The organism is Pantoea leporis, assembly GCF_028048155.1.
In the GTDB taxonomy this organism is placed as follows: Bacteria; Pseudomonadota; Gammaproteobacteria; order Enterobacterales; family Enterobacteriaceae; genus Pantoea; species Pantoea leporis.
Window position 1 is genome coordinate 56,800 of sequence record NZ_JALMEU010000010.1, and the last position, 115,343, is coordinate 172,142.

The 115,343-nt window shown below is 56.4% G+C and carries 103 protein-coding genes (1 of these 103 running past the window's edge); 65 read left to right on the forward strand and 38 right to left on the reverse strand.

Annotated features, from left to right (window positions below):
- A protein-coding gene (acpS, locus tag MWH02_RS19755) for a holo-ACP synthase (RefSeq protein WP_101763460.1) crosses the window boundary here: on the forward strand, positions 1-370 show its 3' portion. The gene continues 11 nt to the left of window position 1, outside the view; only the last 370 of its 381 coding nucleotides appear in the window; its start codon lies beyond the left edge, outside the window; its stop codon occupies positions 368-370.
- Here acpS and MWH02_RS19760 read toward each other — a convergent pair.
- Positions 367-615, reverse strand: coding sequence for a YfhL family 4Fe-4S dicluster ferredoxin (locus MWH02_RS19760; RefSeq protein ID WP_192232982.1), 249 nt, complete (start codon positions 613-615; stop codon positions 367-369). The two genes, acpS and MWH02_RS19760, sit on opposite strands and share 4 nt — an antisense overlap.
- Positions 616-670: 55 nt before the next feature.
- Positions 671-1,510 (reverse strand): MurR/RpiR family transcriptional regulator, encoded by an 840-nt coding sequence (locus tag MWH02_RS19765; RefSeq protein WP_101763462.1) that lies wholly within the window; start codon positions 1,508-1,510, stop codon positions 671-673.
- Positions 1,511-1,677: 167 nt separating this feature from the next.
- On the opposite strand from MWH02_RS19765, the gene yfhb reads away from it, so the two are divergent.
- Together yfhb and tadA are read left to right on the forward strand one after the other, a co-directional pair.
- Complete coding sequence (gene yfhb / locus MWH02_RS19770) at positions 1,678-2,316, forward strand: phosphatidylglycerophosphatase C (RefSeq protein ID WP_271461289.1); 639 nt, start codon at positions 1,678-1,680, stop codon at positions 2,314-2,316.
- Between the two features lie 65 nt (positions 2,317-2,381).
- Positions 2,382-2,876 carry a tRNA adenosine(34) deaminase TadA gene (gene tadA, locus MWH02_RS19775; protein ID WP_137386298.1) on the forward strand — a complete coding sequence of 165 codons (495 nt, stop codon included), beginning with the start codon at positions 2,382-2,384 and terminating at the stop codon, positions 2,874-2,876.
- On the opposite strand, the gene mltF is transcribed toward tadA, so the two are convergent.
- The gene (mltF, locus tag MWH02_RS19780; protein ID WP_110868275.1) at positions 2,873-4,330 is read right to left on the reverse strand and encodes a membrane-bound lytic murein transglycosylase MltF; all 1,458 of its coding nucleotides are present in this window, start codon (positions 4,328-4,330) and stop codon (positions 2,873-2,875) included. The two genes, tadA and mltF, sit on opposite strands and share 4 nt — an antisense overlap.
- A 270-nt stretch (positions 4,331-4,600) precedes the next feature.
- On the opposite strand from mltF, the gene purL reads away from it, so the two are divergent.
- From purL to glnB, 5 genes are all read left to right on the forward strand, one after another.
- Entirely contained in the window at positions 4,601-8,491 is a 3,891-nt protein-coding gene (gene purL / locus MWH02_RS19785; RefSeq protein ID WP_192232987.1) for a phosphoribosylformylglycinamidine synthase, read from the forward strand.
- A 610-nt stretch (positions 8,492-9,101) separates the two neighbouring features.
- Positions 9,102-10,529 carry a sensor histidine kinase gene (locus MWH02_RS19790; RefSeq protein ID WP_101763467.1) on the forward strand — a complete coding sequence of 476 codons (1,428 nt, stop codon included), beginning with the start codon at positions 9,102-9,104 and terminating at the stop codon, positions 10,527-10,529.
- A 3-nt stretch (positions 10,530-10,532) separates the two neighbouring features.
- The gene (gene qseG, locus MWH02_RS19795) at positions 10,533-11,204 is read left to right on the forward strand and encodes a two-component system QseEF-associated lipoprotein QseG (RefSeq protein WP_101763468.1); all 672 of its coding nucleotides are present in this window, start codon (positions 10,533-10,535) and stop codon (positions 11,202-11,204) included.
- A gap of 2 nt (positions 11,205-11,206) precedes the next feature.
- Entirely contained in the window at positions 11,207-12,538 is a 1,332-nt protein-coding gene (gene glrR / locus MWH02_RS19800) for a two-component system response regulator GlrR (protein WP_101763469.1), read from the forward strand.
- Positions 12,539-12,613: 75 nt separating this feature from the next.
- Positions 12,614-12,952, forward strand: coding sequence for a nitrogen regulatory protein P-II (glnB, locus tag MWH02_RS19805; RefSeq protein ID WP_007886217.1), 339 nt, complete (start codon positions 12,614-12,616; stop codon positions 12,950-12,952).
- Positions 12,953-13,003: 51 nt separating this feature from the next.
- On the opposite strand, the gene hmpA is transcribed toward glnB, so the two are convergent.
- The gene (gene hmpA, locus MWH02_RS19810) at positions 13,004-14,188 is read right to left on the reverse strand and encodes an NO-inducible flavohemoprotein (RefSeq protein ID WP_271461290.1); all 1,185 of its coding nucleotides are present in this window, start codon (positions 14,186-14,188) and stop codon (positions 13,004-13,006) included.
- A gap of 339 nt (positions 14,189-14,527) precedes the next feature.
- Here hmpA and glyA point away from each other — a divergent pair, with 339 nt between their 5' ends.
- Together glyA and MWH02_RS19820 are read left to right on the forward strand one after the other, a co-directional pair.
- The gene (gene glyA / locus MWH02_RS19815) at positions 14,528-15,781 is read left to right on the forward strand and encodes a serine hydroxymethyltransferase (protein WP_101763471.1); all 1,254 of its coding nucleotides are present in this window, start codon (positions 14,528-14,530) and stop codon (positions 15,779-15,781) included.
- Positions 15,782-15,909: 128 nt separating this feature from the next.
- Complete coding sequence (locus MWH02_RS19820) at positions 15,910-17,049, forward strand: 3-phenylpropionate MFS transporter (protein WP_271461291.1); 1,140 nt, start codon at positions 15,910-15,912, stop codon at positions 17,047-17,049.
- Here the strand turns inward: MWH02_RS19820 and csiE are convergent.
- Positions 17,046-18,314, reverse strand: coding sequence for a stationary phase inducible protein CsiE (gene csiE / locus MWH02_RS19825; RefSeq protein WP_271461292.1), 1,269 nt, complete (start codon positions 18,312-18,314; stop codon positions 17,046-17,048). The two genes, MWH02_RS19820 and csiE, sit on opposite strands and share 4 nt — an antisense overlap.
- A 155-nt stretch (positions 18,315-18,469) precedes the next feature.
- On the opposite strand from csiE, the gene MWH02_RS19830 reads away from it, so the two are divergent.
- The 3 genes from MWH02_RS19830 to MWH02_RS19840 all read left to right on the forward strand — a co-directional run bounded on the left by MWH02_RS19830 (position 18,470) and on the right by MWH02_RS19840 (position 21,272).
- Positions 18,470-19,096 carry a DUF1007 family protein gene (locus tag MWH02_RS19830; protein WP_101763474.1) on the forward strand — a complete coding sequence of 209 codons (627 nt, stop codon included), beginning with the start codon at positions 18,470-18,472 and terminating at the stop codon, positions 19,094-19,096.
- Positions 19,087-20,067, forward strand: coding sequence for a nickel/cobalt transporter (locus tag MWH02_RS19835; protein WP_271461293.1), 981 nt, complete (start codon positions 19,087-19,089; stop codon positions 20,065-20,067). The genes MWH02_RS19830 and MWH02_RS19835 overlap by 10 nt, the downstream gene beginning before the upstream one ends.
- 191 nt (positions 20,068-20,258) lie before the next feature.
- Positions 20,259-21,272 (forward strand): MFS transporter, encoded by a 1,014-nt coding sequence (locus MWH02_RS19840; protein WP_110868267.1) that lies wholly within the window; start codon positions 20,259-20,261, stop codon positions 21,270-21,272.
- Between the two features lie 37 nt (positions 21,273-21,309).
- Here MWH02_RS19840 and suhB read toward each other — a convergent pair whose 3' ends face one another.
- Complete coding sequence (gene suhB, locus MWH02_RS19845; RefSeq protein WP_008108283.1) at positions 21,310-22,113, reverse strand: inositol-1-monophosphatase; 804 nt, start codon at positions 22,111-22,113, stop codon at positions 21,310-21,312.
- A gap of 121 nt (positions 22,114-22,234) precedes the next feature.
- Between suhB and trmJ the strand changes: the two genes are divergently transcribed.
- From trmJ to sseB, 5 genes are all read left to right on the forward strand, one after another.
- Positions 22,235-22,978: a tRNA (cytosine(32)/uridine(32)-2'-O)-methyltransferase TrmJ gene (trmJ, locus tag MWH02_RS19850; protein WP_110868266.1), complete on the forward strand. Its 744-nt coding sequence runs from the start codon at positions 22,235-22,237 to the stop codon at positions 22,976-22,978.
- Between the two features lie 135 nt (positions 22,979-23,113).
- Positions 23,114-23,611 carry a Fe-S cluster assembly transcriptional regulator IscR gene (iscR, locus tag MWH02_RS19855; RefSeq protein ID WP_008108287.1) on the forward strand — a complete coding sequence of 166 codons (498 nt, stop codon included), beginning with the start codon at positions 23,114-23,116 and terminating at the stop codon, positions 23,609-23,611.
- Positions 23,612-23,699: 88 nt separating this feature from the next.
- Positions 23,700-24,872 (forward strand): IscS subfamily cysteine desulfurase, encoded by a 1,173-nt coding sequence (locus tag MWH02_RS19860; RefSeq protein WP_110868265.1) that lies wholly within the window; start codon positions 23,700-23,702, stop codon positions 24,870-24,872.
- A 62-nt stretch (positions 24,873-24,934) separates the two neighbouring features.
- Complete coding sequence (pepB, locus tag MWH02_RS19865; RefSeq protein ID WP_101763480.1) at positions 24,935-26,221, forward strand: aminopeptidase PepB; 1,287 nt, start codon at positions 24,935-24,937, stop codon at positions 26,219-26,221.
- Positions 26,222-26,270: 49 nt separating this feature from the next.
- A complete protein-coding gene (gene sseB / locus MWH02_RS19870) occupies positions 26,271-27,038 on the forward strand; it encodes an enhanced serine sensitivity protein SseB (RefSeq protein ID WP_137386289.1) in 768 nt (255 codons plus the stop codon).
- A 30-nt stretch (positions 27,039-27,068) separates the two neighbouring features.
- On the opposite strand, the gene sseA is transcribed toward sseB, so the two are convergent.
- A complete protein-coding gene (gene sseA, locus MWH02_RS19875) occupies positions 27,069-27,908 on the reverse strand; it encodes a 3-mercaptopyruvate sulfurtransferase (RefSeq protein WP_271461294.1) in 840 nt (279 codons plus the stop codon).
- Between the two features lie 147 nt (positions 27,909-28,055).
- Here sseA and MWH02_RS19880 point away from each other — a divergent pair, with 147 nt between their 5' ends.
- From MWH02_RS19880 to MWH02_RS19940, 13 genes are all read left to right on the forward strand, one after another.
- Positions 28,056-32,942, forward strand: coding sequence for an alpha-2-macroglobulin family protein (locus MWH02_RS19880; RefSeq protein WP_271461295.1), 4,887 nt, complete (start codon positions 28,056-28,058; stop codon positions 32,940-32,942).
- Between the two features lie 6 nt (positions 32,943-32,948).
- On the forward strand, positions 32,949-35,273 hold the full coding sequence (gene pbpC, locus MWH02_RS19885) for a peptidoglycan glycosyltransferase PbpC (protein WP_271461296.1): 2,325 nt from the start codon (positions 32,949-32,951) through the stop codon (positions 35,271-35,273).
- A gap of 168 nt (positions 35,274-35,441) precedes the next feature.
- Positions 35,442-35,873: a nucleoside-diphosphate kinase gene (gene ndk / locus MWH02_RS19890; protein ID WP_007884899.1), complete on the forward strand. Its 432-nt coding sequence runs from the start codon at positions 35,442-35,444 to the stop codon at positions 35,871-35,873.
- Positions 35,874-36,061: 188 nt separating this feature from the next.
- Complete coding sequence (gene rlmN / locus MWH02_RS19895; RefSeq protein ID WP_007884898.1) at positions 36,062-37,231, forward strand: dual-specificity RNA methyltransferase RlmN; 1,170 nt, start codon at positions 36,062-36,064, stop codon at positions 37,229-37,231.
- 75 nt (positions 37,232-37,306) lie between these two features.
- On the forward strand, positions 37,307-38,041 hold the full coding sequence (gene pilW / locus MWH02_RS19900; protein WP_271461297.1) for a type IV pilus biogenesis/stability protein PilW: 735 nt from the start codon (positions 37,307-37,309) through the stop codon (positions 38,039-38,041).
- A complete protein-coding gene (gene rodZ, locus MWH02_RS19905; protein WP_137386283.1) occupies positions 38,031-39,047 on the forward strand; it encodes a cytoskeleton protein RodZ in 1,017 nt (338 codons plus the stop codon). Before pilW ends, rodZ begins: the two co-directional genes overlap by 11 nt.
- A 38-nt stretch (positions 39,048-39,085) precedes the next feature.
- Entirely contained in the window at positions 39,086-40,207 is a 1,122-nt protein-coding gene (gene ispG, locus MWH02_RS19910) for a flavodoxin-dependent (E)-4-hydroxy-3-methylbut-2-enyl-diphosphate synthase (RefSeq protein WP_101763487.1), read from the forward strand.
- A gap of 105 nt (positions 40,208-40,312) precedes the next feature.
- Entirely contained in the window at positions 40,313-41,587 is a 1,275-nt protein-coding gene (hisS, locus tag MWH02_RS19915) for a histidine--tRNA ligase (protein ID WP_271461298.1), read from the forward strand.
- Between the two features lie 39 nt (positions 41,588-41,626).
- Entirely contained in the window at positions 41,627-42,244 is a 618-nt protein-coding gene (locus tag MWH02_RS19920) for a YfgM family protein (RefSeq protein WP_101763489.1), read from the forward strand.
- Positions 42,245-42,263: 19 nt separating this feature from the next.
- Positions 42,264-43,445, forward strand: a complete 1,182-nt coding sequence (gene bamB / locus MWH02_RS19925; protein WP_110866466.1) for an outer membrane protein assembly factor BamB — start codon at positions 42,264-42,266, stop codon at positions 43,443-43,445.
- 178 nt (positions 43,446-43,623) lie between these two features.
- The gene (der, locus tag MWH02_RS19930) at positions 43,624-45,114 is read left to right on the forward strand and encodes a ribosome biogenesis GTPase Der (RefSeq protein WP_271461299.1); all 1,491 of its coding nucleotides are present in this window, start codon (positions 43,624-43,626) and stop codon (positions 45,112-45,114) included.
- A 94-nt stretch (positions 45,115-45,208) separates the two neighbouring features.
- Entirely contained in the window at positions 45,209-45,436 is a 228-nt protein-coding gene (locus MWH02_RS19935; RefSeq protein WP_210081469.1) for a zinc ribbon domain-containing protein, read from the forward strand.
- Positions 45,437-45,763: 327 nt separating this feature from the next.
- Positions 45,764-48,202, forward strand: coding sequence for a glucose/quinate/shikimate family membrane-bound PQQ-dependent dehydrogenase (locus tag MWH02_RS19940; protein WP_101763493.1), 2,439 nt, complete (start codon positions 45,764-45,766; stop codon positions 48,200-48,202).
- Between the two features lie 87 nt (positions 48,203-48,289).
- On the opposite strand, the gene MWH02_RS19945 is transcribed toward MWH02_RS19940, so the two are convergent.
- From MWH02_RS19945 to xseA, 4 genes are all read right to left on the reverse strand, one after another.
- Positions 48,290-48,472 (reverse strand): con-10 family general stress protein, encoded by a 183-nt coding sequence (locus MWH02_RS19945; protein ID WP_045814915.1) that lies wholly within the window; start codon positions 48,470-48,472, stop codon positions 48,290-48,292.
- 103 nt (positions 48,473-48,575) lie between these two features.
- Positions 48,576-48,902, reverse strand: coding sequence for a protealysin inhibitor emfourin (locus tag MWH02_RS19950; protein ID WP_101763494.1), 327 nt, complete (start codon positions 48,900-48,902; stop codon positions 48,576-48,578).
- Positions 48,887-49,912: a M4 family metallopeptidase gene (locus tag MWH02_RS19955; RefSeq protein ID WP_271461300.1), complete on the reverse strand. Its 1,026-nt coding sequence runs from the start codon at positions 49,910-49,912 to the stop codon at positions 48,887-48,889. The genes MWH02_RS19950 and MWH02_RS19955 overlap by 16 nt, the downstream gene beginning before the upstream one ends.
- Positions 49,913-49,961: 49 nt before the next feature.
- The gene (xseA, locus tag MWH02_RS19960) at positions 49,962-51,335 is read right to left on the reverse strand and encodes an exodeoxyribonuclease VII large subunit (protein WP_110866471.1); all 1,374 of its coding nucleotides are present in this window, start codon (positions 51,333-51,335) and stop codon (positions 49,962-49,964) included.
- Between the two features lie 169 nt (positions 51,336-51,504).
- Here xseA and guaB point away from each other — a divergent pair, with 169 nt between their 5' ends.
- The 3 genes from guaB to MWH02_RS19975 all read left to right on the forward strand — a co-directional run bounded on the left by guaB (position 51,505) and on the right by MWH02_RS19975 (position 55,571).
- Positions 51,505-52,971, forward strand: a complete 1,467-nt coding sequence (gene guaB, locus MWH02_RS19965) for an IMP dehydrogenase (RefSeq protein WP_101763497.1) — start codon at positions 51,505-51,507, stop codon at positions 52,969-52,971.
- Positions 52,972-53,043: 72 nt separating this feature from the next.
- Positions 53,044-54,624: a glutamine-hydrolyzing GMP synthase gene (gene guaA / locus MWH02_RS19970; RefSeq protein ID WP_101763498.1), complete on the forward strand. Its 1,581-nt coding sequence runs from the start codon at positions 53,044-53,046 to the stop codon at positions 54,622-54,624.
- Positions 54,625-54,794: 170 nt separating this feature from the next.
- Positions 54,795-55,571: a DUF3750 domain-containing protein gene (locus MWH02_RS19975; protein WP_008108318.1), complete on the forward strand. Its 777-nt coding sequence runs from the start codon at positions 54,795-54,797 to the stop codon at positions 55,569-55,571.
- Between the two features lie 27 nt (positions 55,572-55,598).
- Here MWH02_RS19975 and MWH02_RS19980 read toward each other — a convergent pair whose 3' ends face one another.
- Positions 55,599-55,778: a GDFGVC terminal motif YodC-like protein gene (locus MWH02_RS19980; RefSeq protein WP_101763499.1), complete on the reverse strand. Its 180-nt coding sequence runs from the start codon at positions 55,776-55,778 to the stop codon at positions 55,599-55,601.
- A 487-nt stretch (positions 55,779-56,265) separates the two neighbouring features.
- Between MWH02_RS19980 and MWH02_RS19990 the strand changes: the two genes are divergently transcribed.
- Positions 56,266-56,766 (forward strand): helix-turn-helix transcriptional regulator, encoded by a 501-nt coding sequence (locus MWH02_RS19990; RefSeq protein ID WP_271461301.1) that lies wholly within the window; start codon positions 56,266-56,268, stop codon positions 56,764-56,766.
- Here MWH02_RS19990 and mgtE read toward each other — a convergent pair.
- The 5 genes from mgtE to ppk1 all read right to left on the reverse strand — a co-directional run bounded on the left by mgtE (position 56,763) and on the right by ppk1 (position 62,876).
- Complete coding sequence (gene mgtE / locus MWH02_RS19995; RefSeq protein WP_110866477.1) at positions 56,763-58,196, reverse strand: magnesium transporter; 1,434 nt, start codon at positions 58,194-58,196, stop codon at positions 56,763-56,765. The genes MWH02_RS19990 and mgtE overlap by 4 nt on opposite strands.
- A gap of 121 nt (positions 58,197-58,317) precedes the next feature.
- Complete coding sequence (locus MWH02_RS20000; protein ID WP_110866478.1) at positions 58,318-58,503, reverse strand: YfgG family protein; 186 nt, start codon at positions 58,501-58,503, stop codon at positions 58,318-58,320.
- A 153-nt stretch (positions 58,504-58,656) separates the two neighbouring features.
- Positions 58,657-59,262, reverse strand: coding sequence for a tellurite resistance methyltransferase TehB (tehB, locus tag MWH02_RS20005; RefSeq protein ID WP_439652375.1), 606 nt, complete (start codon positions 59,260-59,262; stop codon positions 58,657-58,659).
- Between the two features lie 21 nt (positions 59,263-59,283).
- Positions 59,284-60,810: an exopolyphosphatase gene (gene ppx, locus MWH02_RS20010; protein WP_271461303.1), complete on the reverse strand. Its 1,527-nt coding sequence runs from the start codon at positions 60,808-60,810 to the stop codon at positions 59,284-59,286.
- Between the two features lie 5 nt (positions 60,811-60,815).
- On the reverse strand, positions 60,816-62,876 hold the full coding sequence (gene ppk1, locus MWH02_RS20015) for a polyphosphate kinase 1 (RefSeq protein ID WP_101763506.1): 2,061 nt from the start codon (positions 62,874-62,876) through the stop codon (positions 60,816-60,818).
- A gap of 182 nt (positions 62,877-63,058) precedes the next feature.
- Here ppk1 and MWH02_RS20020 point away from each other — a divergent pair, with 182 nt between their 5' ends.
- The 3 genes from MWH02_RS20020 to pstB are packed head-to-tail and all read left to right on the forward strand — an operon-like array spanning position 63,059 to position 67,526.
- Positions 63,059-65,152 carry an ABC transporter permease subunit gene (locus MWH02_RS20020; protein ID WP_222184474.1) on the forward strand — a complete coding sequence of 698 codons (2,094 nt, stop codon included), beginning with the start codon at positions 63,059-63,061 and terminating at the stop codon, positions 65,150-65,152.
- Positions 65,149-66,747 carry a phosphate ABC transporter permease PstA gene (pstA, locus tag MWH02_RS20025; protein ID WP_101763508.1) on the forward strand — a complete coding sequence of 533 codons (1,599 nt, stop codon included), beginning with the start codon at positions 65,149-65,151 and terminating at the stop codon, positions 66,745-66,747. Before MWH02_RS20020 ends, pstA begins: the two co-directional genes overlap by 4 nt.
- An 11-nt stretch (positions 66,748-66,758) precedes the next feature.
- Positions 66,759-67,526: a phosphate ABC transporter ATP-binding protein PstB gene (pstB, locus tag MWH02_RS20030; protein ID WP_101763509.1), complete on the forward strand. Its 768-nt coding sequence runs from the start codon at positions 66,759-66,761 to the stop codon at positions 67,524-67,526.
- A gap of 109 nt (positions 67,527-67,635) precedes the next feature.
- On the opposite strand, the gene purN is transcribed toward pstB, so the two are convergent.
- Positions 67,636-68,274, reverse strand: coding sequence for a phosphoribosylglycinamide formyltransferase (purN, locus tag MWH02_RS20035; protein ID WP_271461304.1), 639 nt, complete (start codon positions 68,272-68,274; stop codon positions 67,636-67,638).
- Positions 68,271-69,311 (reverse strand): phosphoribosylformylglycinamidine cyclo-ligase, encoded by a 1,041-nt coding sequence (gene purM, locus MWH02_RS20040; RefSeq protein WP_008108330.1) that lies wholly within the window; start codon positions 69,309-69,311, stop codon positions 68,271-68,273. Before purM ends, purN begins: the two co-directional genes overlap by 4 nt.
- 229 nt (positions 69,312-69,540) lie before the next feature.
- Here purM and upp point away from each other — a divergent pair, with 229 nt between their 5' ends.
- The 3 genes from upp to hda all read left to right on the forward strand — a co-directional run bounded on the left by upp (position 69,541) and on the right by hda (position 72,364).
- Positions 69,541-70,167 carry a uracil phosphoribosyltransferase gene (gene upp / locus MWH02_RS20045; RefSeq protein WP_008108331.1) on the forward strand — a complete coding sequence of 209 codons (627 nt, stop codon included), beginning with the start codon at positions 69,541-69,543 and terminating at the stop codon, positions 70,165-70,167.
- A gap of 118 nt (positions 70,168-70,285) precedes the next feature.
- The gene (uraA, locus tag MWH02_RS20050) at positions 70,286-71,569 is read left to right on the forward strand and encodes a uracil permease (RefSeq protein WP_271461305.1); all 1,284 of its coding nucleotides are present in this window, start codon (positions 70,286-70,288) and stop codon (positions 71,567-71,569) included.
- Positions 71,570-71,662: 93 nt separating this feature from the next.
- A complete protein-coding gene (gene hda, locus MWH02_RS20055; RefSeq protein ID WP_036649513.1) occupies positions 71,663-72,364 on the forward strand; it encodes a DnaA inactivator Hda in 702 nt (233 codons plus the stop codon).
- Here the strand turns inward: hda and arsC are convergent.
- From arsC to MWH02_RS20070, 3 genes are read right to left on the reverse strand one after another with little or no spacing between them, the layout of a single operon-like run.
- Positions 72,361-72,708, reverse strand: coding sequence for an arsenate reductase (glutaredoxin) (gene arsC, locus MWH02_RS20060; RefSeq protein ID WP_271461306.1), 348 nt, complete (start codon positions 72,706-72,708; stop codon positions 72,361-72,363). The two genes, hda and arsC, sit on opposite strands and share 4 nt — an antisense overlap.
- 4 nt (positions 72,709-72,712) lie before the next feature.
- Entirely contained in the window at positions 72,713-74,176 is a 1,464-nt protein-coding gene (gene bepA, locus MWH02_RS20065; RefSeq protein ID WP_110866485.1) for a beta-barrel assembly-enhancing protease, read from the reverse strand.
- Between the two features lie 59 nt (positions 74,177-74,235).
- Positions 74,236-74,508 carry a hypothetical protein gene (locus MWH02_RS20070; RefSeq protein WP_271461307.1) on the reverse strand — a complete coding sequence of 91 codons (273 nt, stop codon included), beginning with the start codon at positions 74,506-74,508 and terminating at the stop codon, positions 74,236-74,238.
- A gap of 309 nt (positions 74,509-74,817) precedes the next feature.
- On the opposite strand from MWH02_RS20070, the gene MWH02_RS20075 reads away from it, so the two are divergent.
- The 9 genes from MWH02_RS20075 (at position 74,818) to MWH02_RS20115 (ending at position 83,516) form a co-directional block, all read left to right on the forward strand.
- Positions 74,818-75,423 carry a DsrE family protein gene (locus MWH02_RS20075; RefSeq protein ID WP_101763514.1) on the forward strand — a complete coding sequence of 202 codons (606 nt, stop codon included), beginning with the start codon at positions 74,818-74,820 and terminating at the stop codon, positions 75,421-75,423.
- A gap of 23 nt (positions 75,424-75,446) precedes the next feature.
- Positions 75,447-76,055, forward strand: a complete 609-nt coding sequence (locus MWH02_RS20080; protein ID WP_101763515.1) for a DsrE family protein — start codon at positions 75,447-75,449, stop codon at positions 76,053-76,055.
- A gap of 126 nt (positions 76,056-76,181) precedes the next feature.
- Positions 76,182-77,207 carry a substrate-binding domain-containing protein gene (locus tag MWH02_RS20085; protein WP_271461308.1) on the forward strand — a complete coding sequence of 342 codons (1,026 nt, stop codon included), beginning with the start codon at positions 76,182-76,184 and terminating at the stop codon, positions 77,205-77,207.
- Positions 77,204-78,217, forward strand: a complete 1,014-nt coding sequence (locus tag MWH02_RS20090; protein WP_271461309.1) for an ABC transporter substrate-binding protein — start codon at positions 77,204-77,206, stop codon at positions 78,215-78,217. Before MWH02_RS20085 ends, MWH02_RS20090 begins: the two co-directional genes overlap by 4 nt.
- Positions 78,217-79,080, forward strand: a complete 864-nt coding sequence (locus MWH02_RS20095) for an ABC transporter permease (protein ID WP_271461310.1) — start codon at positions 78,217-78,219, stop codon at positions 79,078-79,080. Before MWH02_RS20090 ends, MWH02_RS20095 begins: the two co-directional genes overlap by 1 nt.
- Positions 79,077-79,889, forward strand: coding sequence for an ABC transporter permease (locus MWH02_RS20100; protein ID WP_271461311.1), 813 nt, complete (start codon positions 79,077-79,079; stop codon positions 79,887-79,889). Before MWH02_RS20095 ends, MWH02_RS20100 begins: the two co-directional genes overlap by 4 nt.
- Positions 79,886-80,869 carry an ABC transporter ATP-binding protein gene (locus MWH02_RS20105; RefSeq protein WP_110866491.1) on the forward strand — a complete coding sequence of 328 codons (984 nt, stop codon included), beginning with the start codon at positions 79,886-79,888 and terminating at the stop codon, positions 80,867-80,869. The genes MWH02_RS20100 and MWH02_RS20105 overlap by 4 nt, the downstream gene beginning before the upstream one ends.
- Before the next feature lie 70 nt (positions 80,870-80,939).
- The gene (locus tag MWH02_RS20110; protein ID WP_254633554.1) at positions 80,940-81,758 is read left to right on the forward strand and encodes a phosphodiesterase; all 819 of its coding nucleotides are present in this window, start codon (positions 80,940-80,942) and stop codon (positions 81,756-81,758) included.
- A 165-nt stretch (positions 81,759-81,923) separates the two neighbouring features.
- Entirely contained in the window at positions 81,924-83,516 is a 1,593-nt protein-coding gene (locus tag MWH02_RS20115; protein ID WP_101763522.1) for a sensor domain-containing diguanylate cyclase, read from the forward strand.
- Positions 83,517-83,548: 32 nt separating this feature from the next.
- Here MWH02_RS20115 and bcp read toward each other — a convergent pair whose 3' ends face one another.
- The gene (bcp, locus tag MWH02_RS20120) at positions 83,549-84,016 is read right to left on the reverse strand and encodes a thioredoxin-dependent thiol peroxidase (RefSeq protein ID WP_101763523.1); all 468 of its coding nucleotides are present in this window, start codon (positions 84,014-84,016) and stop codon (positions 83,549-83,551) included.
- Positions 84,017-84,156: 140 nt separating this feature from the next.
- Entirely contained in the window at positions 84,157-84,723 is a 567-nt protein-coding gene (locus MWH02_RS20125) for a glycine cleavage system transcriptional repressor (protein WP_101763524.1), read from the reverse strand.
- A 143-nt stretch (positions 84,724-84,866) separates the two neighbouring features.
- Between MWH02_RS20125 and dapA the strand changes: the two genes are divergently transcribed.
- The 6 genes from dapA to ypfH all read left to right on the forward strand — a co-directional run bounded on the left by dapA (position 84,867) and on the right by ypfH (position 91,460).
- Positions 84,867-85,745, forward strand: coding sequence for a 4-hydroxy-tetrahydrodipicolinate synthase (gene dapA, locus MWH02_RS20130; protein WP_101763525.1), 879 nt, complete (start codon positions 84,867-84,869; stop codon positions 85,743-85,745).
- 14 nt (positions 85,746-85,759) lie between these two features.
- The gene (bamC, locus tag MWH02_RS20135) at positions 85,760-86,788 is read left to right on the forward strand and encodes an outer membrane protein assembly factor BamC (protein ID WP_271461312.1); all 1,029 of its coding nucleotides are present in this window, start codon (positions 85,760-85,762) and stop codon (positions 86,786-86,788) included.
- A 144-nt stretch (positions 86,789-86,932) separates the two neighbouring features.
- Positions 86,933-87,646, forward strand: a complete 714-nt coding sequence (purC, locus tag MWH02_RS20140; RefSeq protein ID WP_007884822.1) for a phosphoribosylaminoimidazolesuccinocarboxamide synthase — start codon at positions 86,933-86,935, stop codon at positions 87,644-87,646.
- 214 nt (positions 87,647-87,860) lie between these two features.
- Positions 87,861-88,733: a KPN_02809 family neutral zinc metallopeptidase gene (gene ypfJ / locus MWH02_RS20145; protein ID WP_192233053.1), complete on the forward strand. Its 873-nt coding sequence runs from the start codon at positions 87,861-87,863 to the stop codon at positions 88,731-88,733.
- Positions 88,733-90,691, forward strand: coding sequence for a tRNA(Met) cytidine acetyltransferase TmcA (locus tag MWH02_RS20150; RefSeq protein ID WP_439652376.1), 1,959 nt, complete (start codon positions 88,733-88,735; stop codon positions 90,689-90,691). Before ypfJ ends, MWH02_RS20150 begins: the two co-directional genes overlap by 1 nt.
- A 73-nt stretch (positions 90,692-90,764) precedes the next feature.
- A complete protein-coding gene (gene ypfH / locus MWH02_RS20155) occupies positions 90,765-91,460 on the forward strand; it encodes an esterase (protein WP_101763528.1) in 696 nt (231 codons plus the stop codon).
- 47 nt (positions 91,461-91,507) lie between these two features.
- On the opposite strand, the gene MWH02_RS20160 is transcribed toward ypfH, so the two are convergent.
- Genes MWH02_RS20160 through MWH02_RS20170 form a run of 3 tightly spaced genes read right to left on the reverse strand, consistent with a single transcriptional unit; the run spans position 91,508 to position 93,213 of the window.
- Entirely contained in the window at positions 91,508-91,696 is a 189-nt protein-coding gene (locus tag MWH02_RS20160; RefSeq protein WP_008108368.1) for a YpfN family protein, read from the reverse strand.
- Between the two features lie 19 nt (positions 91,697-91,715).
- On the reverse strand, positions 91,716-92,843 hold the full coding sequence (gene dapE, locus MWH02_RS20165; protein ID WP_271461314.1) for a succinyl-diaminopimelate desuccinylase: 1,128 nt from the start codon (positions 92,841-92,843) through the stop codon (positions 91,716-91,718).
- A 1-nt stretch (position 92,844) separates the two neighbouring features.
- A complete protein-coding gene (locus tag MWH02_RS20170; protein ID WP_101763530.1) occupies positions 92,845-93,213 on the reverse strand; it encodes an ArsC family reductase in 369 nt (122 codons plus the stop codon).
- 404 nt (positions 93,214-93,617) lie between these two features.
- Between MWH02_RS20170 and ypfM the strand changes: the two genes are divergently transcribed.
- Positions 93,618-93,677, forward strand: coding sequence for a protein YpfM (gene ypfM / locus MWH02_RS23115; protein ID WP_137386901.1), 60 nt, complete (start codon positions 93,618-93,620; stop codon positions 93,675-93,677).
- A 196-nt stretch (positions 93,678-93,873) separates the two neighbouring features.
- Here ypfM and acrD read toward each other — a convergent pair whose 3' ends face one another.
- The 3 genes from acrD to narQ all read right to left on the reverse strand — a co-directional run bounded on the left by acrD (position 93,874) and on the right by narQ (position 99,616).
- Positions 93,874-96,990, reverse strand: coding sequence for a multidrug efflux RND transporter permease AcrD (gene acrD / locus MWH02_RS20175; protein ID WP_271461315.1), 3,117 nt, complete (start codon positions 96,988-96,990; stop codon positions 93,874-93,876).
- A 195-nt stretch (positions 96,991-97,185) separates the two neighbouring features.
- The gene (locus tag MWH02_RS20180; RefSeq protein WP_101763532.1) at positions 97,186-97,818 is read right to left on the reverse strand and encodes a response regulator; all 633 of its coding nucleotides are present in this window, start codon (positions 97,816-97,818) and stop codon (positions 97,186-97,188) included.
- 109 nt (positions 97,819-97,927) lie between these two features.
- Entirely contained in the window at positions 97,928-99,616 is a 1,689-nt protein-coding gene (gene narQ / locus MWH02_RS20185) for a nitrate/nitrite two-component system sensor histidine kinase NarQ (RefSeq protein ID WP_192411411.1), read from the reverse strand.
- 244 nt (positions 99,617-99,860) lie between these two features.
- Here narQ and MWH02_RS20190 point away from each other — a divergent pair, with 244 nt between their 5' ends.
- The 8 genes from MWH02_RS20190 (at position 99,861) to nudK (ending at position 107,144) form a co-directional block, all read left to right on the forward strand.
- Positions 99,861-100,133 (forward strand): YdgH/BhsA/McbA-like domain containing protein, encoded by a 273-nt coding sequence (locus MWH02_RS20190; RefSeq protein ID WP_101763534.1) that lies wholly within the window; start codon positions 99,861-99,863, stop codon positions 100,131-100,133.
- A gap of 279 nt (positions 100,134-100,412) precedes the next feature.
- Positions 100,413-101,915, forward strand: a complete 1,503-nt coding sequence (gene ansP / locus MWH02_RS20195; protein ID WP_271461316.1) for an L-asparagine permease — start codon at positions 100,413-100,415, stop codon at positions 101,913-101,915.
- A gap of 163 nt (positions 101,916-102,078) precedes the next feature.
- A complete protein-coding gene (gene napF / locus MWH02_RS20200) occupies positions 102,079-102,549 on the forward strand; it encodes a ferredoxin-type protein NapF (protein ID WP_271461317.1) in 471 nt (156 codons plus the stop codon).
- Positions 102,539-102,817 (forward strand): chaperone NapD, encoded by a 279-nt coding sequence (locus MWH02_RS20205; protein WP_137386254.1) that lies wholly within the window; start codon positions 102,539-102,541, stop codon positions 102,815-102,817. Before napF ends, MWH02_RS20205 begins: the two co-directional genes overlap by 11 nt.
- Complete coding sequence (gene napA, locus MWH02_RS20210; protein WP_101763538.1) at positions 102,814-105,300, forward strand: nitrate reductase catalytic subunit NapA; 2,487 nt, start codon at positions 102,814-102,816, stop codon at positions 105,298-105,300. The genes MWH02_RS20205 and napA overlap by 4 nt, the downstream gene beginning before the upstream one ends.
- Before the next feature lie 11 nt (positions 105,301-105,311).
- Positions 105,312-105,743: a nitrate reductase cytochrome c-type subunit gene (napB, locus tag MWH02_RS20215; RefSeq protein ID WP_101763539.1), complete on the forward strand. Its 432-nt coding sequence runs from the start codon at positions 105,312-105,314 to the stop codon at positions 105,741-105,743.
- A 7-nt stretch (positions 105,744-105,750) separates the two neighbouring features.
- Positions 105,751-106,335, forward strand: a complete 585-nt coding sequence (napC, locus tag MWH02_RS20220) for a cytochrome c-type protein NapC (RefSeq protein ID WP_101763540.1) — start codon at positions 105,751-105,753, stop codon at positions 106,333-106,335.
- Between the two features lie 230 nt (positions 106,336-106,565).
- Positions 106,566-107,144, forward strand: coding sequence for a GDP-mannose pyrophosphatase NudK (nudK, locus tag MWH02_RS20225; RefSeq protein WP_192233065.1), 579 nt, complete (start codon positions 106,566-106,568; stop codon positions 107,142-107,144).
- 103 nt (positions 107,145-107,247) lie between these two features.
- On the opposite strand, the gene MWH02_RS20230 is transcribed toward nudK, so the two are convergent.
- Genes MWH02_RS20230 through MWH02_RS20265 form a run of 8 tightly spaced genes read right to left on the reverse strand, consistent with a single transcriptional unit; the run spans position 107,248 to position 115,174 of the window.
- Positions 107,248-108,210 carry a ribokinase gene (locus tag MWH02_RS20230; protein WP_101763542.1) on the reverse strand — a complete coding sequence of 321 codons (963 nt, stop codon included), beginning with the start codon at positions 108,208-108,210 and terminating at the stop codon, positions 107,248-107,250.
- A complete protein-coding gene (alsK, locus tag MWH02_RS20235) occupies positions 108,210-109,103 on the reverse strand; it encodes an allose kinase (protein WP_271461318.1) in 894 nt (297 codons plus the stop codon). Before alsK ends, MWH02_RS20230 begins: the two co-directional genes overlap by 1 nt.
- Positions 109,100-109,792 carry a D-allulose 6-phosphate 3-epimerase gene (alsE, locus tag MWH02_RS20240; RefSeq protein WP_061717928.1) on the reverse strand — a complete coding sequence of 231 codons (693 nt, stop codon included), beginning with the start codon at positions 109,790-109,792 and terminating at the stop codon, positions 109,100-109,102. Before alsE ends, alsK begins: the two co-directional genes overlap by 4 nt.
- Positions 109,792-110,841, reverse strand: a complete 1,050-nt coding sequence (locus MWH02_RS20245; RefSeq protein WP_110866505.1) for an ABC transporter permease — start codon at positions 110,839-110,841, stop codon at positions 109,792-109,794. The genes alsE and MWH02_RS20245 overlap by 1 nt, the downstream gene beginning before the upstream one ends.
- A gap of 16 nt (positions 110,842-110,857) precedes the next feature.
- Entirely contained in the window at positions 110,858-111,847 is a 990-nt protein-coding gene (locus MWH02_RS20250) for an ABC transporter permease (protein ID WP_271461319.1), read from the reverse strand.
- The gene (locus tag MWH02_RS20255) at positions 111,840-113,345 is read right to left on the reverse strand and encodes a sugar ABC transporter ATP-binding protein (RefSeq protein WP_110866694.1); all 1,506 of its coding nucleotides are present in this window, start codon (positions 113,343-113,345) and stop codon (positions 111,840-111,842) included. Before MWH02_RS20255 ends, MWH02_RS20250 begins: the two co-directional genes overlap by 8 nt.
- A gap of 2 nt (positions 113,346-113,347) precedes the next feature.
- The gene (locus tag MWH02_RS20260; protein WP_110866506.1) at positions 113,348-114,331 is read right to left on the reverse strand and encodes a substrate-binding domain-containing protein; all 984 of its coding nucleotides are present in this window, start codon (positions 114,329-114,331) and stop codon (positions 113,348-113,350) included.
- Between the two features lie 12 nt (positions 114,332-114,343).
- Positions 114,344-115,174 carry a DeoR/GlpR family DNA-binding transcription regulator gene (locus tag MWH02_RS20265; RefSeq protein WP_101763547.1) on the reverse strand — a complete coding sequence of 277 codons (831 nt, stop codon included), beginning with the start codon at positions 115,172-115,174 and terminating at the stop codon, positions 114,344-114,346.
- Positions 115,175-115,343: the final 169 nt, after the last annotated feature.

The window sequence follows — 115,343 nt, forward strand, 5'->3', positions numbered from 1 at the left end:
CGGGCTCGGCAGCGATATCGTAGAGATCGAGCGCATTGCTGGCGTCATTGAGCGCTCCGGCGACCGTCTGGCGCGTCGCGTATTAAGCGAAGCCGAGTGGCAGCAATATCAGGCGCACCAGCAACCGGTGCGCTTTCTGGCTAAGCGTTTTGCGGTGAAAGAGGCGGCAGCGAAAGCGTTTGGCACCGGCATCCGCGGTGGCCTGGCCTTCAATCAGTTCGAAGTGTACAACGATGCGCTGGGCAAACCGGGATTACGTTTCTTTGAGCAGGCCAGGGTGATTGCCAGCCAGCTCGGCGTGAAGCATGTGCATGTGACGTTAGCGGATGAACGCCATTACGCCTGCGCAACGGTGATTATCGAGAACTAAGGGTGCAACACCACGAACTTCTCCCACAGCGCCTCGCGGCTTTCCGGGTGCTGTGGATCGGTAATGATGGTGTTATCAATCGGACAGACGCTTTGGCAGGTCGGCATATCATAATGGCCCACGCACTCGGTGCAGCGGTCGACATCAATTTCATAGATCGCGTCACCTAAGCTGATTGCCTGGTTTGGGCATTCAGGTTCGCACATATCGCAATTGATGCATTTGGTGGTGATGAGCAAGGCCATAGCAGAAGTCCAATAACAGCAGGAAAGGCGCGGGTATTATACGCGCCTGATCTCATCAGACCAGCTTTTTCACCAACGCTTCGCTGTGGCGAATGTGGCTGGAGGCGCGTTCAGGATCGTTTTGTACCAGCGCCATAAACAGCAGATCGGTCAACGCCAGCTGCGCGCTGGTCGACGAGATCGCCGCACTGCGCGTGCTCTGCTCTTCCGCCACGGTGTAGAGGCAAACCGTGGCGCACTGCTGCAGAGCATTCGGCGTAAAGCCGGTAAAGGCCAGCACATCGGCACCGACCTGCGCCGCTTCCTGCGCCGCCAGATTGATTTCGCGACGTTCGCCAGTATAGGAAATCGCCAGCAGCACATCGCCCGGCGCCATCGCTTGCACGCTGGCGAGCAAAGCGTGCATATCCTGCTCCGCCACCGCATTGATGCCGATCTTCATCAGCTTCCACGAAAAATCTTTCGCCACTAAACCGGACGCGCCGATGCCAACCAGCAAAATACGATTGGCATTTTTCAGCAGCTGCAAGGTTTGCAGCAGCTTCTCTTCGCTGTTGATGTCCAGCGTGGCGCGGATCGCCGAGATCTTTTCGGTCAGCAGCTTTTCGCCGACCACTTTCAGCGGATCGTCGCTGAGAATATGGTTATGCACGGTAATCGCATCGCGATCGGCCATCGATTCGCTCAGCGCCAGCTTCAGCGCTGGAAACCCTTTGTAGCCCAGCTTCTGGGCAAACTTCACCACGCTGGACTGGCTAACGCCCGATTCCTCAGCGAGTTTTTGTGAACTGAGATGCCGTGCACGATCCGGCTGCGACAGCAAAAAATCCGCCAGCCGGCGCTCATTTAGCGCCAGTCGAGGGTAGAGCTGACGAATGCGCAGCAATGAACTCATGGTTCGATCCTTAATTCCTTTATCCGCAAACAGCGCGTAAACGCGAAGAATAAACTATTCAAATGGCATTGTAGTCACTGGAATTAAAAATAGCAGCTTTCGCCCTGAACGCCGAAGCTGGCTACACTGTAGTGCAGAAACCACGAAGGATAGAGAAGGAGTGCTGTTTGACAAAGGGTACACAACGACGCGTGGTATTTTTCGATCTCGATGGCACGCTGCATCAGCAAGACATGTTTGGCACCTTTATGCGCTATCTGCTGCGACGTCAGCCGATCAATCTGCTGCTGGTGGTGCCGCTGTTACCGGTGATTGGTCTTGGCATGCTGATCAAAGGGCGCGCCGCACGCTGGCCAATGAGTTTATTGCTGTGGGCGATTACCTTCGGCCACAGCGAAAAACGTCTGCGCCAGCGTGAGGCGGAATTCGCTGAGTGGTTCCGCCAGCGTGTTACTGCGTTTCCGGTGGTGCAGCAGCGACTCACCGACTATCTCAGCAGCAGCGATGCCGATGTCTGGCTAATTACCGGTTCGCCGCAGTCGCTGGTGGAGCAAGTCTATTTCGACTCGGCCTTCTTACCGCGCGTACAGCTGATTGCCAGCCAGATGAAACCGGGCCGCGGCGGAAGTTTGCTGTCGATGCGCTGCCTCGGCCATGAAAAGGTGGCACAGCTGGAGGAGAAAATCGGCACGCCGCTGCAACTGTATAGCGGCTACAGCGACAGCAAACAGGACAACCCGTTGCTGTTCTTCTGTCAGCACCGCTGGCGCGTCACGCCGCGCGGTGAGCTGCAACAACTGGAATAACGCTTCGATTCCGGCAGCAGCATCGCTATAATGCGCCGCCTTTTACTGCCCGCAGGAGTTGCCCGGTGAACCCACAAACTGATGAATATTGGATGCGTTATGCGCTGGAACTGGCGAAGCGCGCGTGGGAGCAGGGCGAAGTGCCGGTTGGTGCGGTGCTGGTGCAGGGCGACAAGGTGATTGGAGAGGGCTGGAACCGGCCGATTGGCCAGCACGATCCTACCGCACATGCCGAGATCATGGCGCTGCGTCAGGGCGGCAAAGTACTGGAAAACTATCGTCTGCTGGATACCACGCTATATGTCACGCTGGAACCCTGCGTGATGTGCGCCGGTGCGATGGTGCACGGCCGCATCACGCGGCTGGTGTACGGCGCTAAAGATGATAAAACCGGCGCGGCCGGTTCACTGCTGGATGTGATTGGTCATCCCGGCATGAATCATCAAATTCAGATTGATTGCGGTGTGCTGGCGGAAGAGTGTGCCGGGATGCTGAGTGACTTTTTCCGCATGCGTCGCGAACAGAAGAAGGCGCTGCGTCAGGCGCAGCGCACCGGTTAATTCATCGCAATTTTCGGTTCGACCGCCGGGTAACCGGCGCCTAACTCCGCTTCCAGTGCCGACTGCTGCGCTAAACGTTTCTCCTGCTCCTGCAAATATCCCACCAGGCTAATCTGATACTTACGGATATTCTCCACGTAGTTATAGGCTTCGTGGCCGCGCGCGTAGCCGTAGGTGGTTTGCGTGTAGTAGCGCTTCTGGCTCAGCATCGGCAAACGCAGCTTCACGTCGGCCCAGCTGTCGGGATTGCCGCCCTGTTTCGCCGTCAGCTTGCGTACGTCCAGCATGTGCGCATAGCCCATGTTATATGCCGCCAGCGCGAACCAGATACGTTCATCTTCAGGAATCGTTTCCGGGACTTTCTCCATCATGCGCTTGAGATATTCGCTGCCGCCGCGAATGCTCTGTTCGGGATCGAGGCGATCGTTGACGTCAAGGCTGTCGGCGGTATTACGCGTCAACATCATCATGCCGCGCACGCCGGTTGGTGACGTAGCCTGCGGATTCCAGTGCGACTCCTGATAAGAGATCGCCGCCAGTAAACGCCAATCCATGCTGGCGGAATATTTCTCAAACAGCGGTTTGATATCCGGCAGCGTGTTATCAATGGCGCGCAGGAAGGTGCGGGTATCAACGTAATCGAAGGTGCCAACGTGGCCGAGATACTTCTCTTCCAGCCGCGCCATCGTGCCTTCCTCGCCCATCTGGCTGTAGAAGTCGAGCATCGCCGCACTCAGGCTGTCGTCTTCGTTACGCGGTAAATACCAGGTGACCGGCTCTTCGTCGGTCACATCAAACGCCACCGCCAGCTGCGGATGAATGCGCTGCAGCAGGCCGATGGTAACCGAATCGCCCACCGTGTAATCGAGTTTGCCGTCAGCAACCGCTTCAAGCAGCGCTTTCTGGCCCTGATCGGTGGAGATCGCCCAGTCGAGATCGGGATAGCTGTCAGCTTTGGCGGAACGTAAAGTTGACAGATATGCCGAACCGGACTGCACAATCAGGCGGCCTTTGAGATCGCCGAGATTCTTCGGGCGAGGCTTATCGATGCGGTACACCAGCTGCTGCGACACCGAATAGTAGCTCGGGCCACTTTGGTAGTGCGCGAGGCGCTCGCTGTTGTAGATCAAGCCGGCCGCCAGCAAATCCGCTTTACCGTCATCGAGGTCGTCAAACAGATCGCCGAGATTAGGACGCACCTCAACTTCCAGTTTCACGCCAAGGTAATCGGCGAAGCGCTTCGCCAGCTCGTAATCCATACCGGCTGGTGCATTGTTAATGGTGTAGTAAGTCAGCGGAGAGTTAACGGTACTGATGCGCAGCACTCCGCGTGATTTGATCTGTGATAGCGCGTCTGTTCCGCCCCCGTACCACGGGATTGAAGGCCACAATGCTAGCGCAAGTAGCACGGTGATCAGACCGATAAACAGATAGTTTATTTTTAGGCGTTTCAAATAGTTGTCTCGTAATGGCTCACAGGCCTCTGTCTTTTAAAGGCAGTATTTATGTTGTTTTAACTCCCAGAGCGAGGGGCATTTTGCGCAACAAAAAGGGGCAGGGCAACTTTTATAGCAAGAATTGTGCAAAATTCAGCCAAACGCCAGGCGCCAGAATTTATGCGCAAACGGTTTCGTAACCCGAGCTGTTTCTCTATAATACCGCCCGTTTTCCCCTGTTGCGCCCAATGAAGCGTCGCCCGGCACTTCAAAGACGAGAGATCTTTAATGATGGAAATTCTGCGTGGTTCGCCCGCTCTGTCGGCATTTCGTGTAAACAAACTGCTGACCCGCTTTCAGGACGCTCACCTTCCGGTGAGTGATATTTACGCCGAGTACGTCCATTTTGCCGATGTTAGTGCACCGCTCAGCGCGGATGAGCAAGCCCGCCTGCAACGCCTGCTGAAATACGGTCCTTCTCTCGCCGAACACGCGCCACAAGGGCGTCTGTTGCTGGTAACGCCGCGTCCCGGCACCATTTCACCGTGGTCATCGAAAGCCACCGACATCGCCCATAACTGCGATCTGCCACAGGTCTTGCGTCTTGAGCGCGGTATGGCCTTCTATGTGCAGGCACCTGAGCTGACGGAAGCACAGTGGCAGCAGCTGGCGAGCCTGCTGCATGACCGCATGATGGAAACGGTGTTCGCTGATCTCAACGATGCGCAGCAGCTGTTTGCTCACCATCAGCCGCAGCCGCTGAAAAGCGTTGACGTGCTGGGCGCAGGCCGCAGCGCGCTGGAGCAGGCCAACACCACGCTGGGTCTGGCGCTGGCCGATGATGAGATCGACTACCTGCTTGATGCCTTTACTAAGCTGGGCCGCAATCCAAACGACATCGAGCTCTACATGTTTGCGCAGGCAAACTCCGAGCACTGTCGTCACAAGATCTTCAATGCCGACTGGATTATCGACGGCGAAAAGCAGCCGAAGTCGCTGTTTAAAATGATCAAGAACACCTTTGAACACAATCCTGAGCACGTGCTGTCTGCCTATAAAGACAACGCTGCGGTAATGGAAGGTTCTGAGGTTGGCCGCTTCTACGCCGATGCGCAGAAGGGCGAATATGAGTTCCATCAGGAAGCCGCACATATCCTGATGAAGGTCGAAACCCATAACCACCCAACCGCCATTTCACCGTGGCCGGGTGCCGCGACCGGTTCTGGTGGCGAAATCCGTGATGAAGGCGCAACCGGACGTGGCGCGAAGCCAAAAGCCGGTCTGGTCGGTTTTTCGGTATCGAACCTGCGTATTCCAGGCTTTGAACAGCCGTGGGAAGAGGATTTCGGTAAGCCGGATCGCATCGTCACCGCGCTGGATATCATGACCGAAGGTCCACTGGGCGGCGCGGCGTTCAACAACGAATTTGGTCGTCCAGCCCTCAACGGCTACTTCCGTACCTACGAAGAGCGCGTTAACAGCCACAATGGCGTGGAGCTGCGCGGCTATCACAAGCCCATCATGCTGGCGGGCGGCATCGGTAACATCCGTGCCGATCACGTGCAGAAAGGCGAGATCGTGGTCGGCGCCAAGCTGATCGTGCTGGGGGGCCCGGCTATGAACATCGGTCTGGGCGGCGGCGCGGCATCGTCAATGGCATCAGGCCAATCGGATGCCGATCTCGACTTTGCGTCAGTACAGCGCGACAACCCAGAGATGGAACGTCGTTGCCAGGAAGTGATTGACCGCTGCTGGCAGCTGGGCGAAGCCAACCCGATTCTGTTCATCCACGACGTCGGCGCGGGCGGCCTTTCGAACGCCATGCCAGAGCTGGTGAGCGACGGTAATCGTGGCGGTAACTTCAACCTGCGCGACATCCTCAGCGATGAGCCAGGCATGAGTCCGCTGGAAGTATGGTGTAACGAGTCGCAGGAACGTTATGTGCTGGCGGTCGCGCCGGAGAAACTGGCGCTGTTCGACGAGCTGTGCCAGCGTGAACGCGCGCCATATGCGGTCATCGGTGAAGCCACCGAAGAGCTGCATCTGAACCTCGCCGACAGCCATTTCGACAATAAGCCAATCGACATGCCGCTCGACGTGCTGCTGGGCAAAACACCGAAGATGACGCGTGATGTTGCCAGCCAGCAGGCCAACGGCGAAGCGCTGCAGCGTGACGGGATTAGCGTAGCGGATGCGGTGAATCGCGTGCTGCACCTGCCGACCGTGGCGGAAAAAACCTTCCTGATCACCATCGGTGACCGCAGCGTAACCGGCATGGTGGCGCGCGATCAGATGGTAGGACCGTGGCAGATTCCGGTCGCGAACTGCGCCGTCACCACCGCCAGCCTCGATAGCTATCACGGTGAAGCATTCTCGCTTGGTGAACGTGCACCCGTCGCATTGCTCGACTTCGCGGCTTCAGGTCGCCTCGCCGTCGGTGAAGCGCTGACCAACATCGCCGCAACCTCCATTGGTTCGCTGCAACGCGTTAAGCTCTCTGCGAACTGGATGGCCGCCGCCGGTCATCCAGGCGAAGACGCGGGCTTGTACGCGGCGGTTAAAGCGGTCGGCGAAGAGTTGTGTCCCGCGCTGGGTATCACCATTCCGGTGGGCAAAGACTCGATGTCGATGAAAACCCGCTGGCAGCAAGGTACTGAGCAGCGCGAAATGACCTCGCCGCTGTCGCTGGTGATCACCGCCTTTGCGCGCGTGGAAGATGTGCGTCGCACCGTGACGCCGCAGCTGCAGGCGGATCAAGACAACCTGCTGCTGCTGGTGGATCTCGGCAACGGCGCGAACACCCTTGGCGCGACTGCGCTTTCACAGGTTTATCGTCAGCTGGGCGACAAGCCTGCCGACGTGCGTGATGCTACGCAGCTGGCGGGCTTCTTCAACGCCATTCAGGCGCTGGTGGCTGAGCAGAAACTGCTGGCTTACCACGACCGTTCCGACGGCGGCCTGCTGGTCACGCTGGCGGAGATGGCCTTCACTGGTCATTGCGGTATCGAAGCCGATATCGCCGCGCTAGGCAGCGATGCGTTAGCCGCATTGTTCACCGAAGAGCTGGGCGCGGTGCTGCAGATCAACGCAGCGGATCGTGCAGCCGTCGAGAAGGTGTTCGCTGACCACGGTCTGAGCGCTAACCTGCACGTGATTGGTAAAGCCCTGCCAGGCGATCGCTTCGTGATCCGCTCTGGCGACAGCGCGGTGTACAGCGAAAGCCGTAGCACGCTGCGCACCTGGTGGGCAGAAACCACCTGGCAGATGCAGCGTCTGCGTGATAACCCAGCCTGTGCCGATCAGGAGCATGAAGCGAAGAAAGACGATAACGACCCAGGTCTGAACGTCCATCTGACCTTCAAACCAGAAGAAGATGTTGCGGCACCGATGATTGCGACGGGCGCACGTCCGCGTGTGGCAGTGCTGCGTGAGCAGGGCGTTAACTCACACGTAGAGATGGCCGCCGCCTTCCATCGTGCGGGCTTTACTGCAGTTGACGTACATATGAGCGATCTGCTGGCGGGCCGTCGCGGTCTGGAAGAGTTCCAGGCGCTGGTCGCCTGCGGTGGCTTCTCGTACGGTGACGTGCTGGGCGCGGGTGAAGGCTGGGCGAAATCCATCCTGTTCAACGGTCGCGTGCGTGATGAGTTCGAAAACTTCTTCCATCGTCCACAAACGCTGGCACTTGGCGTGTGTAACGGTTGTCAGATGATGTCGAACCTGCGCGAGCTGATTCCGGGAAGCGAGCTGTGGCCACGCTTTGTGCGCAACCAGTCCGAGCGTTTCGAAGCGCGTTTCAGCTTGGTTGAAGTAGCGGCGAGCCCATCGCTGCTGCTGGATGGCATGGTCGGATCGCATATGCCAATCGCGGTATCGCACGGTGAAGGTTTTGTCGAAGTGCGTGACGGCGCGCATCTGGCACAGCTGGAGAGCAAAGGTTTGGTGGCGCTGCGCTTCGTCGATAACTTCGGCAAAGTGACAGAAAGCTATCCGGCTAACCCGAACGGATCGCCTAACGGCATCACTGCGGTAACCAACGAGAGCGGACGCGTCACCATTATGATGCCGCACCCAGAGCGTGTGTTCCGTACCGTGAGCAACTCCTGGCATCCGGCAGAGTGGGGCGAAGACAGCCCGTGGATGCGTATCTTCCGCAACGCGCGTAAGCAGTTGGGATAACAAAACAAAGGCCGCTAAACAGCGGCCTTTTTTATTCTGCGCGTTTTGCAGGTCCGCCATTCATGGCGACCTTACTAAAATCCGCATAATCTCTAAACTGTCGGAAAATAACGACAATCCCGCCAATACGTTGTCGTCAAAAGGTGACATTTAACTGATTGATTTATATAGCAAGTAAATTACCACGACAAACACGTTGCTAATCAGCGACACTTTTCACAGACCGTCCGGTCCGCTTTTCTCTGGGAGAGTGCTTCGTCTCTGGCATTCCTCTGATAATAAACGCTATTTATTTATTGGCACGATACTTGCTATACTCCCTACGTGGCTCATTCACCTGTTTATGATTGCCCCGCTTCAGCGGCTGAGCTCATAAAAACCGAATGACGCACCAAACGGAGCCTGTCGTCCACCTCACCGATAATCGTTTGCTTTGCAACGTTATCAAACATCGGGCGCAACGTTGAGTTAGGCTCCACCTATTTTGCAAGCGATGCTGCGGCGTCGCTCTCACGGCAGGCCAAAAGGCCTGCCGTTTTCATATCTGGCCTTTCTTCCGTTTTGATACTTCGCTAGCATGCCTGCAGCTCACATTTAAGGAAGCGCGGTTGTGATGAAATGGCGTCTGTTTCCCCGATCCCTGCGGCAGTTAGTGTTAATGGCTTTCCTGCTGGTACTGCTACCGTTACTGGTGCTGGCGTGGCAAGCGTGGGAAAGTCTTTCGGCGTTAAGCAACCAGGCGGCGGATACCAACCGCAATACCTTTACCGATGTGCGTCGCAGCGAAGCGATGGCGCGTACCGCGCTGGAGCTGGAGCGCAGCTACCGCCAATATTGCGTGCTCGGCGATGCGTCGCTGGCGAAGCTGTATCAAACGCAGTGGACGCGCTACGGCCAAATGCTCAGCAGTCACGCTGCCAGTTTGCCCGATCTGCCTTCCTTCAAAGTGCTGCAAACCACCTTGCCTTCGCTGCAGCAACTGCAGTGCGATAACGGCAATCCTGAGGCGCAAGCCGCCAGCGCGCTGGAGCGTTTTTCCGATACCAACACGCAAATGGTGCAGGCAACGCGTGAAGTGGTATTTTCGCGCGGCTTACAGCTGCAGCGTGAAATCGCCGATCGCGGTCAGTTTTTTGGCTGGCAGGCGCTGATTCTGTTCCTGATTAGCCTGGTGCTGGTTTTGCTGTTCACGGGGATGATCATCGGTCCGGTGAAGCGGGTTGAACGCATGATCAATCGATTGGGCGAAGGTAAGGCGCTCGGCGATAGCGGCAGTTTCCGTGGTCCGCGTGAGATCCGTTCGTTGGGGCAGCGCATCGTCTGGCTGAGCGAGCGGTTAAGCTGGCTGGAAGAGCAGCGCCACGAATTTTTGCGCCACCTGTCGCATGAGCTGAAAACGCCGCTTGCCAGTCTGCGTGAAGGCACAGAATTGCTGGCCGATCAGGTTGCCGGGCCACTCAATGCCGAGCAGCAGGAAGTGGTGGCGATTCTCGATACCAGCAGCCGTCATTTACAGCGGCTAATTGAGCAGTTGCTCGATTACAACCGCAAGCTGGCCGATGGACCGATGGCGCTGAAGCCCGTGGCGCTAAATGAGATCATTGATTCGGTGGTAAAAGTGCACTCGTTGCCAGCCAATGCGCGTGAAATGACCACCCACGTTGATCTGCAAGTGCATCACTGTCTGGCGGAAGCGACGCTGCTGCAGCGGGTGATCGATAACCTCTATTCGAACGCCGTGAACTACGGCAGCGAATCCGGTAACATCTGGCTGCAGAGCCAGCAGAAGGGCAACCAGGTATGGATTGAGGTGGCAAACACCGGCACACCGATTCCGGCTGAAGAGCAGGCGATGATTTTTGAGCCCTTTTATCAGGGCAGCCAACAGCGCAAAGGGCCGGTTAAAGGCAGCGGGCTGGGCTTAAGCATCGCCAAAGATTGTCTGCGCAGGATGCACGGCGATCTGCAGTTGGTAACGCGCAAGGATGCGGATGTCTGTTTTCGTATCATTCTGACGACCAGCGCCGGGAATGCCTGATTAATGAAACTAACCCTATTCAAACTTGTGGCCAGTGCAGTGCTGGTTTTCGGCCTCAGCGCCTGCCAGGCACCGTCACAAGATCGTACGCAGCATAATGGCGTTAGCGTGCCTGAACCGGAGGTACGCCTGCCGGATTATCTGGCGACCGATTGCCAAAACGTGTGGCAAATCGAAACGCCAGCCGCCGCAGGCAATCCGCTCTATTGGCAGCGCGCCATGGATTGCGCCGAGCGCTTATCGCCGGCCGAAGCGCGTGCAGAAGCGCGTCGTTGGCCGGTACAAGGCTGGGCGCGCGCCTTCAAGCAGGGCATTTTGCTCGCGAACGGTAACGTCACGCCAGTTGAGCGGCGTGATTTCGTCACTACCTTAGATGGTTACAGCGCGGCTTATCCGGCGTCGGTGCGTCCGCTGCTCCAGCTGTGGCGCAGCAATCAGGCGGCCCAACTGGAGCTGAGCGAAGCGCGTGGACGCTACGCCGCTTTGCAGCAGAGTAATGACGCGGAGATGGATAACCTGCGCCAGCAGCAAACCAAAATGCGTCAGTCGCTGGCCGATACCCAACGCAAGTTAGAGCGTTTAACCGACATTGAACGCCAGCTGTCGTCGCGTAAAGCGCCTGATAGCAGCGACACATCGCACGGCGGCAGCGATGTGCAAAGTGAGGATCAGTAACCATGAAACAAGCCGCACGTTTATTGCTGGTGGATGATGATCCGGGCTTATTGAAACTGCTCGGCATGCGTCTGAGCAGCGAAGGCTATCAGGTGGCGACGGCCGCCAGCGGGCCGGAAGCGCTGCGCCATCTGCAGAAAGAGAAGGTCGACTTGGTGATCAGCGACCTGCGCATGGACGAAATGGATGGTCTGGCGCTGTTCGGCGAAGTGCAGAAACGTCATGCGGGCTTGCCAGTGATCATTCTCACCGCGCACGGTTCGATCCCTGAAGCAGTATCCGCCACGCAACAAGGCGTGTTCAGCTTTCTGACCAAACCGGTCGATCGTGATGCCTTATATAAAGCGATAGATGAAGCGCTGGCTCAACGCGCGCCGATCAGCGATGACGGCTGGCGCGAAGCGATTGTGACGCGCAATCCGCAGATGCTGCGCTTGCTGGAGCAGTCGCACATGGTGGCGCAATCTGACGTCAGCGTGCTGATCAATGGGCAAAGCGGCACCGGTAAAGAAGTGCTGGCGCAGGCGATTCACGCCGCCAGCCCGCGCGCCACCAAGCCGTTCATCGCCATCAATTGCGGTGCGCTGCCGGAACAACTTTTAGAGTCCGAACTGTTTGGCCACGCTAAAGGGGCCTTTACCGGCGCGGTCAGCGCACGTGAAGGTCTGTTCCAGGCGGCGGAAGGCGGCACGCTGTTTCTTGATGAGATTGGCGACATGCCTCAGGCGCTGCAGGTGAAACTGCTGCGTGTGCTGCAGGAGCGCAAAGTGCGGCCGTTAGGCAGCAACCGCGATCTGGATATCAACGTGCGGATTATTTCCGCGACGCACCGCGATTTGCCCAAAGCGATGGAGAAGAAGAGTTTCCGCGAAGATCTCTACTATCGTCTTAACGTGGTGAATCTGAAAATTCCCGCGCTGCACGAGCGCGCTGAAGATATCCCGCTGCTGGCGAATCATCTGCTGCGCCAATCCGCCGATCGCCATAAACCTTTCGTGCGTAGCTTTTCGGTGGATGCGATGAAGCGGCTGGTCAGCGCCGCCTGGCCGGGCAATGTACGTCAGCTGGTCAACGTGATTGAACAGTGCGTCGCCTTGAGTACCGCGCCGGTCATCGGTGATGCCCTGGTTGAACAGGCGCTGGCGGGGGAAAATACCGCGCTGCCGACTTTCGTCGAAGCACGTAATCAATTTGAGCTGAACTATCTGCGTAAACTGCTGCAGATGACCAAAGGAAATGTCACCAACGCTGCGCGTCTGGCTGGACGTAACCGCACTGAATTCTATAAGCTGCTGTCGCGCCATGAATTGGACGCCAGCGAATTTAAAGAGTAGCTTGCTGCGGCAGCGTCAGGAACAATTATACTAACGGTATCCGTCCATCATGGAGGGAGTAAAAAAGGATCTGTCATGAAAAAGATCGATGCAATTATCAAACCATTCAAACTCGATGATGTACGTGAAGCCTTAGCGGAAGTGGGCATCACCGGGATGACCGTCAGTGAAGTGAAAGGCTTTGGTCGCCAGAAAGGTCACACTGAGCTGTATCGCGGCGCTGAGTACATGGTCGATTTTCTGCCAAAAGTGAAAATCGAAATGGTGGTAGGTGACGATATCGTCGATACCTGCGTAGAAACCATTATGAAAACCGCGCAGACCGGCAAAATCGGCGACGGCAAAATCTTTGTCTTTGACGTGGCGCGCGTAGTGCGTATCCGTACCGGTGAAGAGGACGAAGAGGCGATTTAAGCCCCTTCGCGCATTGCCTGTAAAAGCCTGCCTTGCGCAGGCTTTTTTGTTTTACAGCACCTTGTGCGGGCCAAATACTTCGTAGTGGATGCGATCGGCATTGATGCCGGCATCGACCAGTTGACGTGCGACAAACTGCATAAACGGCAGCGGACCACAGATCCAGAACTGACGATCGGACTGGTTCAGCGCGGAGGACACGCTCGCCAAATCCATCAAGCCCTGAGCGTCGTAACGTCCGACATCGGCACTTTCTGGTTGCCGATACCAAACGTGGCTGGTGAAGTTTGGCAGGCGTGCGCCGAGGGATTTCACCTCTTCAGCAAACGCATGCTGCGAACCAGCTTCCGCGGCGTGCAGCCAGTTAACCGCCGCCGGATGTTGCTGCTGCGCCAGAGTAGCCAGCATCGCCAGCATTGGAGTTTGGCCGACGCCAGCAGAGATCAGCGTAATCGGCGTAGCGGCTTCAGCCTGCAGGATGAAATCACCGGCTGGTGCTGCGCACTGCACAATATCGCCCACCTGCGCACGATCATGCAGCCAGCCCGACACGCTGCCCAGCGCTTCGCGTTTAACCGCGATGCGATAAAATTGCCCATTTGGCTGGTGCGTCAGCGAATACTGGCGATGCTGAATATTTTCACAGCCTGCCGGTTGTAGGCTGATGGCCAGATACTGCCCTGGCAGAAAGGTTGCCACCGGCTTACCGTCGTTTGGCACCAGTTCAAAACTCGTGATCACCGAACTCTCCTGATTGATAGCGCGAATACGAAAATCACGCGCACCGCGCCAGCCGCCGGTTTTCTCTTCGGAGGCCGAATAGATGGCTTCTTCACGCTGGATAAACACATCAGCCAGCACGCCGTACGCTTTGCCCCATGCGGTCAGCACTTCTTCACCCGGATGCAGCAGCTCATCAATTGTCGCCAGCAGGTTTTCACCCACAATCGCATACTGCTCGGGCTGAATGTTCAGGCTGGCATGCTTCTGCGCGATTTTCTCCACCGCCGGCAACAGTACGGCCAAATTTTCCAGGTTGCTGCCATAAGCCACAATGGCGTTAAACAACGCTTCCCGCTGATTGCCGCTGCGCTGATTGTTCATGTTGAATACGTTTTTCAGTTCAGGATGTTGCGTCAGTAAACGTTGGTAGAAATGGCCGGTCAGCTGCGGTCCAACCTGGGCAATGGCGGGCAAGGTCGATTTGATGGTAGCGATGGTTTGCGCGTCGAGCATGGTGAAATCCTCAGAGTGAATTTAAACATGTATTTTAAATGCATCTTATGGGTAATCGAAGCGCCTGTAAATCCCTTGTTGTGATTAAGGATTAAGCAAGAAAGGTGCGGGCTGGCGCGCAAAGCTGAAATTCTTTCGCCATGAAAGTGAGCAAATTTCGTGATTTTCTGGCTTGCAAAAAAGCGTAAAAAACCCGTTCCAGCGCCATGCCAATCGTTTGCGCAAAAAGAGGGGATTGACGCTACCGTCACCTGTCAAAACCGTTTACACTGTTCGCCTTCGCCCCCTAGCCGGGGCCTAAACTGCCGTTAAAAAGTTAGCTGAGTCAGGAGAGTCCGGATGTTAAAGCGTGATATGAACATTGCCGATTATGATGCCGCGTTGTGGCAGGCTATGGAGCAAGAGAAAGTGCGTCAGGAAGAGCACATTGAACTGATTGCTTCTGAAAACTACACCAGCCCACGCGTAATGCAGGCCCAAGGTTCACAGCTCACCAACAAATATGCCGAAGGCTATCCGGGCAAACGCTATTACGGCGGATGTGAATACGTCGATATCGTTGAACAACTGGCGATCGATCGCGCTAAAGAGCTGTTCGGCGCAGATTTCGCTAACGTACAGCCGCACTCCGGTTCTCAGGCCAACTTCGCGGTTTACACCGCGCTGCTGCAGCCAGGCGACACCATTCTGGGTATGAACCTGGCGCACGGTGGTCACCTGACGCACGGTTCCCCGGTAAACCTGTCGGGTAAGCTGTACAACGTTATCCCTTACGGCATCGATGAAACCGGCAAAATCAACTACGAAGAACTGGCTGAGCTGGCACAAACCCACAAGCCAAAAATGATCGTCGGCGGCTTCTCTGCTTACTCTGGCGTGTGCGACTGGGCCAAAATGCGTGAAATCGCAGACAGCGTTGGCGCCTACCTGTTCGTCGATATGGCACACGTTGCGGGCCTGATCGCCGCAGACGTCTATCCGAACCCGGTTCCTCATGCCCACATCGTGACTTCAACCACCCATAAAACTTTGGCGGGTCCGCGCGGCGGCCTGATCCTGGCGAAAAACGGTGACGAAGAGCTGTATAAAAAACTGAACTCCGCGGTGTTCCCGGGTGGTCAGGGCGGTCCTCTGATGCACGTGATCGCCGGTAAAGCGGTGGCGTTCAAAGAAGCGATGGAGCCAGAGTTCAAGACTTATCAGCAGCAGGTGGCTAAGAACGCGAAAGCGATGGTGGAAGTTCTGCTGGAGCGCGGTTACAACATCGTTTCCGGTGGTACACACAACCACTTGTTCCTGATCGATCTGGTCAGCAAAAACCTGACCGGTAAAGAAGCCGATGCCGCTCTGGGCCGCGCCAACATTACCGTGAACAAAAACAGCGTACCTAACGATCCGAAGAGCCCGTTCGTGACCTCTGGCGTGCGTATCGGTACCCCAGCGGTGACGCGTCGTGGCTTCAAAGAAGCTGACGTTCGCGAGCTGGCTGGCTGGATCGCTGACGTGCTGGACAACATCAACGACGAAGCGACCATCGAACGTACCAAACAGAAAGTGCTGGAAATCTGCAGCCGTCTGCCGGTGTACGCGTAAGCTTTACGCTTCTCGATGCAGTGCAAAAAAGGATGGTGCAAGCCATCCTTTTTTATTGCCGTCGCAGCAGTGCTCTGACAAAGTAGCGCCCACTCGTGCTGCTCAGCAGCATTTTTGCTGGAGGGAATATGGCAATCGGCTCCGCCAAATGGCTCGGTTTGGGCTACTTCACTTACTTCTTCTGTTACGGCATTTACCTTCCTTTCTGGAGCGTGTGGCTCAAAGGCACCGGACTTGATGCAGAAAAAATCGGTCTGCTGCTGGGGTGCGGCATGGTGGCGCGCTTTGTCGGCAGTTTGCTGATTGCCTCGCAGGTAAAAAATCCCTCACAGCTGATCACTGCGCTGCGCTTGCTGGCGCTGATGACGTGCCTGTTCGCTATCGGTTATTGGCTGGGACAACAGTGGATGTGGCTGCTGTTCGTGATGATCGGCTTCAACCTGTTTTTCTCACCGCTGGTGCCGCTGAGTGATGCGCTGGCCGCCACCTGGACGCAGCAAATTGGTCTGACATATGGCCCGGTTCGTTTGTGGGGCTCGCTGGCGTTTGTCTTCAGCTCTGCCTTAACCGGCATGCTTGTCACGGCGTTCTCATCGCAGGCGATTCTGGTGCTGCTGTCACTGGGCGCGATCGGCATGTTAGGTGGGATGATGTTAACGCCAGCGACGAAGCCGCAGGGCAGTGAACGTCAGACGTCAACCGATGGTGGCTGGCAGGCATGGCGTGATTTGCTGCGCGAAAATGCGGTGTGGCGTTTCATGTTATGCGTGACATTGTTGCAGGGCGCGCATGCGGCTTACTACAGCTTCAGCGCGATCTGGTGGCATGAGAGCGGTTATTCCGCGTCGATTATTGGCTACTTGTGGTCGCTGGGCGTGGTGGCTGAAATCATCATTTTTGCTCTCAGCAGCCGACTGTTCCGCCGCTGGAGTGCGCGCGATCTGCTGCTGTTATCAGGCGTGTGCGCCATTATCCGCTGGACAATGCTGGGATCCAGCACCGCGTTGCCGTTGCTGATCGTGGCGCAAATTCTGCACTGCGGCAGCTTTACCGTCTGCCATTTAGCGGCGATGCGGTTTATTGCCGCGCGCAAAGGCGCGGAAGTGATTCGTCTGCAATCGCTCTATTCGGCGCTGGCCATGGGCGGCGGTATTGCGGTGATGACTATGATTTGCGGCGTGCTGTTTACGCATCTGCAAGGACATCTGTTCTGGGTGATGGCGTTAGTGGCGCTGCCGGCGTTGTTCCTGCGTCCGCGCGCCGCTTAATTCTCCAGCAACTGGAGAATACGCTGCTGCTGATGACGACTCAGCGGCAGCTCCGCCTGGATTAGCGGCGGTGAAAACAGCGGCAATGAAATGGCATACGGCGTGATCACCAGCGCGATATCGCGCGGCGCGCCTTCACGCTGAAAATGCACGACGTCCTGATAGCTGATGTTGATCGGTAGCAGCGTCATTTCCCGCAGCTGCTGCTCCAGCAACTGCTCCAGCGCCGCATCCGCGCCCGTCAGCAGCAGCACCTGCTTTTCCTGCAATGCACTCTCCTGCATCAGCCAGGCACCAAATAGCACCGCCACCAGACTTATCTCTTCAGCACTAAAGCGCGTGGCAAAGTTACGGCTGAAATGCTCAAGTGCGCGTTCCGTGGTACGCAGCAGACGCGGGTAGAGTCGTGCGACATCCAGCGCCACGCTGTTATCGATGCCGATGGCAAAATGGCTGCGATCCAGCGCCTGCGCCAGATGCGTAAAGAGTTGCTGAGTGAGTTCGGCGCGATTTCTGAAGGTGGTTTGTGCCAACTGCTCAAAGCGCGCAATCAGCGCTTCCACTGACTGCATCAGCTTTACTGCCTGCGGATGCTCCAGCTGCGTAGCGGTTGGCGCGTGAATCAGGCTAAATAGCAGCGTCCAGAAGTCGGTCTCGCTTACATCCGGCGCTAAGTGGCAGCGCTTCTGCCAGTGATGGATGACGTCGTCGGCGGCAGCACGTTCGACTTTTTCCGCCAGCCACGCGCGCTGTCCGTCATTGAACAAGGCGTTTTGGCGCTGGCACAGCGCATACTTCATGAAGATTTGCAGAAACATGCGGTCGCGCGGGCTGAAGTCGCGCGCCAGACGCAGGCTGCAGTGCTGAATCAGCGCCTGCAAGTTGGTTTCATCCCACAGCGCTTTCTCGATTTTCAGGACTTTCAGGCGCTGACGCAGCACCGGGGCAAAATGCTCGCAGACAAAATCCTGCGACAAACGCAGCGCGCGTCGCAGCCAGTGGATCAGGCACAGCCGCCTGTCCAGTTCCGTCCCGTGTATGCGAAAGCTGCCATCGACCATCTGGTGTAGCTCCAGTTGATGGTAACGCTGTATCTCCTCTCCCACATCCGCGATATCCTGTCGGGCGACAACAGGCGCCACGCCATTTAACTGGCAGAGCTTTTCAAGCGTCAACGCGGGAGCGGGCAGAAATAGCAGCAGTAACAGATGACAACGACGCTGGGAACGGCTGAAGAGTGGTGCAGAGGAGGGTGCAGAACTCATCAATGGTTTATCCGCAGGTCACTTTTGAGCTAAGAATAGCTAACTCCACGCGGTAACCTTGCACTTTGTCGTGACTTTTGTTCAGAGCTTTAGGGCGGGTCACAATTTTTCTGGGCCACTCTACACTTCACTTTAAAATTGTTACTTTATAACACATGAAAATTGCACTCATTACGTTTACGCTGTTGTTCAGCACCGCAGCCTGGTCACATCCGCATAGCTTCATTGACATGAAAACCGAGTTCATCAGTGACAACCAACATCTTAGCGGCATGAAAATGGTGTGGACCATGGATGAGATAACCTCCGCCGATCTGTTATACGACGCAGGTAAAGCCAAGCCCGGTGATGTAGTGTGGAAAAAGCTGGCGGCGCAGGTGATGGCAAATGTGCTCGGTCAGCACTATTTCACCGAAGTGTGGCAGGACAAAAATCGGGTCAAATTTCTCAATCTGCCGAAAGAGTACAACTTATCGCGCAACGGCAACAAAGCGGTGCTGGAGTTTATCGTGCCGTTTGGCGAGCCGCAGTTATTGAGCGCGAAGCAGTATCGCATTCAGACTTTTGATCCCAGCTACTTTGTTGATATGTATTACGATAATCCACAGGCATTAACCATGGACGACACCGTTAAATCGCATTGCCAGATCGATCTGCATACGCCGAAACCGGATGACTCGCTGAAGCAATATGCGCTATCGCTGGATAAAGCCGATGCGCCGCCAGAGGATATGGATCTTGGCCAGCAATTCGCCCAAACGGTGACACTGACATGTCACTGATTTCGCTTCCCTCCCGTTCACGTCGTTTATGGCCGCTGTGGCTGATGGCGGCGTTATTGCTGCTAGTGGGCGTGCTGCTGTGGCAGCACTGGTCGCAGATTTTGCTGCAAAGCGTGCTGTGGCAAAAAATCCTCAATCGCGAAATGACGCAGCTTTTGCAGCAGGTGGCTGAACAACCGCAGCATGCGGGCGTGACGCTGATGCTGTTCAGCCTCGCTTACGGCGTGCTGCATGCGCTGGGGCCGGGACACGGCAAAGTGGTGATCACTACCTTTCTTGCCACCCATCCGGCAAAGTTGAAAACCAGCATGAAGCTAACGTTGCTGGCTGCTTTGCTGCAGGGCGGCGTGGCGATTGGTTTGGTAACGCTGATGCTGGTGGTACTGCAAACCTCGTCGCGTCAGATGCATCTCGGCAGTTACTGGCTAGAGAAGGGCTGTTATCTGTTAGTCGTCGCGCTGGGTATTTGGGTCGGTTGGCGTGCATTGCGATCGCTGCGTCAGCAATGGCGTCCTCAGCCAAAGTTGCAGATCCACGCTATTCGCCCAGCGCATCAGCACGATGAACACTGCGGCTGCGGACATGCGCATCTGCCCAGCGCTGCGCAGATGGATCAGGCAGTTAGCGCTAAAACGCAGGCGCTGGTGGTGTTTTCCATGGGGCTGCGGCCCTGTTCCGGCGCCATCATGATGCTGCTGTTTGCCAAAGTGATTGGTGTGTATGCGTGGGGCGTCGCCTCTGCCGTGGCGATGGCGTTGGGCACTGCTGTGACGGTTTCGGCGCTCGGCTTGTTAGTGCAGCGCTCCCGTCTGCTGGCTCAGCGCTTAGGGCAGGCCGGCGGTACTCATCCTGCGACCAGGCTGCTGGTGCCGCTGCTCGCCATGTTAGGTAGCGTGCTGTTAATCGTTGCGGGCGTTGCATTATGGCAAAGTGCCTCGCCGGGCATCGGCGGTGGAATTCGTCCTTTCTGACATTAAGGATATTTGGGTAGTGTAAATATTCCACTGTTGCAAGTATTCTCCCCCTCAACAGTTAATTAAATATCTCCGCTTAGCGCGCTGGTGAAAATAGATTTCTCTGTCTAAGCTCAATTACACCAGTCAATATCCTGGTGGATTAGCAATTATAAAATTTCAGCGAAATATTCTGCGAGGAGAAAACGATGCCTGAAACTCGGATTAATAATGGCAGCGTAGATACGGTGCACGACGTGCATGGCGGCCTACCATTAAAACGTATTTCATGGAGCGCAGTATTTGCCGGCGTTATCGCTGCGCTAATCATTCATATTTTATTGGGGATATTGGGTACAGCGATTGGTGCAACAACCATCGATCCACAACAGGAACAAAATCCGCTGCAGCATCTGGGAACCGGCGCGTTAATCTGGACCGGCGTGAGTATGCTGATTGCCATGGGCGTAGGTAGCTACGTTGCGGGGCGTCTGGCGCAGCGCGAAGGGGCGATGCATGGTTTGTTGATGTTTGGTGTTAGCACCATTTTGACATTATGGCTCGCGATTACCCTGGCGACTGGCGTTATTGGCGGTGCGTTTAATATTTTAGGCGCCGGCGTAAATGCTGTTGGTAATGGAATTTCCGCAGCGGCGCCATCACTGACCAATATGGCAAAAGAGAAGCTGCAGGAAAGTAATATCAATTTAGATGATTTAAAAAACGAATTACAAACTACGCTGCGTCAAACCGGCAAGACAGAATTACAACCTGAGAATCTGCAAAAGGATGTAAATAACGAAGCCAATAACGCGCAAAATCAAGCAGAGCAAACGGCACAAAATCCACAGAATGCTGATAATGATCTGGCTAATTGGTTGAAAGGCGTTATGAATCGTCACTCAGATACATTGCAAGCTGCCGATCGTGATGCGCTGAAAAATATTATCAAAGCGCGCACCGGTAAAAGCGATCAAGAGGTTGAGCAGATTGTAACTCAAACCGAGGAGAGCTATAAAAAAGCCGTGCAACAGTACCAGGAGTTGAAACAGCAGGCGGAGCAAAAAGCCCGTGAAGTGGCTGAGCAAGCGGCGGCCGCAACGGCGAAAGCGAGCTGGTTCACCTTCTTTATGCTGGTGATTGAAGCTGTATTGGCAGCATTGCTGGGGCGCGTGGGTCGCAAGACGCAACCGCGTCAGGTATTAAGCCACGAACGTCGGTAACAAAAAAAAGGCGGCTGATTCAGCCGCCTTCTCGCATTTAGCGCTTCAGCGCTTCACTTAACTCTTCACGCATCGATGCCAGCATTGCTTTCACTACGCGTGGGTTACCCGCAACGATGTTACCTGACATCACGTAACCGTGGTTGCCGGTAAAGTCAGTCACCAGACCGCCCGCTTCACGAACCAGCAGTTCGCCCGCCGCAAAATCCCACGGCTTCAGGCCAATCTCAAAGAAACCATCAACGCGACCTGCAGCGGTGTAAGCCAGATCCAGCGCCGCCGAACCGGTGCGACGGAAATCAGCGCACTGGGTGAACAGTTTGCCAACGATGTTGATGTAAGGGGTTGCGTGCTGCTTCAACTTGAACGGGAAGCCGGTCGCCAGGATGGTGCCATCCAGATCGCGCGCCGTGCTGCCGCGCAGGCGATAGCCATTCAGCTGAGCGCCCTGACCGCGTACGGCGGTAAAGAGTTCGTTGCGCATTGGATCGTAAACCACAGCCACTTCGGTGCGGCCTTTGATGCGCACAGCGATAGAAACGGAGAAGTGTGGTAAACGTTTGATGAAGTTGGTGGTGCCATCCAGCGGATCGATTACCCATTGAATGTCTTGATCTTCGCCCGCCAGCTCACCGCTTTCTTCGGTGATGATGGTGTGTTTCGGGTACGATTTACGAATTACTTCGATAATCAGACGTTCTGCGTCACGGTCAACATTGGTAACGAAGTCGTTGCTGCCTTTCTGGCTGGCTTCGACAGCGTCCGGGGTTTCATAATTCTTGGCAATTAAATTTCCGGCCTTGCGCGCGGCGCGCACGGCTATGTTGAGCATCGGATGCATCGGTATCTCTCGCTGGATGTTAAAGAACGGGGAAAACGGCGCGGAGTATATCAGCGTGTTCAGCAAATGTCCTCTTTTTATGTTAGGATGCGCGCCATCATTTCCCTGACCGCCTCTAATTATGCTGCAGAATATCCGAATCGTACTGGTAGAAACGTCGCACACCGGCAACATGGGCTCCGTCGCACGCGCGATGAAAACTATGGGCTTAACCAACCTTTATCTGGTCAATCCGCTGGTGAAACCAGATTCACAGGCCATTTCCCTCGCCGCCGGTGCCAGCGATGTCATTGGTAATGCGCGCATTGTCGATACCATGGATGAAGCCATTGCCGGTTGTAGTTTGGTGGTTGGCACCAGCGCACGTTCACGTTCACTGCCGTGGCCCATGTTGGATTCACGCGAGTGCGGCATTAAAAGCGTGGAAGAGGGCCAGCAGGCGCCGGTGGCGTTGGTGTTTGGCCGCGAGCGCGTGGGCCTGACTAACGAAGAGTTGCAGAAATGTCACTATCACGTCGCGATTCAGGCGAACCCGGAATACAGCTCACTGAATCTGGCGATGGCGGTGCAGATTATCGCTTACGAAGTGCGCATGGCCTGGCTGGACGCGCAGGAAAAAGCCGCGCCGACGGAAGAGCCTGTCGAATCACCGTATCCGCTGGTTGACGATTTGGAGCGCTTCTATCAGCACATCGAACAGATGATGCTGAACAGCGGCTTTATCCGTGAAGGCACGCCAAGCCAGGTGATGAGCAAGCTGCGTCGTTTATATACACGTGCGCGCCCCGAACGCGACGAACTGAACATCCTGCGCGGCATGATGGCATCGTTCGAAAAGCGCAAAGGTAATGTGGATAATAGTTGAGTAAAACAGTTGGTTAAATAGTTGAGCAATTTACTTGGTTAAATAGTTGACCGTTTTACTCAGGAATGTCAGACTGGCGTCAATTCTTCAGATAACCCGCCGATAACCGGACGGACGCTTACGAGGTTGTATGCTATGAGACTGACATCCAAAGGACGTTATGCCGTAACCGCTATGCTGGACGTTGCACTGCACTCCAATGAGGGCCCGGTGCCGCTAGCTGACATTTCTGAGCGTCAGGGCATCTCATTGTCCTATCTGGAGCAGTTATTCTCACGTCTGCGTAAGCACGGCTTAGTGGCCAGCGTTCGTGGTCCAGGTGGCGGTTATCTGTTAGGCAAAGATTCAAGCGCGATTGCTGTGGGCGCGGTTATTACCGCCGTTGACGAATCTGTCGATGCCACTAAATGCCAGGGCAAAGAGGGCTGCCAGGGCGGCGAGCGTTGCCTGACCCACGTTTTGTGGCGTGATCTGAGTGAGCGCATCAGCGACTTCCTCAACAACATCACGCTGGCGGAACTGGTGAATAATCAGGAAATCCTTGAAGTGGCCGATCGTCAGAACACTGTCGATAATCGCCGCTTCCAGCAGCATCGTGTGCAAGAAACCATCAACGTTAATCTGCGCGCTTAATCAGTTCTCCTTCGGCCTTTCCTGTTCATACGGGCGAGGCCGAATGTGCTATAAAGACGTATGATTTTTTATACGGAGTTTTAGCGCAATGAAATTACCGATTTACCTGGATTACGCAGCCACTACGCCTGCGGATCCGCGTGTTGCCACCAAAATGATGCAGTTCCTCACAATGGATGGCACTTTCGGTAACCCCGCGTCCCGTTCCCACCGTTTTGGCTGGCAGGCTGAAGAAGCTGTTGATGTGGCTCGCAATCAAGTTGCTGAGCTGGTCAATGCCGATCCCCGTGAAATCGTTTTTACCTCCGGCGCGACCGAAGCGGACAACCTTGCGATCAAAGGTGCCGCGCAATTCCATCAGGCGCGCGGCAAACACATTATTACCAGCCAAACCGAACACAAAGCGGTGCTCGACAGTTGCCAGCAACTGGCGCACGAAGGCTTTGATGTCACCTTCTTACAGCCGGGCAGCGACGGTATCGTTACGCCGCAGATGCTCGAATCTGCACTGCGCGACGACACGGTGCTGGTGTCGCTGATGCACGTCAATAATGAAACCGGTGTGATTCAGGACATCGCCGCACTCGGCGCGCTGTGCCGTGCGCGTGACATCCTGTTTCACGTTGATGCCACGCAAAGCGTCGGCAAATTGCCGATTGACGTCACTGAACTGCCGGTGGATTTGATGTCGTTCTCAGCGCACAAGCTGTATGGACCGAAAGGCATCGGCGCGCTGTGGGTGCGTCGTAAACCGCGTCTGCAAATTGATGCACAGATGCACGGTGGCGGTCACGAGCGCGGCATGCGTTCGGGCACGTTGCCGGTGCATCAGATTGTCGGCATGGGCGAAGCCTACCGGATTGCGCGTGAAGAGATGAGCAGCGAAATGGCGCGTCTGGCCGAGCTGCGCCAGCGTCTGTGGCGCGGTATTAGTCAATTGGGTAACGTGAACCTCAACGGTTCGCTGGAGCAGGGCGCTCCGAACATCCTCAATATCAGTTTTGCCCACGTCGATGGCGAATCGCTGATTATGGCGCTGAAAGATTTGGCGCTGTCATCCGGTTCCGCCTGTACCTCGGCCAGTCTCGAACCTTCCTATGTGCTGCGCGCGATGGGCGTTGAGCAGGAGCTGGCACACAGCTCGCTGCGTTTTTCGCTCGGACGCTTCACCAGCGCAGAGGAAATTGAGTACGCTATCGAGCTGGTCAATAAAGCGGTAACACGTCTGCGGGCACTTTCGCCTGCGGCAAACGCCCGCTAATTCATGCACCCCTTGCGCCGGTTCTGGCGCAAGGTGACACCTAACGCAAACGGAGCCACGCGATGACAACACAACCGATGATAATTACGCTCAGCTCCCAGGCCGCCGATGCGCGCTGGGGTGACAAAGCGCTGCTGAGCAGCAACGAAAGTGGCATGACCGTTCACCTTACTGGCGCAGACGCGCTGATGAGCATCCAGCGCGCGGGGCGCAAGCTGGACGGGCAGGGCATTCGTCACGTCTCGCTGCAGGGCGAAGGCTGGGATGTGGAAAAGTGCTGGGCGTTCTGGCAAGGCTACCGCAGCCCGAAAGGCAAACGTCAGGTCGAGTGGCCGGAATTCAATGAAGACGATCAGGCTGAATTTGCACGTCGTCTGAAGATTGTTGACTGGGTGCGCGACACCATCAACCTGCCGGCGGAAGATCTTAGCCCGGAACAGCTGGCGCACAACGCGGTTGATCTGATCAACGAAGTGGGCGGCAAAGCAGTCAGCTATCGCATCACCAAAGGTGACGATTTGCGTGTTCAGGGTTACGCCGGTATCCACACCGTGGGCCGCGGCTCCACGCGCGCACCGGTGTTGCTGGCGCTGGATTTCAATCCAACTGGCGATGAAGATGCGCCGGTTTACGCCTGTCTGGTCGGTAAAGGCATCACCTTTGATACCGGCGGTTACAGCCTGAAGCAGAGCGCTTTCATGGACTCAATGAAGTCCGACATGGGCGGCGCGGCAACGCTGACTGGCGCGCTGGCGCTGGCGATTTCACGCGGTCTGAATAAGCGCGTGAAGCTGTATCTATGCTGCGCAGACAACATGGTCAGCGGCAACGCGTTCCGTCTGGGCGACATCATTCGCTATCGCAACGGTAAAACCGTGGAAGTGATGAACACTGATGCGGAAGGTCGTCTGGTATTGGCCGATGGCCTGATCGATGCCAGCGAGCAAAATCCTGAACTGCTGATCGATGCGGCAACGCTGACCGGCGCGGCGAAAACCGCGCTGGGTAACGATTATCACGCGCTGTTTACCTTTGACGATGTTCTGGCGGAATCGCTGCTTGGCAGCGCAACCGGCGAAAACGAAGCATTCTGGCGTCTGCCGCTGGCCGAGTTCCATCGCAGCCATCTGCCTTCGAACTTTGCCGATCTGAATAACATCGCCAGCCCGTCACATGCGGCGGGTGCCAGCAGTGCGGCGGCGTTCCTATCGCATTTCGTCAGCAAATATCAGCAAGGCTGGCTGCACATTGACTGCTCCGCGACGTACCGCAAAAGCGCGGTGGATCAGTGGTCCGCAGGTGCGACCGGTTTGGGTGTGCGCACCGTCGCCAATCTGTTACTGAAATAATCCTCATCACGGCAGGCGCAAGCTTGCCGTCTTTTTTGGAATACGATAAATGAGTAACCGTCTTGAAGAGGTGCTGAAGCTGGCGGCTACTGAGCCTGCGCACCGTCCGGAATTTTTCCAGCTGCTGCTGGAAGCCGATGTGTGGGTGCCAGGCGAAAGTCCCGCCGAACAGTTTGATGCGACTTCGCCGGTCGAATTACAGCATTGGGAAAAAGAGGATGGCGGTAGCGTGATCCCGTTCTTCACCTCGGAAGAGGCGATGGGCGAGGCCATCAAAGATGAACAACCTTACCTGCGCATGCCGGTGCGCACGCTGTTTGAAATCACGCAAGGCGAAACGCTGTTCCTCAATCCGAAACTGCCTGCGGGTAAAGAGTTTTCGCCGGGTGAAATCGCCCATTTGATTGGCGAAGAGGGCAGTGCGCTGAGCCAGCAAACCGTGCTGGAAGGTGGTCATGCGTTGCTGTTGTCCGAAGTGGCCGAGCCGCCAGCGCAGATGATTGATTCGTTAACGCAACTGTTTGCCAAGTACAAACAGGTACGCCGTGCTTACATCGCCAGCATTCGTGAAAGCGCCAGCGAAGCACCGAACCTGCTGATTGGTATCGAAGCTGATAGCGATATCGATGAGATTATTCAGGCGGCGGGCGGTGTAGCGACGGATACGCTTGCGGATGATGCGCCCATTGATATCTGTGAAGTGGTTAATGAAGATCGCGGCGTGAGCCACTTCTTTACTGCCCACATCACGCCGTTCTATGAACGTCGCTGGGGCAGTTTCCTGCGCGATTTTAAGGGCAGTCAGCGGATTATATAATGCGTGGTCGCCATTGATGGCGACCTGCTATCACTTCTCGATCGGTAAATCGTCGCGGCTGCCCCATTCGCCCCACGAACCGTCGTACAGCGTCACATCCCGCACACCCAGCGAGGTGAGCGCCAGAATCACCACCACCGCCGTGACACCCGAACCGCAGCTGGCAATCACCGGCTGATCCAGTTTTACCCCCGCCTGAGCAAACAGATCGCGCAGTTCCGCTGCCGGTTTCAATTCACCATTTACCACTAAACTGTTCCACGGCACGTTCAGGCTGTTGGGAATATGCCCGCGCAGCAAGCCCGGACGCGGTTCATCCACTTCGGCGTTAAAACGGTTCGCCGCACGGGCATCGACAATCTGCGCGCCGCCTTCGTGGCTGATCAGCAGCACGTCGGTCAGACGTTTCACCTGTGCGCCATCATAAGTCGCTTCGAATTCACCTTCCGGCAAACTAACCGGGCCGGTGGCGACATCGAAACCGGCTGCCTTCCAGCCCTGTAATCCTCCGGCCAGAATCGACACGTTTTCGCAGCCAAAGGCGCGCAGCATCCACCACGCACGCGGAGCCGAAAACAGGTTGCCTTCGTCATACACCACCAGATGTTTGTCCTGGCTGACGCCCAATTCGCGCATTGCCACCGCAAAGGATTCGGCGCGGGGCATCATGTGTGGATAAGCACTGGTGTGATCGGACAAGGCTTCAATATCGAAGAACGGCGCATTCGGCAGATGACCAGCCAGATATTCAGCCTGCACATCACGTACGGCTTCCTGGCCAGGCGGTAACATGCGGGCATCAAGCACCTGCAATGTTTCCTCGGTGTAATGTTCTTTCAACCAATCAGCGGACACAAATATGGCTGTCATAGCAACCTCTTCTCAGCAAACGGGAAACGACCAGTCTCCGGGAATGTGAACGCTATCTCAAGGGTGTGATTGCTAAAGTTGGCGGGTTGATGTGAAATTGCGCGGAATGACGTTTTCTTAACTTCTGGGACTGGTGAGGGAATTACCATGGCAAAACGTTTTAACCGGCTGCTGCTCAGCGCGCTGATCGGTGCTGGATTACTGGGCGGCGGGACCTTGACGATACACGCGGAGGAAGCGGCAACCGCAACAGCAACGCAGAAATCGCTGTCGGTTATCGATCTCTCCGAGCTGCAACTCGACGGCGCCGCCGCGCTGGTGTTGAGCTTCAACACGCCGCTTGAAGCGAAGCAGGATTTCGCTGCGCGCGTGCAGATTATCGATGAGAAAAGCGGCAAGGTTGATGGCGGCTGGGAGCTGGCGCCAAACGGTAAAGCGTTGCGTTTTCGTCATCCTGAACCGTCGCGCAAGTTGACGGTTAACGTCGATGCCGGTCTCAAAGCGGCCGATGGCAGCACCTTATCGAAATCTTTTAGCCAATCGCTCACCACGCGCGATATCCAGCCGATGGTGGGTTTTGCCAGTCGCGGATCGCTGCTGCCGCTGCGTCTGACGCAGGGATTGCCGGTGCTGGCGCTGAATGTGAATAACGTCGACGTCGATTTCTTCCGCGTGAAAAGTGCCTCGCTGGCCGATTTTCTGGCGCAGTGGAATTACGGCAACAATATGTCGTACTGGGAATCACGCGAGCTGCTGAAAAATGCCGATCTGGTTTACGGCGCCCGCTTCGATCTTAATCCGGCACGCAACACGCGCGAGAAAATGCAGCTGCCGCTGGGCGATGTCGATGCGCTGAAGCAGCCGGGCGTCTATCTGGCGGTGATGAAACAGGCCGGAACCTACAACTACACGCAACCGGCGACACTGTTTACGTTGAGCGACATCGGTTTGTCGCTGCACCAATTCCCTGAACAGCTGGAACTGTTTGCCCAAAGCCTGAGCAACGGCGCGCCACTTGGTGACGTTAGCGTGCAGCTGCTGGATGAGAAAGGAAAACAACTCGCCAGTGGCACCAGTGACAGCAACGGTCATTTGCGCCTACCGGCAAATGCTAAAGGCAAGCTGCTGCTGGCGACACAAAAGGACCAAACTTCGCTGATCGATCTTAATCGTCCGGCGCTGGATCTGGCGGAGTTCCCGATTGATGGTCCGCAAGGCTACGACAAACAGTTGTTCGTATTTGGTCCGCGCGATCTCTATCGTCCGGGTGAAACGGTGATCGTCAACGCGCTGCTGCGTGATGCTGATGGCAAACCGTTGCCGCCGCAGCCGGTGAAAGCCGACGTGGTGCAGCCGAATGGCGAAGTGTCGCAGACCTTTGTCTGGCAGCCGGAGAACGGCGTCTATCAACATCGCTTCGCGATACCGGCTGCGGCGATGACCGGCGAATGGATGCTGCGTATCAACAGTGGCGACAACCAGCCGCGCAGCTGGCCGTTCCACGTCGAAGACTTCCTGCCGGAGCGCATGGCGCTGGATTTGACCAACAGCGCGCAGCCGTTGGTGCCGGATGACGACGTCACCTTTGCTGTTGAAGGCCGCTATCTGTACGGCGCGCCGGCTGCGGGTAACGAGCTGCAAGGGCAGCTGTTCCTGCGTCCCGCGCGTGAAGCGGTGGCCGCGCTGCCCGGCTATCAATTTGGCGATATCACTGAAGAGCTGAAACGTTCGCTCGATGATGTGGATGAGAAGCTGGATGAGAGCGGCAAGCTGCAGCTTAACGTTGAGAGCAGCTGGAAAGAGAGCCATTCACCGCTCAATCTGATTCTGCAAGCCAGCCTGCTGGAAACCGGCGGCCGTCCGGTGACGCGCCGCGCGACTCAGGCGATTTGGCCGGCAGCGGCGCTGCCCGGCATCCGTCCGCTGTTTAGCAGTGAATCGGTATATGACTATCGCAGCGATCGTTATCACGATGAGCCGACCGTGGCAGAAAACAGCCTCGCGGAATTCGACGTGGTCTACGCCAATCCGCAGGGCGAAAAACTGGCGGCGTCAGATCTTGATGTGCGCCTGATCCACGAACGCCGCGACTATTACTGGAGCTTCTCTGACAGCGAAGGATGGCAATCGCGCTTCGATCAAAAGGATCTGCAGGAGGATCAGCAGCGCATCTCTATTGCGGCGGGCGGCAGCCAGAAAGTGAGTTTCCCGGTGGAGTGGGGCACCTATCGCCTGGAAGTGCATGCCGGCGACAATATCATGAGCAGCGTACGCTTCCAGGCCGGATATGGGTGGCAGGACAATACCAACGGCACCGGCGCGCTGCGTCCGGATCAGGTCAAACTGAAAATTGATAAAACCGCCTATCAGGCGGGCGACACCGCGCATGTGCAGGTGGAGTCGCCTGCTGCCGGCAAAGGCTATCTGATGGTGGAATCCAGCAGCGGCACGCTGTGGTGGCAACCGCTGGAGGTTCCGGCGGGCGGCGCAACCATTGATGTACCGATTAGCGACAGCTGGAAGCGACACGATCTTTATCTCAGCGCCATCGTGGTGCGCGACGGCGACAAGGCCAGCGGCGTCACGCCGAAACGCGCGGTGGGCTTGCTGCATCTGCCGATGGCGACCGAAGCGCGCCGCCTCAGCTTAGCGCTCGACGCGCCGGATAAGATCCGTCCTGAGCAGACGCTAAAAGTGCAGGTCAAAGCCAGCCGTGAAGGTGGCGCATTGCCGAAGCAGGTTCAGGTATTACTCTCGGCGGTGGACAGCGGCGTGCTTAACATCACTGACTACAAAACCCCGAATCCGTGGGAAGCGTTCTTTGGCCGCAAGCGTTATAACGCCGATCAATACGATGTGTTTGGTCAACTGATTGAAGGCGGTGGCAAACTGGCCGCGCTGCGCTTTGGTGGTGACGGCGACGATGCGGATGCGCTGTCGCGCGGCGGCAAAAAACCGGTCACTGATGTGCAGATCGTGGCGCAGCAGTTGCAGCCCGTAACGCTGGATGCCAATGGCGAAGGTACGCTGGAACTGCCGATTCCGGCGTTTAATGGCGAACTGCGTTTGATGGCGCAGGTGTGGAGCGACGACAGCTTCGGGTCGGCCGATCGTAAGCTGGTGGTTGCCGCGCCATTGATCAGTGAACTGGCGACGCCGCGCTTCCTGGCCAGCGGCGATCAATCTACGCTGGCGCTGGATCTCACTAACCTCACCGATCAACCGCAAACGCTGAAAATCAACATCAGCGCCAGCGGCCAGATCGCCCTGAACGGCAACATCCCTGCCAGCGTGCAGCTGGCGCAAGGCGCGCGCACCACCTTGCAAATTCCGGTCAGAGCGCTGGGGGGCTTCGGTGAAGGCGAGGTACAGGTCAGGGTTTCCGGCATGAGTTTGCCGGGCGAAACGCTGGCAGCGAGCGAGCGTAAATGGAAAATTGGCGTGCGTCCGGCCTATCCGGCACAAACGCTGAGTTTCGATAACGTGATGCAAACCGGTCAGAACTGGCAGGTGATGGCCAGCGCCTTCAATGGCTTGCAGCAGGATACCTTGAGCGGACAGCTGTCGCTCAGTAACCGTCCACCGCTGAATATCGCCAGCTATATCCGTTCGCTGTACGCCTATCCTTATGGCTGCCTTGAACAGACCGCCAGCGGCATTTGGCCGTCGGTGTTCACCAATCATGCGCAGCTGACGGCGATGGGCATCAAAACCAGTAACGATGAAGCGCGTCGCGCCTCAATTGATACCGGCATCGCGCGTCTTGCCGGCATGCAGCGCGGCAACGGCAGCTTTGGTTTGTGGAGCAAAGAGAGTCAGGAAGAGTTCTGGCTGACGGCTTACGTCACCGATTTCCTGCTGCGCGCCAGCGAAGCCGGTTACGGCGTACCGGATGGCGTGATTACCCGTGCCGACGAACGTCTGCTGCGCTATCTGCAGGATCCCGCGCAGATCGAAACCAGCTGGAGCAGCGATGCCGATGGCTTGCGTTTCAGCGTGCAGGCTTATGCCGGATTGGTGCTGGCGCGTCAGCAGCAGGCGCCGCTCGGTGCGTTGCGTGCGCTGTATGAAAAGCGCGATCGGGCTAAATCGGGCCTGGCGATGGTGCAGCTTGGCGTGGCATTGAAGCTGATGGGCGATCAACAGCGCGCACAACTGGCGCTGGCGCAGGGCATTGGCCTGGAACGTAAACCCAACAGCTGGCTCGGCGATTACGGCAGCCCGGTGCGCGATCGCGCGCTGATTCTGTCGCTGCTGACAGAAAACCAGCTGCTGCCGGAGATGCAAGGTCCGTTGTTGATCGAGCTGGCAAAAGCCGTGCACGGACAGCGCTGGTTCTCGACCCAGGAAAACAACGCGTTGTTCCTCGCCGCTCGCACCTTGCAGCAGCACAAAGGTGAAAGCTGGCAGGCGACCCTGCAGGGTAAAGCGGAACCGCTCAGCAGTGATCAGCCGCTCAATATTGGCATGACGGAAGATCAGCTGCGTCAGGGCGTGTCGGTGAAAAGCGACAACGCGTCGCCGCTTTACGGCACGCTGAATGTGGTGGGTTATCCGCGCACCGCACCGTCGCCTATGAGCAACGTGCTGCAGATCAGTCGTGAGTACTTCACGCTGGAGGGTAAGCCGGCGGATCTCACCAACCTGAAAAGTGGCGAACTGCTGGTGGTGCGGCTCAAAGTCGCGGCCAGCGAGCGCGTCAGTGATGCGCTGGTGGTGGATCTGCTGCCTGCCGGACTGGAGCTGGAAAACCAGAACCTGAGCGACAGCAGCGCCAGTTTAGGCGACAGTGCCGACGCGCTGAAAGAGAGCATGATGGATATGCAGCAAGCCAACATCAAGCACATCGAATTCCGTGACGACCGCTTTGTCGCCGCGCTGGCGCTCGATGGCTACACGCCGGGCACGCTGCTGTATCTGGCGCGTGCGGTGACGCCGGGCAGCTATCGCCTGCCGCCGCCGCAGGTGGAATCGATGTATGTGCCGGAATGGCGCGCGATTGGCAGCACGCCGGAAAAACTCAATGTGCGTTAAGCATTGATGTCTGGAAGTAAGCGACTAAAGCGGTGGCGCTGGCTGCCGCTTTTTTTACTGCTGCTGCTGGCCGCGCTGTGGCTACTGGATCGCCTTACACCGCTACCGCTGCATGAGTTACAGCCGGCGCGCGTGGTGGTGGCCGAAGACGGTACGCCGCTGTGGCGCTTTGCTGACCCGCAAGGCATTTGGCGCTATCCGGTGACGCTGGAGGATGTCTCGCCTGCCTATATCGAGGCGCTGCTGACCTACGAAGATCGCTGGTTCTGGCATCATCCCGGCATCAATCCGATGGCGATTGTGCGTGCAGTCGGGCAGAACGTGCTGCATCACGGCGTGGTCTCCGGCGGTAGCACGCTCACCATGCAGGTGGCGCGACTTATCGATCCGCAACCGCGCACTCTGCGCGGCAAAGTGGTGCAGGCGTGGCGCGCGCTGCAGCTCGAATATCATCTCTCAAAACGCGACATCCTCACGCTGTATCTCAATCGCGCCCCTTTTGGCGGCACGGTGGAGGGCGTTGGCGCGGCGAGCTGGATGTGGCTGGGGAAACCGCCTTCGCAACTTACCCAAGGTGAAGCGGCGCTGCTGGCGGTGTTGCCACAGGCACCAAGCCGCCTGCGTCCGGACCGCTGGCCTCAGCGCGCCGAAGCAGCACGCAATAAAGTGCTGGATCGCCTCGCGCAATATCACGTCTGGTCAGCGCAGGTTGTCGCCGATATTAAACAAGAAGCGGTGTGGCTGCCGCCGCGCCAGATGCCGCAACGTGCGCCGCTGCTGGCCCGGCGCCTATTGTCGCTGTCACCCGACAACAAAATCACCTCAACCATTGATGTGTCGCTGCAGCGCGAACTGGAGAATCTGGCGACGTCGCTGAAAAACAACTTACCGCCGCGCACCTCGCTGGCGCTGCTGGTGGTGGATCACCAAAACATGAAAGTGCGCGGCTATGTCGGATCGGTGGATTTCAATGACGACAGCCGTTTTGGTCATGTCGATATGATCTCCAGCGTGCGATCGCCAGGATCGGTGCTGAAGCCTTTTGTCTATGGCATGGCGCTGGATGATGGGCTGATTCATGGCGAATCACTGCTGCAGGATGTGCCGCGTCGCTTCGGCGACTATCGTCCCGGCAACTTTGACTCGGGCTTTCACGGGCCGGTGAGCGCCAGCGCTGCGCTGGAGCGGTCGCTCAATCTCCCGGCGGTGCAGTTGCTGGATGCGCTGGGGCCAAAAAGTGTCGCCGCGCGCTTGCGTAACGTGGGATTGAATCTGCGCTTTCCCGCTGGCGCAGAGCCCAATCTGTCGCTGGTGCTGGGCGGCACCGGCACACGCATGGATGAGATTGTGGCGGCCTACAGCGCCTTTGCCCGTCACGGCAATGCGGCGCAGTTGCGCTGGCTGACGACACAGCCGCTGCAGGAGAGGCCGCTGTTGTCGCCAGGCGCAGCATGGATTGTGCGGCGCATTCTGGCTGGCGCGGCGCAACCTCCGGCCAGCGGCGCGGTGGCGGAGATTGCGCCTTTGGCGTGGAAAACCGGTACCAGCTACGGCTACCGTGATGCATGGACGATTGGCATCACGTCGCGCTATCTGATTGGCGTGTGGGTTGGGCGGCCGGATGCCACGCCGGTCGCCGGGCAATTTGGTTTTGCCTCGGCGGTGCCGGTGATGAATCAGGTCAATAATGTGCTGGCGGGACACATGCCGGTGAGCGGTGCGCCGCGCGATCCGCGTCCGCTTTCGGTCAGCGCCATGAGCATTTGCTGGCCTGGCGGTCAGCCGTTGCCTCCCGGCGACGAAAACTGTCGCCAGCGTCGTCAGAGTTGGGTGTTGAATCAAACCGTGCCACCGACGCTGCTGGCGCCGGGGCAGGAAGGCGTCAATGGCTTGCGTCAGCGCTACTGGCAGAACAGCCGGGGATGGCGTGTGGCGGCAGATTGCCCGGATGCACAAAGTCGGGAGCGCCTGATGTGGCCGCTGCCGCTTGAACCCTGGCTGCCGGTTGCTGAACGCCGTGCGCAGCGCTTGCCGCCGATCGATCCCGCTTGTCCGCCGCGCAATCAGGGCAATGCGCCGCCGATGGTGATTACTGGTGTGATCAACGGCCAGCGCGTACAGCCGCTGCCGGGTAAAGTGGTGCTGGTGATGCCGGTTGCGGTGCAGGGCGGGCAAGGTGAGCAGCGCTGGTGGTTTTTAAACGGGCAGCCGCTGGAGCGTGACGTGAGCAACAAGAGTGCCGCGCTGGTGCTGGATGAGCCGGGCAGTTATCAATTGGTGGTGATGGATGAAGCGGGGCAGCTCTCATCGGTGTCATTTATCCGCGGTTGAGTGCATGGATATGGCATACTTTTTGCCTGCGCGCCCCGACAAAAATCAATTATTTTCATTAATTCCGCAAATCGCTAATAGGCAACGCGCTGCGATATCCCTATAATCGGCGCGTTTTCTTACCGGGAGGAGCTCCCGGATTCTTCAGGATGCTAACTAGAGGTCAACATGGCAATCGAACGTACTTTCTCAATCGTGAAACCAAACGCCGTCGCTAAGAACGTGATTGGTGCAATTTATAACCGTTTTGAAAGCGCGGGCTTCAAAATCGTTGGCGCAAAAATGCTGCACCTGACCAAAGAGCAGGCTGAAGGCTTCTACGCTGAGCACAAAGGCCGTCCATTCTTTGATGGTCTGGTTGAATTCATGACTTCTGGTCCGGTTGTGGTTTCTGTACTGGAAGGCGAAAACGCCGTTCAGCGTCACCGCGATCTGATGGGTGCAACTAACCCAGACAACGCGCTGGCAGGGACTCTGCGTGCGGATTACGCGGACAGCTTCACCGAGAACGCGACCCACGGTTCTGACTCTGCTGAATCTGCAGCACGCGAAATCGCGTACTTCTTCGCAGAAAACGAAGTCTGCCCACGCACTCGCTAAGTGCGTTGATGGCCTGAGCGGACACCCGTCTTTACAGCTGTTCAACCTCTGTAAAACGGTTCCCCTGGCATCATGCAGCAGATGTAGTACAATTATGCGCCCTTGTTGAGCCAGCCTCAGCGAGGGCGCTGTTTTTTTCCTACTATTAACCAGAGCCGTAACGTGTAACAACGAGGCCAGAGAACATTATGTCCGAACAGATTGTGACGCCGTCGTCCGCTTCCCCCGTGGTTGTTTCCCCAAAAAACGAAAAAATTAACCTGCTGGATCTTAACCGTCAGCAGATGCGCGAATTCTTTCTTGAGATGGGCGAAAAGCCGTTCCGTGCCGATCAGGTCATGAAGTGGATGTACCACTACTGCTGCGATGATTTCGAGCAGATGACCGACATCAACAAAGTGCTGCGCGGTAAGCTGATGCAGCGCGCTGAAATCCGTGCGCCGGAAGTAGCGGAAGAGATGCGTTCCACCGATGGCACCATTAAATGGGCGATTCGCGTGGGCGACCAGCTGGTTGAAACCGTCTACATCCCGGAAGCGGATCGCGCAACCCTGTGCGTTTCTTCACAGGTAGGCTGTGCGCTGGAGTGCAAATTCTGTTCGACGGCGCAGCAGGGCTTTAACCGCAACCTGCGCGTATCAGAAATTATCGGCCAGGTATGGCGCGCCGCGAAAATCATCGGTGCCGCGAAAATTACCGGTCAGCGCCCAATCACCAACGTGGTGATGATGGGCATGGGCGAACCGCTGCTGAATCTGAACAATGTGGTGCCGGCGATGGATATCATGCTGGACGACTTCGGTTTCGGTCTGTCAAAACGTCGCGTTACGCTGTCAACCTCAGGCGTGGTGCCGGCGCTGGATAAGCTGGGCGATATGATCGACGTAGCGCTGGCGATTTCACTGCACGCACCGAACGATGCGATTCGTGATGAGATCGTGCCGATCAACAAAAAGTACAACATCGAGACTTTCCTTGCGGCGGTCAAACGCTACATCGGCAAGTCCAACGCCAATCAGGGCCGTGTGACCATCGAGTATGTGATGTTGGATCACGTCAATGACAGCACCGACAACGCGCATGAACTGGCGGCACTGCTGAAAGAGACGCCGTGCAAAATCAACCTGATTCCGTGGAACCCCTTCCCGGGCGCGCCGTATGGCCGTAGCTCCAATAGCCGTATCGATCGCTTCTCCAAAGTGCTAATGGATTACGGTTTCACCACCATCGTGCGTAAAACCCGTGGTGATGATATCGACGCCGCTTGTGGTCAGCTGGCGGGCGATGTGATTGACCGTACCAAGCGTACGCTGCGTAAGAAAATGGCGGGCGAAGCCATCTCTGTGAAGGCGCTCTGAAAGCCAGCGCCTGCTGATATTCAGCGGGCGTAACTCATGTCAGTCTCTCCACATATTTTTCATGGAGAGACTGAAATGCGTAAAGGATTACCCGCCGCGATTCTGGCTGGCTTTGTTGTAACCGGTTGTGTCAATCATCCTGCAAAGCAGAGTGCAGCGGATATCCGTTTGCAGCTCGGATTGCATTATCTGGCGGTGAAGGATTATGCCGCTGCACAGCGCAATTTATTGCGTGCTCAGCAGGCAGCGCCGAAAGATTATCGCGTGCCGTTGGCCCTGGCCCGTGTGGCGCAGGCGCAGCAGAACAGTGCACAAACCCGCTGGCACTATCAGCAGGCGCAGCAGTTAGCGCCGCTGAATGGTTATGTGGCTAACAATTACGGTGCGTTTCTCTGCGGTTTAAGGCAGTATGACGAAGCGCATCAACAGTTTAAGCTGGCAATTGAGGCGCAGGAAATCGATGCTCGTCAGGATGCATTCCTGTTTTCGGGCTATTGTTACCTGCAGGCTGATGAGAGTGCCGCAGCGCGCGAGCAGTTAGGTTACGCGCTGGATGCCGCACCGGAGCAGGGCAGTCAACTGCTGAGGGAAGTGGAAAGGCGGCTTGAACAGCAGGAACAGCAGTCGGTTCCGCTGCTTTTAGAAGTGTACCACCAGCGTTTGCCCGCAACGGCAGAGAGCCTGTGGTTACAGATACGTTTCGCCGCGCAACAGGGAAACGCTGCTGACGTTACACGTTATGGCGACCGGTTGGCGCGAAGTTTTCCACAATCGATACAGTACCAGCGTTATTTAGCTAATGAATACTGAAGCCACTCAAGAGAATTCTGCAGTACATTCCACAGGTGAACGCCTGCGTCTGGCCCGTGAGCAGATGGGGCTGACCCAGCAAAACGTCGCTGAACGCCTGTGCCTGAAACTTACTACCGTGCGTGATATTGAAGAGGATAAATCACCAGCTGATTTGGCTTCGACATTCCTGCGCGGTTACATTCGCTCCTATGCCCGTCTGGTGCATGTGCCGGAAGATGACCTGCTGCCGATGATGGCAAAACAGGCTCCAGTTCGTGCTGCCAGGATCGAGCCGATGCAGAGCTTCTCATTGGGTAAGCGTCGTAAAAAGCGCGATGGCTGGCTGATGATCTTCACCTGGTTGGTGATTTTCGTCGTAGTCGGTTTGACCGGTGCGTGGTGGTGGCAGAACCATAAAGCGTCACAGGCTGATTTGGTGTCGATGGCCGATCAAAACGGCAGCGGCGACAATAGCCAGTCCATTCCATTGGGCGACAACAGCACCGACAGCAATACTGATGCGGATACTAACGCTGCCGGTACGCCAGTCGATAACGGAGCTGGCGCAGTGGCCACGCCTGAAAGCAACGCCGGCGCACCTGCGTCGAGCATGAGCAACAATGCGCAAACCACCGGCAGCGACAACGCCGTGGTTTCGCCAAGCCAGGCTCCGATTGATACAGCGCCGCCAGCGGCGACCTCTCCGGCGCCAGCAAACAGTGTTCCTGCTGGTCAAATGCCTACCGCGAATGCGGCAGTCAGCCAACCGGCAGGCGATCCGAATGCCATCGTAATGAACTTCAAAGCCGACTGCTGGCTGGAAGTCAGCGATGCGACCGGCAAGAAGTTGTTCAGCGGTTTGCAACGTAGCGGCGGTAAGCTGAGTTTGTCCGGAACGGCTCCGTATCGTCTGAAAATTGGCGCACCGGGTGCGGTTGACGTGCAATATCAGAATCAGCCCGTTGATTTAAGTCGTTTTATCCGTAATAACCAGGTTGCCCGTCTGACGCTGGGTGCGCAATAACGCGCAGCGCGCTTTCCGGGTAATTGTGGAGAGAGAATATGCATAACGAAGCACCCATCATCCGTCGCAAATCAACACGGATTTACGTCGGCAAGGTGCCAGTTGGCGATGGTGCGCCCATCGCCGTTCAGTCAATGACCAACACCCGCACCACTGACGTGGACGCCACCGTTAACCAGATTCGCCAGCTTGAGCGCGTCGGGGTTGATATCGTGCGCGTCTCCGTTCCCACTATGGATGCGGCTGAAGCCTTCAAACTGATTAAGCAACAGGTCAACGTGCCGCTGGTCGCGGACATTCACTTTGACTATCGCATCGCACTGAAAGTCGCTGAATATGGCGTGGATTGTCTGCGTATCAATCCAGGCAACATCGGCAACAATGAGCGTATTCGCCAGGTGGTGGATTGTGCGCGTCATTACAACATTCCGATCCGTATCGGCGTTAATGCCGGTTCGCTGGAAAAAGATCTGCAGGAAAAATATGGCGAGCCAACGCCGCAGGCGCTGCTCGAATCCGCGATGCGCCATGTGGATCACCTTGATCGCCTCAACTTTGATCAGTTCAAAGTGAGCGTCAAAGCCTCTGACGTCTTCCTTGCCGTTGAATCTTATCGTTTGCTGGCGAAAGCCATCGATCAGCCGCTGCACCTCGGTATCACCGAAGCGGGCGGCGCGCGTGCGGGTTCCGTGAAATCGGCGATCGGTTTAGGTTTACTGCTGGCCGAAGGCATCGGCGATACGCTGCGTATTTCGCTGGCGGCCGATCCGGTTGAAGAAGTGAAAGTCGGCTACGATATCCTCAAATCTCTGCGCATCCGCTCCCGCGGCATCAACTTTATTGCCTGCCCGACCTGTTCGCGTCAGGAGTTTGATGTCATCGGTACGGTCAATGCGCTGGAAGAGCGGCTGGAAGACATCATCACACCGATGGATATTTCCATTATCGGTTGCGTGGTGAACGGTCCGGGTGAAGCGACAGTTTCTACCCTCGGCGTGACCGGCGGAGCCAAGAAAAGCGGCTTCTACGAAGATGGTGTGCGCCAGCGCGATCGTCTCGATAACAACGACATGATCGACCAGCTGGAAGCGCGTATTCGCGCTAAAGCCAGCATGCTGGATGAAAGCCGCCGTATCAACGTGCAGCAGTTGGAAAAATAATCGTGGTGCGCGCCTGTCGCGTGCCAGTTTGTGATTGAACCTGTGCGGTTTCATCCTCATAAGGTATGATGCCGCTCAGGTTTTTTTGTCTTAAGAGATTCTAACGTGGCGAAGAATATTCAAGCGATTCGCGGGATGAACGATTATCTGCCGGCGGATACCGCGATTTGGCAGCGTATTGAAGGCACCCTTAAGCAGGTGCTGGCCAGTTATGGTTACAGTGAAATCCGTCTGCCAATCGTTGAGCACACCCCGTTGTTCAGCCGCGCGATCGGTGAAGTCACCGACGTGGTTGAGAAAGAGATGTACACCTTTGAAGACCGCAACGGCGAAAGCCTGACGCTGCGTCCGGAAGGCACTGCAGGTTGCGTGCGCGCCGGTATCGAGCACGGTCTGCTGTACAATCAGGAACAGCGTCTTTGGTACACCGGCCCGATGTTCCGCTACGAGCGCCCGCAGAAAGGTCGTTATCGCCAGTTCCATCAGATGGGTGTCGAAGTCTTCGGCCTGCAAGGCCCGGACGTAGATGCTGAGCTGATCATGATGACCGCGCGCTGGTGGAAAGCGTTAGGTATTGCCGAGCATGTTGAGCTGGAGCTGAACTCTATCGGTTCGCTGGACGCGCGTGCCAACTATCGCAGCGCGCTGGTGGCATTCCTTGAGCAACATCAGGACGTACTCGACGAAGATTGTAAACGCCGCATGTACACCAATCCACTGCGCGTGCTCGACAGCAAAAATCCTGACATCCAGAAACTGTTAAACGATGCGCCAACGCTAGGCGAATTCCTTGATGAGGAGTCACGCGAGCACTTCAGCGGCCTGTGCGCCTTGCTGGGCGACGCGGGCATTAACTATCGCATTAACCAGCGCCTGGTGCGCGGCCTCGATTACTATAACCGTACCGTGTTTGAATGGGTGACCAGCAGCCTCGGTTCGCAGGGCACCGTGTGCGGCGGCGGACGTTACGATGGTTTAGTTGAACAGCTGGGTGGACGTGCCACGCCAGCGGTTGGTTTTGCCATGGGTATGGAGCGTCTGGTGTTGCTGGTGCAAGCAGTTAATCCAGAATTTGAACCGACGCGCATTGTTGATGTCTATGTTATCGCTTCGGGGCAGGGCGTTCAGTCCGCCGCGATGCAACTGGCGGAAAAACTGCGTGATGCTGATCCGGCACTGAAGATGATGACCAACTTTGGTGGCGGTAACTTCAAGAAGCAATTTGCCCGTGCAGACAAGTGGGGCGCACGCATTGCGCTGGTGCTGGGCGAAGATGAAGTGAAAGCGGGCCAGGTTGTGGTGAAAGACCTGCGTACCGGCGATCAACAGACGCTGGCTCAGAGCGACGCCGCTGCGACGTTGCGCACGCTGCTGCAGTAAGCGCAGCACTGCAACAGCCATTTTAAAGAGAGGGATTGCGTGGAAGTTTACAGCAACGAAAACGAACAAGTTGACGCGCTGCGTCAGTTCTTTGCCAACAATGGCAAATTCCTGGCCGTTGGCGTAATCATCGGTATCGCTGCGCTGGGTGGCTGGCGTTTCTGGTCCAGTCATCAGGAAGGCACCGATAAAGCGGCATCAGCAGAATATCAACAGCTGACCAGCGCGATGCAGGCGGACAAGCCTGATTCGCTGGAAGCGGTCGCCACTTTCGCCAGCGAAAACAACAACACCTATGGTGCGTTGGCTTCGTTGGATCTGGCTAAGCAGTATGTTGAAACCAATCAGCTCGATAAAGCTATCACTCTGTTACAGAGTGGGCTGAAAGATACCAAAGATGCCAACCTGCAGGCGGTGATTAACCTGCGTCTGGCTCGCATTCAGTTGCAGCAAAGTCAGGCCGATGCCGCACTTTCTACCCTTAACAATGTTAAAGGTGATGGCTGGACAGCCATTGTGGCGGACATTCGTGGCGAAGCACTGCTGAGCAAAGGCGATAAGCAGGGCGCGCGTGATGCCTGGAGCAAAGGTGCTGAATCGCAGGCCTCTCCTGCGCTGAAGCAAATGCTGCAGATGAAGATGAATAACTTAAGTTAAGCCAGTCAAGAGAGCGCACATGGAATTACGTAAATACCTGCTGCCAGGGCTGATTTCAGTCACTCTGCTCAGCGGTTGCTCGCTGTTCAGCGGCGAAGAAGATGTAGTGAAAATGGCCCCGCTGCCTAAAGTGGAAAACCAGTTTACGCCGCAGACCGCGTGGAGCACCTCGGTTGGCGATGGCGTTGGTGATTTCTATTCCAATCTGCATCCAGCCTGGCTGGACGGTACCGTGTATGCTGCGGATCGTTTTGGTGTGGTTAAAGCGCTTGATGCCAGCAATGGTAAAGAGAAATGGAAAGTCGATCTCTCTGAGAAAACCGGCTTCTTCTCGAAAAACATCTCGGCACTGCTCTCTGGCGGCGTCACCGCCAGCGGCGATCGCATCTACATCGGTAGCGAACGTGGTCAGGTATTTGCGTTGAATACCAGCGATGGTGGCATTGCCTGGCAGACCAAGGTCGCCGGTGAAGCGCTGTCGCGTCCGGTGGTGAGCGACGGTTTAGTGCTGGTTCACACCAGCAACGGTATGTTGCAAGGCCTTGATCAGAGCACTGGCGTGATCAAATGGACCGTTAACCTTGATATGCCTGCGCTGTCACTGCGCGGTGAATCAGCCCCGACCGTGGCCTTTGGTGGCGCAATTGTGGGTGGCGATAATGGCCGCGTGAGCGCAGTCATCGTCAATCAAGGTCAGCTGATTTGGCAGCAGCGTATTTCGCAGCCAAGCGGCGCCACGGAAATCGATCGCCTGAGCGACGTCGATACTACGCCAGTCGTGGTAAACGGTGTGGTTTATGCGCTGGCGTATAACGGTAACCTCACCGCGCTGGAACTGCGTTCTGGTCAGGTGCTGTGGAAACGTGAGATTGGCGGCGTGAAAGACATGGTGGTGGATGCGGGTCGTATCTATCTGGTCGATCAGGATGACCGCGTGATTGCCCTGAATGCTGATGGTGGCGTAGCCATCTGGCGTCAAAGCGATCTGCTGCATCGTAATCTGACCTCGCCGGTGCTGTTCAACGGTTATCTGGTTGTCGGTGATAGCGAAGGTTATCTGCACTGGATTAACACCCTTGACGGCCGCTTCGTGGCGCAGCAGAAACTGGACAGCGATGGCTTCCAGACTGAACCGGTGGTTGCCGGTGACAAGCTGCTGATCCAGGCGAAAGGCGGAGAAGTTTACGCCATCACCCGTTAAGGATATGGCTCTGCGGGAACGCGTTTCCCGCTCGCTTACACGGCTCCTGATTCGTCAGGGGCCGTTTCGTTTTTAGTCAGGCATGGTATTCTTTGCGCCTTCAGCCTGACGCCTGGCGTCAAATGTCGTTATAATCACGCCATTCGGGCGAATTATTTTAAAAACTGAGGCAAGTGTTATGGTACCTGTGGTCGCGCTGGTTGGGCGTCCCAATGTGGGAAAATCTACGCTATTTAACCGTTTAACACGCACACGTGATGCGCTGGTGGCGGATTTTCCTGGACTGACTCGCGATCGCAAATATGGTCGCGCCGAAGTGGAAGGGCGCGAATTCATTGTTATTGATACCGGCGGTATTGATGGCACCGAAGAGGGCGTAGAAAACCGCATGGCGGAGCAGTCGCTGCTGGCGATTGAAGAAGCCGATGTGGTGCTGTTTATGGTGGATGCGCGCGCGGGCGTAATGCCGGCGGATCAGCAAATCGCTAATCATCTGCGTGCCCGTGAGAAAGCCACCTTTGTTGTCGCCAACAAAACTGACGGTATCGACCCGGAAGCGGCGGTGCTGGATTTCTATGCGCTGGGCTTAGGCGAGATTCACGCCATTGCAGCTTCGCATGGCCGCGGCGTTAACAACCTGCTGGAAACCGCACTGTTGCCGTGGATGGAAGAAATCGTTCCAGAAGTCGAGCTCACTGAAGAAGAAGAGAACGCTGCTTATTGGGCCGATTTAGAAGAAGAGAGTGAGAAGGCGCTGGAGGAAGAGGAAGAAGAAGATTTCGACCCAACCACACTGCCAATCAAACTCGCTATCGTTGGCCGCCCGAACGTGGGTAAGTCAACGCTAACTAACCGCATTCTTGGCGAAGACCGTGTCGTGGTCTTCGACATGCCGGGCACCACGCGCGACAGCATCTATATTCCGATGGAACGTGACGGACGTGAGTATGTCCTGATTGATACCGCTGGCGTACGTAAGCGCGGTAAAATCACCGAAACCGTCGAAAAATTCTCAGTTATCAAAACGTTGCAAGCGATCGAAGATGCTAACGTGGTGATGCTGGTGATTGATGCCCGTGCCGGAATCTCCGATCAGGATCTCTCGCTGCTCGGCTTTATCCTGAACAGTGGGCGCTCACTGGTGATCGTGGTCAACAAGTGGGATGGCATGACGCAGGAAGCCAGAGATGAAGTCAAAGAGATGTTGGACTTCCGCCTGGGCTTTATCGATTTTGCGCGCATCCACTTTATTTCCGCCCTGCACGGCAGCGGCGTCGGCAACCTGTTCGAATCGGTGACCGAAGCGTACGACTGCTCCACCAAGCGTGTGGGCACCGCAATGCTGACGCGCATCATGACCATGGCCGCCGACGATCACCAACCGCCGTTGGTGCGGGGTCGCCGCGTGAAGCTGAAGTATGCGCACGCCGGTGGTTATAACCCGCCAATCGTGGTGATTCACGGCAACCAGGTGAAAGATCTGGCTGATTCCTATAAGCGTTACCTGATGAACTACTTCCGTCGTTCACTCAACGTTATGGGTACGCCGATTCGCATTCAGTTCAAAGAAGGCGATAACCCGTACGCGGGCAAACGCAACCTGTTGACGCCAACGCAGCAGCGTAAACGTCAGCGTCTGATGTCGCATCTGAAGAAGAACAAGCGTTAAGATGAGAAGGGCCCAGCAGGGCCCTTTTTTTTCACCTGTAACTTGTAGTGGCGCCATTTATGGCGGCCGCCATCCAAAGCGCAGAGGATAATGGATGAACTTTTCCTGCCCAACCTGTCAGCAACCACTCACTCTCAGTGAAACCGGTTTTGACTGCCCCAATTGTGAACGTCATTTCGATCGTATCGCCTTATGCCCGGATTGCCATCAGCCGTTACAAGTGCTGAAAGCCTGTGGCGCTGTCGACTACTTTTGTCAGCACGGCGACGGTCTCATCTCGAAAAAGCGCGTCGAATTTACGCCTGACTTCATCGCAGATTAAAAACTCCGGATTCCAAGCCTAAAGTTATTAACCAGTTACGCCTGGATTTGTAGCAAAAATGCTATTAACCAGTGACTGCCGCGTTATGGATATTCACTTTTTATTGTACCAGGTGGTACAATCCTGCCGCCTTGTCGCGAGAATCACTCTCACCTACGTTGTGTCCTCGCTCACAAGCGCCGAATCACGGGCATTGCACCCGTATCAATAGATATAAAATAAAGCGTAACGGAATAGTTCCAGTCTCCCGCTGCGGCTGGGGCCTTGTCATCGGCTGCCACAGATTTATCGGCGCCAGCGCTTTATTTTTTCAGGAGAGTTTTTGTTATGGCAGAAAATTCCGCTCGTCCCGGCAAAGGGCTGAGCATCTGGTCCGTACTGTTTGGCCTGGTCTTGCTGGCAATCGGCTTGTTCTTCGCAATCGGCGGCGGCAAGCTGGTCGCGCTGGGCGGCAGCTGGTACTTCCTCATCGCCGGTATCGTTATGTTGCTGGCGGCCATTCAGTTCTTCCGTCGCAAATCATCCGCCGTCACCCTGTTTATTCTGGTGTTTGCTGGCACGCTGATTTGGTCACTGTATGATGCAGGCCTGCATTTCTGGCCGCTGGTCTCGCGCTTGATGGTGCCGGCCGGCTTGATGCTGTTTGCATTCCTCACCTGGCCAGCCCTGCGTAAAAGCGAAGGCAAAAGCTCCCTGGCAAAAGTCTCTTATGTGCTGTCTGCGGTGATCGTGGTGGGCATGGTGGCGACTTTCGTGCAGATGTTCCAGCCGCATCCTACCGTGGCATTTGACGGTAAACAGCTGCCGCTGATTCCGGTCGATAAATCAAAACCTCAGCAAGACTGGAGCAGCTACGGCCGTACGCCGGGTGGCGACCGCTTCGCTGCCATCGATCAGATTACCCGCGATAACGTGAAAGATCTGCAGGTTGCCTGGACTTTCCACACTGGCGATACGCCAATCAGCCCAACCGGTAACGGTGCGGAAGATCAGCAAACCCCGCTGCAGGTGGGCAACACGCTGTTCCTGTGCACCCCGCATAACAATGTGATTGCGGTTGCCGCAGACAGTGGTAAGGAAATCTGGAAACGCGAAATCAACGCGCAGGCAGAAGTGTGGAACCGCTGCCGTGGCTTAGCCTATTTCGATGCGACTAAACCCCTGCAGCAGCCAACCGAGCCGGGTTCAACGCCGGTTACTGCCGCTGTGCTGCCTGCTGGCGACACCTGTCAGCGTCGTATTCTGATGAACACCATTGATGCGCGTCTGATTGCTATCAACGCCGACAACGGTGAGCTGTGCGACACCTTCGGTACGCACGGTGTGGTTGACCTGAAAACCGGTCTGGGCAGTGCGCCAGATCCGCAATATCAGTTGACGTCACCGCCAGCGATGGCCGGTACCACTGTTGTTGTGGGTGGTCGTGTCGCCGATAACGTACAGACCGACATGCCTGGCGGCGTGCTGCGTGGTTTTGACGTCATCACCGGTCAGATGCGTTGGGCGTTTGACCCAGGCAACGACGACCCCAATGCGGTGCTGATGCCGGGTAAAAATTACACCCGCAGTACGCCAAACTCGTGGGCGCCAATGTCTTACGATCCGGCAATGAACACCGTGTTCCTGCCGATGGGTAGCTCGTCAGTGGATCTGTGGGGTGCGAACCGTACCAAACTGGATCACACTTACGGCGCATCAATCCTGGCGTTGGATGCCACCACCGGTAAGCAGAAGTGGGTTTATCAGACCGTGCATAACGATCTGTGGGACTTCGACCTGCCAATGCAGCCGAGCCTGGTCGACTTCCCGATGAAGGACGGCACTAACAAGCCAGCTGTAGTTATCGGCGCGAAAACCGGCATGATCTGGGTGCTGGACCGCCTGACCGGCAAGCCTTTGACCAAAGTTGAAGAGCTGCCGATGCCGCAGGGTCACATCCCGAACGAGCAGTACACCAAAACTCAGCCGCACTCCGTGGAAATGCCAAATATCGGCAACCAGAAAATGACGGAATCGGATATGTGGGGTGCAACACCGTTTGATCAGCTGGCGTGCCGTATTGCCTTTAAAGGCATGCGTTACGATGGTCTGTTCACCGTGCCGGATACCGATAAATCCCTCAGCTTCCCAGGTTCACTGGGCGGTATGAACTGGGGCGGTATCTCGTTTGACCCGAACAACCAGTACATGTTCGTTAACGACATGCGTCTGGGCCTGTGGGTACAGATGATTCCACAAGACACCAGCAAAACGGCGGCCAGCAACGGTGGTGAAGCTATCAACACCGGTATGGGTGCGGTTCCGCTGAAAGGCACACCGTACGCGGTGAACAAAAACCGTTTCATGTCGCCGCTGGGCATTCCGTGCCAGGCTCCGCCGTTCGGTACGCTGTCAGCGATTGACATGAAAACCCGTCAGATTGTGTGGCAGGTGCCGGTGGGTACGGTAGAAGATACCGGTCCGTTTGGTATCAAAATGCGCGCGAAAATGCCAATTGGTATGCCGACCTTAGGCGGCACGCTGGCAACGCAGGGTGGCCTGGTGTTCATCGCGGGTACGCAGGATTACTATCTGCGCGCTTTCGATAGCTCAACCGGTAAAGAAGTGTGGAAAGCACGTCTGCCAGTCGGCAGCCAGGGCGGTCCAATCAGCTATGTTTCGCCGAAAACCGGCAAACAGTACATCCTGATCTCCGCAGGCGGTGCACGTCAGTCGCCAGACCGTGGTGATTACGTGATTGCTTACGCGCTGCCAGACAGCAAGTAAGTTAAAAAAGGAGAAAGGCCGACATCATGATGTCGGCCTTTTTTTTATCACCCTCCGTGGCACATCTCTTCCTTTAAGGCACCTTAATTACTGCTGCTTAGAAGGGCGACGGCTTTTTTGACCTCCTTTTCTTCCAGCTTCCCTGGCTCTTTCAGGATCGTTTCTGAAATTACCCCCACTGACTTTGCCGCCAGCGCTACCGGCTTCCCTGGCGCGCTCCGGGTCCTCTGCAAAGTTCCCGGCACCACCTCGTTGCTTTTTTTGTGTCATAGCAGAGACCTCATCTAAGGGTGTTTTCTTCGACGTGGACTAGCTAGCCACATAATGAGTATAGTCAATCAGTTACGCTCTGCCTTGAGAGATCTCCGATAACCTATTCACCGTCTCGCCACAGCGATTGCAGCTCGGGGGGCGCCAGTTGTTCGGGAATTAAAATCACGAAACTTCCCGCTTCGCGATGGGTAGCATAGGTGATTTGAATGCGGTAGTAGCGCTGATCGCCACGACCGACATTTGCCGCCTGATCTTCCGTTTCCCCCAAGGGCATTGCCTGTTCCAGCACCTCGCAGACGCGCTGCTTTTGCGGTTCCGGCAGTTCCGCCAGCGTAAAGCGCCGCTCTCCGCGCAGTTTAGGGATAAAAGCGATTCCGCCTTCCCGCGCCAGTTCGATGATTGCGTCATCGGTCAGTTGGATGTCCATGTTACGCCTACCTGCTGCCAGGCAGATTGGATCTTTTCCGCCACTGAGCTGTTGAATCGTTGATTGGCGTGCTGCACGGTAAAGCGCGCAAAGGTGCTGAAATCGGCATCCTGCGGCAGCGTTTTGTCGCACAGCGTGTCGTACCACGCTTGACCGGCCTGTTCCCACGCAAAGCCGCCCAGCGCTTTAGCGGCGAGGTAAAAGGCGCGATTGGGAATGCCGGAATTGAGGTGCACGCCGCCGTTGTCGTCACGCGTTTCGATGTAGTGCGCCATATCGGCCGGTTGCGGATCTTTACCCAGCACCGGATCATCGTAAGCCGTTCCCGGTGACGACATCGAGCGCAATCCGCGCCCGTTGATGCCCTGCGCCAGTAGACCTTCGCCGATAATCCAGTCGGCCTGATCGGCGCTCTGCTTGAGGTGAAATTGCTTCACCAGCGAACCAAACACGTCAGACATCGATTCATTCAGCGCGCCTGCCTGTTGGAAATAGATTAATCCCGCTTCGGTTTCTGTCACGCCGTGCGTCAGCTCGTGCGCCACCACATCCAGCGCGATAGTGAAGCGATTGAAAATCTCGCCGTCACCGTCACCAAACACCATCTGCTGCCCGTTCCAGAAGGCGTTCTGATACTCCTTGCCGTAATGCACGGTGCCATCGAGCTTCAGGCCTTTATTGTCCAGCGAGTTGCGTTGGTAGATTTGCCAGAAGAAATCGTAGGTAATGCCGAGATAGTTCCAGGCTTCTTCGGCTGCAACATCACCATTTCCCGGCTGGCCTTCTTCGCGCACCAACGTGCCGGGCAGATTTTGCGTCCCTTCGGCGTCATAGATAGCACGCAGCACTGTACCTGGCTGAGTGGTGGCGGTGCTTGCTGGTTTAGCGTTATGTTCGCCCATCAGGTGCTGGACGTGGGTGAGGGTGCGGCGCGCGTAGTCTTGCTGCGCGCCGGAGCAGTTATCAATGATATTGCGCAGAATGTAGGGAGGAATAACGCTGTAAGACATAAAAAAACTCCTGGCCATTGAGGTACATGCCAGAAGTATAGTTTTCCCGCTATGAACGCGCTTTGCGGCTCCGGGATTTCTGCGGTTCGAGTGCGGTAACCTGGCTTTCCACCCAACCATCGTCCAGCCGGGTGCGCAGCAAGTCGCCTTTGCTCAGCTGTTGAGTTTTCTTCACCACCTGACCTTGGGTGTCGGTGGTTACGCTGAAGCCACGCGCCAGCGTTGCCAGCGGGCTCACGCCTTCCAGCTGTGCCGCCAGCGTGCCAAAGCGCTGACGATTGTGATTGAGCTGCTTCTCCATGCCCTGCTGTAAGCGATAGTGCCATTGCTGGAGCTGCTGCTGAGCGCGCAGAATACGTCCCTGCGGCTGCTGGGCGTTAAGGCGTTGCAGCAGGCGATCCTGCTGACGATTGGCCACACGCATGCGCTGGTCCATCGCTTCACCGAGACGGCGCTGCAGCTGGAAGAGCGCGGTTTGCTGGCGTGCCAGACGCAGCTGTGGATGCTGCTGCTGCAAGCGGTGCTGAATGCGCGTGAAGCGACGCTGCTGCTGAGCCAGATAGAAATCCATCGCCATCTCCATGCGCTGCTGCTGCGACTGCAAACGGCGCAACAGCTCAAGCTGATTACGGCTCACCAATTCTGCCGCAGCAGACGGCGTCGGCGCACGTAAATCCGCTACGAAGTCAGCGATGGTGACATCGGTTTCATGCCCAACGGCGCTGACAATCGGCAGGCGGCTGGCAAAAATCGCTCGCGCCACGCGCTCATCATTGAAACTCCACAAATCTTCCAGCGAACCGCCGCCACGACCGACAATCAGCACGTCACACTCATCGCGCTGGTTAGCCAGCTCAATGGCACGCACAATGCCAGCCGGCGCATCCACGCCTTGCACCGCGGTGGGATAGATAATCACCGGCAGTGAAGGATCGCGTCGATGCAGCACGCGCAGCACGTCGTGCAGCGCCGCGCCGGTGGCGGAGGTAATCACGCCCACCTGACGCGCCGGATCCGGCAGCGGCTGTTTGAACTGTTGATCGAATAAGCCTTCCGCGGCTAAACGCGCTTTCAGCTGCTCGAATTGCTGCTGCAGCAAGCCTTCACCGGCCGGATGCATGCTTTCGATAATCAGCTGATAATCGCCGCGCGGCTCATACAGCGTGATGCTGGCGCGTACTAACACTTGCTGGCCATGTTGAGGACGGAAGGTGACGCGACGGTTGCTGTTGCGGAACATCGCGCAGCGAACTTGTGCGCCATCATCCTTCAACGTGAAGTACCAATGACCGGAAGAGGGCTGAGTGAAATTTGAAATTTCAGCGCTGAGCCACACCAGGCCCATCTCATTTTCCAGCAGTTGGCGCACCGTGGTGTTCAGGCGGCTGACGGTAAAAATATTGGCGGTTGGCGGTAGCGACATGTGATGTAGATCAAATTTTAAATCAGAGGGTTAATCAACTGATACTACATTGCTTGCCCCGAGGATCAAGACATTTTCTGAAAAAACACTGGAGGCAATCGGTTTCGGCCTGTATAATGCCGCGGCAATATTTTATCTGTTTTAATCGCCCCCAGGTGGAGATATTGCAATGTTAAGAATCGCTAAAGAAGCCCTCACATTTGACGACGTTCTGCTCGTTCCCGCTCACTCCACTGTCTTACCGAACACCGCTGATCTCAGCACTCAACTGACGAAAAACATTCGTCTGAACATCCCCATGCTCTCCGCTGCAATGGACACCGTGACCGAAGCCGGTCTGGCAATTGCGCTGGCGCAGGAAGGTGGTTTGGGCTTTATTCACAAAAACATGTCAATTGAGCGCCAGGCGGATGAAGTTCGTAAGGTGAAAAAACACGAAAGCGGCGTCGTTACCGATCCACAAACCGTGCTGCCAACTACCGCGCTGGCGGCGGTGAAAGAGCTGACCGAACGTAACGGCTTCGCCGGCTACCCGGTCGTGAACACCGACAACGAGCTGGTGGGCATCATCACGGGCCGTGACGTGCGTTTTGTTACCGACCTGACCTTACCAGTTTCCGCGGTGATGACCCCTAAAGAGCGCCTGGTAACGGTGAAAGAGGGTGAAGCACGCGAAGTTGTGCTGCACAAAATGCATGAAAAACGTGTTGAGAAAGCGCTGGTTGTTGATGACAGCTTCCACCTGCTGGGCATGATCACCGTTAAAGACTTCCAAAAAGCCGAACGTAAACCTAACGCGTGTAAAGATGCGGAAGGCCGTCTGCGCGTAGGCGCTGCTGTTGGTGCCGGTGCGGGCAATGAAGAGCGCGTTGATGCGCTGGTTGCTGCCGGTGTTGACGTGCTGCTGATTGACTCATCACACGGTCACTCTGAAGGCGTGCTGCAGCGTATTCGTGAAACCCGTGCAAAATACCCGAACCTGGAAATCATCGGCGGCAACGTTGCCACCGGCGCAGGCGCATTGGCGCTGGCGCAGGCCGGCGTGAGCGCGGTGAAAGTGGGGATCGGTCCTGGCTCAATCTGTACCACGCGTATCGTCACTGGTGTTGGCGTGCCACAGATCACCGCGGTTTCTGATGCGGTTGCCGCGCTGGAAGGCACCGGCATTCCGGTTATCGCTGATGGCGGCATCCGCTTCTCTGGCGACATCGCTAAAGCGATTGCAGCAGGCGCAGCGGCCGTCATGGTCGGTTCTATGCTGGCTGGTACCGAAGAGTCTCCGGGCGAAATCGAGCTGTATCAGGGCCGTTCGTTCAAGTCTTATCGCGGTATGGGTTCACTGGGCGCGATGTCTAAAGGCTCTTCAGATCGTTACTTCCAGAGCGATAACGCCGCTGACAAACTGGTACCGGAAGGTATCGAAGGCCGCGTGGCCTATAAAGGCCGCCTGAAAGAGATCGTGCACCAGCAGATGGGCGGCTTACGCTCTTGCATGGGCCTGACGGGTTGCCAGACCATTGACGATCTGCGCACCAAAGCGGAGTTCGTGCGTATCAGCGGCGCGGGCATCAATGAAAGCCACGTGCATGACGTGACCATCACCAAAGAGTCACCAAACTACCGCATGGGTTCATAATCCCGTAAAATTTAGCGCCCGGCACCCGCCGGGCGCTTTTATTATTAAGTCCATCCCAATGGAAACGCCTCAATGACGACTGAAAATATTCATAAACATCGCATTTTGATCCTCGATTTTGGTTCTCAGTATACGCAGCTGGTTGCGCGCCGCGTGCGCGAGCTGGGTGTCTACTGCGAACTCTGGGCGTGGGATGTCACCGAAGAGCAAATTCGCCAGTTTAACCCGAACGGCATCATTCTCTCTGGCGGTCCGGAGAGCACCACCGAGCTGAACAGCCCGCGTGCGCCGGAATACGTGTTTAACGCGGGTGTGCCAGTGTTGGGCGTCTGCTACGGCATGCAGACCATGGCGATGCAGTTGGGCGGCAAGGTTGAAGGCTCTAACGAGCGCGAATTTGGTTATGCGCAGGTTGAAGTGCTGACTCAGAGCGCGCTGGTGCGTGACATCGAAGATGCGATTAGCGCAGCAGGTAAACCGCTGCTGGACGTTTGGATGAGCCACGGCGACAAAGTCACCGCCATCCCAGCCGGTTTCGAAACCGTTGCCAGCACCGAAACCTGTCCGTTTGCCATCATGGCTAACGAAGAGAAGAAATTCTACGGCGTGCAGTTCCACCCGGAAGTGACGCACACGCGTCAGGGCCTGCGTATGCTTGAGCGTTTCATTCGTGACATCTGCGGCTGTGAAGCGCTGTGGACGCCAGCCAAAATCATCGAAGATGCGGTTGAGCGTATTCGTCAGCAGGTTGGCGATGACAAAGTGATTCTCGGTCTGTCTGGCGGCGTGGACTCTTCTGTGACCGCGATGCTGCTGCATCGCGCCATCGGCGAGCGTCTGACCTGCGTGTTCGTGGATAACGGCCTGCTGCGTCTGAATGAAGCTGAGCAGGTGCTGGAAATGTTCGGTGACCACTTCGGTCTGAACATCGTGCACGTTGCGGCAGAAGCGCGCTTCCTTGATGCGCTGGCGGGCGAGAACGATCCCGAAGCCAAACGTAAAATCATCGGCCGCGTATTCGTAGAGGTGTTTGACGAGCAGGCGCTGCGTCTGGAAGACGTGAAGTGGCTGGCACAAGGCACCATCTATCCTGACGTGATCGAATCGGCGGCTTCTGCCACCGGTAAAGCGCACGTGATCAAATCGCACCACAACGTGGGCGGTTTGCCGAAAGAGATGAAGATGGGCCTGGTTGAGCCGCTGAAAGAGCTGTTCAAAGACGAAGTGCGTAAAATCGGTCTGGAACTCGGCCTGCCGTACGACATGCTGTATCGTCATCCGTTCCCAGGTCCAGGTTTGGGCGTGCGCGTGCTGGGCGAAGTGAAGAAAGAGTACTGCGACCTGCTGCGCCGTGCAGACGCTATCTTCATCGAAGAGCTGCATAAAGCTGACCTGTACAACAAAGTCAGCCAGGCGTTCACCGTGTTCCTGCCAGTACGTTCTGTTGGCGTGATGGGCGATGGTCGTAAATATGATTGGGTAGTTTCACTGCGTGCGGTGGAAACCATCGACTTCATGACAGCGCACTGGGCGCACCTGCCGTACGATTTCCTCGGCCGCGTCTCTAACCGCATCATCAACGAAGTTAACGGCATTTCCCGCGTGGTTTATGATATTTCAGGTAAACCACCTGCGACGATTGAGTGGGAATAAATCCTGCTTTGATCACTGCGTAAAAACGAAGCCCGCTTAATTGCGGGCTTTTTTTTCAAACCTTCTGATGGCAAATCATGCGGCTAAATGTATCGCATAGTTCGTGAATACAAATCCCACCGTTTCGATGCAAGATAGCGAGTAATTTTTTACTCATCAGGATGCCGTCGATGTTGCCTTTCAAAGCCGTACTGATCTCTTTTCTTTGCATCATCTTGCTTTCATTAGGCGCAAGTCTGGCACAGGCAACGCGAAGCGGTGAGCTCACCTCTGAACGCGGTGGCTGGGCATCAGCAAGGCGCGATTCGGCCGGTATCGCACCGGATCCGCAGCGTTATGCGGCAGAAGCTATCGTGCAGGTTTATGCTGCGCCGACTTATGGCTGGAAGGGCGCGGTGGCGGTGCATCCGTGGATTATCTTCAAGCGCGCCGGTGAAACCCGCTATAACCGTTACGAAGTGATTAGCTGGGGCAGCGGCGATAAAGTGCGTCGTAACAGCAATCTTCCCGATGGTTATTGGTACGGTGCGAAGCCGCGTCTGCTGGTTGACCATCGCGGCAGTAGCGCAGAAGCGATGATTCCGCAGATCGAAGCGGCCATTAAATCCTATCCCTGGCCGACCACGTATCACGCCTGGCCGGGACCCAACAGCAATACTTTTATGGCGCATATCGGCCGCGAGGTTCCGGCATTGAAGCTCGACCTGCCGGCTAACGCGCTCGGCAAAGATTATCGCTCGCTGCTTAATCCGGTAGGTTTACCACCTTCAGGTCGCGGCGTGCAGCTTTCCCTGCTGGGCGTGTTGGGTGTGACGGTTGGCGCGGAAGAGGGGCTGGAAGTGAACTTGCTGGGATTAAACATGGGGCTGGATTTCACACCATTTAGGCTGCGTCTGCCGTTTATCGGCGGCATCGGTCAGAATAATGTGCAGCGAGACAATCCCTAAAAATGGCCCCGATTTGGGGCCATTTTTTTAACAGACGCCGAAATCGCCGTCTTCGTGATACAGATTCACGCTATCGGCTCTGACTTCAATTTCACGCTTGATGTGATCGTCAACGCGAGCGCACCACAGCATATCGCCTTCCACGCGCAGCACCTGCATCTTTGGGCCACCGGTCTTAGACTGCACAAAATCATCCACGTTAAACATGCTTCTTCTCCGTCAGGTCAGTGATAACAACAGAGTCTATATGCACTTCAGGCGCTGTGCGCTTGATTTTGTGCGCTGTCTTCCAGCACAAAACTGAATCAAAGCGCGTTGAGACCGTTCTGGTTATTTTCTGCAGCATTCGCCGCTGAAATAGTACCGAAACACTTCGCAGTTGTCAGTTGACAACTTATTGCGGTGAGCATAAGGTAGCCAGCGATGTCATACAGGAAGCGGCATCCGCATAAAGCGGTCGAAGGAGCTTTGCGATATGCAGAAGCGAGAGGTTGGAAGATTGCAGTTGGCGGTCACCATGCGTGGGGCAAGATGTACTGCCCAGATAATTCGACAGAGTGTCGATGTGGGGATTACTGCATTACCTGCATCTGGAGTACGCCAAAAAATCCCGAAACGCATGCCAAACTGTTACGGCGCGTGGTGGATAACTGCAGTGAAAGCCCTCAGCGGGTTAAGTGACGAGGAGTGAAACATGGAATTTGAGTTTACGCTGCGTTTTCAGCTCAATGATGAGAGCGACATCAATGAAGTGATCGAACGGCTCGGTTCGCAAGGCTGCACTGATGCGTTAATTGGCGCGGGTGTGGCGGGAAAATTAAGCATGACGTTCTGCCGCGAAGCCAGCACTGCACAGGACGCGGTGCGCAGCGCGTTGGAGGATGTTTTTGAGGCATTGCCAGATGCGGAACTGATTGAAGCCGCGCCAGATTTAGTCGGGCTGACGGATATCGCAGAGTTAATTGGTGTTTCGCGGCAGAACATGCGCAAGCTGATGCTCAGCCATAGCCCGCAGTTTCCGCGTCCGATTCATGATGGAAAAACAGCCATATGGCATTTAATCGATGTGCTGGAGTGGTTAAATCAGCGTGGTTCAACGCGGGTCAATCCAGCACTGAGTGAACTGGCGCGCGCAACGTTGCAACTCAATTTACAGCAGATGCTGCAACGTTACGCACACTGTTTAAAGCCTTAATGATGCAGCAAAAATATCGTCGCCAGACCAAGGAAGATAAAGAATCCGCCGGTATCGGTGATCGCGGTGATCAGCACGCTAGAGCCAACGGCGGGATCGCGTTTCATTTTGGTCATGATTAACGGAATCAGCACGCCCATCAGCGCGGCCAGCAGCAGGTTCAGCACCATCGCCAGCATCATCACGCCGCCGAGTTGCAGGTTGTCGTACATCAGCCAGGTGACGCCGCCCATAATGCCGCCCCAGAACAGGCCGTTAATCAATGCCACGCCGAGTTCACGCATGATCAGGAACGAGAAGTTACCCGGTTCAACCTGATGCAGCGCCAGCGCACGCACAATCATGGTAATGGTTTGATTGCCGGTGTTGCCGCCGATGCCGGCGACGATTGGCATCAGCGCCGCCAGCGCAACCAGCTGCGATATGGTGGCTTCAAACAGGCCAATCACGCGCGAAGCGACAAATGCGGTACACAGGTTAACCGCCAGCCAGGCCCAGCGTTTGCCCACCGCTTTGCGCACCGGCGCAAACACGTCTTCGCCCTGGCTGATACCCCCCATTTTACGGATGTTGCTTTCGTTCTCTTCGTTCACCAAATCGACCACGTCTTCAATGGTGATACGGCCAATCAGTTTGCCTTGAGCATCGGTGACCGCAGCGGAGATCAGGTTATAACGTTCAAAAGCGCTGGCGGCGTCTTCCGCTTTATCGTTGAGCTGAAACGTGGTGGGATGCGAATTCATCACTTCTGCGACCAGCATCTTCGGTTTGTTGAGCAGAATATCAGTGAGCGTTAACTCACCTACCAGTTGATTCTGTTCGTCGGTGATAAAGATCTTATCGGTGCCGTCAGGCATTTTTTTGCCTTTACGCAGATAGCGCTGCACCGTGGCTAAGGTCACGTCAGAGCGCACCGTCAGGATATTGAAATCCATGATCTGCCCGACGCGATCGCGATCCAGCTCGATCACGCTCATCAGTCGTGCGCGCAGGCTAGGTTCAAGGGTGGTGAGCAGACGTCCGGTTAAATCGCGCGGCAGGTAGCGCGCCAGATATACCTGATCGTCGATATCCAGCGGCTCGATGGCGTGCAGAATATCGCGATCAGACATTTCTTCCGTCAGGCTGGCCCAAACGGTTTCTGAAGCCTCAACCAGGACGTGACCTCGCTGTGCCGTCGGCACTAAACGCCACAGCGCCTGACGCTCTTCTTCCGGCAAGGCTTCGAGGATGTCGGCTAAATCCGCGGCGTGCAATTGCTGCAGCTCAAGCTCTAATTCATGACGCCAGTCGGTGATATCACGCAGTTCGGCGGCATTCAGATCGACGGATTTATCCAGCAGAACATCAACCAGATCGTGCTCGTTGAGCAGCAGGTTGAGAATGTGATGACGGGTTTCAGCTAATTTTTGTGAATGCGAAGCAGACATAACGCGTTCCTTGTGTCTGTAAAGTCAGCTCACAGTGTAGCGCGTTGCGGGTAACAGGACGTAAAAAGCAGCATTGTCTCAAAGGACAATGTTTAGCAGCGACAGCCGACCCGCAGATTATTTAGCGCGAATCACTGGTGCTCAGCGTGACCGGTTCAGGGATGGCTTTCTTTTGCTGATGATGCTCGATGGCACCGGGAATGATGAAAAGCAGGCGGCCAAACAAAATTAAGAAGCTGACCAGTAAAACAATGCGGGTCATGGTGCCAGTTTTGGGACGTCTTCGTGCAGAGATAGCGCTGTTCACGCGGGGTGGTTCCTGTAAATGCCCGATGGGCGAAGGCAATATTTAGTCACACTTAGATCGCTAAAGCAATCGCTGTGTGAAAAATGAGCAAAAAAGATTCAGCGCACTGATCGACATCAGACAATCTAACGGCCGCACAAGGCGGCCGTTAACTCAGTAGCTGGCTTTCTGCGCCAGCAGCGTGGCGAAGCGGTATTTGATGCGGTTACCGTTTTCATCACGACGATGCAGTTCACCGACATCTTCGTTGTACTTCACAATGTGCCAGTTGCGGTAATAGTGGCTGAGCTCACCGGATTTAAACGCAAACGGGAAGTTTTGCGTATTGGGATAATCATCGGTATCCATCGCCGCCACAATCAGGTTGTAGCCATATTTACGCGTGCTGGCCTGCATATCGGCAATCAGCTGCGGAATGGTTGCCGGCTGCAGGAACATCATCACCACGGTCGACAGCACAAACTGATAACTGCCGTTGAAGCGCACGCTATTGAGATCGCACAGCTCGGTGTGAATGTTCTGTAGATTCTCTTCCGCAATGATGCTGTTTAGGCGCTCCAGACTGGCGGGATTGCTGTCCCAGGCCGTCACGTCAAAGCCATGCTGATTGAGAAACAGACTATTGCGGCCCTGGCCGCAGCCCAAATCCAGTGCTTTCCCTACTTCAAGATGAGGCAGGGCCGCCAGCACTTCAGAATGGGTCGGCGTGAGACCGTATTTTTCAGCGTAATAGTTATCGGGGCGTGTAGTCATAACCAGATTGCGGGCCAGCTGCCCGCATTACTCCTCTTCTTCCAGCATCAGTTTCCAGCCGGTGACATCATTCCAGTAAGCTTGCTCGCGCTCCAGATCCAGCTGCACCAGCGTATTCTGGCTCAGGAAGCCGGCAGGGAAGGTCAGCGTCCAGTGGCCGTCGTCGGTGCTGAGCTTGAGCGAATCCGGTTTGGTGGTCGCCTGGCGCTGATTATTCAGCAGCGTGCCAAGACGCAGCAGGAATACCATCGGCAGAAACTGTTTCTTTTTAAATAAGGTGAAACGCGGCATCTCATCCTGCTTCACCGCTTTGCGGTGATAACGTACCAGCGTGGCCAACAGCATCTGTTGATCCTGATTAAAGCCCGGCATGTTGGAGTTCTGCAGGATGTAAGCCGAATGGCGCTGCATACCGCTGTGATTGATGGTCAATCCCACTTCATGCAGCAGCGCGGCCCATTTCAGCAGCGCCGACAGTTGTGGATTGGCTTGCTTGGGATTCTGCTCCTGCCACTGCAAATAGAGCTTCTCGGTGGTTTCCAGCACACGGCGCGCCTGATCGCTATCAATCGCATAGTGATTTGCCAGACTTTGCGCGGTGCGGCTGCGAATGTCCTGATGACGGAAACGGCCTTCCATCTCATACAGCACGCCTTCACGCAGTGCGCCGTCAGAGAGACGCAGCTCGCGAATCGCTAACGCATCAAACACGCCACACAAAATTGCTAAGCCCGGTACAAATACCGCCTTACGCTCTTCCGATAAGCCCGGCAGGCTCAGCGCGTTAAACGACTTATGCTTCAGCACTTCGCTGGTCAGCAATTCCAGCGTTTCTGGCGTAATCAGCTTCTCTTTTTCGCCCATCGCCAGCAGCACTTCGCAGGCCGCTTTAATGGAACCCGACGCGCCCAGCGCATATTGCCAGCCGTGCAAACGATATTGCCACGCCATGGTTTCCAGCTTTTGCGCAGCGGACAGGCGCGCACGGCGGAAGTTTTCTGGCGTGATTTCGCCTTTGGGGAAGAAGAGATTGGCGAAGCTGACGCAGCCCATGCGGCGGCTTTCAACCAGCTGCGGCTCAAAGTCTTCCCCAATTACCAGTTCGGTGGAGCCGCCGCCGATATCGATCACCAGCTTGCGGCCTTTTTCCGGCTGCGTGTGCTCCACGCCCATAAAAATCAGACGCGCTTCTTCGTTGCCGGAGATCACCTCGATCGGATAGGGAATCACCTCGGCCGCGCGCTGCAGAAACTCTTCCGCATTGCTGGCGATACGCAGCGTGTGCGTGCCGACGATCGTCACGTTGGCGGGACTGAAGCCCTGCAAACGTTCGGCGAACAACGCCAGACAGCTCAGCCCGCGCTCAATCGCTTCTTCGCTCAGGCGATTGTGCGCATCCAGCCCATCGGCCAGATGCACGCGCTGTTTCAGGCGTCCCAGCACTTGCAAAGCGCCATCCACCACGCGGGCAATGACCATATGGAAGCTGTTCGAGCCGAGGTCGATTGCCGCGAATTCCTGAGGTTTCGGCGTACTTTTATGTGAGATTGGCATAGGCGTTATTCGGGTTGTTCCAGTTTCTTGATGTAGTCATAAATGGCCAGCTGCGAACGCACCTTTTTACGGTTGCCGCGCGGCACATAACGATTACTCAGCTCTTTATCGACGATGCGGGCTTTCACCGTATCACTAAACAGAATGGCGATGATGTCCAATATGCGCTGCTTCACGCGGGGATCAAGAATCGCCACGGCTACTTCAATGCGGTGGTCTATGTTACGCGTCATCCAGTCCGCGGAAGAGAGGAACACCTTTTTCTCGCCGCCGTTCTCAAAAATATAGACGCGGTCGTGTTCGAGATAGCGGTCAACGATGCTGGTAATGCGAATATTTTCACTGATGCCCGGTAAATCAGGAATCAGCGAACACATGCCGCGCACCAGCAGATTCACTTTCACGCCTGCCGACGAGGCGGCGTAAAGTCGATCAACTAAACCATTATCCACCAGGTTGTTGATCTTCAACGTAATGCCAGCAGGATTGCCTTGCTGCGCGTTGGCGATCTCGGCATCAATGAACTTATACAGCACGTCACGCGAGTTCTGCGGTGACACCAGCAAATGCTCGAAAGTGACCGGACGATACGGATTCTCAATGAAGTTGAACACGCGACGCACTTCATTGGTGATGCGCGCATCGGCGGTCAGCAATGAATAGTCAGTATAAATGCGCGCGGTTTTTTCGTTGAAGTTCCCGGTACCGATATGCGCATAACGCACCACTTCTTCGCCTTCACGGCGCGAAATCAGGAACAGCTTGGCGTGAATTTTCAGACCCGGCGCGGAGAAGATCACATGCACGCCCGCTTCGGTCAGGCGTTTCGCCCAGCGGATGTTGGCCTCTTCATCGAAGCGCGCCTGCAGTTCCACCACCACCGTGACTTTCTTACCGTTATAGGCGGCGTGAATCATCGCATCCATGATGCGCGAGTTTTTCGCTACGCGGTAAATATTGATCTTAATTGCCAGCACGTTCGGGTCGAACGAGGCCTGACGCAGCAGCTCCAGCACATGCTCAAAGGTGTGATACGGATAGTAGAGCAGCACATCGCGATTGCGGATGGCGTCGAAACCGTTGCGGAAGCCGTCAAAGCCGATGTGGCGAATCTGCGGCAGCGGACGGTTTTCCAGATTGCTTTTACCAACGTTCGGGAAGCCGATGAAATCTTTAAAGTTATGGTAGCGGCCGCCGGGCACAATCGAATCGTAGTTCGAAATCGACAGCTTATGGCGCAGCATTTCCACCATCGCATCCGGCATATCGCGCTGATAAACAAAACGGACCGGCTCGGCATTGAGACGCTGCTTCAGGCTCGACGACATCAGCTCCAGCAGGCTCGATTCCATCTCTGTAACCAGATCGTATTCGGCGTCGCGCGTCATCTTCATCGAATAGGCGTTCAGCGTATCGTAATCGAAGAAGCCTTTGAAAATTTCATCGAGGCAATAGCGCAGGATGTTATCCAGCAGAATCATTGGCTTGCGCCGACGTGGCGACTCAGCCGGCAAGTTTATAAAGCGCGGCACTTTATCAGACGGGATCTCCAGCAGCGCATAACGAATATCGTCGCCGCGAATGATCTCCACCGCCAGATAGGTGTAATCGTCTTTCAGGAATTCGATCAGATCGGTGTCATGGTTAATCAGAATCGGCGTGACGTGCTGGCGTAATTGATGTTTGAAGTAGTAGCGCAGCCACTCTTGCTGATTCGGTGACAGTTGACGTTCGTTAATCAGGAAGATCTGATTACGCGCCATTTCCAGCAGCAGATCGTTGTAGAGCGCATCAAACTCCTGATCCGATTTCTGCACCCGCAGCTGAATTTTCTTTAACAGATGCCGCAAAGAGGTCGGTTTGCCTTGCTCTTCGCTGATCAGAATTCGCCGCTTGAGATCGGCAAAGCGCACTTTATAGAACTCTTCGAGGTTATTGGAGTAAATCCCGAGGAAGCGCATGCGTTCAATCAGCGGATTACTTTTATCCGAGGCTTCCTGTAACACACGTTCATTGAAGCTTAACCAGCTTAATTCTTTTTCTATATACAGCTTATCCTGACCCATTCTGACTCCGAGATGCTGATGCTGGACGGAATGTCCGGCGGAAAAGACGCAAAAATGCGTTACCGCTCAGTGTCCGTCACCATTATGGCGAGAGTATGGCAGGCTTGTCCAACGTCAAAGGTTGTCTTATCAATCAGCTACGGGCAACATAGCGACTTGTTTCCACCGGTAACCTGGCCTGCATGAGCATAAATCGTATTCCCGTCCACTTTAGCGACCGTCGTCGACGCGCCACTGATAATTTAGTGCGCCGCGTCGTCACAGCTTGCGGCGTGGGAATTTTGCTGCTGATGTTACTGCTGTTCTTCTGGTTGATCTGGGTGGTGTTGCCGCTGTTTAGCGCGCCGGGGATGCATGCCACCACCAATATTCAGCTGTGGGACAAAGCTCCAATGCTGGCGATGGGCAGCGACGGCCATTTAGGCTGGCGCATCAGCCGCAACGAAGCGCGCTTTATTCCGCTTGATGGTCAACCTGCCGCACCCGCACTGGCGCTGAATGGCAAACCCGATGCGGCGATCGCAAGCTTTGATAACCGCAGCGTGCTGCTCAATATGCAGGGCGAACTGCTGTTAATGCAACCGGTTATCCGCAACGGCAGCGGCGAATGGGGCTTCCCGCTCGGCGATCGTCCACTGCGCTTACCGCAAGGCCCGGTCAGTAACATGGCGTTGACGTCGCTCAACGACCATCAATGGTTGATCGCGGCGCAAACCGCAGCTGGCATCAGCTTGCTGACGCTGGAAAATCAGCAAAAGGTGAATCAGATCCTGTTGCCGCAGCAGCAGGCCGATCATCTGCTGCTATCACCGGATGGCTCTTTGCTTTACGCCAGCAGCGGGCGTTTGCTGCGCGTGTGGCAAATCACATCTGATGGCGCACAGTTACGTGAAACGCAAACCCTCAATCTGCCGCCGCAAAGCCTGCATATGCTGGCCGGTGGACGCACCTTGCTGATTCAGGATGCGCAGGGCGTGCAGCAATGGTTCGCTATCGCCAGTAATAATGGGCCGCGCTTACAACAGATTCACACCTTCAACGGCAGCCAGCAGGCGCGCGGAATAACGCCGGAGCCGCAGCGCCGCGTGTTTGCCACTTACGATGCGCAGGGCACGGTTCAGCTGTTCGCCAGCAAGCAGCAGGGCGCGATTTTAACGCGTCAGCTGGCACCGGGCATTCAGGCACTGGCCTTCGCGCCGCACGGTGATGCCTTGATCATTGAACGCGCCGGGGAATGGCAACAGTTTGCGCTGGATAACCCGTGGCCGGACTTCACCTGGCGCAATCTGTGGCAAAAAATCTGGTACGAAAACTATCCGCAGGCCGATTGGGTATGGCAATCCACCGCGGCGGGCGACAGCTATCAAGCTAAGTTCAGCCTGATGCCGCTGGTACTGGGCACGCTGAAAGCCGCCAGTCTGGCGCTGCTGTTTGCCACGCCGCTGGCGCTGGCCGCCGCAATGTATACCGCCTGGTTTATGTCGCCGGGTTTACGTCGCTGGGTGAAACCGGCGATCGAAATGATGGGCGCGCTGCCCAGCGTGGTGATTGGTTTAATCGCTGGCGTGTGGCTGGCACCGCACATCAGCACCGCGCTGGTTGGCGTGCTGCTACTGCCGCCGGTGTTGGCCGCGACCTTATTATTGTGCGGCGTGCTGAGTCCGCGTTTGCCGGCCAGCTGGCGACGTCCTGGTTTTGAAGTGATTCTGCTGCTGCCGCTACTGTTAGTGGTGACCTTGCTGACGCTGTGGCTGCCGACGCTGTTCTGGCCGGAGATTGGCGAGCGTTTAGCGCATTACGAACAGCGCAACTTATTAGTTGCTGCGCTGGCGATGGGTTTTGCACTGGTGCCGCTGATTTTCACCCTATCGGAAGATGCGCTGTTCAGCGTGCCGGGCGCGCTCGGGCAGGGCTCGCTGGCGCTGGGCGCCACGCCGTGGCAAACCCTGACGCGTGTAGTGCTGCCGGGTGCCTCCGCGGGCATCTTCGCCGCCTTGATGATTGGCTTTGGCCGCGCCGTCGGCGAGACGATGATTGTGCTGATGGCCACTGGCAACACGCCGGTTAGTGAAGGCGGCTTATTTGCTGGCCTGCGTGCGCTTTCCGCCAACATTGCCATTGAGATGCCCGAAGCCGCAGCGGGCAGCGCGCATTATCGCATTCTGTTCCTCAGTGCGTTGTTGCTGTTGATCTTCACCTTGGTGATCAACACCATCGCCGAGTTGATTCGTCAGCGCTTGCGCCAACGCTACAGCCAGCATGAGGGCCACGGATGACGGCGATGAAACAAAACGATCGCTGGCGCTGGCTCACCGCTGGCGCCGTCGCGGTTTGCCTGCTGGCGTTTACCTTGCTGATTGGTTTGCTCGGCTGGCAGGGCGTGCGTGCCTTCTGGCCGCAGCCGGTCGATCAATATCAGTTCCAGCCGCCGCAAGGCAGCCCGGTAATGGTGCTGGGTGAAACCTTGCAAAAGCAGCAGCAGGGCGAACAGTGGCGCTATGTGGTGAAAACCGGCAACCGTGATTTTGCCGCGCCGGATTTCCGCGTGCTCTACAGTCAGGGCGAGGCGAAAACCCGTCGTCCTGCTGATGTGTTGGTGCTGCAGCGCCGCAACGGCGGCAACGCCTATGGCTGGCTGGTGGAGCTGCGCCAGGATAACGAAGTCATGACCGCTCAAAGCCGCGATGCCTTGCTGCATCAGCGTTTGCAGCAGGTACATGAGCAGCTGCGCCAGGCGAGTAACATCCGCCGCATCGAGATGGCGCGCCTTAATGCACAGCTGGAAAGCCTGCAGCAGCAGGCCGATGAGCAGCAGCGTAACGGCCGCTTCAGCCTGGAAGTGCAGTCTGAGTTTGATGCCAATCGCACGGCGTTACAGCGCCGCTTTAACGCGCTGGCGCAGCAGTTAACCCATCTGCAGCACGAAAGTCAGCGTGATACGCTGGTGCTGCGCGATGTGAACGGCGTGGATCACACCATCCCATTGGCGCAGGTGGTGGATGCGTGGTATCCGAATGCCATGACCTTAACCAACAAAACGCTGCACTTCTTCGGTCAGATTTGGCAATTCGTCAGCGATTCACCGACTTCCGGTGGCGGCGAGAGCGGGGCGTTTCCGGCAATTTTTGGCACCGTGCTGATGGTGCTGTTGATGTCGATCATCGTCATGCCGCTCGGCGTCATCGCGGCGGTATGGCTACACGAATACGCCGGACGCAATGCACTGACGCGGCTGGTACGCATCGCGGTGGTGAATCTTGCGGGCGTGCCGTCAATTGTCTACGGCGTGTTTGGCCTCGGTTTCTTTGTCTGGCTGATTGGCGGCACCCTCGACCAGCTGTTTTTCTCCAGCGCCTTACCCAATCCTACTTTTGGTACGCCGGGCTTGCTGTGGGCCGCGCTGACGCTGGCGCTGCTGACGCTGCCGGTGGTGATCGTTGCCACCGAAGAGGGATTGTCGCGCATTCCGGATAATCTGCGTCAGGGATCGCTGGCGCTGGGCGCAACGCAGGCGGAAACGCTGTGGCGCGTGGTGCTGCCGCTGGCGGTACCGGCCATGCTCACCGGCTTGATTCTGGCGGTGGCGCGTGCGGCTGGAGAAACCGCGCCGCTGATGCTGGTGGGCGTGGTGAAGATGGTGCCGGAGCTGCCGGTTGATGCGGTGTTCCCTTATCTGCACCTCGATCGCAAATTCATGCACCTCGGTTTTCAGATCTACGATTTGGCGTTCCAGAGCCCCAACATCGATGCTGATCGACCGCTGGTTTACGCCACCGCTTTGCTGCTGGTGGTGATCATCCTGTCGCTCAATCTGCTGGCGATGGCGTTGCGCCATCGGCTGCGTGAGCGTTACCGGATTATGACGCACTAAAAAGGTTTCTGATGACGCCCGATTACGACATTGCCCTTAGCGTTAATCAGCTGTCGCTGTGGTATGGCGAACGCCAGGCGCTGAATAACATTGATCTGCAGATTCCGAAGAACCGCATCACGGCGTTGATTGGTCCTTCCGGCTGTGGCAAATCGACGCTGCTGCGCTGTTTCAATCGCATGAATGATGTGATCGATCGCTGCCGCATTGAAGGCGAGATTCTGCTCGGTGATTACGCGGTGATGCAGGCGAATCAGGATCTTCCCGCGCTGCGTCGCCGCATTGGCATGGTGTTCCAGCGGCCGAATCCGTTTCCTAAATCGATCTACGAAAACGTGGTTTACGGCCTGCGCTTGCAGGGCGTGCGCGATCGTCGCGTGCTGAATGAAGCCTGTGAGCGTGCGCTGCGCGCGGCGGCGTTGTGGGGCGAAGTGAAAGATCAGCTGGGGCAGAACGCGTTAACGCTCTCTAACGGCCAGCAGCAGCGTTTGGTGATTGCGCGCGCCATTGCCATCGAGCCGGAAGTGTTACTGCTGGATGAGCCCACTTCGGCACTTGATCCGATCTCAACGCTGGTGATCGAGGAGTTGATGACCACGCTGAAGCAGCATTTCACGCTGGTGCTGGTGACGCACAATATGCAGCAGGCGGCACGCGTGTCGGATTACACCGCGTTTATGCACAACGGTCAGTTGGTAGAGTTTGACGAAACCGACAGAATCTTCACCTCACCGAAAGCGCGGCGAACCGAAGATTATATTACGGGAAGATTTGGTTAAAAAAGTCTGCGATTTGTAGCGGCGCAATTTATTGCGCAATGCCCGGATGGGCACGATGTTGCCATCGAAATGCGCGATAAATCGCGCCGCTTCGGAATATGCATAACATTCAATCGTGAGCATAGCCTTGCGTCGGTAATAACTGACCATCCAGCCATGCTTTACCTTCACGCATCTGCAAACGCCCATCAACAAACCAGCTGATCACCAGCGGATAGATCGCGTGTTCCTGATGCTGCACGCGCGCGCTGATCTCGTCTTCGCTGTCGCCAGCAAACACCGGCACACGCGCTTGCAAAATAATGGGTCCGCCATCCAGCTCGTCAGTGACAAAATGCACTGAGGTGCCATGCTCCTCGTCGCCGTTTTCCAGCGCCTGACGATGTGTGTGTAAGCCCGGATATTTCGGCAACAGCGACGGATGAATATTCACCAGACGATCGTGATAGTGCGCGACAAAAGCGCTGCTGAGGATGCGCATATAACCGGCCAGCACCACCAGATCTGGCGCGTAAGCATCAATCTCCTGCATCAGCTGGCGATCAAAGGCTTCGCGGTCGGCAAAATCACTGGCGGCTAACGCATGTGACGGGACATTGGCTTCCCGCGCGCGCGTTAAACCAAACGCGCTGGCTTTATTACTGAAAACGGCAGCGACGCTGCCGTTTATAAGCCCGCTTGCGCAGGCGTCGAGGATGGACTGAAGATTGCTTCCGTTGCCGGAGATCAGTACAACCAGTTTTTTCATGGATTGATAACCACACGCTCTTCTGAATCAGACGCTTTAATCACACCGATTTTCCACGCTTTTTCGCCCGCGTCTGTCATCAGCTGTACCGCTTTATCGGCTTCTGCCGGGCTCAGCGCAATCACCATGCCCACGCCGCAGTTAAAGGTGCGGTACATTTCGTGACGGCTGACGTTGCCCGCCTGCTGCAACCAGCTGAACACTGACGGCCACTGCCAGCTGCTCTCTTCCAGCACCGCCTGGGTGTTATCTGGCAACACGCGCGGGATGTTTTCCCAGAAGCCGCCGCCGGTCAGATGCGAAATCGCATGCACATCAACCTGTTCGATCAGGCTAAGGATGTTTTTCACATAGATGCGGGTTGGCGCCAGCAGGTGATCGGCCAGTGATTTGCCATCCAGCTGTTTGGTGGCCGGATCGGTCTGGCTGACTTCAAGAATCTTGCGCACCAGTGAATAACCGTTCGAGTGTGGGCCGCTGGAACCCAGCGCGATCAGCACGTCGCCGTCCTGCACTTTCGAACCGTCAATGATCTCTGATTTTTCCACCACGCCAACGCAGAAACCCGCCACGTCGTAATCTTCGCCGTGGTACATGCCTGGCATTTCAGCGGTTTCACCGCCGACCAGCGCACAACCCGACTGCAAGCAACCTTCGGCGATGCCGGTGATCACCGATGACGCGGTATCCACATCCAGCTTGCCGGTCGCGTAATAATCGAGGAAGAACAGCGGCTCAGCACCCTGAACAATCAGGTCGTTCACACACATCGCGACCAGATCAATGCCGATGCTGTCGTGGCGTTTGAGATCCATCGCCAGACGCAGCTTGGTGCCGACGCCATCGGTTCCGGAGACCAGCACCGGCTCGCGGTACTTCTGCGGCAGCGCACAGAGCGCGCCGAATCCGCCCAATCCACCCATGACTTCCGGGCGGCGGGTTTTTTTCACTACGCCTTTAATACGGTCAACCAGATCGTTACCAGCATCGATATCAACACCGGCGTCTTTGTAGCTGAGAGAGGTTTTGTCGGTCACTGCGGAATCCCCACGCGAGTTGCGGTTGGTGGCAAAAATTAAGCGCGGCAATTCTAACAGCGCAGGCAAACGTTTGCGAGTCCCATCTCATGCTGCCTTTGCATCGCCTCAGATTTTCGCCAATCCTTAGATGACGCAGGCTATTGACCGATGACAAGTGGCGCAGCAGCGAAAAGGCGGTATAATCCGGCGATTTTTTTTAGCTCAACTCAATTCCGGGAGAACAATCATGAAGATCGTGGAAGTCAAACACCCGCTGGTCAAACATAAACTGGGCCTGATGCGTGAGCATGATATCAGCACCAAGCGTTTCCGCGAGCTGGCCTCGGAAGTGGGCAGCTTGCTGACCTATGAAGCCACCGCCGATCTGGAAACCGAGCGCGTCACCATCGAAGGCTGGAATGGTCCGGTTGAAATCGATCAGATCAAAGGTAAAAAAATCACCGTGGTTCCGATTCTGCGTGCGGGTCTTGGCATGATGGAAGGCGTGCTTGAGCACGTTCCCAGCGCGCGCATCAGCGTGGTTGGCGTGTATCGTGATGAAGAGACGCTGGAGCCGGTTCCTTATTTCCAGAAGCTGGTTTCGAACATCGAAGAGCGCCTGGCGCTGGTGGTCGACCCGATGCTGGCAACCGGCGGTTCGATGATCGCCACCATCGATCTGCTGAAAAAAGCCGGTTGTACCAGCATTAAAGTGCTGGTGCTGGTGGCCGCACCTGAAGGTATTGCCGCGCTGGAGAAAGCGCATCCGGATGTGGAGCTCTACACCGCATCTATCGATCAGGGATTGAACGAGAAGGGCTACATCATTCCTGGCTTGGGAGATGCAGGCGACAAGATTTTCGGAACCAAATAAAAGAAACCAGCCGGCCAGAGAGTCGGCTTTTTTTTGGCAGAAACACAACATTGTCATCCTCGAGTTATTCGAGCCAACGCAGCCATGGCTCGAAGAACGAAGAGGATAGGGGAAAATAATGACTCGTCGTGCAATCGGCGTCAGCGAACGCCCACCGCTGTTACAAACCATTCCACTCAGCCTACAGCATCTGTTCGCCATGTTCGGCGCAACCGTGCTGGTGCCGATTCTGTTCCACATCAACCCGGCCACGGTGTTGCTGTTTAATGGCGTCGGAACGCTGCTCTATCTGTTTATTTGTAAAGGCAAAATCCCGGCTTATCTCGGATCGAGCTTTGCCTTTATTTCGCCGGTGCTGCTGCTGTTGCCGCTGGGTTATGAAGTGGCGCTGGGCGGCTTTATTCTCTGCGGTTTGCTGTTCTGTATGGTGGCGCTGATCGTCAAGAAAGCCGGTACCGGCTGGCTGGACGTGATGTTCCCACCGGCAGCGATGGGCGCAATTGTCGCGGTTATCGGTCTGGAACTGGCGGGCGTGGCGGCGAATATGGCCGGTTTGCTGCCTGCTGACGGCACATCGCCAGACAGCAAAACCGTAATCATCTCAGTGGTGACGCTGGCGGTCACCGTGTTTGGTTCGGTGCTGTTCCGTGGTTTCCTCGCCATCATCCCGATTTTAGTCGGCGTATTGGTCGGCTATGCGCTCTCTTACGCGATGGGCATTGTGGACTGGACCGCGGTGGAAAATGCGCCGTGGTTTGCGCTGCCAACCTTCTACACGCCGCGTTTTGAATGGGTGGCGATGCTGACCATTCTGCCAGCCGCGCTGGTGGTTATTGCTGAGCACGTGGGTCACTTGGTGGTCACCGCGAATATCGTGAAGAAAGATCTGATCCGCGATCCGGGTCTGCACCGCTCGATGTTCGCTAACGGTTTATCCACCATGATCTCCGGTTTCTTCGGCTCCACGCCGAACACCACTTACGGCGAGAACATCGGTGTAATGGCGATTACCCGTGTGTACAGCACCTGGGTAATTGGCGGCGCGGCGATCTTTGCCATTCTGCTCTCGTGCGTCGGCAAGCTGGCGGCGGCGATTCAGGCGGTTCCTGTGCCGGTGATGGGCGGCGTATCGCTGCTGCTGTACGGTGTGATTGGCGCGTCCGGTATTCGTGTGCTGATCGAGTCGAAAGTGGATTACAACAAAGCGCAGAACCTGATCCTGACCTCGGTGATCCTGATCATCGGCGTGAGCGGTGCCAAAGTTCATATCGGCGCGGCCGAGCTGAAAGGTATGGCGCTGGCGACTATTGTTGGCGTGGGTCTGGCGTTGATCTTCCGTTTAATCAGCGTGTTGCGCCCGGAAGAGGTGTTGCTGGACGCTGAAGAGAAGCGCGAAAGTTAAGGCTGCAAGCCGGGCAGGGAAGCCCGGTTCATCTCCGGCAAAGATCGTGATAAACTTGCGCGGTTTTCTGCCCGCTCATCCGTTGAGGTACTTCTGAACACGCCGGCACAGCTCTCATTGCCACTCTATTTACCCGATGATGAAACCTTCGCCAGTTTCTGGCCGGGGGAAAACACGTCTCTGCTGGCGGCGCTGCAAGGCGCACTCTCTCAGCAACACGGTAGCTATCTCTATTTCTGGTCGCGCGAAGGCGGTGGCCGCAGTCATCTGCTGCATGCCGCCTGTGCGGAACTCTCGGCGCGCGGCGAAGCGGTGGGCTATGTGCCGCTGGATAAGCGCACCTGGTTTGTGCCGGAAGTCCTGGAAGGCATGGAGAATCTGGCGCTGGTGTGCATTGATAATATCGAGTGCATCGCGGGCGATCCGGAGTGGGAAATGGCGATCTTTGATCTCTACAACCGCATTCTGGAAATCGGTAAAACGCGTTTGCTGATAACCGGCGATCGACCGCCGCGCCAGCTCAATCTCGGCTTACCGGATCTGGCTTCACGTCTCGACTGGGGACAGATTTACCGTTTGCAGCCGCTTTCTGATGACGACAAATTACAGGCGATGCAGCTGCGTGCCGGATTGCGTGGTTTTGAGTTGCCGGAAGATGTCGGGCGCTTCCTGTTGAAACGCCTCGACCGTGAGATGCGCACGCTGTTTGATACGCTGGATCGTCTCGATCGCGCCTCCATCAGCGCCCAGCGCAAACTCACCATTCCTTTTGTTAAAGAAGCGCTGGAGCTTTAGATAATCTCCAGCACCGCTTCGGGTGGACGACCCATACGCGCCTGTTCGCCCTTGATCACAATCGGGCGTTCAATCAGTTTCGGATGATCCACCATCGCCTGCAGCAGCTGAGCCTCGCTTAACGCGCTATCCGCTAAAGCCAACTCTTGATACAAGTCCTCTTTACGCCGCATCAGTTCGCGCGCGCTGTGCATGCCGAGCTGTTTCAACAGACGTTTTAGCGTGGGGACATCGGGCGGCGTCTCAAGATAAAGCACCACATCGGGCTTGATACCTCGCTCCTGCAACAGCGCCAGCGTTTCGCGGCTCTTGCTGCAGCGCGGGTTGTGATAAATGCTGACCATCTTCTTATCCTTTTTGATAAACCTTAAAACGCTTCTGCAGTTCACGGAATTGGTCGATACGTGCGTCATAGCGCGCTTGTTTCAGGCTGCCGAGCGGCACTTGCGCGCTGGCGCTGCTCAAGGTGGAGATCGCCTGATCGAGCTGGCCGTTGAGCGCCAAACCTTCCGCGCGCGCCGAAAGTTCTTCATCGCGCAAACCCTGCGCCGCAGAGGCCTGCGCCAGCAGATCAAAGGCGTTAACATCGTCTGGATGGGCAAAGGTGTAGCGATTGAGGATGCGGCTGGCGTTGGCGGGCTGCTTCGCTTCAACATAGGCATTAGCCAGATTCAACTGCAACACCGGATTGCTGTTGCTGCCTTTGGCGCTGCTGAGCATGGCGATCGCCTGCTGCGGCTGATTCAGGCCGATGTCGATGTCGGTCATGATATCAAGGAACCAGACGTTATCCGGCTGCTTCGCCAGCAGCGGGGCGATCACCCGTTTGGCGCTATCAAAGCTTTTGGCCTGCAGGAACTGTATCGCTTTGCCGTACTGTGCCGCCTGCTGCTCGCGCACGTTGCCTTTGGCGTATTCGTTCAGCAGGTCATCGGTCAGCTGATTGCGGCCAGTGGCGTACATGCCGAGCGAGCGCACTTTCGCCATGTAGAAATCCTGCGACGACTGCACCACCACCGGACGCATCTGGTTGGCGCGGTTACGCGCATCGGCAAGTCGGCTGTCGGGTAACGGGTGCGTCAGCAAAATTTCCGGCGGCTTGGAGGAGAAGCGGCTCTGATCCGCCAGCTTCTGCAGAAAAGTCGGCATCGCTTGCGGATCGAATCCAGCGCGTTGCAGAACCTGAATACCGATGCGGTCAGCTTCCTGCTCGTTGCCCTGGGTAAAGCTGATAATGCCTTGCTGCGCACCCGCCAGCGTACCGGTCAACGCCGCCATGCCGGCTTGCGGGCTGGCCATTGCCAGCAGAATCGATCCCAATGCGCCGACCCAGGTCAGCGGCGCATTGCGTCGCTGCTCTTCCATGGCGCGCGCCAGATGACGCTGCGTGACGTGCGAGATTTCGTGCGCCATCACCGACGCCAGCTGGCTTTCGTTATCGGTATAGCGGAACAGCGATGAATGCAGCACCACGTTGCCGCCAAAGAAGGCGAAGGCGTTGAGTTCGTCGTTCTGGATCAAAAAGAAGTGGAATGGCGTGCGCACCGAGTTGGCATGCGCCACCAGTCGCTGACCAAGCTCGTTAATGTATTGATTCAACAGCGGATCGTTAATCAGAGGCGCACTGGCGCGCAGCTGGCGCACGTAGAAGTCGCCCATCTGCAGTTCCTGATTAATCGAAAGCGTTGAACCTGCTGTGGTGCCCATGTCGGGCAGCGTATCACTAACGTCAGCGCGCGCACTCAGCGCAGGCGTCAGCAGCAGCGTAGGAATAAGGGCCGCCAGCACTGATTTTTTCAACCGGTTAAACATGCCTTGATCCTGTAAAAGTCACCCGAAATTGGACAGGTAAGTGGTTCAAATGTTCTGCACTATTTTTCCCTTTGCGGAACGCGCTCTATCTTAACCAGACTGCGGCGACAAGCAAACGATGAAGATTCATAAGCTTTAAATGGAAAAAAGGTTACAGCATGACGAAATTGCAGCAAAAAATTGAATAGCACGCCGCGATTTAAACAGGCTTCTTCACTCGCAAAAGTTAAAGTTACGTAAAGTTGCTCAAAATTATTGAATTTGGCATGAACTTTTCCAGGTTTACTCTGAAAAGCGGCGGCAAATGAGCGGTGTTGGCCCGCTTTATCCATCAGTGTTTTTAATCGTGAAGACGACGCGCAGAGCATGCTACACAGTTATCATCGGACGGATTTTAAACGCACGTAAACTTATTCCCCCTGTATTAGGATCACAATTTCACGGCCACGCATTTCTCAACTCCTGCCAAAGCGACAATCGAAACCCTTTTTCAATTAACCTTGCTAATTATTTTTCACGCAATGAAAACGTCGGACAGCCCGTCACTACAGGACTTTTGCCTTGCTCACGCTGTGGTATAGATAAGGCACTTTATTCAAACGGACTGTGAATTGACGCGCAGTGTAAGCCGGAGAGTTTTTATGCGTTCTGTAGTTTCATACGCCCTTATCGCAATTGTCGGTGGCTTTGTTGGCGCCACCGTGAGTAAAGGTGATGACCTGTATCAGCGTGTTGTCAGCCATTTCTCCTCTGCACCCGCCGATCCCGACGGCTTCTGGAGCACGCCCGCCGTCGACGGCTACGGCAAAATCCATTACGAACCGGATGCGGCTTTCAAACCGGTGGTCGGTTTAAGCAACAAAGTGGTGTTTCAAATTACCCGCAGTGAAGGGGAGATGACGCGCCCAAATCTTGGACTGGAGCGCGTAGCGCGCGTGGTCAATCTCTATATCGCTTCGGGCGTGCCCGCTGACGACCTGCACTTTGTGGTATCGGTCACCGGTGATGCCACGCCAGCGATGCTGGATAACGCACATTTCCAGCAGTTCTACCAGGCGGACAACCCCAATCTGGCGCTGATCGGCGCACTGAATAAGTTGGGCGTGAAGGTTTCCGTATGCGATCAGTCGGTGGCGTTCCATCACTTCCCGAGAGAGTGGATTGACCCATCGGTGATTCATGCACTCTCCAGCCCGACCACCGTGTCGACGCTGGAAAATCAGGGTTATGCACTCTTACAGATGTAAATTTCAGGCACAGGAGAAGTGAAATGCGTCCAGCATCCTATATCGTTATTGCGGCTCTGGCAGGGTTTGTCGGCGGCAATGTATTACAGCTCCCCGATTTGGTCGACAAGGTCAGCGACAAATTTGCTGACAAGAAAAGTGAACCGGCGGATTTCTGGAGCACGCCGGCGATCGAAGGTTACGGCAAAATCCACTTTGTGAATGTGCCGGACTACAATCCGGCCACCACGCCAGGGTTGAGCAATAAAATCGTCTTCCAGATCAACCGTAATGAAGGCGATGTGCGTCAGCCGAATCTTGGGCTGGAGCGCGTGGCACGCGTCACCAACCTCTATTACGCGGCGGGCGTGCCGCTCGATCAGCTGAAATTTGTGGTGTCGATTAACAGCGATGCGGTTCCTGCGGCGTTGAATAATGAGCAGTTCCGCAAAACCTACGGCACCGATAACCCCAATCTCAAGCTGATTGATGAGCTGAAAAAAGCCGGCGTGAAGGTGACCATTTGCGATCAGTCGGTGGCTTTCCATCAGCTGGAGCGCAACTGGATCGACACGCGCGTCACTCACACGCTGTCGAGCGGCACCACCGTGGCGTCGCTACAGAACGAAGGTTACGCCTTCCTGATGCTCTGATTTCTGCCTGACAGCAGTTCGCGCTGCTGTCATCCCGCTGTCATTTATCCGCGATGTTGCTGTCACAGTTCGCCGCTACTTTAAGCGCCAATGAGATCGATCTCATTGGCACTTTACGAGGCGAACATGTCCGATTTAATCAGCGTGGCCAAACTGGCTGGCGTTTCTCGCGCTACCGCCGCCCGCGCATTCTCTGATCCGCATCTGCTGCGAGCTGACACGCTGGAAAAGGTGTTGAGCGCCTCTGAGCAGCTCGGCTTTCGCCCCAATCACATTGCTCGCCAACTGCGTACCCAAAGTTCAACCACCTTCGGCGTGCTGCTGCCGTCGCTGCTGAATCCGATTTTCGCCCGTCAACTGCAAGCGATGGAGCGTCAGGCGCGTGCCGCCGGTTACGGTCTGCTGGTGGCAACCAGCGATTATCAGCCCGAGCGGGAAGCGGCGATGGTGGAGCACATGCTGAACCAGCGCGTTGCCGGTTTGGTTCTTACCGTCGCCGACGCCGACAACAGCGCCATCCTGCATACGCTGCATCAAGCCAGCATGCCGTTTGTCCTGACGCATAACGTGCCGCAAGCCACGCACTGGCCCGCAATTTGCGTCGATAACCGCCAGGCGATGCAGCAAGCCACCGAACACCTGCTGCAGCTCGGCCATCGTCACATCGGTATGGTGGCCGGTCCCATGCTGCAATCGGATCGCGCCCGTCTGCGCTATCAGGGCTATTGCGATGCCATGCAGCAGGCCGGATTGCGCGCGCTGCCGGTACTCGAAATGCCCAGCCATACCCAATCTGATTTCGCGCTGCTGCAGCCGCAGCTGAGTGGCGACACGCCGCTCAGCGCGGTGATCTGCACCAACGATCTGCTCGCCATCAGCCTGATTGGTGCGGCGGTGCGCGCCGGAGTGCGCATTCCGCAGCAGCTGTCGGTGATGGGTTTTGATGGCATCGATATCGGCGAGCACATCGCGCCGTCGCTGGCGAGCGTAAGCCAGCCAGCTGACATGCTCGGCGCCGGGGCGATCGACATGCTGTTACAACAAGCCAGCCGCGGCACGCGCGTGCTGCCACATCGATTAAGGCTCGGCGCCAGTATCGCCGCGCCAGCAACCTCTTTTTCTTCCATTGCCAATATCAGGGAACCATCATGAAAAAAGTCACAATGATTGCCGGGGCGCTCGCACTGACCGCCGGTTCGCTGTTCAGTTCGCTGGCGCAGGCCGCCGATACGGCGATTTGCTACAACTGTCCTCCCGAATGGGCGGACTGGGGAACCCAGCTTAACGCCATTGCTAAAGACACTGGCATTCAGGTGCCGCAGGACAACAAAAACTCCGGCCAGGCGCTGGCGCAGCTAGTGGCGGAGCAGGGTAATCCGGTGGCAGATGTGGTGTATTACGGCGTCAGTTTTGGTATCCAGGCGGATAGCGCCGGTGTCATCAGCGCCTATAAGCCCGCGCATTGGGACGAGATCCCAGCCGGAATGAAAGATCCTAACGGCAAGTGGGTGGCGCTGCACTCCGGCACCATGGGCTTTATGGTTAACCTTGATGCGCTGGGCGGCGCGCCGGTGCCGCAATCCTGGGACGATCTGCTGAAGCCTGAATACAAAGGCATGATTGGCTACCTCGATCCGGCTAGCGCCTTTGTCGGTTACGTGGCGGCCGTGGCGGTCAACCAGGCTAAGGGCGGCAACATGCAGGACTTCACACCCGCGCTGACATGGTTCAAAAAACTCCAGGCTAACCAGCCGATCGTACCGAAGCAGACCGCCTACGCGCGCCTGATCTCCGGTGAGATTCCGATCCTGCTCGACTACGACTTCAACGCCTACCGCGCCAAATATAAAGATCACGCCAATGTCGCCTTTGTGATCCCGAAAGAGGGCACGGTTACGGTGCCGTATGTCATCAGCCTGGTGAAGAACGCGCCGCACGCAGACAACGGCAAGAAAGTGATCGACTACGTGTTGTCGGATAAAGGTCAGGCGATTTGGGCGAATGCCTTCCTGCGTCCGGTACGCACCTCGGCGGTGTCCGCTGACGCTAAGAAATTCTTCCTGCCAGACAGCGATTATGCGCGTGCGCAAACCGTGAACTATCAGCAGATGGCCGATGCGCAGAAGGCCTTCTCGGCGACATACCTGAGCGAGATGCGTTAATGTCGATGGCTGACACGCTGGCGGCCTCGCGCCGCCAGATACCTACGCAACCGAGCAGCCGCTGGTTGTGGCTGACGCTGCCCGCGCTGCTGTTCTTTTGCGCTTTCTGGCTGCTGCCGTTTGCCCGCCTGCTGCAAATCGGCATGCAGGACGATCGCAGCACCCAGCACAGCGGTTACTGGACGGTGATCACGCAGCCGCACTATCTGCTGAGCCTGCTGAACACCGTGCTGCTGTCGCTGGCGGTGACGCTGGTGACGTTACTCATCGCCGCTATCGTCGGCTGCTTTCTGGCACGCCAGCGCTTTACCGGGCGCGGCACCTTGCTGGCGTTGCTGACCTTTCCGCTGGCGTTTCCCGGCGTGGTGGTGGGTTTTCTGGTGGTGATGCTGGCTGGACGTCAGGGATTGCTGGCGCAAATCAGTATGAGTTTGCTGCATGAGCGCTGGACGCTGGCCTATTCGCTGGCGGGTCTGTTTATCGGTTACCTCTATTTCTCGCTGCCGCGCGCCATCGTCACGCTGGTAGCAGCCAGTGAAAAACTCGATCGCTCGCTGGAAGAAGCAGCACGTTCGCTCGGCGCCAGCCAGTGGCGCATCACCTGGGATGTGATTGTGCCCGGCCTGCAACCGGCGCTGCTCTCTAGCGGCGCGCTGTGCTTCGCCACCAGCATGGGCGCTTTTGGCACCGCCTTTACGCTCGGCACCGATTTGGCGGTGCTACCGCTGACCATTTACGGCGAGTTCACCAACTACGCCAACTTCGCCACCGCCGCCGCGCTGTCAGTGTTGATGGGTGGATTCGCCTGGCTGGCACTGATGCTGGCGCGCCGTCTGGCGCAGGCTAAGGAGGCGCAATCATGAAACGTCGTGGACTGTTTAGCCTGCAACTGCTGATCACCGCCATCACCGCGCTGTTTATGATCGTGCCGGTGGTGCTGTCAATGCTGGCGGGCGTCACCAATAACTATTTCATCGGCCTGCGCAGCGGCTTCACGCTGAAGTGGGTGGAGCAAGTGTGGCAGATGTACGCCGATACTTTCTGGCTGTCGCTGCTGATCGCGCTGTTCTGCCTGCTGGTTACCTTGGTGATTGGCGTTCCCGCTGCGTGGGGATTGCTGAAAGCGCCGGGCCGCTGGGCGGAGCGTATTGAAGAGTGCTTGATGCTGCCGGTGGCGCTGCCCGGTCTGGCAACCGCGCTTGGCATCATTCTGCTCTACGGCCAGTTTTCCGGCCTGCGTGATAGCTGGCTGTTCATCCTGATTGGTCACGTGCTGTTTACCTTGCCGTTTATGATGCGGCCGGTGCTGGCGGTGATGCAGGCGGTGGATATGCCGCGCCTGGAAGAAGCATCGGCCAGCCTCGGCGCCAGCTTGTGGCAGCGCTTCTTTACCGTGGTGGTGCCGAACTGCCGCAACGGCATTCTTGCTGGCGCGTTTATGGTGATCACGCTGTCGGTGGGGGAATTCAACATTACATGGATGCTGCACACGCCGCTGACCAAAACCTTGCCGGTTGGCCTTGCCGACAGCTATGCCTCAATGCGGCTGGAAGTGGGTTCCGCCTACACGCTGATTTTCATTCTGATGATTCTGCCGCTGCTGTTGATGCTCAATGCCGTGAATCACTGGCTTAACCGCGCGGTTTCGCGCCAACACAAGGAGGCAGCATGAACCCTGCGGCCGTTACCGTGACGCTGCGCGGCTGCGCACGTCATTTTAATCATCATCAGGCACTGCAACCGCTCGATCTCACAGTGCATGCCGGCGAAACGCTGGTGCTGCTGGGGCCGTCCGGCTGCGGCAAAACCACCACGCTGCGCATTATCAGCGGGCTGGAGAGCTGCGATGTCGGCGGCGAAGTGTGGTTTGACGATCGCAACGTTACCGCCTTACCGATTGAAAAACGCAACGTCGGCATGGTGTTCCAGAACTACGCGCTGTTTCCGAATCTCAATGTGGCGGGAAACGTAGCGTACGGCCTGAAAGTGCAGGGCGTGGCGCGTGCCGAACGGGAAGCGCGCGTACAGGAGATGCTGGCGCTGGTGGATCTCACCGCGCTGGCGCAGCGTAGCATCGACAAACTCTCCGGCGGCCAGAAGCAGCGTGTGGCGCTGGCGCGCGCGTTAGCCGCGCGGCCCAAAGTGCTGCTGTTTGATGAGCCGCTGGCGGCGCTGGATGCGCGCCTGCGCGATCGTCTGCGTCTGGAGATCGGCGCGCTACTGAAGAAGCTGGCGATCACCGCCGTTTACGTGACGCACGATCAGCAGGAAGCGATGGCGCTCGGCGACCGTATTGCGGTGATGGAGCAGGGACGTTTGGTGCAGATCGATACGCCGCAGAAAATTTATCAGCATCCGGCGTCAAAATTTGTCGCCGATTTTGTGGGTGCGATTAACTGCGTAGATGTGGATACGCGCGGCCATCCGCAGCGCTTTTGCCGCCCGGAAGATGTGCTGCTGGCCAGCGATGAGCGTTATCCGCGCCAGGGTTTTATTGTTGCCAGCACCTTTCTGGGCGCGTCGCAGCGGTTGATGATCGACATCGGGCTGGCGACGCCCATTCAGGTGGATCGCCACGCGCGTGAAGCCTGGCATGCCGGACAAGCGGTGAGCTGGACGTTGGCGCAGGACGCCGCGCTGCAGTTTTCTTAATTGGCCCGATTGCCATAAATGGCGACCGCCGCGCTTAAACATCCAAAGGAAAAAATTCGTGTCTGAAGCAATGACGCTCATCGCGCAAATCAGCGATTTACACATCAAGGCCAACGGCCGTTTATCCTACAAAAAAGTCGACACTCAAGCCGCGCTACTGCGGGTGATTGAGACGCTAAACCGCCTTGCGCCGCGCCCCGACATGGTGGTGATGACCGGCGATCTGGTCGATTTCGGCACCGCGGCAGAGTATCAAACGTTAAAGCAGGCGCTGCGTCAGCTGCAGCTGCCGTTTCTGCTGATGGCGGGCAACCACGACGATCGCCAGGCGCTGCGTGCGGCGTTTCCGGATCATCACTATCTGCAGCACGGAGCAACCCTGAACTGGCAGATGCAGGTGAAAGGCGTGCAGCTGCTGGCGCTCGATTCCAGCGTGCCGCAGCAGCCGTGGGGCTATGTGGATGAAGCGCAGCTGCACTGGCTTGATGAGCAGTTGCAGCGCCAGCCGCAGTTGCCGACGCTGGTGATGCTGCATCATCCGCCGTTTCTTTGCGGCATCGAACATATGGATAACCAGCCGCTGCGCAATCCGGCGGCGCTGGCGGCGATTATCCAGCGCCATCCACAGGTGGAACGCGTGCTGAGCGGTCATCTGCACCGCTCGGTGCAGGCGCGTTTTGCCGGTACGCTGGCGTGCGTGGCGCCGGGTGTATCGCATCAGGTGGCGTTTGATCTCGCGGAAAATGCACCGGCGAATTTTGTGCTGGAGCCGCCCGGTTTTCTGCTGCATCGCTGGCATGCGCAGCAGGGCATGAGCACGCATTTGTGTGCTATCGGCGATTATCCCGGTCCGTGGCCGTTTTACGATGCCAACGGTTTGATCGATTAGCGCCAGCGTAGAGAAAGAATTGTGTGTGGCTGACAGGATGCTTCGTGCTCAATTTGCGTTGTGGGTGTACAATCGCCCGTTAGCTCACCAGGGCAAGTGCATCCAACTATAACAAGACTGTCAGGCACACATATCGATGAATCTATTCACTAAGGTCGGTGCGCTATGCTAACGCGCCTGCGGCCAAAAACTGACCTGCGCACGCTGATCGCGCTGTTGGCGATCACCAGCATCGTCATCACACTTGCCAACACGCTGTACGCCACCTGGCGCGTACAACGTATGGTCCTGATCGAAAGCACCCTCGAAGCCAATCGCGCTTACGCCACTAAACTGGCGGCGACGACGGAGGTCTTCTTTCAGCTGGCTCAGTCGCAGCTGCACTACAGCGCGACGCAGCTGGGCAATGATTTTGATGATGCCGATTTGGCGCAGCAGGAAGTCAATCGCCTGCGTGAGCAAACTAATAGCTTTAACTCGGTGGCGGTGGTGGACAGCAACGGCATCGTGAAAGCCATTTCACCCGAATCGCTGATGCTGAAAGGCATGCAGCTCACCAGCCAGGCTTCGCGTGAAGCGCTGGCGCAGCGTCAGCCGATGGTCAGCAAACCCAGCATCTCCGCCGCCAATAATCTGATTGTGTTTGTCTCCTGGCCGATCTGGAGCAAAGACGGACGTTACCTTGGCTACGTCGGCGGCACCATCTATCTGAAGAAGAAAAGCATCCTCAACGCGCTGCTCGGCGAGCAGTTCTATCGCGATGGCACGCATGTTTACGTGCTGGATCGCAATAATCAGGTGCTGTACCACCAGAATACCCAGCTGATTGGTAAAAGCGTGCCGGGCATCGTTAGCGATCGCCAACGCGAGGAGAAAACCAACGGTGAAGTGCAACTGACGGAAGAGAACGTGCCTAAGCTGGCCGGTTACGCCATCGTGCCCACCACCGGCTGGATGGTGGTGGCGTTGAAACCCACCGATGTGACGCTGGCGCCGCTCACCGGCTTGCTGCTGAAAGTGTTGAAAAACTCGGTGCCATTTGCGCTGCTGACCTTGCTGGTGGCGGTGATTCTGGCGCGTCTGATTGCGCTGCCGCTGTGGCAACTGGCGCGCAAAGCCAGCCAGATGGATTCCCAGGGCGTGTCGAACGAGATTGGCGGCATTCGCGCCTGGTATTTCGAAGCGGCGCAGGTCAAACGCGCGCTGCTCACCGGTATTGGTTTAGTGCAGGATAAGATTGGTCGCCTGAAATCGGAAGTGCAGAGCGATCCCATGACCAATCTGCTTAACCGGCGTGGCCTGAGCGCGGTGCTCGACTACTTCGCCACCATGCGCCAACCGTTCTCGGTGCTGGCGCTGGATATCGATCACTTCAAACGGGTCAACGATACCTTCGGTCATGACGTTGGCGATGAGGTGATTAAACATGTGGCGCGAACCTTACGCAGCAGCGCCCGTCAAACCGATGTGGTGTGCCGTAACGGCGGGGAAGAGTTCCTGATGTTGCTGCCTGCGACGTCGGTGGAAGACGCACGCATTCTGGCCGAGCGCGTGCGCATCAGCATTGCAGAAAACTGGATTGATCAGGTTGGCAATGTCACGCTGTCGGTGGGCATTGCCGACTGGCAGCCGGAAAGTGGTTCGCAGGAGCAGAGCCTCAAGCAGGCCGATGCCGCGCTTTATCAGGCGAAAAATGCCGGACGCAACTGCGTGATGATTTCCGGTCAGGATGCGTTGGTCAGCAGCATTACGCATTAACGCTCCGGGTGCGGCCTGCGCACCCGTTTACCTCAGGCTGACTTCAGATAATCCAGCACGATGTCGTGGTGATTGGAGGTTTTGAAATCGTCGAACACTTTCTCAACTTTGCCGTTGGCATCAATCAGGAAGCTGATGCGGTGAATGCCGTCATAGGTTTTGCCCATAAAGGTTTTCTCGCCCCAGACGCCAAACTGCTCGCACACCTGATGATCTTCATCCGATAACAGCGTGAAGTTCAGCAGCTCTTTATCGGCAAAGCGTGACAGCTTCTCCGCTTTGTCGGTGCTGATACCCAGCACAACAACGCCTTCAGTTTTCAACTCATCCATGTTATCGCGCAGACCGCAAGCCTGCACGGTGCAACCCGGCGTCATGGCTTTCGGATAGAAATAGACCAGAACGCGCTGTCCCTGGAAGTCGGCCAAATTTACTTGTTCGCCGTCCTGATCGGGCAAACTAAATTTCGGTGCGGTATCACCGGCTTTCAGTGGATTCATCACAACTCTCCATTTTTTTACATGCTGTGGGTAATACACCATCAAGAGCAAAAGTGCCAGGTGGTGTTTACCGTCAGGGTTATTTCACCACACGGTTTGCCGCAGCGGCAGAGTGTGTGGCGAAATAACCCGGAGCCTGATTAAACGGTGCTATTAGCATCGTCGGTGACACTATAAAGACGAATTGAGCCTTGTGCATGCAGTTCTTCGCACAGCTGATTGAAAGCCTGCTCGATGGGCGCACTGAATTGATTGGCCGGGCTGTGCGCCGTTATTTGAATATAGAGCGTCGGTGCCACGCCATCCTGCGCCGGTTTAATTCTGGACACCAGTTCGGCAATGTTCATCTGATGTTTATCGAACAGATCGGTGAAGCGCTCAATGATATGCGGTGAATCCGGCACTTCAATCTGCACCCACACGGTGGCGGGCATCGGTGGCGTGGCGCGCGCATTGGTGCGCTTCATTACAATCAGCAACTCCAGCTCGGCACCTTTCATCGGCAGCGTCGATTCAATCAGGGTGATCGCGTTCCAGCTACCGGACAGCAGCATAATAAAAGTGAACTCATCGCCCAGCATCGCTAAACGGCTGTCCTCGATATTGCAGCCGCAGCTGCTAACGTGACGGGTAATGGTATTGACGATACCCGGACGATCAACGCCCAGTGCGGTGATCACCAGATGGTGAGGCTGTGACTGCGACAAAATGGCATTTCCTGTACGTTCGCTAATAACTATAAGGTAAACATAAAAAAAACTGCTGACAAGCGCGGGAATGGCGTGGCTCGCTTGCTTTTCTTTCAATGTAAAACGTAACATGAGGCACTTGTTTGTCGAGGGGATAGCCCATGTTCACCGGAAGTATTGTTGCGCTCATTACGCCAATGAATGAAAAAGGTAATGTCTGCCGCGAAAGTTTGAAAAAACTGATTGATTATCATGTTGCCAGCGGCACCGCGGCGATTGTTTCTGTTGGCACCACCGGCGAATCTGCCACGCTCAGTCATGACGAGCACGGTGATGTGGTTATGCAAACCCTGGAACTGGCGGATGGCCGTATTCCGGTTATCGCCGGCACCGGCGCAAATGCCACGGCTGAAGGCATCTCTCTGACCAAACGCTTTACCGGCAGCGGTGTGGTGGGCTGTTTAACGGTCACGCCTTATTACAACCGTCCGACGCAGGAAGGTCTGTTCCAGCACTTTAAAGCTATTGCGGAAAGTACCGATCTGCCGCAGATGCTGTATAACGTTCCTTCGCGTACCGGTTGCGACATGCTGCCGGAAACCGTCGCGCGTCTGGCCGAAATTAAAAATATTATCGGAATCAAAGAGGCCACCGGGAACTTATCGCGTGTCTCACAGATCCAAGAGCTGGTTAATGATGAGTTCATCATCGTCAGCGGCGATGACGCTACGGCGCTGGACTCCATGCAACTGGGCGGCAAAGGCGTAATTTCGGTCACGGCTAACATTGCAGCGCGTGAAATGGTTGAACTCTGTGCCTTAGCGCAACAGGGCAAATTCGCCGAAGCGCGTCGCCTGAATCAGCGTCTGATGCACCTGCACCAGACGCTTTTCTGTGAACCCAATCCAATCCCGGTGAAATGGGCAGCAAAACAGCTAGGATTAATCGCGGATGACACGCTGCGCTTGCCAATGACGCCACTGACCGAAGCTGGTCAGACGAAAACGGCGCAAGCGTTGATTAAAGCGGGTCTGCGATAATTTAGGGAGAATCAATGAGTTATTCAGTTAAGCGCTCGACGCTGGCAACGGTAGTGGGCCTTTCCACCCTGATGCTGCTCACAGCGTGTTCCAACGATCAGCGTTATAAGCGCCAGGTCAGCGGGGATGAATCTTACCTGCAGGCGCCTGAGCTGCATGATTTAAAAGCCCCCGCGGGCATGATTCTGCCGTTGCAGAATGGGGATTACGATGTTCCGCACAGCGTGGCGAAAGGCGCGATTGGTAAAGAGCTGGATATTCGTCCGCCAGCCCAGCCGCTGGCGCTGCTGAACGGCACGCGTGCGCAGTTCACCGGTAACACGGGCGTGCTGGCCGTGGAAAGCAGCCGCGGTTCTATCTGGTCGCAGGTTGTGGGTGTGATTCAGTCTTACAAGTTCCCGATTGCCCAGCGTGATGACGCTTCGCAACAGCTGACCACCGATTGGGTGCAGTGGAACCGTGCTGACGAAGATAACCAGTATCGCGGTCGCTATCAGATCAGCGTGCAGAATCAGAGCTATCAGCAAGTGCTGACCGTACGTTTGCTGGAACTGCAGCAGTCTGGTCAAGCCGTTACTTCTCCGGCACAGATTCAACGCTATACCGGCCAGATGTTGAACGACATCAGCACCGGTCTGGATAAAGTCGATTCTGCCAGCCAGGATGCGGCGGCCAACCGTGCCACCGGACAGATTGATGTGCAGAGCGGCGCGGATGACACCGGTTTACCGCTGTTGATTCTGCGCGCACCGTTTAACGTCACCTGGCAGCGTTTGCCAGCGGCGCTGAAACGCGTGGGCATGGAAATCACGGATGACAACCGTTCGCAGGGCAGCCTGAAAGTGACCTACAAACAGCCGGGCAGCGGCGTGTGGGATCAGATTGGCGCCAAAGATCCAGAACTGCCCAACGGCGATTACAAGTTGCAGGTTGGCGATCTGGATAACCGCAGCAGTCTGCAGTTCATCGATCCGAAAGGTCACGTGCTAACCCAGGCGCAGAACGACGCGCTGGTGCAGGTGATTCAAGGTGCGCTGAAATAAATTGCCAAAGGGCCGGAGATTCTCCGGCCTTTTTGTTTTGGATTTGGCATAATAGCGCCCGGCGAAGTAAACGATTGCGTCACGCAATCGGCGCGCGGTGAAACACCGCTGAACACGGGTTCTTTCATGTTTGGAGTTAACAAGATGCAAAAGCGAGCTGAGTTGTATCGCGGTAAAGCGAAAACCGTATACAGCACCGATAATCCGGATCTGCTGGTACTTGAATTCCGCAACGATACGTCAGCAGGAGACGGTGCACGAATCGAGCAGTTTGATCGCAAAGGAATGGTAAACAACAAGTTTAACCATTTCATCATGACCAAATTGCAGGAAGCGGGCATTCCGACCCAGATGGAAGCGCTGCTGTCAGATAACGAAGCGCTGGTGAAAAAGCTGGAGATGGTGCCGGTGGAGTGCGTGGTGCGCAACCGAGCGGCAGGATCGCTGGTAAAACGTCTGGGTGTGGAAGAGGGCATTGTGCTCAATCCACCGCTGTTTGATCTCTTCCTGAAAGATGACGCCAAACACGACCCGATGGTCAACGAATCCTATTGCGAAACCTTCGGCTGGGTGAGCAAAGCGAATCTGGCACGCATGCAAGAGCTGACCTTCAAAGCCAATGATGTGCTGAGTAAACTGTTTGATGACGCAGGTTTGATCCTGGTCGACTTCAAGCTGGAGTTTGGTCTGTTCAACGGCGAAGTGGTGCTGGGTGATGAGTTCTCGCCAGATGGCGCGCGTCTGTGGGACAAAAACACCATGGATAAAATGGACAAAGACCGTTTCCGTCAGAGCCTTGGCGGCTTGGTTGAAGCGTACGAAGAAGTTGCACAGCGTTTGGGTGTGAAGCTGGATTAAGTCCTGTTTGCACCGGCCCGTAGCGGCGCGATTTATCGCGCTCTTTTACGGTCGGTGCACCTTCCAGACATTGCGCGATAAATCGCGCCCCTACAAATTCCTTCCTCCTTTATCACACCGTTTCTCTCATTCTTACCGTGCTGTCACTACAACACTGGTGCTTACCGCTACCGCCAACTAAAATCATGCCAAACATGTTTAAAGGAGTTAGACCATGCGCTGGCAAGGGCGTCGTGAAAGCGACAATGTAGAAGATCGACGCAATGATTCACCTGGCCTTGGCGGCGGCGGGGGACGGCAAATCCGCATTCCACGCGGCAAAGGCGGCCTTATCTTGCTGGTGGTGGTCGCTGTTGCCGGCTATTACGGCTACGACCTCACCGCGTTATTGGAAGGCGGCGGCGGCAGTGTCGCGCCAACGTCGCAGCAGCGTCAGGTAAACACCGCGCAGAGCAACGAAGATGCCAAATTCACCTCGGTGATTCTGGCAACCACCGAAGATACCTGGAGCAAGCTGTTCCAGCAGATGAACAAACAGTATGTGCCGCCGAAGCTGGTGATGTATCGCGGGGCAACGCGCACCAACTGCGGCACTGGCCAATCGGCGATGGGGCCGTTTTACTGTCCTGCCGATCAAACCGTGTATATCGATTTGTCATTCTACGATGACATGAAAACCAAACTCGGTGCCGGTGGCGACTTTGCGCAAGGCTACGTGATTGCGCATGAAGTGGGGCATCACGTTCAAAAGCTGCTGGGCATTGAGCCAAAAGTGCGTCAGATGCAGCAGGGCGCGAGCCAGGCGCAGGCGAATCAGCTGTCGGTGAAAATGGAGCTGCAGGCGGATTGCTTCGCCGGCGTTTGGGGCCATTACATGGAGCAGCAAAACGTTCTGGAAGTGGGCGATCTGCAGGAAGCACTCAACGCAGCTGAAGCGATTGGCGACGATCGTCTGCAGCAGAAAGGTCAGGGCCGCGTAGTGCCGGATAGCTTCACCCATGGCACCTCTCAGCAGCGTTACACCTGGCTGAAACGCGGTTTCGATAGCGGCGATCCTGGCCAGTGCAACACCTTCGCTAGCAAGTGATCTCCCTGGTTGAACAAGCGGCGGCGATGCAGCGTGCAGGCATTCGCCGCCTTTGCGTGATAGCGGGTGATGCGGAGTGGGCGCAGCAGCAGGCCACAGGTTGGCACACCGCGCTGCCCGGCGACTGGCTGACGGTGAGCGACAGCGCCGATTTCCCGCACGCCGTTGCGCCCGCGGCTTTACGCACCTTGCTGGGGCGTGAATTCCAGCATACGATATTTGATGCCCGCCGCGGTTTTCACGCCGAAGCTTTTGCAGCACTGGCCGGAACCTTACGCGCGGGCAGCTGGTTATTGCTGTTAACGCCTGATTGGGAAAGCTGGCCCAGGCAAACCGATGCCGACAGCTTGCGCTGGGCGGATGTCGCTGAACCGATCGCCACGCCGCACTTTATCCACCATCTGCAATCCCTGATGCGGCAAGACGCGCAGGTGATGTTGCAACGTCAGCATCAAGCGGTGCGTTATCCTGTGGAAACGCATCTGCCCAACTGGCGCTGTCAGGCGCCGCAGCAGCAGATGCAAATCCTTGAACAGCTTGAAGCGATGCCGCCGGGCGTGGCAGTGATCACCGCCGCGCGCGGTCGCGGCAAATCGGCGTTGGCCGGCATGCTAGCGCAGCGCAATCAACACTGTTTAGTCACGGCGCCGGCCAAAGTCTCCACGGCGGTGCTGGCAGCGTTTGCAGGTGAGCATTTCAGTTTCATGGCGCCCGATGCCGTTCTCGCGCAGGAAGCGACGCCTCAGGCGCAGTGGCTGATTGTCGATGAAGCGGCCGCCATTCCCGCGCCCATCCTGCAACAGCTGGTGCAACGTTTCCCGCGCGTGCTGCTTATCACCACCGTGCAAGGTTACGAAGGCACCGGACGCGGCTTTATGCTGCGCTTCTGCGCCACCTTGCCGGATGTGCGCCTCTTCCAGCTCGACGAGCCGTTGCGCTGGTCGCCGAACGATCCGCTGGAGCAATGGCTCAGCCAGGCGTTGCTGTTTGAAGATGCGCAGGAGAGCCGCGCAAGCGGTGAGATCGCCATTTATCCGGCAACGCCGGAACACAACATAACGGCGCTGGAAGCGGGCTATCGCCTGCTTGCCAGTGCGCACTATCGCACTTCGCCACTGGATTTACGGCGCATGCTGGATGCGCCCGGCATGCGTTTTTGGTTGGCGGGTGCAGCCGAACAGGTAACCGGCGCGTTGTGGCTGGTGGAAGAGGGCGGATTGGATCAGTCATTGGCTGACGCGGTGTGGGCCGGTCATCGTCGGCCGCGTGGCAATCTGGTGGCGCAATCGCTGGCGGCCCATGCCGGTTTCGCGCAGGCGGCAACGCTGCGCTCACTGCGCATTAGCCGGATTGCGGTGCAGGCGTTACAGCGTCAGCGTGGGATCGGCAAAGCGCTGGTGGCCACCGCACGTCAGCAGGCGCAGAATTGTGATTATCTCTCGGTGAGTTTCGGCTACACCGAATCCTTGTGGCGCTTCTGGCGCGTCTGCGGTTTTACGCTGGTGCGGATTGGCTCGCAGCGCGAAGCCAGCAGCGGCTGCTATGCCGCGATGGCGCTGCTGGCAATCTCTGCGGCAGGTGAAGTGCTACAACAGCAGGCAGCGCAGCGCCTGGCGCGTGATTGGCTGTGGCTGCAAGCGATTATAGATTTACCGTTAACGCTGGTAAGCGATGCCAGCCAGCAGCTAAACGAGGATGACTGGGCGCTGCTGGCCGGCTTTGCCTGGGCGCAGCGCCCGTTCGAAGCCAGCTACGCGGCGCTACAGCGGCTGGTGCGCCAGTCTCCTTCACCGTTGTTGAATGCCATCCTGCTGCAAAAACAGACGCTAACCGATGCCGCGCAACATGCCGGTCTCAGCGGGCGTAAAGCCTTGATAAACCAGCTGCGATCGGAAGCTGGCGCAGCACTGATTCGCCTCAATCCCGACGCGGCGCAGCGGCTGCGTTCATTGCAATAAATCCATTATCTCGTTCAAATTTTCCCGATATCTCTGTGCCAGCAGCGGAGTATAGTGATTTGAGGAGGATCTTATGGCACTACGATATGTAATTGTTCAGCAACCCAGCAGTGCAGCACAGCTGTTTCTGCTGTATCACGGCATCAACGACAACCCGGATTCGATGGCGCAGATTGGTAGCTGGTTCGCGAAAGCGTTCCCGCAAGCGCTGGTGGTGTCGGTCGGCGCACCTTACGCGGGCAGCGTGCCGCAAGGACGTCAGTGGTTTGCCGATATTCCGCCGCACGATCGTTCGGAACAGCAGGGCGTGGATGCGATCATGCCAGAGTTTGTGGCATCGGTGCGTCACTGGCAGCAAGAGAGCGGCGTGCGTGCCGAAGCCACGGCGCTGGTGGGCTTTTCCCAGGGCGGCATCATGGTGCTGGAAGGCATGAAAGCGCAGCCGGATTTGGCGGGACGCGCGATTGTGTTCAGCGGCCGCTATGCCACGTTGCCGTTGCGGGCCAGCACGCGCAATACCATTCATCTGATTCATGGCGATTACGACGAACAGATCCCGCTGCAGCACGCCGAAGAGGCGAAGCAACGTCTGATTTCGTTGGGCGGCGATGTCACACTGGATGTGGTGGAAGATTTACCGCACGCGATTAACGATCGCAGCATGGAACTGGCGCTGAATCATCTGCGTTATACCGTGCCGCGTCGTTACTTCGATGAGGCGCTAAGCGGTGCGAAGCCGGGCGATGATGATGTGGTGATGATGATGTAGCAGGATGCGTAACGGCGCGAGTTATCGCGCCGTTTGCGATATGACGATTATTTCTTTTTCGGCCAGTCGTCCTCGTCATCCCATTTATCGTTGAAATCACGATGCGGCGGTAACGTCGGTTTGTTGTCCATGAATTTTTTATGGTCGATACGTTTTAGGTCTTTGTAAACGTTCATCAAAATACCAACCATCAGCAGGATCACCAGGATCCACCAGTACTCTTTAAAGAATTCCATCCCCTTTCTCCTTTCGCGCTTAGGCGATCAGCTGTTCCATGATGCGCTGATACATACGGCTCAGCATCTGCAAATCTGACGCTTTCACGCACTCATTGATCTTATGAATGGTGGCGTTCACCGGGCCCAGTTCCACCACCTGCGCACCCATGCGCGCAATGAAGCGCCCATCGGAGGTGCCGCCGGTAGTTAGCAACTGCGGCTTAATTTCATTATAGTGCGCCACAGCGTTCACCACGGCATCCACCAGCTTACCGCGTGATGTCAGGAATGGCTGGCCGGAAACATTCCACTCCAGCGTATAGCGCAGCTGATGACGATCGAGCAGCTCCGCCACGCGATCTTTAATCATCTGATCGGTCAACTGCGTGCTGAAACGGAAGTTGAACTGCACAAAGAATTCGCCAGGAATCACGTTGTTGCTGCCGGTTCCGGCCTGCACGTTGGCGATCTGCATGCTGGTCGGCGGGAAGAATTCGTTGCCTTCATCCCACACGGTTTCTACCAGCTCATTCAGCGCCGGCATGGCGCGATGCACCGGATTATCCGCCAGATGCGGATAGGCTACGTGGCCCTGCACGCCATGAATAGTGAGATTCGCGGTCATCGAGCCGCGACGGCCATTCTTCACCACGTCACCCACAATCTCGGTGCTCGACGGTTCGCCGACCAGGCAATAATCCATGCGTTCGTTGCGCGCCATCAAGCGCTCAACCACTTTCACCGTTCCGTTAACCGCGCTGGCTTCTTCATCGGAGGTAATCAGAAACGCCAGACGACCTTTATGCTGCGGATTAGCGGCCACAAAGCGTTCCGCTGCCACCACCATCGCCGCCAGCGAACCTTTCATATCGGCGGCACCGCGGCCAAACAGCATGCCGTCGCGGATGCTGGGTTCAAACGGCGGGCTGATCCAGCGGTTGGCGTCGCCCGGCGGCACCACATCGGTATGACCGGCAAACGCCAGCGTTTCGCCCTGGCCGCGCGTCGCCCAAAAGTTCAGCGTATCGCCAATGTGCATTGGCTCAACCGTGAAGCCGATGGCTTCCAGACGCGTAATCAGCAGCGCCTGACAACCGGCATCATCCGGGCTGAGTGACGGGCGACGGATAAGCTGCTGAGCCAGCTCAATAACCGGACAGAACATATTATGACTTCTCCTGGATAAAGGCGGAATAAAGGGAATCTTTGAAGCCGACCAGCAGATCGCCATTCGGCGCGGCTAACACCGGACGCTTGATGATGGCAGGCTGCGCCAGCATCACCGCTTTGGCGCTGGCGGCATCGTTTACCGCGTCGCGTTCGGCTTCCGGCAGCTTGCGCCACGTGGTACCGCGCGTATTCAGCAGCGCCTCATAACCGAGTTGATCGATAAACGATTGCAGCAGCGCGTCGTCAATGCCCTCCACGCGATAGTCGTGAAAACAGTAGTCGATACCGGAAGACGCTAAATAGTTGCGTGCTTTTTTAATCGTGTCGCAATTTTTAATTCCGTACATCACCCACTGCGCTGTCATCGCTTATTCCCGTTGAGTAAAAAATAAAGCGCGAGTTTACCACAGCGCTCTAAGGGCTGTGAGCGCTGACGGTGAAAGCCGGCCTTATTCACCCATTTTTCATGACCTTTAAGCCGTTATAAATTTTATTACTTAGGGCCAGGAAGCGCTTTCACTTACGCACCTAATAATTGCCTGCGACATCATTAAGCCACTAAGGATTATCCTAAACGCAGATTTCTGCTACCCGATTTAATTCAGCCATTTTTCCTGCCGCATTATAGAGTTGCTGAAATGTGCGTCAGTACGCAATTTCAACAGATTGAAGCTTTTCTACGCTTTTGCCGATAGTGATAACAGGTGGAAACGTATTCACCACCAGAAAAAAACGGCGTAGAATTGCCGCTACAATAAGAGAGGGTTTTATGGTCGACACCGAAATGGGAAACTGGAAAGAATTCATCGAAGCGATGTTACGTAAGTAACGCGTGAAGAGAAAAGCAGGGCACTTCCCAACTTGCTGTAATTCTTACCACACACAACAATAAAGCCGCCATGGATGTTCATGGCGGCTTTTTTATTCATTTAACCGCGCGCGATATATCACGCCGCGACAAGTGTGTGCACTTGATATGCGCGGAACCTGATGTCCGCACAAGCCTTAGCGGCGCAATGGCCTGCTTAATCGTGCGGCTTCTCTTTCAGCGGGAAGCGGCGGCGTACCACCACAAAGAACAGCGGCACAAAGAAAATCGCCAGCACGGTAGCGGAAATCATCCCGCCCATCACGCCGGTACCCACCGCGTGCTGGCTGCCGGAACCGGCACCGCTGCTGATGGCCATCGGCAGTACCCCGAAGATAAACGCCAGCGAAGTCATCAGGATCGGGCGCAGACGCTGACGCGAAGCCTCCAGCGTAGACTCCATCAGCTCGCGGCCTTTACTGTTGATCTCATTGGCGAACTCGACAATCAAAATGGCATTCTTCGCCGACAAGCCAATCACCGTGAGCAAGCCCACCTGGAAATAGACATCGTTCTCCAGCCCGCGCATCCAGGTTGCCACCAGCGCGCCCACCACGCCGAGCGGCACCACCAGCATCACTGAGAATGGAATCGACCAGCTCTCATACAACGCCGCCAGACACAGGAATACCACCAGCAGCGAAATCGCATACAGCGCCGGCGCCTGAGAACCGGACAAACGTTCCTGATAGGAGGCGCCGGTCCACTGGAAGCCTACGCCCAGCGGCAGCTGCCCAACCAGTTTCTCCATCTCGTCCATCGCGGTACCGCTGCTGACGCCGTTCGCCGCTTCACCGACAATCTCCAGCGCAGAGTAACCGTTGTAGCGCTCCAGACGCGGTGAACCGGTTTGCCAATGGCTGGTGGCGAAGGCAGAGAAGGGCACCATGCTGCCGCTGTTGTTACGCACATACCACTTATTCACGTCTTCCGGCAGCATGCGGAACTCTGCCGCCGCCTGCACGTAGACTTTCTTCACGCGACCGCGATCGAGGAAGTCATTAACGTAGGTTGAGCCCCACGCGGTGGTTAAGGTGTCATTGATGGTGTCCAGCGACACACCAAGCGCCTGCGCTTTGCGCTGGTCGACATCAATCTGCAACTGCGGACTGTCGTCGAGGCCGTTGTGACGTACGCGTGACAGCGCCGGATTGCTGTCAGCCATCTCCAGTAACTTATCGCGCATTGCCATTAGTCGCGTGTGGCCGATGCCACCGTGATCCTGCAACTCCATATCGAAGCCCGACGAACTGCCCATGCCGGTAATCGCGGGCGGGCTGCTGGCGATAACGCGCGCTTCGTTGATCGTGTGGAAGGCTTTTGTCGCACGCTCGATGATGGCGAAAGAGGTGCGATCGCTGCCCGGACGCTCCTCCCAATCTTTCAAGCGAACGAACAGGCGCGCGACGTTTTGACCGTTACCGCCAGGACCCGCTCCGATGGTGGAGAACACCGAAACCACATTGTCTTTCTCCTGGGTCATATAATAATTCTCGACCTTCGCCACCACGTCCGAGGTTTGTTGCAGCGTCGAACCGGCCGGCAATTGCACCTGCGTCAGGAACACGCCGCGATCTTCCAGCGGCAGGAACGAGGTGGGCAGACGAATAAACAGGAACGCCATCACGCCGATAATCGCCAGATAGAGCAGCAGCCAGCGGCCGCCTTTACGCAAAATTTTGGCGACGCCGCGCTCGTAACGTTCTGCGCTGGCGTTGAAGGTGCGGTTAAACCAGCCGAAGAAGCCACGACGACCGTGATGATGGCCTCGCTCCAGCGGTTTCAGCAGCGTGGAACAGAGCGCGGGCGTCAGAATCATCGCCACCAATACCGACAGCACCATCGCCGAAACGATAGTGATCGAAAACTGGCGATAGATGGCGCCGACGGTCCCGCCAAAGAACGCCATCGGCACAAACACCGCCGACAGCACCAGCGCAATGCCGACTAGCGCGCCCTGAATCTGGCCCATCGATTTACGCGTAGCGGCGCGCGGCGACAGACCTTCCTCGCTCATGATGCGCTCGACGTTTTCCACCACCACGATAGCGTCATCCACCAGCAAGCCGATGGCGAGCACCATGGCGAACATCGTCAGGGTGTTGATGCTGTAGCCGAAGGCGTAGAGCACCGCAAAGGTGCCGAGCAGCACCACCGGCACGGCGATAGTTGGAATTAGCGTGGCACGAAAGTTTTGCAGGAACAGATACATCACAAGGAACACCAGCAGGATCGCTTCCAGCAGGGTCTTCACCACGTCTTTAATCGAGGCCTTAACAAACGGCGTGGTTTCGTAAGCGACTTTGGCTTCCAGCCCGTGAGGGAAGTAATGCGACAGCTCAGCAATACGCTCACGCACCAGTTTGTCGGTGTTCATCTCATTGGCGCCGGAAGCCAGCTTAATGCCGAGCCCCGATGCCGCCTGACCATTGTAGCGGCTGAGGAAGTCATATTTTTCCGCGCCCATCGCCACATCCGCCACATCGCCGAGCGTCACCACCGAGCCGTCGCTGTTGGTTTTCAGCGTCACTGCTTTGAACTGCGCCGGGGTTTGCAGCATCGACTGCGCATTCACCGTGGCGTTGAGCGCTTGCTTGTCCACCGACGGCAATCCGCCTACCTGACCCACCGCTACCTGCGCATTTTGCGATTCAATCGCGCTCACCACGTCTTCGGTGGTCAGCGCGTAGGCAATCAGCTTGTTGGGATCGAGCCAGATACGCATCGCATATTGCGAGCCGTAAGCATCCACCTGGCCGACACCATCAACACGGCTGAGCGGATCCTGAATGTTACTGGCGACGTAATCTGAAATATCCTGTTTGTCCATGCTTCCGTCGGTAGAGACGAAGGCAATCATCAGAATATTGCTGTCACCGGTTTTATTCACCGTCACACCTTGTGACTGTACCGCCACGGGCAGTTTACGCAGTGCACTTTGCAATTGGTTTTGCACCTGCTGGCGCGCTTCGTCGGGATTGGTGCCCGCGGTAAAGGTGAGGGTGATCTGGGCCTGGCCGGTGTTGCTGCTGTTGGAGGACATGTACATCAAATTATCGATGCCGGTCATGTTCTGTTCGATAACTTGCGTAACGGTGTTTTCCAGCGTTTCCGCGGATGCGCCGGGATAGTTGGCGGTGATACGCACGTTAGGCGGCGCGAGGTCGGGATATTGCTCAACCGGTAGCGAGACGATCGCCAACGTACCGCACAGGCAGAGCAGAATAGACAGAACCCAGGCAAAAATGGGCCGGTCGATAAAGAAATTCGACATGAAACCGACACTCCTCAACTGCGTATTTTTTACTTTTATTATGATGAGCGCGATGCGCGGACGGCGTCACGCTGGCGGAGTGCAAACTGCTCTCTCGAAAGACTCCTGCTGCAGACACTCTACGCGGCACAAATTAGAGAATCGTGAGTAAATTATGGAGAAAGTGTAAATATAGTGACGGTTTTTTGTGCGCGACTACAGATGTCGGCTTTCGAGCCACAGTACCGTAGCGGCAACGCGCGAACGGACATCCAGCTTACGCAGCAAGTTGCGAATGTGCACTTTTACCGTCTCTTCGGAGATATGCAAGGTGGCAGCAATTTCCTTATTCGATAAGCCACGCGCCACTTCCTGCAGCACATCCAGTTCGCGTTCGGTGAGCTGTTTGAACGGATTTGTCGTCGGCTGGCGCGTCGCCAGATAATCGGCCACCACCTCGCTAAACACGTTTTCACCTTTAGCGCCGCGCATCACTTGCGCCAGCAGTAGTTCGGGTTCGCTGTCCTTGAGCAGATAGCCATCGGCACCAGCATCCACCATCGCATAAATATCACTGCGCGCATCGGAAACCGTCAGCACCAGAATCCGTGCGGCGATGCCTTCGTTACGCAGCGCTTTCAGCGTGTCCAGCCCGGACATGCCTTTCATGTTGAGATCCAGCAGAATGACATCCGGCGATAAACGGCGTGCTTCGGCCAGCGCTTCAGTGCCATTATTGGCTTCCGCTACCACGTCCAGCCGGGGCTCCAGCGCCAGCAACTGGCGAATACCACGGCGCATCAGTGGATGATCGTCAACGATCATAATAGTCAGGGAAGGGTTAGCCATAATATCTCCAGTATCAAAGGCAACTTTCTTTCATTAACGCATCTGCCGTAGCGGCGCAGTTTATTACGCGATGAATCGCGCCGCTACAGCAGGTGCGCTCTATAATCTGTCAGCTCAACCGGTGCGTCGGGCGCGGTGGAAAACGCAGCGTGACGCGCGTGCCTTGCGCCTGCGGGGTAATCATCAGCGTGCCGGATAACCGCGCGGCGCGCTCCGCCATGATGGTGAGACCATAATGCCCTGGCGGCTCTTCGAGGCTGCTGATGCCGCAGCCATCGTCTTCGATTGTCAGTAAGTGGTCCTCATCAGCGACACGCTGATAGTGAATCTGAATATTGTGCGCCTGCGCATGGCGAATCGCGTTGAGCAGCGCTTCGCGCGCAATCTGCAGCACATGCACTTGCTGCTGCGCATCCAGCATCTGCAAGCCGGGCTGATAATCGAAGTCGATTGCCGCCTGCGATTGCTCCTGCAGCGGCGCAATCATCGCCTGCATCGCCTGCACCAAATCAGCCTGTTCGATGGTCAGACGGAAGGTGGTCAGCAGTTCGCGCAGCTGCTGATAGGCTTCGGCCAGCGCGCGATCGAAATCAGCGATAATCGCCAGCGCCTGCGGTTGCGACCCATCGACATTGCGTCGCAGCAGCGCCAGCTGGATGCGCAGGAAAGAGAGCGACTGCGCCAGCGAATCGTGCAGTTCGCGGGCAATGGTGGCGCGCTCTTCTATTAATAGCATCTGCTGATACTGCTTTTGCGTCTGCCAAATCCACAGTGCGCGCGCCAGCATGTTCGCCAGGCTCTGCATCAGTTCGTCGGCGGGCGGTGCGCGGTGGGTTTGCCAGCACAGATCGCCCAGCCGCTGCTCTTCCTGCATCAACGGCAAACGCTGCCAGCTCACCTCATCCGTTGCCACACCGGCCTGAAACTCAATCCCTTCGCTGACAATTTTCAGCACCGTCAGCGCTTCACGGCGCTGTACCAGACGCAGCAATCCCTGAAACAGTTCGGGATTGGGTGGGCTGCTGGTGAGAATTTGTGAGCTTTCATACAGTAGAGAAAGTGTGCGATTGGCCTGGGTGAGATCTTCGGTTTTATCACGCACCGCGCACTCCAGCAGGCGATAGTGCGAATGCAGCCGTTCCGCCATGGTAGTAAATGCCTGCGCCAGCACGCCCAGTTCATTCGGCTGTTGCACCGGCAGCGGCGGAAAAGCGAAATTCGCCTGCTCAACATATTGGCTGGCGGTCACCAGCGCGTTGAGCGGTCGCACCACGTTGCGGCGGATAAAGCGAATCGTCCACAACGCCAGCGCCACAATCGCCAGAAAACCGAACAGGCTGCTGGCGGCCACCAGATGCATCTTCAGTTCAGCATAATGCTGTAATGCCAGCACGAAGCGGTCGATCTCGCTGACGTAGCCCGCGACACGCTGCTGGTAGATTTGTGCCCGCTTGGGCTGCAACGTTTCCTGCAGCATCGGCCAGCTGTGACGCAGATAGCGATAGCGGCTACTCACTTCAAGCGGTACCCACGCGCGCTCCAGATGCTGCAGCGCCGGGGATTCCAGCGTTTGCCGGTAGAGTTGGATGTGATGATTCAACTGTTGCGGATCGCGCGTGCTGTCCCATGCCAGACGGTAAATCTGCATGCGCAGCGATCCGGCGACATTCACCGCTTCGGCATCGCGCAGGCTGCTGGAGAGCGTCATCAGCGCCAGCCCGGTGGTCAATAGCGACAGCAGCACAATCACGCTGAGTGCGCGCGCAATGGTACGAGTAACGGGACGTTTCACAATCACAGTAATAACCCTTGTAAGAGCGGGGGATTATAGGGCAGCCGTGCGGTGACGGCGAGTGAGATCTCGTCACATCAGGTTACTTTTAACAGAGAAAACCCTTTCTCTTTACCTTTCTCTAAATAACCCGCGCTAAGCTGGCGAATTATTAAACGGCTTTACGGCTTGCTCAACCTGGTTTTCATTCCCTGCGTGATAATAAGTCCTGTAACGCTTAACCCTTAACGGAAGACAACAGGAGCATCACATGAAGAGACGTTATGCCGTTCTGACTGCTGCACTGCTTGCCACCGCAAGTTTCTCGACGTTGGCGGCCCAGCCCGTAAGCGCCACGCAAGCGCAAAACCTGCAAAGCGCGGGCACCGTTTCCATCAGCGGCGTACGCGGCTCGCTGGATGATGCAACGCGCCATCTGTCGCAAAAAGCGCAAGAGGAAGGTGCCAGCGGCTATCGTGTTATTGGTGTACAAACTCCGGGCGACTCCAGCCTGTGGAGCGGCACCGCAGAGATTTATCGTTAATTCCCTCCAGTAGTTATCCCTGTAGCCATCCTTTTACCGGTCAGCCCTCTGGCCGGTTTTTTTGTGCACCGCGACGGATTATTACAATTCATCTTGTGCAGCCTGGCGGTATTTTTTGCTTCGTTCTTGCAGAACGGGTAGGATTCATCGCCGTAAATTCCCAGCCCGCCACGCGACATCGTTCCGCCGCTGTGACACCGGGTTTTTACCCCATTTCGCACCGCCATACGCAATCGTTTGGTTACGCGGTGATTGATGGTCAGGACAAACAGGATAGCTATGAAATCAACTAAAAAAACCGCAGCCGAACAACGCGCTGCGAAAAGACGCTGGCTCAACTCGCATGACAGCGGTTACCACAAAGCAATGGGTAATCGTCAGGTACAAATGATCGCCATCGGCGGTGCTATCGGTACCGGTCTGTTCCTCGGTGCTGGCGCGCGCCTGCAAATGGCCGGTCCTGCACTGGCGCTGGTTTATCTGGTGTGCGGTATCTTCTCCTTCTTTATCCTCCGAGCGTTGGGCGAACTGGTGTTACATCGTCCTTCCAGCGGCAGCTTTGTTTCTTATGCGCGTGAATTCCTTGGGGAAAAAGCGTCTTACGTTGCGGGCTGGATGTATTTCGTTAACTGGGCGATGACCGGTATCGTCGATATCACCGCAGTCGCGCTTTATATGCACTATTGGGGCGCGTTTGGCGATGTGCCGCAGTGGGTGTTTGCGCTAGGCGCGCTGGCGATTGTCGGCACCATGAACATGATCGGCGTGAAGTGGTTCGCGGAGATGGAGTTCTGGTTCGCGCTGGTGAAAGTGCTGGCTATCGTGGTGTTCCTGATTGTCGGCGTGGTGTTCCTCGGCAGCGGTAAACCGCTGGACGGCAATACCACCGGCTTCCATCTGATCACCGATAACGGCGGTTTCTTCCCGCACGGCTTGCTGCCAGCGCTGGTGTTGGTGCAGGGCGTCGTGTTCGCCTTCGCCTCGATTGAGCTGGTAGGTACCGCAGCAGGCGAATGTAAAGATCCCAAGACCATGCTGCCAAAAGCCATCAACAGCGTGATCTGGCGTATCGGCCTGTTCTACGTCGGTTCCGTGGTGCTGCTGGTACTGCTGCTGCCGTGGAATGCCTATCAGGCGGGGCAAAGTCCGTTCGTGACCTTCTTCTCCAAACTGGGCGTGCCTTATATCGGTAGCGTAATGAACATCGTGGTGCTGAGCGCCGCGCTGTCGAGCCTCAACTCGGGTCTCTATTCCACCGGCCGTATTCTGCGCTCCATGTCGATGGGCGGTTCTGCGCCACAGTTTATGTCGAAGATGAGCAAGCAGCAGGTGCCGTATGCCGGCATTCTGGTCACCGTTGCCGTTTACATCATCGGCGTGGTGCTGAACTACTATGTGCCGTCGCAGGTGTTTGAAATCGTTCTGAACGTGGCGTCACTCGGCATCATCTCGTCGTGGGCCTTTATCGTGGTGTGCCAGATGCGTCTGCGCAAAGCGATCAAAGAGGGCAAAGCCGAAGATGTCAGCTTTAAGCTACCGTGGGCGCCGTTCACCTCCTGGTTGACGCTGCTGTTCCTGGTGAGCGTGCTGGTGCTGATGGCGTTCGACTATCCGAACGGCACTTACACCATCGCCTCGATTCCCCTGATTGCCGTGGTGCTCGTGCTGGGTTGGTTTGGCGTGCGCAAACGCGTTAATGCCGAAGCGATGAAAGAGCACGAACATCATGCTGACAACCAGGATGATGTATCGCCGAAACTGGCGGACGATAACGCGCGTTAATCGTAGCGATTCTCATCTACGGGGGCCTTTTGGCCCCCGTTTTTATTTCAATTCCCCTTCACTTGATCCCACGTCGGGATTTACCCCTTTGGGGTGATATAGCCCTCTTTAGCGTCAGGTTATTTTACGCACCATCTCTCTTTCCCCCGTTTAAGGTGAACCGATGGCGCTGTCGCGACGTGAACTCTTTACCGGGCAGCGCGTAGCGTCTGCTGACGGCATCGCTTTGCCATGGTGGCGGGGAGAGAAGGGTTGTGATGGCTGCGGCAAATGCGTCTCGGCCTGCGAAACCCACATCATCCGTCTGGCTGTCGGTGAAGTGCCGCACCTCGATTTTCTGCAGGGCGAATGCACGTTTTGCGCCGCGTGCATAGACGCTTGCCCGCAGCCGCTGTTCCACGCGCGTGAAACCGAGCCGTTTCCACAGCGCATTCGCATCGACGACCGCTGCATCACCTTCCTGGGCGTGAACTGCCGCAGCTGCCAGGAGAGTTGTGAACAGCAAGCCATCCGTTTCCAGCTGATGCCGAACGGCATCGCACAGCCTGAAACCCTTCCGCAGCATTGCACCGGTTGCGGCGCCTGCATCGCGCCTTGCCCGGTCTCAGCCACAGGATTACATCATGAACCATGAAAACAGTTGGCACGTCTGCGGCCTGGTGATTCAGGCGCGGCCGGCGTCGATTCCCGCCGTAAAAAGTGCGCTGCTGGCCTTTGCCGATTGCGACATCGCCGCGGAAGACGCCGCGCGCGGCGCGCTGGCGGTGACGCTGGGTGCCGCGGATAGCGCCGCGCTGCTGCGCAATATTGAAGAGAGCCGCAACATCGCTGGCGTGTTGGCGGTATCGCTGGTCTATCACCAGCAAGACGAAATTGAAGAACCTTGTAAGGAAGCATCATGAGCATAAGTCGTCGTGATTTTATGAAGGCCAATGCGGCGGCTGCTGCTGCAACGGCTGCAGGACTCACCATTCCCACCGTCACCAAAGCCGCGACCTCGCTGGCTGCGCCAATTCGCTGGGAAAAAGCGCCGTGTCGATTCTGCGGTACCGGCTGTGGCGTGCTGGTTGGCACCCAGGATGGCCGCGTAGTGGCGTCGCAGGGCGATCCGCAGGCAGAAGTGAACCGCGGTCTGAACTGTATCAAAGGCTATTTCCTGCCGAAGATCATGTACGGGAAAGATCGTCTGACCCAGCCGCTGCTGCGCATGACCGACGGTAAATATGCCAAAGAGGGCGAGTTCACCCCGGTCAGCTGGGATCAAGCCTTCGACATCATGGAAGAGAAGTTCAAAGCGGCATTGAAAGCCAACGGCCCGGATTCGGTCGGCATGTTCGGTTCCGGTCAGTGGACGGTGTGGGAAGGTTACGCGGCCTCCAAGCTGATGAAAGCCGGTTTCCGCACCAACAACCTCGATCCCAATGCGCGTCACTGCATGGCTTCAGCGGTGGTGGGCTTTATGCGCACCTTCGGCATGGACGAACCAATGGGCTGCTACGACGACATCGAGCAGGCCGACGCTTTTGTGCTGTGGGGCTCGAACATGGCGGAGATGCATCCGATTCTCTGGTCACGTATCACCGCGCGTCGTCTCAGCAGTGAGAATGTCAAAGTGGCGGTGCTTTCCACCTATCGTCATCGCAGTTTTGAGCTGGCCGACAACGCGATGGTGTTCACACCGCAGAGCGATCTGGCGATCCTCAACTTCATCGCCAACTACATTATTCAGAACAACAAGGTTGATAAAACCTTCCTGCAGAATCACGTTACGCTACGCAAAGGCGTGACCGACATCGGTTACGGTTTGCGCCCCACCGATCCGCGTCAGGCTTCGGCGAAGAACCCGGACAGCGGCGAATCCACGCCGATGAGCTTTGACGAGTTTGCGAAGTTTGTCTCTGAGTACACGGTGGAAAAAGCCAGCGCAATGAGCGGTGTGGAGAAAGATCAACTCATCGCCCTCGCCGAGCTGTATGCCGATCCGAAAGTCAACGTGGTGTCGTACTGGACCATGGGCTTCAACCAGCATACGCGCGGCGTGTGGGCCAATAACCTGTGCTACAACCTGCACTTATTGACCGGCAAAATTTCACGTCCGGGCACCGGTCCGTTCTCGCTCACCGGCCAGCCGTCGGCGTGCGGCACGGCGCGTGAAGTCGGCACCTTCTCACATCGTTTACCGGCGGACATGGTGGTTAATAATGACAAACACCGCGCTACCGCCGAGAAGCTGTGGAAGCTGCCGCAGGGCACGGTGCCGGCCAAAATTGGTTTGCATGCCGTGGCGCAGGATCGCGCGCTGAAAGATGGCAAGCTCAACGCCTACTGGGTGATGTGTAACAACAATATGCAGGCCGGTCCGAACCTGACGCAGGAGCGTATGCCGGGCTGGCGCGATGAGCGCAACTTCATCGTAGTCTCCGATCCCTATCCCACCGTCAGCGCCTTGTCAGCTGACCTGATTCTGCCCACTGCGATGTGGGTGGAGAAAGAGGGCGCGTATGGCAATGCCGAGCGTCGCACTCAGTTCTGGCATCAGCAGGTGAAAGCGCCGGGCGACGCGAAATCCGATCTGTGGCAGTTGGTGAATTTCTCCAAACGTTTCAAGGTAGCGGAAGTGTGGCCGGAAGCGCTGCTGGCGCAGAATCCGGAGCTGCGCGACAAAACGCTGTTTGATGTGCTGTACGCCAACGGCCAGGTCAACCAATTCCCACTGAGTGAAGTGGCAGATGATCAGTTGAATGATGAAGCGCGCGAGTTTGGCTTCTACATCCAGAAAGGCTTGTTCGAGGAGTACGCCAGCTTTGGTCGCGGTCACGGCCACGATCTTGCGCCGTTCGATGCTTACCATCAGGCGCGCGGCCTGCGCTGGCCGGTGGTGGATGGCAAAGAGACGCGCTGGCGCTATCGCGAAGGTTACGACAGCTACGTCAAAGCCGGTGAAGGCGTGCGTTTCTACGGCAAGCCGGATGGTAAAGCCACCATTTTCGCGCTGCCCTACGAAGCGCCAGCCGAATCGCCGGATGAAGAGTACGACCTGTGGTTCTGTACCGGTCGCGTGCTGGAACACTGGCACACCGGCACCATGACGCGTCGCGTGCCGGAGCTGCACCGCGCAGTGCCGCAGGCGCTACTCTATATACATCCGCTGGATGCCAAAGAGCGCAATTTCCGCCGCGGCGAGAAGGTCCGCGTGGTGTCGCGTCGTGGCGAAACCCTTGCCACCGTGGAAACGCGCGGTCGCAATCAGCCGCCCAAAGGTCTGGTATTTATGCCGTTCTTTGATGCGGGCGTGCTGGCCAACAACGTCACGCTGGACGCCACCGATCCGCTGTCGAAGCAGACCGATTACAAAAAATGCGCCGTCAAGCTGGTAAAAATTTAAGGCAGGATGCAATGAAACCCTTAATCACACTTGTTACTTTGGCCGCCCTGATGCTGGGCGGCACGGTTTACGCCCACAACGGCGTCGATCTCAATCAGTCACCGGAAGTGACGGCCACGCAACAGGGCACCATTCATCAGCCCAAAGAGCAGAGCCGCAAGCCGTTGAACTATGTGAATCAGCCGCCGGTGATCCCGCATAGCGTCGATGGCTATCAGGTGACGAAAAACGTCAACCGTTGTCTGCAGTGTCACGGCACGCAGAGCTATCTCACCACCGGCGCGCCACGCGTTAGCCCAACGCACTTCACCGATCGCGATGGACTGGTGAGCAGCACCGTGTCGCCGCGTCGCTACTTCTGCCTGCAGTGTCACGTACCGCAAACCGATGCCAAACCGGTGGTGGAAAACACCTTTAAACCGGCTGACGGCTTCGGTAAGTGAGGACATGATGAAAGAGAAACTTCTGCGCATCTGGCGCTGGTGGCGGCGTCCGAGCCGTCTGGCGCTCGGTACGCTGCTGATTCTGGGCTTTGCTGGCGGCATCATTTTCTGGGGCGGCTTCAACACCGCAATGGAGATGACCAACCGCGAGCAGTTCTGTATCGGCTGCCATGAGATGCGTAACAACGTCTATCAGGAATATATGCAGACGGTGCACTACAACAACCGCAGCGGCGTGCGCGCCACCTGTCCGGATTGTCACGTGCCGCACGAGTGGGGCCCGAAAATGCTGCGTAAGATCCAGGCGAGCAAAGAGGTGTATGCCAAGATTTTCGGCATCATCGATACGCCGCAAAAGTTCGAGGATCATCGCATCAAGCTGGCGCAAAACGAGTGGCGCAGAATGAAAAACAACAATTCGCAGGAGTGTCGTAACTGCCACAACTTCGATTATATGGATTTCACCGCGCAGAAGACCGTGGCCGCGAAGATGCACAGCAAAGCAGTTGAGGAAGGGAAAACCTGTATCGATTGCCACAAAGGTATCGCGCACCATCTGCCCGATATGAAAGACCAACCCAACGGTTTTTGAGGCCTAACAACGCGGCATGAATTGGCGTAATGCCGATCACTACCGCAGCGCATCAAACCACTGCACAATCCGTAGCGGCGCGATTTAACGCGCAACCCATTGCGCCGCTACAATCTCTGTGCACTGAGCCAGGAGCGCCCATCACGGCGACCGGCCTCACAATTCAGATAGTTTTCCCCGCCGCTTCGGCCTATCATCTCAGGCTCCCTCAATTTAGCAGTGGAGCGGTTATGTCGTTAAAGATCAACATCATCAAAGACAAGTTGCTGTCAGAAAACTGGTTTGTGCTGCGCAACTTCACCTACGAACTCATCCGCAACAACGGCGAAGTCGTGCGTCACAAGCGCGAAGTGTACGATCGCGGTAACGGCGCCACCATCCTGCTGTACAACACTGAAAAAAATAGCGTGCTGCTGGTGCGTCAGTTCCGCATTGCTACTTATGTCAATGGCAATGAAAGTGGCGAGTTGATTGAGACCTGCGCCGGGCTGCTGGATGACGACTCGCCGGAAGATTGCATCCGCAAAGAAGCGATAGAAGAGACCGGCTATCAGGTGGGTAAGGTCGATAAAGTTTTTGAAGCCTACATGTCGCCGGGCGGCGTGACTGAACTGATCCACTTCTTCGCCGCGGAATACAGCGATGCACAGCGCGCCAACAAGGGCGGTGGCGTTGAGGATGAAGAGATTACCGTGCTGGAGCTGAGTTTCCCGGAGGCGCTGGCGATGGTGAAAGATGGCCGCATTCGTGACGGTAAAGCCATTATGCTGCTACAGCATGCGCAGATCGCCGGTTGGTTGCAGGCGTAGTTTTGACCGTAGCGGCGCAATTTATTGCGCTCTTTTGACCTTTTCATCGATGTGAAAATGCGCAATAAATTGCGCCGCTACAGCAATGTGTGGCCATCTTGCCTTAAACACACTCTCCCAACGTTTCCGGGACACATTGCGGATACGCCTGCAATCTTGCCAGCGCTTCGGCATACGAAGGCATCGAGTGCGCTGCACCGGAGCGTTCCACACACAGCGAAGCATAAGCTGAAGCAAACAGCGCCGCCTGTGGCAGTTCATCGCCGGAAGCCAGCCGCGCCGCCAGTGCGCCATTAAACGCATCGCCCGCGCCGGTGGTATCCAGCGGCTGAGCCGGGAACAGCGGAATACGCAGCGGCGGCTGGTCTGCTACTGACAGCAACGCACCGCAAACCCCCAACGTAATAATCACCTGACGCGCCCCTTTGCGATGCAGCTTCTCTGCGGCTTGCTGCGCGCTGGCGAAGTCGGTGACCTTCACGCCGGTCAGCTGCATCGCTTCGGTGCTGTTAGGCGTCAGCAAATCCACTTTTGCCAGCAGCGCATCGGTGACCTTCTGCCACGGCGCAGGATTCATAATCACAAAGGTGCCACCGGCGCGCGCGTTGTCGATCATGCGCTGGATGGCGCTGAGATTATTCTCCAGCTGCACCAGCAGAATATCGGCTGCCGCAACGGTGGGTTGGCAGCGCGTCACCTCGGCGGCTGTTACGGTGGTGTTCGCGCCGGGATAGACCGAAATCATGTTCTCGGCATCGTCCCCGGCGACATAAATCAGCGCATTGCCGGTCGGTTTCTCCTTGCAGGTAAACAAGGTAATGGCATCGAAACCGGTCTTTTCCAGATGGCGACGCGCAAACATGCCGAAGTCATCATTACCAATCTTACCGATATAGTGCACGCGCGCGCCGGCGCGCAGCGCGGCCGTCGCCTGGTTCGCGCCTTTGCCGCCCGGTCCCATCATGCTGGTATGGGCGGTGAGCGATTCGCCCGGCATCGGAAAGCGGTTCATTACCGCGACTACGTCGAGGTTGAACGAGCCAAACACACACACTTTTCCTTTCATCATGCACTCCTGAACAGACGTTCGGCGGCTAAACAGGCACCGCGACAACCGGTGTGGTCGGTGGATTGGCTAAACACGATCTTCAAACCCTCACGCGTGGCGGGTGGACGAAGATGCTGCTGAATCTGGCTGCGCAGCTGTGCCAGCGGGAAGTCCGCCATCGCCAGCACGCCGCCGCCCAGAATCAGGTATTCCGGATCGAGGATGTTCATCTCGGTGGCAATCAGTTGCGCCAGCCGCTGTACAAAAGCCTGCAGCTCCGGATGCTCACGATGCTGGGTAAACAGCGCCGACATGTTGGTTTCCGGCACATGGGTGCTCGCCCAGCCGCTCAGCCAATGGCCCGACGTCACGGTTTCCGCACAGCCACGATTGCCGCACGGGCAGGGCAGATCGTTGCCGGCAACAGGCACATGACCAAGCTCACCCGCGCCACCGTGTTGACCATGATAAAACTGGCCGTTAAGCCACAGGCTGTTGCCCATGCCGGTACCGGGATACAAACCCACCGCGCTGTCGGGCAGCTGCTCCAGCTGCAGTAAATCCCATAGCATCAGATGGTTAACATCTTTGTCCATCGCCACCGGTACGCCAAGGCGTTCGGTGAGCCGCGCGGCGACCGGTTGCTGGTCCAGCGCCTGAATAAACGGCAGCGAAATCACCTGCTGGCGGTCGCGGCTGAGAATGCCGGGTAACCCGAGCATCACGCCGCTAACTGGCTGCTGCTCCAGCGTTTCGCTGATTAACTGGCCCAACGCGTTAAGTGCATCAGGCTGCTGCGCCCAGCTGGCCGTCGGCACTTTCCGGAAGCTCGACCAAACGCGCTCCTCTTCCATCAGCTGCAGACGTGTGCCGGTGCCGCCAATGTCGATACCGAGCCAGCATTTTTTCATGCGGATACCTGCGCCAATCCCTGAGCCTCATCAATGCTTTCGCGCATCATATTCCAGGCGGTTTCCAGATCGTCATGAATATTGAACAGGCCGGAGGTGCCGACAATCAGCACTTCTGCACCCGCGCCGACCAGCGTGTTGTAGGTGCGGGTATTGCAGGAACCGTCAATCTCAATCAGATATTGATAGCCGTTGGCCTGCTTCAGCGCTTTCAGCTCCTGTACCTTCTGCACCATTTCCGGAATAAACGGTTGTCCGGCGTAGCCGGGATCTACCGTCATCACGGTGATCTTATCCACCAGATGAATGTAGTGATGAATAAAGGAGACCGGCGTAGCAGGATTAAGCACCACGCCAACTTTCTTGCCGAAGCTACGGATCATATTGATCACCCTGAATGCATCGCGGTTGATGGTTTCAGCGTGCGGGCAGATGTAATCGGCACCCGCTTTGGCAATTACTTCAATGAAATCGGTGGGCTGCTCGACCATCAAATGCACATCCAGCGCCACTTTGGTGAACGGGCGAATCTGCTCAATAAAGAACGGTGACAGCGTGATATTTTTCACGTAATGACCATCCATAATGTCGATATGCAGGAAGTCGGCGCGGGAGTCCAGCACGGCGAGCTGGTGCTTGATCTCCATCAGATTCATACACATCAACGACGGGGAGACTTGAATACGCATCATACTTCCTTTTTTTCGGTCAAAGGGTTAAGCGCCGCCGCCAGTTTGCTGAGCTTGACGGCACGATGTTCGTTAAAGCGAGTTTTGAATTGTTTGAAGGCCAACACCACAATCAGCACCGCGCCCCACATTGCCAGGCTAACGTGCTGGCTGATGTTCATCAGGTTGAAGCCGGTGGAGAGCACTTGCAGGGCGATCAGCGCCAGCACCACGCCGGTCACGCGACCAAATCCGCCATTCGGGTCGGTGCCGCCGAGGATAATGGCCAGCACCGTCAGCAGCAGATAAGCATCGCCGTAACCCATACGCGCCGAGTTGAAGCGCGCCATCATGATCAAACCGGCCAACACACACAGCAGGCTGGAGATGACGTACACCAGAATCACCATGCGATGCGTATTGATGCCGCTAAACCAGGTGGCGTTGATGTTGCTGCCGCCCATGTAGATGCATTTACCGGCGCGGGTTTTGCCGAGGAACAGCGCCAGCAGCGCGGCGGCAAACAGGAACACCCACAGCGGCAGTGGAACGCCGAGCAGCGTGTTGGAACCGAGCGCCTGCACCACCGACGGCATGCCGCTGACGGCCGCGCCTTTGGTCAGCCAGATGCCGATGCCGTTCAGCGTCATCATGGTCGCCAGCGTCACCAGAATCGGGTGCGCACCGATGCGCGTTACCATCACGCCGGTAATCACGCCAATCAGCGCGGCAATCAGCATCGCGCCGATGATGGCGATGAACAGCCACAACAGTTGCATACCGGTTCCCGCATCGGCGGGCAGGGCGCGCATCAGCGTCCAGGCGATAAACAGCGCCGTCAGGTTGGCGGTGGCGATGATTGCCAGATTCAGTCCGCCGCTGAGAATGGCGATAAACATCGCCAGCGTCAGCAAGCCCAGTTCGGGCAGCTGAAATGCCATGCTCATAAAGGTCGAATCAGTGAGAAAGCGGCCCGGCAACATGACGGTAAAGATCGCCAGCGCCAGCGCGATTAACAGCATCAGGCCGATATTGGTGCCGTCCGGACGCAGAGCAGAGAGTGATTTCATGTTGATGCGGCTCCCGTTAGACGAAACTGACATCAGTTTCTTTACGTTTTTTGTAGTGAGTCACGGCGATGGCCACCATGATTACGCCGCCCACCACGATGTTCATGAAGTAGTTGGAGACGCCAATCAGGTTGAGGCCGTTCTTCAGGATGGCGATGAGGAACACGCCCATTAAGGTGCCGCTCACCGTGCCTTTGCCGCCCATCAGGCTGGCACCGCCCAGCACCGTGGCGGCCAGCACATCCAGCTCGCCGCCGACCAGCGCATTTGGCACCACTTCGCCCATGCGATAGACCTGCACCAAGCCGCCAATCGCCGCCATGGCACCCAGCCAGCCATAGGCGAAGACATGAATCAGACCGACGCGAATACCGATGCGGCGCGCCGATTCCGCATCGCCGCCCACCGCATACAGTTGGCGACCGAGATTGGTTTTGTTCAGCAGCAGCGCGGTGAGTCCGGCAATCACCAGCATGGTCACCAGCGGTAAGCCAATCTGGAAGCTGTTGCCTTGCCAGGTGAACGGCAGCACGCTGCGCAGCGTGATCCACCAATCCGGCAGCGAATAGAGGCTTTTGCCGCCGGTCACCCACATCAACAAGCCAAACAGCAGCGACTGCATGCTGATGGTGATGATGATCGAGACGACACGCAGCGAGGTAATCAGCAGGGCGTTGATCACGCCAAACAGCGTGCCGCACACCACCGCCAGCAGGATGCTGAGCAGGGCGTTATCAAACTGGAACTGCACAAACAGCGAGGCGATCAGGTATTGCACCACCGACGCCACCGCAGCAAAGGAGATATCGATGCCGCCGGTCACCAGCACCACAAACAGGCCGAGGGCGAAGATGCCGGTCACGGCGTAGCTTTCTGCCAGATCCAGCAGGTTTTGCACCGTCAGGAACTGATCGCTGGCGGCAGAGAAAAACACAATGAACGCCAGCAAAACCCAGGCCAGCCAGCCCTGGCTGGAGCTCGGACGTAAACGAGAAAAATCAGGCATTGATCACCTCCGCCAGCTGCTGTTGCTCAACGGTATCGGGTTGGTATTCGGCATGAACGGTGCCATCACGGAAGTGCAGGATGCGGTCGCAGTTGTACCAAACCTCCGGCACTTCGTCGGAAATCAGGATGATCGACAAACCCTCTTTCGCCAGCAGATGAATTAGCTGATAGATGCTGGCTTTAGCGCCGACATCCACGCCAACGGTGGGCGAATCGAGGATAAGGATGCGCGGCTGGGTCAGCACCCATTTCGCCAGCACGATTTTCTGCTGGTTGCCGCCGGAGAGCGTGGAGATGGCCAGATTGGGATCGGCAACACGCACGCCAAGCTGCTGAATCCACTGCAGGATCAGCTTGTTCTTGCGGTATTCATCAATCAGGTGGAAACGGTTTTGCAGCTTGTCGAGGATCGGCAGCACCATGTTGTCGGCCACCGATTGTTGCTGCACCAAACCCAGGGTTAAGCGATCTTCGGAGACGTAGCCGATGCCGGCTTTGATCGCATCTTCGTGCCCACGGAAGCGCACCGGTTTGCTGTCGAGCCAGATCTTGCCGCTATCCGGTTTGGTCATGCCAAACAGCGACAGCGCCAGTTCGGTGCGGCCCGAGCCTAAAAGGCCGCACAGGCCCAGCACTTCGCCCTGATAGAGTTTGAAATTAACGTCATGGTATTGTCCGGCGCGCGTCAGTTTTTCGACTTCGAGGATCAGGCGATCGTCATGGCGCGTCGGCGTTTTCAGCTGATAGTCGAGCTTCAGGCCGGTCATCAGTTCGGTCAGATGGTGCGGCGTCATCGCTTTTGCGGGCCAGCAGCCCATTTTGCGGCCGTCGCGGATCACCGTCACGCGATCTGAGATCTCCAGCACTTCATCCAGTCGATGGCTGACAAACACTACGCAGATGTTTTTGTCTTTCAGGTAACGCACGGTGCGCAGCAGCTGATTCACTTCGGTGCGCGTCAGCGACGCCGTCGGCTCATCCATGATCACCAGCCGCGCATCGGCGACCAGCGCGCGGCAGATCGCCACCTGCTGACGCTGCGCAATCGACAGCGACGCCACTTTCTCATCGAGATCGAGTTCAAACTTCAGTTCATCAATGATGCGCTGCGCGGTTTCACGCAGTTTGGCTTTGCGGTGCCAGCCGAGCAGGCTATTCAGGTTGTGCTCGAAGGCGATGTTTTCCGCCACGCTGAGGTTGGGGAACAGCGACAGATCCTGATAAATCACCTGGATACCGAAGTCACGCGCCTGGCGAGTAGTCAGACGCGGAAAGCTCGGGCCGTCGCCCAGCGTGATGCGACTGCCGCTATCCGGGGCGTGCACCCCGGAAATGACTTTGATTAAGGTGCTCTTGCCACAGCCGTTGGTGCCAGCGAGACAGTGCACTTCGCCAGCCAGTAAGGTCAGCGAGATATCGCTCAGTGCGCGGTTGCCACCAAATGTTTTCGACAAGTTGTCGAGCGCGATCAGCGTCTGTGGGATCACCTCATTCATCATTACAGCCCCATTTTCACCAGTTTTGGCAGGTTCTCTTTGTCCAGGCTTTCGGTGTTGTTGCCGAGGATGGTGTGGGTCGCCTCGTCAACTTTCACTTTGCCCAAACCCTCGATAGTCATTCCGTCGGTGATTGGCTCTTTCTTCTGCATCATGTCGGCGATACGTACGAACACTTCGCCTGCGGTTTGTGGATTCCAGATGTAGCCGCCTTTGATCGCGCCACGCTGCACCAGCGATGCGCCCTGGCCAGGACTAAAGGCACCAATTACGCAGACCTGATCGATCTTGTTACGGTTCATCACCGCGCGACCGGCGCCAATCGGACCTTGTGAACCAAAGGCCATAATCCCTTTCAAATCCGGATATTTGGACATCAGTTCGTTAGTGGTGCGAATCGAGTCATCCAGCGACTCGCCGACGCCAAACTTGTCGGTGACCATCTGCATCTTCGGATAGTGTTCTTTTTGATAATTCAGCGCGGCGTCGGTCCACTGCTGGTGCAGCGGCACGGTCAGGCTGCCGACGTACATGGCGTATTTGCCCTCTTCATGCATGCATTTCGCCAGCGCTTTCATATGGTTGATGCCGTGCGTCGGCGCATCCACCAGTTCGAAGTCCCAGTTAGCGCCTTTCTGATCCGGCGATTCGTGGGTGATCACTTCAATGCCGGCATCACGGGCGCGCTTCAGCACCGGTTCCAGCACTTTCGGGTCATTCGGCACCACGCCAATGATGTCGACCTTCTGGGCAATCAAATCTTCGATAGCGCGCACCTGCAGAGCCGGATCGGCCGCCGTTGGTCCCACCATCCACGCGTCAATGCCGCGTTTCGCCGCTTCACTCTTGATGCCCGCTTCCATGGCGTTGAACCACGGAATACCGCCAATTTTCACCACGATGCCCATGCGTAATTTGTCAGCAGCCTGCGCGCCGGAGGCGGCAAACAGGGCGAGCAGAGAACAGGCGATAAGATGTTTTTTCATAAAGACTCCGATTTAATTTTTTATTAGCTGCATAGAATGGCTGCGCTGGGAGCAATCAATAATATTGACGCCGTTCCACGCTAATTCTTGTTCCAGCTCTTTGTCTTTTAATTGGTCAGTAATGAGAAAGTCCACATCGCGATAATGACAAATACGCGCGAATGAGGGCCGCAGGAATTTACTTCCGTCCAGCAGCAGATGTTTTCTTTCCGCTGCTAATAACATTTGCTGTTTTAAATGTGCGTTGTTTTCGTTACCTTCACGTAAATAACCGTCATTGCCTAAACTGCTACAGGAGAAAAAGATCTTATTGATCTGAAATTCCCTGAGCGGTTGCTCTGCGACGACGCCGTGGAAATCTTCATAACGGTCAGAATATTCTCCCCCCAGACAGATGGTGCGGATGCTGCCGCGCGCCGCAAGGGTTTGCACAATCCTGATGGAGTTGGTTAATACCGTTAATTCAATATCCGGCAGCTGTCGCGCTAAATACCAGCAAGTGGTGCTGCTATCGAGTAATATACAATCGCCGGGGCTAATGAAATCGAGTGCGCGTTTGGCAATAGCCATTTTTGCATCAACATGTTCATTGACTCTCTGGCGGAAAGATAATTCATACTCGTTAACACCTCGCGTATTTCCCTGAATGTTGGCGGCCTGTCGTTTTGCTGGTACCGCACCACCGTGACTGCGTTGTAACAGACCACGTTTCTCCAGCTGCGTTAAATCACGCCGAATAGTTTCTTGTGAAACCTGACATAACGTGACTAATTCAGCGACAATGACCCGACCATTTAAATTTAATTCGTCAATAATTCGCTGCTGTCTTTCAATCGGCAACATAACTAACCTCCGATGGCTATAAATTACTGGATAGCGCATTTAGAAAGTGTGGGCTGCGCACGAGTCCACAGTCACCAAAACGCCTTAGCTGATTAGAGTGATCTGGATCTGTCTTATATGTAAATGAGATGTCTGGTTATCAAAATTAAGTGATATGTCTCACATAAAT

Coding starts and splice junctions, on each gene's coding strand:
- MWH02_RS19760 (WP_192232982.1), bottom strand. CDS start 615: ATGGCCTTGCTCATCACCACCAAATGCATCAATTGCGATATGTGCGAA.
- MWH02_RS19765 (WP_101763462.1), bottom strand. CDS start 1,510: ATGAGTTCATTGCTGCGCATTCGTCAGCTCTACCCTCGACTGGCGCTA.
- purL (WP_192232987.1), top strand. CDS start 4,601: ATGATGGAAATTCTGCGTGGTTCGCCCGCTCTGTCGGCATTTCGTGTA.
- qseG (WP_101763468.1), top strand. CDS start 10,533: ATGAAACTAACCCTATTCAAACTTGTGGCCAGTGCAGTGCTGGTTTTC.
- glrR (WP_101763469.1), top strand. CDS start 11,207: ATGAAACAAGCCGCACGTTTATTGCTGGTGGATGATGATCCGGGCTTA.
- glnB (WP_007886217.1), top strand. CDS start 12,614: ATGAAAAAGATCGATGCAATTATCAAACCATTCAAACTCGATGATGTA.
- hmpA (WP_271461290.1), bottom strand. CDS start 14,188: ATGCTCGACGCGCAAACCATCGCTACCATCAAATCGACCTTGCCCGCC.
- glyA (WP_101763471.1), top strand. CDS start 14,528: ATGTTAAAGCGTGATATGAACATTGCCGATTATGATGCCGCGTTGTGG.
- MWH02_RS19820 (WP_271461291.1), top strand. CDS start 15,910: ATGGCAATCGGCTCCGCCAAATGGCTCGGTTTGGGCTACTTCACTTAC.
- csiE (WP_271461292.1), bottom strand. CDS start 18,314: ATGAGTTCTGCACCCTCCTCTGCACCACTCTTCAGCCGTTCCCAGCGT.
- MWH02_RS19830 (WP_101763474.1), top strand. CDS start 18,470: ATGAAAATTGCACTCATTACGTTTACGCTGTTGTTCAGCACCGCAGCC.
- MWH02_RS19835 (WP_271461293.1), top strand. CDS start 19,087: ATGTCACTGATTTCGCTTCCCTCCCGTTCACGTCGTTTATGGCCGCTG.
- MWH02_RS19840 (WP_110868267.1), top strand. CDS start 20,259: ATGCCTGAAACTCGGATTAATAATGGCAGCGTAGATACGGTGCACGAC.
- suhB (WP_008108283.1), bottom strand. CDS start 22,113: ATGCATCCGATGCTCAACATAGCCGTGCGCGCCGCGCGCAAGGCCGGA.
- trmJ (WP_110868266.1), top strand. CDS start 22,235: ATGCTGCAGAATATCCGAATCGTACTGGTAGAAACGTCGCACACCGGC.
- iscR (WP_008108287.1), top strand. CDS start 23,114: ATGAGACTGACATCCAAAGGACGTTATGCCGTAACCGCTATGCTGGAC.
- MWH02_RS19860 (WP_110868265.1), top strand. CDS start 23,700: ATGAAATTACCGATTTACCTGGATTACGCAGCCACTACGCCTGCGGAT.
- pepB (WP_101763480.1), top strand. CDS start 24,935: ATGACAACACAACCGATGATAATTACGCTCAGCTCCCAGGCCGCCGAT.
- sseB (WP_137386289.1), top strand. CDS start 26,271: ATGAGTAACCGTCTTGAAGAGGTGCTGAAGCTGGCGGCTACTGAGCCT.
- sseA (WP_271461294.1), bottom strand. CDS start 27,908: ATGACAGCCATATTTGTGTCCGCTGATTGGTTGAAAGAACATTACACC.
- MWH02_RS19880 (WP_271461295.1), top strand. CDS start 28,056: ATGGCAAAACGTTTTAACCGGCTGCTGCTCAGCGCGCTGATCGGTGCT.
- pbpC (WP_271461296.1), top strand. CDS start 32,949: ATGTCTGGAAGTAAGCGACTAAAGCGGTGGCGCTGGCTGCCGCTTTTT.
- ndk (WP_007884899.1), top strand. CDS start 35,442: ATGGCAATCGAACGTACTTTCTCAATCGTGAAACCAAACGCCGTCGCT.
- rlmN (WP_007884898.1), top strand. CDS start 36,062: ATGTCCGAACAGATTGTGACGCCGTCGTCCGCTTCCCCCGTGGTTGTT.
- pilW (WP_271461297.1), top strand. CDS start 37,307: ATGCGTAAAGGATTACCCGCCGCGATTCTGGCTGGCTTTGTTGTAACC.
- rodZ (WP_137386283.1), top strand. CDS start 38,031: ATGAATACTGAAGCCACTCAAGAGAATTCTGCAGTACATTCCACAGGT.
- ispG (WP_101763487.1), top strand. CDS start 39,086: ATGCATAACGAAGCACCCATCATCCGTCGCAAATCAACACGGATTTAC.
- bamB (WP_110866466.1), top strand. CDS start 42,264: ATGGAATTACGTAAATACCTGCTGCCAGGGCTGATTTCAGTCACTCTG.
- der (WP_271461299.1), top strand. CDS start 43,624: ATGGTACCTGTGGTCGCGCTGGTTGGGCGTCCCAATGTGGGAAAATCT.
- MWH02_RS19935 (WP_210081469.1), top strand. CDS start 45,209: ATGAACTTTTCCTGCCCAACCTGTCAGCAACCACTCACTCTCAGTGAA.
- MWH02_RS19940 (WP_101763493.1), top strand. CDS start 45,764: ATGGCAGAAAATTCCGCTCGTCCCGGCAAAGGGCTGAGCATCTGGTCC.
- MWH02_RS19945 (WP_045814915.1), bottom strand. CDS start 48,472: ATGACACAAAAAAAGCAACGAGGTGGTGCCGGGAACTTTGCAGAGGAC.
- MWH02_RS19950 (WP_101763494.1), bottom strand. CDS start 48,902: ATGGACATCCAACTGACCGATGACGCAATCATCGAACTGGCGCGGGAA.
- MWH02_RS19955 (WP_271461300.1), bottom strand. CDS start 49,912: ATGTCTTACAGCGTTATTCCTCCCTACATTCTGCGCAATATCATTGAT.
- xseA (WP_110866471.1), bottom strand. CDS start 51,335: ATGTCGCTACCGCCAACCGCCAATATTTTTACCGTCAGCCGCCTGAAC.
- guaB (WP_101763497.1), top strand. CDS start 51,505: ATGTTAAGAATCGCTAAAGAAGCCCTCACATTTGACGACGTTCTGCTC.
- guaA (WP_101763498.1), top strand. CDS start 53,044: ATGACGACTGAAAATATTCATAAACATCGCATTTTGATCCTCGATTTT.
- MWH02_RS19975 (WP_008108318.1), top strand. CDS start 54,795: ATGTTGCCTTTCAAAGCCGTACTGATCTCTTTTCTTTGCATCATCTTG.
- MWH02_RS19980 (WP_101763499.1), bottom strand. CDS start 55,778: ATGTTTAACGTGGATGATTTTGTGCAGTCTAAGACCGGTGGCCCAAAG.
- MWH02_RS19990 (WP_271461301.1), top strand. CDS start 56,266: ATGGAATTTGAGTTTACGCTGCGTTTTCAGCTCAATGATGAGAGCGAC.
- mgtE (WP_110866477.1), bottom strand. CDS start 58,196: ATGTCTGCTTCGCATTCACAAAAATTAGCTGAAACCCGTCATCACATT.
- ppx (WP_271461303.1), bottom strand. CDS start 60,810: ATGCCAATCTCACATAAAAGTACGCCGAAACCTCAGGAATTCGCGGCA.
- ppk1 (WP_101763506.1), bottom strand. CDS start 62,876: ATGGGTCAGGATAAGCTGTATATAGAAAAAGAATTAAGCTGGTTAAGC.
- MWH02_RS20020 (WP_222184474.1), top strand. CDS start 63,059: ATGAGCATAAATCGTATTCCCGTCCACTTTAGCGACCGTCGTCGACGC.
- pstA (WP_101763508.1), top strand. CDS start 65,149: ATGACGGCGATGAAACAAAACGATCGCTGGCGCTGGCTCACCGCTGGC.
- pstB (WP_101763509.1), top strand. CDS start 66,759: ATGACGCCCGATTACGACATTGCCCTTAGCGTTAATCAGCTGTCGCTG.
- purN (WP_271461304.1), bottom strand. CDS start 68,274: ATGAAAAAACTGGTTGTACTGATCTCCGGCAACGGAAGCAATCTTCAG.
- upp (WP_008108331.1), top strand. CDS start 69,541: ATGAAGATCGTGGAAGTCAAACACCCGCTGGTCAAACATAAACTGGGC.
- uraA (WP_271461305.1), top strand. CDS start 70,286: ATGACTCGTCGTGCAATCGGCGTCAGCGAACGCCCACCGCTGTTACAA.
- arsC (WP_271461306.1), bottom strand. CDS start 72,708: ATGGTCAGCATTTATCACAACCCGCGCTGCAGCAAGAGCCGCGAAACG.
- bepA (WP_110866485.1), bottom strand. CDS start 74,176: ATGTTTAACCGGTTGAAAAAATCAGTGCTGGCGGCCCTTATTCCTACG.
- MWH02_RS20070 (WP_271461307.1), bottom strand. CDS start 74,508: ATGGATAAAGCGGGCCAACACCGCTCATTTGCCGCCGCTTTTCAGAGT.
- MWH02_RS20075 (WP_101763514.1), top strand. CDS start 74,818: ATGCGTTCTGTAGTTTCATACGCCCTTATCGCAATTGTCGGTGGCTTT.
- MWH02_RS20080 (WP_101763515.1), top strand. CDS start 75,447: ATGCGTCCAGCATCCTATATCGTTATTGCGGCTCTGGCAGGGTTTGTC.
- MWH02_RS20085 (WP_271461308.1), top strand. CDS start 76,182: ATGTCCGATTTAATCAGCGTGGCCAAACTGGCTGGCGTTTCTCGCGCT.
- MWH02_RS20090 (WP_271461309.1), top strand. CDS start 77,204: ATGAAAAAAGTCACAATGATTGCCGGGGCGCTCGCACTGACCGCCGGT.
- MWH02_RS20095 (WP_271461310.1), top strand. CDS start 78,217: ATGTCGATGGCTGACACGCTGGCGGCCTCGCGCCGCCAGATACCTACG.
- MWH02_RS20100 (WP_271461311.1), top strand. CDS start 79,077: ATGAAACGTCGTGGACTGTTTAGCCTGCAACTGCTGATCACCGCCATC.
- MWH02_RS20105 (WP_110866491.1), top strand. CDS start 79,886: ATGAACCCTGCGGCCGTTACCGTGACGCTGCGCGGCTGCGCACGTCAT.
- MWH02_RS20110 (WP_254633554.1), top strand. CDS start 80,940: ATGACGCTCATCGCGCAAATCAGCGATTTACACATCAAGGCCAACGGC.
- MWH02_RS20115 (WP_101763522.1), top strand. CDS start 81,924: ATGCTAACGCGCCTGCGGCCAAAAACTGACCTGCGCACGCTGATCGCG.
- bcp (WP_101763523.1), bottom strand. CDS start 84,016: ATGAATCCACTGAAAGCCGGTGATACCGCACCGAAATTTAGTTTGCCC.
- dapA (WP_101763525.1), top strand. CDS start 84,867: ATGTTCACCGGAAGTATTGTTGCGCTCATTACGCCAATGAATGAAAAA.
- bamC (WP_271461312.1), top strand. CDS start 85,760: ATGAGTTATTCAGTTAAGCGCTCGACGCTGGCAACGGTAGTGGGCCTT.
- purC (WP_007884822.1), top strand. CDS start 86,933: ATGCAAAAGCGAGCTGAGTTGTATCGCGGTAAAGCGAAAACCGTATAC.
- ypfJ (WP_192233053.1), top strand. CDS start 87,861: ATGCGCTGGCAAGGGCGTCGTGAAAGCGACAATGTAGAAGATCGACGC.
- ypfH (WP_101763528.1), top strand. CDS start 90,765: ATGGCACTACGATATGTAATTGTTCAGCAACCCAGCAGTGCAGCACAG.
- MWH02_RS20160 (WP_008108368.1), bottom strand. CDS start 91,696: ATGGAATTCTTTAAAGAGTACTGGTGGATCCTGGTGATCCTGCTGATG.
- dapE (WP_271461314.1), bottom strand. CDS start 92,843: ATGTTCTGTCCGGTTATTGAGCTGGCTCAGCAGCTTATCCGTCGCCCG.
- MWH02_RS20170 (WP_101763530.1), bottom strand. CDS start 93,213: ATGACAGCGCAGTGGGTGATGTACGGAATTAAAAATTGCGACACGATT.
- acrD (WP_271461315.1), bottom strand. CDS start 96,990: ATGTCGAATTTCTTTATCGACCGGCCCATTTTTGCCTGGGTTCTGTCT.
- MWH02_RS20180 (WP_101763532.1), bottom strand. CDS start 97,818: ATGGCTAACCCTTCCCTGACTATTATGATCGTTGACGATCATCCACTG.
- MWH02_RS20190 (WP_101763534.1), top strand. CDS start 99,861: ATGAAGAGACGTTATGCCGTTCTGACTGCTGCACTGCTTGCCACCGCA.
- ansP (WP_271461316.1), top strand. CDS start 100,413: ATGAAATCAACTAAAAAAACCGCAGCCGAACAACGCGCTGCGAAAAGA.
- napF (WP_271461317.1), top strand. CDS start 102,079: ATGGCGCTGTCGCGACGTGAACTCTTTACCGGGCAGCGCGTAGCGTCT.
- MWH02_RS20205 (WP_137386254.1), top strand. CDS start 102,539: ATGAACCATGAAAACAGTTGGCACGTCTGCGGCCTGGTGATTCAGGCG.
- napA (WP_101763538.1), top strand. CDS start 102,814: ATGAGCATAAGTCGTCGTGATTTTATGAAGGCCAATGCGGCGGCTGCT.
- napB (WP_101763539.1), top strand. CDS start 105,312: ATGAAACCCTTAATCACACTTGTTACTTTGGCCGCCCTGATGCTGGGC.
- napC (WP_101763540.1), top strand. CDS start 105,751: ATGAAAGAGAAACTTCTGCGCATCTGGCGCTGGTGGCGGCGTCCGAGC.
- nudK (WP_192233065.1), top strand. CDS start 106,566: ATGTCGTTAAAGATCAACATCATCAAAGACAAGTTGCTGTCAGAAAAC.
- MWH02_RS20230 (WP_101763542.1), bottom strand. CDS start 108,210: ATGAAAGGAAAAGTGTGTGTGTTTGGCTCGTTCAACCTCGACGTAGTC.
- alsK (WP_271461318.1), bottom strand. CDS start 109,103: ATGAAAAAATGCTGGCTCGGTATCGACATTGGCGGCACCGGCACACGT.
- alsE (WP_061717928.1), bottom strand. CDS start 109,792: ATGCGTATTCAAGTCTCCCCGTCGTTGATGTGTATGAATCTGATGGAG.
- MWH02_RS20245 (WP_110866505.1), bottom strand. CDS start 110,841: ATGAAATCACTCTCTGCTCTGCGTCCGGACGGCACCAATATCGGCCTG.
- MWH02_RS20250 (WP_271461319.1), bottom strand. CDS start 111,847: ATGCCTGATTTTTCTCGTTTACGTCCGAGCTCCAGCCAGGGCTGGCTG.
- MWH02_RS20255 (WP_110866694.1), bottom strand. CDS start 113,345: ATGAATGAGGTGATCCCACAGACGCTGATCGCGCTCGACAACTTGTCG.
- MWH02_RS20260 (WP_110866506.1), bottom strand. CDS start 114,331: ATGAAAAAACATCTTATCGCCTGTTCTCTGCTCGCCCTGTTTGCCGCC.
- MWH02_RS20265 (WP_101763547.1), bottom strand. CDS start 115,174: ATGTTGCCGATTGAAAGACAGCAGCGAATTATTGACGAATTAAATTTA.